The sequence below is a fragment of the Pseudoalteromonas sp. MMG033 genome, assembly GCF_057197785.1.
Genome location: NZ_JBXVAL010000002.1, coordinates 1 through 115,343 on the forward strand (window position 1 = coordinate 1; position 115,343 = coordinate 115,343).

100 protein-coding genes (1 of these 100 running past the window's edge) are annotated in these 115,343 nt (G+C 41.7%); 46 read left to right on the plus strand and 54 right to left on the minus strand.

What is annotated here, in order from left to right; genetic code table 11:
• Nucleotides 1–61 precede the first annotated feature (61 nt).
• The 4 genes from AC2CZC_RS21525 to AC2CZC_RS21540 all read left to right on the plus strand — a co-directional run bounded on the left by AC2CZC_RS21525 (nt 62) and on the right by AC2CZC_RS21540 (nt 11,892).
• Nucleotides 62–973, plus strand: coding sequence for a hypothetical protein (locus AC2CZC_RS21525; RefSeq protein ID WP_484585348.1), 912 nt, complete (start codon nt 62–64; stop codon nt 971–973).
• A 210-nt stretch (nt 974–1,183) separates the two neighbouring features.
• Nucleotides 1,184–2,095, plus strand: coding sequence for a hypothetical protein (locus AC2CZC_RS21530; RefSeq protein WP_484585349.1), 912 nt, complete (start codon nt 1,184–1,186; stop codon nt 2,093–2,095).
• A 209-nt stretch (nt 2,096–2,304) separates the two neighbouring features.
• A complete protein-coding gene (locus AC2CZC_RS21535) occupies nt 2,305–3,216 on the plus strand; it encodes a hypothetical protein (RefSeq protein ID WP_484585350.1) in 912 nt (303 codons plus the stop codon).
• A 642-nt stretch (nt 3,217–3,858) separates the two neighbouring features.
• Nucleotides 3,859–11,892: an ExeM/NucH family extracellular endonuclease gene (locus AC2CZC_RS21540; protein ID WP_484585351.1), complete on the plus strand. Its 8,034-nt coding sequence runs from the start codon at nt 3,859–3,861 to the stop codon at nt 11,890–11,892.
• Nucleotides 11,893–12,022: 130 nt separating this feature from the next.
• On the opposite strand, the gene AC2CZC_RS21545 is transcribed toward AC2CZC_RS21540, so the two are convergent.
• The 3 genes from AC2CZC_RS21545 to AC2CZC_RS21555 are packed head-to-tail and all read right to left on the minus strand — an operon-like array spanning nt 12,023 to nt 13,807.
• Nucleotides 12,023–12,322: an AzlD domain-containing protein gene (locus AC2CZC_RS21545; protein ID WP_484585352.1), complete on the minus strand. Its 300-nt coding sequence runs from the start codon at nt 12,320–12,322 to the stop codon at nt 12,023–12,025.
• Nucleotides 12,319–13,002, minus strand: a complete 684-nt coding sequence (locus AC2CZC_RS21550; RefSeq protein ID WP_484585353.1) for an AzlC family ABC transporter permease — start codon at nt 13,000–13,002, stop codon at nt 12,319–12,321. Before AC2CZC_RS21550 ends, AC2CZC_RS21545 begins: the two co-directional genes overlap by 4 nt.
• Before the next feature lie 4 nt (nt 13,003–13,006).
• Nucleotides 13,007–13,807, minus strand: a complete 801-nt coding sequence (locus tag AC2CZC_RS21555) for a helix-turn-helix domain-containing protein (protein ID WP_484585354.1) — start codon at nt 13,805–13,807, stop codon at nt 13,007–13,009.
• Between the two features lie 333 nt (nt 13,808–14,140).
• On the opposite strand from AC2CZC_RS21555, the gene AC2CZC_RS21560 reads away from it, so the two are divergent.
• The 5 genes from AC2CZC_RS21560 to AC2CZC_RS21580 all read left to right on the plus strand — a co-directional run bounded on the left by AC2CZC_RS21560 (nt 14,141) and on the right by AC2CZC_RS21580 (nt 18,336).
• Nucleotides 14,141–14,902 (plus strand): hypothetical protein, encoded by a 762-nt coding sequence (locus tag AC2CZC_RS21560; RefSeq protein ID WP_484585355.1) that lies wholly within the window; start codon nt 14,141–14,143, stop codon nt 14,900–14,902.
• 208 nt (nt 14,903–15,110) lie between these two features.
• Nucleotides 15,111–16,124 carry a sensor histidine kinase gene (locus AC2CZC_RS21565; RefSeq protein ID WP_484585356.1) on the plus strand — a complete coding sequence of 338 codons (1,014 nt, stop codon included), beginning with the start codon at nt 15,111–15,113 and terminating at the stop codon, nt 16,122–16,124.
• A complete protein-coding gene (locus AC2CZC_RS21570; RefSeq protein WP_484585357.1) occupies nt 16,125–16,829 on the plus strand; it encodes a LytR/AlgR family response regulator transcription factor in 705 nt (234 codons plus the stop codon).
• 21 nt (nt 16,830–16,850) lie between these two features.
• Nucleotides 16,851–17,696 (plus strand): acyl-CoA thioester hydrolase/BAAT C-terminal domain-containing protein, encoded by an 846-nt coding sequence (locus tag AC2CZC_RS21575; protein WP_484585358.1) that lies wholly within the window; start codon nt 16,851–16,853, stop codon nt 17,694–17,696.
• Between the two features lie 202 nt (nt 17,697–17,898).
• Nucleotides 17,899–18,336, plus strand: a complete 438-nt coding sequence (locus AC2CZC_RS21580) for a nuclear transport factor 2 family protein (RefSeq protein WP_484585359.1) — start codon at nt 17,899–17,901, stop codon at nt 18,334–18,336.
• 56 nt (nt 18,337–18,392) lie between these two features.
• On the opposite strand, the gene AC2CZC_RS21585 is transcribed toward AC2CZC_RS21580, so the two are convergent.
• The 5 genes from AC2CZC_RS21585 to AC2CZC_RS21605 form a co-directional block, all read right to left on the minus strand.
• Entirely contained in the window at nt 18,393–18,956 is a 564-nt protein-coding gene (locus AC2CZC_RS21585) for a DM9 repeat-containing protein (RefSeq protein WP_484585360.1), read from the minus strand.
• 243 nt (nt 18,957–19,199) lie between these two features.
• A complete protein-coding gene (locus AC2CZC_RS21590) occupies nt 19,200–19,385 on the minus strand; it encodes a hypothetical protein (protein WP_484585361.1) in 186 nt (61 codons plus the stop codon).
• Nucleotides 19,386–19,427: 42 nt separating this feature from the next.
• Nucleotides 19,428–20,321, minus strand: coding sequence for an ISAs1 family transposase (locus tag AC2CZC_RS21595; RefSeq protein WP_484585362.1), 894 nt, complete (start codon nt 20,319–20,321; stop codon nt 19,428–19,430).
• 404 nt (nt 20,322–20,725) lie between these two features.
• The gene (locus AC2CZC_RS21600; protein ID WP_484585363.1) at nt 20,726–20,995 is read right to left on the minus strand and encodes a hypothetical protein; all 270 of its coding nucleotides are present in this window, start codon (nt 20,993–20,995) and stop codon (nt 20,726–20,728) included.
• A gap of 75 nt (nt 20,996–21,070) precedes the next feature.
• Nucleotides 21,071–21,304: a hypothetical protein gene (locus AC2CZC_RS21605; RefSeq protein WP_484585364.1), complete on the minus strand. Its 234-nt coding sequence runs from the start codon at nt 21,302–21,304 to the stop codon at nt 21,071–21,073.
• A gap of 566 nt (nt 21,305–21,870) precedes the next feature.
• On the opposite strand from AC2CZC_RS21605, the gene AC2CZC_RS21610 reads away from it, so the two are divergent.
• Entirely contained in the window at nt 21,871–23,604 is a 1,734-nt protein-coding gene (locus AC2CZC_RS21610; protein ID WP_484585365.1) for a hypothetical protein, read from the plus strand.
• 72 nt (nt 23,605–23,676) lie between these two features.
• Here AC2CZC_RS21610 and AC2CZC_RS21615 read toward each other — a convergent pair whose 3' ends face one another.
• Nucleotides 23,677–24,516 carry an SPFH domain-containing protein gene (locus tag AC2CZC_RS21615; protein ID WP_484585366.1) on the minus strand — a complete coding sequence of 280 codons (840 nt, stop codon included), beginning with the start codon at nt 24,514–24,516 and terminating at the stop codon, nt 23,677–23,679.
• A gap of 192 nt (nt 24,517–24,708) precedes the next feature.
• Between AC2CZC_RS21615 and AC2CZC_RS21620 the strand changes: the two genes are divergently transcribed.
• The 5 genes from AC2CZC_RS21620 to AC2CZC_RS21640 all read left to right on the plus strand — a co-directional run bounded on the left by AC2CZC_RS21620 (nt 24,709) and on the right by AC2CZC_RS21640 (nt 28,090).
• Entirely contained in the window at nt 24,709–25,185 is a 477-nt protein-coding gene (locus tag AC2CZC_RS21620) for a GNAT family N-acetyltransferase (RefSeq protein WP_484585367.1), read from the plus strand.
• 323 nt (nt 25,186–25,508) lie between these two features.
• The gene (gene bufA2 / locus AC2CZC_RS21625) at nt 25,509–25,973 is read left to right on the plus strand and encodes a BufA2 family periplasmic bufferin-type metallophore (protein WP_063363872.1); all 465 of its coding nucleotides are present in this window, start codon (nt 25,509–25,511) and stop codon (nt 25,971–25,973) included.
• 59 nt (nt 25,974–26,032) lie between these two features.
• Nucleotides 26,033–26,878: an MNIO family bufferin maturase gene (bufB, locus tag AC2CZC_RS21630; protein WP_484585368.1), complete on the plus strand. Its 846-nt coding sequence runs from the start codon at nt 26,033–26,035 to the stop codon at nt 26,876–26,878.
• Entirely contained in the window at nt 26,865–27,653 is a 789-nt protein-coding gene (locus AC2CZC_RS21635) for an HvfC/BufC family peptide modification chaperone (protein ID WP_484585369.1), read from the plus strand. The genes bufB and AC2CZC_RS21635 overlap by 14 nt, the downstream gene beginning before the upstream one ends.
• A gap of 11 nt (nt 27,654–27,664) precedes the next feature.
• On the plus strand, nt 27,665–28,090 hold the full coding sequence (locus tag AC2CZC_RS21640) for a hypothetical protein (protein WP_484585370.1): 426 nt from the start codon (nt 27,665–27,667) through the stop codon (nt 28,088–28,090).
• A gap of 53 nt (nt 28,091–28,143) precedes the next feature.
• On the opposite strand, the gene AC2CZC_RS21645 is transcribed toward AC2CZC_RS21640, so the two are convergent.
• Entirely contained in the window at nt 28,144–28,515 is a 372-nt protein-coding gene (locus AC2CZC_RS21645; RefSeq protein WP_484585371.1) for a hypothetical protein, read from the minus strand.
• Complete coding sequence (locus tag AC2CZC_RS21650; RefSeq protein WP_484585372.1) at nt 28,512–31,067, minus strand: reprolysin-like metallopeptidase; 2,556 nt, start codon at nt 31,065–31,067, stop codon at nt 28,512–28,514. Before AC2CZC_RS21650 ends, AC2CZC_RS21645 begins: the two co-directional genes overlap by 4 nt.
• A gap of 271 nt (nt 31,068–31,338) precedes the next feature.
• Here AC2CZC_RS21650 and AC2CZC_RS21655 point away from each other — a divergent pair, with 271 nt between their 5' ends.
• Nucleotides 31,339–31,530 (plus strand): hypothetical protein, encoded by a 192-nt coding sequence (locus AC2CZC_RS21655; protein WP_484585373.1) that lies wholly within the window; start codon nt 31,339–31,341, stop codon nt 31,528–31,530.
• Nucleotides 31,531–31,559: 29 nt separating this feature from the next.
• On the opposite strand, the gene AC2CZC_RS21660 is transcribed toward AC2CZC_RS21655, so the two are convergent.
• The 8 genes from AC2CZC_RS21660 to AC2CZC_RS21695 all read right to left on the minus strand — a co-directional run bounded on the left by AC2CZC_RS21660 (nt 31,560) and on the right by AC2CZC_RS21695 (nt 39,297).
• Complete coding sequence (locus AC2CZC_RS21660) at nt 31,560–32,297, minus strand: substrate-binding periplasmic protein (protein ID WP_484585374.1); 738 nt, start codon at nt 32,295–32,297, stop codon at nt 31,560–31,562.
• Between the two features lie 176 nt (nt 32,298–32,473).
• Complete coding sequence (locus AC2CZC_RS21665) at nt 32,474–32,929, minus strand: nuclear transport factor 2 family protein (protein WP_484585375.1); 456 nt, start codon at nt 32,927–32,929, stop codon at nt 32,474–32,476.
• Between the two features lie 71 nt (nt 32,930–33,000).
• Nucleotides 33,001–33,741: a ferredoxin--NADP reductase gene (locus tag AC2CZC_RS21670; RefSeq protein ID WP_484585376.1), complete on the minus strand. Its 741-nt coding sequence runs from the start codon at nt 33,739–33,741 to the stop codon at nt 33,001–33,003.
• Between the two features lie 54 nt (nt 33,742–33,795).
• Nucleotides 33,796–34,815, minus strand: a complete 1,020-nt coding sequence (locus AC2CZC_RS21675) for a hypothetical protein (RefSeq protein WP_484585377.1) — start codon at nt 34,813–34,815, stop codon at nt 33,796–33,798.
• 95 nt (nt 34,816–34,910) lie between these two features.
• Nucleotides 34,911–35,930 carry a hypothetical protein gene (locus AC2CZC_RS21680; RefSeq protein WP_484585378.1) on the minus strand — a complete coding sequence of 340 codons (1,020 nt, stop codon included), beginning with the start codon at nt 35,928–35,930 and terminating at the stop codon, nt 34,911–34,913.
• Between the two features lie 93 nt (nt 35,931–36,023).
• Nucleotides 36,024–37,046, minus strand: coding sequence for a hypothetical protein (locus AC2CZC_RS21685; RefSeq protein WP_484585379.1), 1,023 nt, complete (start codon nt 37,044–37,046; stop codon nt 36,024–36,026).
• Between the two features lie 317 nt (nt 37,047–37,363).
• A complete protein-coding gene (gene deoD / locus AC2CZC_RS21690) occupies nt 37,364–38,065 on the minus strand; it encodes a purine-nucleoside phosphorylase (RefSeq protein ID WP_039610704.1) in 702 nt (233 codons plus the stop codon).
• A 17-nt stretch (nt 38,066–38,082) separates the two neighbouring features.
• Nucleotides 38,083–39,297, minus strand: a complete 1,215-nt coding sequence (locus AC2CZC_RS21695) for a phosphopentomutase (protein WP_237136214.1) — start codon at nt 39,295–39,297, stop codon at nt 38,083–38,085.
• A gap of 310 nt (nt 39,298–39,607) precedes the next feature.
• On the opposite strand from AC2CZC_RS21695, the gene udk reads away from it, so the two are divergent.
• The 3 genes from udk (at nt 39,608) to AC2CZC_RS21710 (ending at nt 44,870) form a co-directional block, all read left to right on the plus strand.
• Nucleotides 39,608–40,237 carry a uridine kinase gene (gene udk / locus AC2CZC_RS21700; RefSeq protein WP_039610702.1) on the plus strand — a complete coding sequence of 210 codons (630 nt, stop codon included), beginning with the start codon at nt 39,608–39,610 and terminating at the stop codon, nt 40,235–40,237.
• 17 nt (nt 40,238–40,254) lie between these two features.
• Complete coding sequence (locus AC2CZC_RS21705) at nt 40,255–41,478, plus strand: NupC/NupG family nucleoside CNT transporter (protein ID WP_046354077.1); 1,224 nt, start codon at nt 40,255–40,257, stop codon at nt 41,476–41,478.
• 383 nt (nt 41,479–41,861) lie between these two features.
• Nucleotides 41,862–44,870, plus strand: a complete 3,009-nt coding sequence (locus AC2CZC_RS21710) for a TonB-dependent receptor domain-containing protein (protein WP_484585380.1) — start codon at nt 41,862–41,864, stop codon at nt 44,868–44,870.
• A gap of 55 nt (nt 44,871–44,925) precedes the next feature.
• Here AC2CZC_RS21710 and AC2CZC_RS21715 read toward each other — a convergent pair whose 3' ends face one another.
• Nucleotides 44,926–45,177 (minus strand): DUF2999 family protein, encoded by a 252-nt coding sequence (locus AC2CZC_RS21715; RefSeq protein ID WP_063364275.1) that lies wholly within the window; start codon nt 45,175–45,177, stop codon nt 44,926–44,928.
• Nucleotides 45,178–45,283: 106 nt separating this feature from the next.
• Nucleotides 45,284–46,510, minus strand: a complete 1,227-nt coding sequence (locus tag AC2CZC_RS21720) for an RsmB/NOP family class I SAM-dependent RNA methyltransferase (protein WP_484585381.1) — start codon at nt 46,508–46,510, stop codon at nt 45,284–45,286.
• Between the two features lie 288 nt (nt 46,511–46,798).
• Here AC2CZC_RS21720 and AC2CZC_RS21725 point away from each other — a divergent pair, with 288 nt between their 5' ends.
• Nucleotides 46,799–48,184 carry an FG-GAP repeat domain-containing protein gene (locus tag AC2CZC_RS21725; RefSeq protein ID WP_484585382.1) on the plus strand — a complete coding sequence of 462 codons (1,386 nt, stop codon included), beginning with the start codon at nt 46,799–46,801 and terminating at the stop codon, nt 48,182–48,184.
• A gap of 499 nt (nt 48,185–48,683) precedes the next feature.
• Nucleotides 48,684–50,045: a hypothetical protein gene (locus AC2CZC_RS21730; RefSeq protein WP_484585383.1), complete on the plus strand. Its 1,362-nt coding sequence runs from the start codon at nt 48,684–48,686 to the stop codon at nt 50,043–50,045.
• Nucleotides 50,046–50,079: 34 nt separating this feature from the next.
• Here AC2CZC_RS21730 and AC2CZC_RS21735 read toward each other — a convergent pair whose 3' ends face one another.
• Entirely contained in the window at nt 50,080–51,549 is a 1,470-nt protein-coding gene (locus AC2CZC_RS21735) for a chitinase (protein ID WP_484585384.1), read from the minus strand.
• A gap of 249 nt (nt 51,550–51,798) precedes the next feature.
• Here AC2CZC_RS21735 and AC2CZC_RS21740 point away from each other — a divergent pair, with 249 nt between their 5' ends.
• The 3 genes from AC2CZC_RS21740 to AC2CZC_RS21750 all read left to right on the plus strand — a co-directional run bounded on the left by AC2CZC_RS21740 (nt 51,799) and on the right by AC2CZC_RS21750 (nt 54,228).
• The gene (locus AC2CZC_RS21740) at nt 51,799–52,356 is read left to right on the plus strand and encodes a GNAT family N-acetyltransferase (protein ID WP_484585781.1); all 558 of its coding nucleotides are present in this window, start codon (nt 51,799–51,801) and stop codon (nt 52,354–52,356) included.
• Complete coding sequence (locus AC2CZC_RS21745; protein WP_484585385.1) at nt 52,356–53,693, plus strand: NAD(P)/FAD-dependent oxidoreductase; 1,338 nt, start codon at nt 52,356–52,358, stop codon at nt 53,691–53,693. Before AC2CZC_RS21740 ends, AC2CZC_RS21745 begins: the two co-directional genes overlap by 1 nt.
• 130 nt (nt 53,694–53,823) lie before the next feature.
• Entirely contained in the window at nt 53,824–54,228 is a 405-nt protein-coding gene (locus AC2CZC_RS21750) for a hypothetical protein (protein WP_081216640.1), read from the plus strand.
• Between the two features lie 108 nt (nt 54,229–54,336).
• Here AC2CZC_RS21750 and AC2CZC_RS21755 read toward each other — a convergent pair whose 3' ends face one another.
• From AC2CZC_RS21755 to AC2CZC_RS21765, 3 genes are all read right to left on the minus strand, one after another.
• Nucleotides 54,337–54,588, minus strand: a complete 252-nt coding sequence (locus tag AC2CZC_RS21755; RefSeq protein ID WP_211036658.1) for an HP1242/YdcH family protein — start codon at nt 54,586–54,588, stop codon at nt 54,337–54,339.
• Nucleotides 54,589–54,735: 147 nt separating this feature from the next.
• A complete protein-coding gene (locus tag AC2CZC_RS21760) occupies nt 54,736–55,434 on the minus strand; it encodes an SDR family oxidoreductase (protein WP_484585386.1) in 699 nt (232 codons plus the stop codon).
• Nucleotides 55,435–55,520: 86 nt separating this feature from the next.
• A complete protein-coding gene (locus AC2CZC_RS21765; RefSeq protein WP_484585387.1) occupies nt 55,521–55,901 on the minus strand; it encodes a SpoIIAA family protein in 381 nt (126 codons plus the stop codon).
• 162 nt (nt 55,902–56,063) lie between these two features.
• On the opposite strand from AC2CZC_RS21765, the gene AC2CZC_RS21770 reads away from it, so the two are divergent.
• Nucleotides 56,064–56,837, plus strand: a complete 774-nt coding sequence (locus AC2CZC_RS21770; protein WP_484585388.1) for a putative porin — start codon at nt 56,064–56,066, stop codon at nt 56,835–56,837.
• Between the two features lie 3 nt (nt 56,838–56,840).
• Here AC2CZC_RS21770 and AC2CZC_RS21775 read toward each other — a convergent pair whose 3' ends face one another.
• From AC2CZC_RS21775 to AC2CZC_RS21815, 9 genes are all read right to left on the minus strand, one after another.
• Nucleotides 56,841–58,139 carry an SAM-dependent methyltransferase gene (locus AC2CZC_RS21775; protein WP_484585389.1) on the minus strand — a complete coding sequence of 433 codons (1,299 nt, stop codon included), beginning with the start codon at nt 58,137–58,139 and terminating at the stop codon, nt 56,841–56,843.
• A 22-nt stretch (nt 58,140–58,161) separates the two neighbouring features.
• Nucleotides 58,162–58,767, minus strand: a complete 606-nt coding sequence (locus AC2CZC_RS21780; RefSeq protein WP_484585390.1) for a LysE family translocator — start codon at nt 58,765–58,767, stop codon at nt 58,162–58,164.
• A gap of 106 nt (nt 58,768–58,873) precedes the next feature.
• Complete coding sequence (gene prpF / locus AC2CZC_RS21785) at nt 58,874–60,049, minus strand: 2-methylaconitate cis-trans isomerase PrpF (protein WP_484585391.1); 1,176 nt, start codon at nt 60,047–60,049, stop codon at nt 58,874–58,876.
• Between the two features lie 55 nt (nt 60,050–60,104).
• Entirely contained in the window at nt 60,105–62,693 is a 2,589-nt protein-coding gene (gene acnD, locus AC2CZC_RS21790; protein WP_484585392.1) for a Fe/S-dependent 2-methylisocitrate dehydratase AcnD, read from the minus strand.
• 102 nt (nt 62,694–62,795) lie between these two features.
• Nucleotides 62,796–63,917, minus strand: coding sequence for a bifunctional 2-methylcitrate synthase/citrate synthase (gene prpC, locus AC2CZC_RS21795; protein ID WP_484585393.1), 1,122 nt, complete (start codon nt 63,915–63,917; stop codon nt 62,796–62,798).
• A gap of 85 nt (nt 63,918–64,002) precedes the next feature.
• The gene (prpB, locus tag AC2CZC_RS21800) at nt 64,003–64,881 is read right to left on the minus strand and encodes a methylisocitrate lyase (protein WP_063369732.1); all 879 of its coding nucleotides are present in this window, start codon (nt 64,879–64,881) and stop codon (nt 64,003–64,005) included.
• A 23-nt stretch (nt 64,882–64,904) separates the two neighbouring features.
• Entirely contained in the window at nt 64,905–65,570 is a 666-nt protein-coding gene (locus AC2CZC_RS21805) for a GntR family transcriptional regulator (RefSeq protein WP_063364288.1), read from the minus strand.
• Between the two features lie 330 nt (nt 65,571–65,900).
• On the minus strand, nt 65,901–66,110 hold the full coding sequence (locus AC2CZC_RS21810) for a cold-shock protein (protein ID WP_023398377.1): 210 nt from the start codon (nt 66,108–66,110) through the stop codon (nt 65,901–65,903).
• A gap of 665 nt (nt 66,111–66,775) precedes the next feature.
• Nucleotides 66,776–69,055 carry an EAL domain-containing protein gene (locus AC2CZC_RS21815; RefSeq protein ID WP_484585394.1) on the minus strand — a complete coding sequence of 760 codons (2,280 nt, stop codon included), beginning with the start codon at nt 69,053–69,055 and terminating at the stop codon, nt 66,776–66,778.
• A gap of 171 nt (nt 69,056–69,226) precedes the next feature.
• Between AC2CZC_RS21815 and AC2CZC_RS21820 the strand changes: the two genes are divergently transcribed.
• Complete coding sequence (locus AC2CZC_RS21820; protein WP_063364290.1) at nt 69,227–69,844, plus strand: hypothetical protein; 618 nt, start codon at nt 69,227–69,229, stop codon at nt 69,842–69,844.
• The gene (locus AC2CZC_RS21825; RefSeq protein WP_484585395.1) at nt 69,841–70,575 is read left to right on the plus strand and encodes an oxygen-binding di-iron domain-containing protein; all 735 of its coding nucleotides are present in this window, start codon (nt 69,841–69,843) and stop codon (nt 70,573–70,575) included. The genes AC2CZC_RS21820 and AC2CZC_RS21825 overlap by 4 nt, the downstream gene beginning before the upstream one ends.
• A gap of 72 nt (nt 70,576–70,647) precedes the next feature.
• On the opposite strand, the gene AC2CZC_RS21830 is transcribed toward AC2CZC_RS21825, so the two are convergent.
• Entirely contained in the window at nt 70,648–72,000 is a 1,353-nt protein-coding gene (locus AC2CZC_RS21830; protein WP_484585396.1) for a serine hydroxymethyltransferase, read from the minus strand.
• A 71-nt stretch (nt 72,001–72,071) separates the two neighbouring features.
• A complete protein-coding gene (locus AC2CZC_RS21835; protein WP_484585397.1) occupies nt 72,072–72,677 on the minus strand; it encodes a LysE family translocator in 606 nt (201 codons plus the stop codon).
• A 28-nt stretch (nt 72,678–72,705) separates the two neighbouring features.
• On the opposite strand from AC2CZC_RS21835, the gene AC2CZC_RS21840 reads away from it, so the two are divergent.
• From AC2CZC_RS21840 to AC2CZC_RS21850, 3 genes are all read left to right on the plus strand, one after another.
• Nucleotides 72,706–73,749, plus strand: a complete 1,044-nt coding sequence (locus AC2CZC_RS21840; protein ID WP_484585398.1) for a GlxA family transcriptional regulator — start codon at nt 72,706–72,708, stop codon at nt 73,747–73,749.
• Nucleotides 73,750–74,254: 505 nt separating this feature from the next.
• The gene (locus tag AC2CZC_RS21845) at nt 74,255–76,513 is read left to right on the plus strand and encodes a calcium-binding protein (RefSeq protein ID WP_484585399.1); all 2,259 of its coding nucleotides are present in this window, start codon (nt 74,255–74,257) and stop codon (nt 76,511–76,513) included.
• Nucleotides 76,514–76,806: 293 nt separating this feature from the next.
• Entirely contained in the window at nt 76,807–78,918 is a 2,112-nt protein-coding gene (locus tag AC2CZC_RS21850; protein WP_484585400.1) for a hypothetical protein, read from the plus strand.
• Between the two features lie 61 nt (nt 78,919–78,979).
• On the opposite strand, the gene AC2CZC_RS21855 is transcribed toward AC2CZC_RS21850, so the two are convergent.
• From AC2CZC_RS21855 to AC2CZC_RS21875, 5 genes are all read right to left on the minus strand, one after another.
• Nucleotides 78,980–81,811, minus strand: a complete 2,832-nt coding sequence (locus tag AC2CZC_RS21855) for a TonB-dependent receptor (protein WP_484585401.1) — start codon at nt 81,809–81,811, stop codon at nt 78,980–78,982.
• Nucleotides 81,812–81,823: 12 nt separating this feature from the next.
• Complete coding sequence (locus AC2CZC_RS21860) at nt 81,824–82,882, minus strand: FecR family protein (RefSeq protein WP_484585402.1); 1,059 nt, start codon at nt 82,880–82,882, stop codon at nt 81,824–81,826.
• Complete coding sequence (locus tag AC2CZC_RS21865; protein ID WP_196760570.1) at nt 82,875–83,435, minus strand: RNA polymerase sigma factor; 561 nt, start codon at nt 83,433–83,435, stop codon at nt 82,875–82,877. Before AC2CZC_RS21865 ends, AC2CZC_RS21860 begins: the two co-directional genes overlap by 8 nt.
• Nucleotides 83,436–83,570: 135 nt before the next feature.
• Complete coding sequence (locus AC2CZC_RS21870; protein ID WP_484585403.1) at nt 83,571–84,290, minus strand: winged helix-turn-helix domain-containing protein; 720 nt, start codon at nt 84,288–84,290, stop codon at nt 83,571–83,573.
• A gap of 105 nt (nt 84,291–84,395) precedes the next feature.
• Complete coding sequence (locus AC2CZC_RS21875; protein ID WP_484585404.1) at nt 84,396–86,015, minus strand: methyl-accepting chemotaxis protein; 1,620 nt, start codon at nt 86,013–86,015, stop codon at nt 84,396–84,398.
• Between the two features lie 258 nt (nt 86,016–86,273).
• Here AC2CZC_RS21875 and AC2CZC_RS21880 point away from each other — a divergent pair, with 258 nt between their 5' ends.
• Entirely contained in the window at nt 86,274–87,473 is a 1,200-nt protein-coding gene (locus AC2CZC_RS21880) for a hypothetical protein (RefSeq protein ID WP_484585405.1), read from the plus strand.
• Nucleotides 87,474–87,485: 12 nt separating this feature from the next.
• The gene (locus AC2CZC_RS21885) at nt 87,486–87,890 is read left to right on the plus strand and encodes a type 2 periplasmic-binding domain-containing protein (RefSeq protein WP_484585406.1); all 405 of its coding nucleotides are present in this window, start codon (nt 87,486–87,488) and stop codon (nt 87,888–87,890) included.
• Here AC2CZC_RS21885 and AC2CZC_RS21890 read toward each other — a convergent pair.
• On the minus strand, nt 87,887–88,678 hold the full coding sequence (locus AC2CZC_RS21890; protein WP_484585407.1) for a substrate-binding periplasmic protein: 792 nt from the start codon (nt 88,676–88,678) through the stop codon (nt 87,887–87,889). The two genes, AC2CZC_RS21885 and AC2CZC_RS21890, sit on opposite strands and share 4 nt — an antisense overlap.
• Nucleotides 88,679–88,893: 215 nt before the next feature.
• On the opposite strand from AC2CZC_RS21890, the gene AC2CZC_RS21895 reads away from it, so the two are divergent.
• The 4 genes from AC2CZC_RS21895 (at nt 88,894) to AC2CZC_RS21910 (ending at nt 92,847) form a co-directional block, all read left to right on the plus strand.
• Nucleotides 88,894–90,663 carry a glycoside hydrolase family 3 protein gene (locus AC2CZC_RS21895; protein WP_484585408.1) on the plus strand — a complete coding sequence of 590 codons (1,770 nt, stop codon included), beginning with the start codon at nt 88,894–88,896 and terminating at the stop codon, nt 90,661–90,663.
• Nucleotides 90,664–90,742: 79 nt separating this feature from the next.
• Entirely contained in the window at nt 90,743–91,540 is a 798-nt protein-coding gene (locus tag AC2CZC_RS21900) for a D-glutamate cyclase family protein (RefSeq protein ID WP_237136181.1), read from the plus strand.
• Nucleotides 91,541–91,557: 17 nt separating this feature from the next.
• Nucleotides 91,558–92,292 carry a 5-oxoprolinase subunit PxpA gene (locus AC2CZC_RS21905; protein WP_484585409.1) on the plus strand — a complete coding sequence of 245 codons (735 nt, stop codon included), beginning with the start codon at nt 91,558–91,560 and terminating at the stop codon, nt 92,290–92,292.
• Nucleotides 92,293–92,316: 24 nt separating this feature from the next.
• Complete coding sequence (locus AC2CZC_RS21910; protein WP_484585410.1) at nt 92,317–92,847, plus strand: GNAT family N-acetyltransferase; 531 nt, start codon at nt 92,317–92,319, stop codon at nt 92,845–92,847.
• A gap of 80 nt (nt 92,848–92,927) precedes the next feature.
• On the opposite strand, the gene AC2CZC_RS21915 is transcribed toward AC2CZC_RS21910, so the two are convergent.
• A complete protein-coding gene (locus AC2CZC_RS21915) occupies nt 92,928–95,072 on the minus strand; it encodes a beta-propeller domain-containing protein (RefSeq protein ID WP_484585411.1) in 2,145 nt (714 codons plus the stop codon).
• A 155-nt stretch (nt 95,073–95,227) separates the two neighbouring features.
• Between AC2CZC_RS21915 and AC2CZC_RS21920 the strand changes: the two genes are divergently transcribed.
• Genes AC2CZC_RS21920 through AC2CZC_RS21935 form a run of 4 tightly spaced genes read left to right on the plus strand, consistent with a single transcriptional unit; the run spans nt 95,228 to nt 98,563 of the window.
• Nucleotides 95,228–96,223, plus strand: a complete 996-nt coding sequence (locus AC2CZC_RS21920; RefSeq protein WP_484585412.1) for a MipA/OmpV family protein — start codon at nt 95,228–95,230, stop codon at nt 96,221–96,223.
• The gene (locus AC2CZC_RS21925) at nt 96,213–96,614 is read left to right on the plus strand and encodes a DUF3019 domain-containing protein (RefSeq protein ID WP_484585413.1); all 402 of its coding nucleotides are present in this window, start codon (nt 96,213–96,215) and stop codon (nt 96,612–96,614) included. Before AC2CZC_RS21920 ends, AC2CZC_RS21925 begins: the two co-directional genes overlap by 11 nt.
• Complete coding sequence (locus tag AC2CZC_RS21930) at nt 96,614–97,306, plus strand: response regulator (protein ID WP_484585414.1); 693 nt, start codon at nt 96,614–96,616, stop codon at nt 97,304–97,306. The genes AC2CZC_RS21925 and AC2CZC_RS21930 overlap by 1 nt, the downstream gene beginning before the upstream one ends.
• Nucleotides 97,307–97,312: 6 nt before the next feature.
• Nucleotides 97,313–98,563, plus strand: coding sequence for an ATP-binding protein (locus AC2CZC_RS21935; RefSeq protein WP_484585415.1), 1,251 nt, complete (start codon nt 97,313–97,315; stop codon nt 98,561–98,563).
• Here the strand turns inward: AC2CZC_RS21935 and arfB are convergent.
• The 6 genes from arfB to AC2CZC_RS21965 all read right to left on the minus strand — a co-directional run bounded on the left by arfB (nt 98,553) and on the right by AC2CZC_RS21965 (nt 104,368).
• Nucleotides 98,553–98,966, minus strand: coding sequence for an alternative ribosome rescue aminoacyl-tRNA hydrolase ArfB (gene arfB / locus AC2CZC_RS21940; RefSeq protein WP_484585782.1), 414 nt, complete (start codon nt 98,964–98,966; stop codon nt 98,553–98,555). The two genes, AC2CZC_RS21935 and arfB, sit on opposite strands and share 11 nt — an antisense overlap.
• Before the next feature lie 215 nt (nt 98,967–99,181).
• Entirely contained in the window at nt 99,182–100,387 is a 1,206-nt protein-coding gene (locus tag AC2CZC_RS21945; RefSeq protein ID WP_484585416.1) for an ABC transporter permease, read from the minus strand.
• Nucleotides 100,388–100,400: 13 nt separating this feature from the next.
• A complete protein-coding gene (locus tag AC2CZC_RS21950; protein ID WP_484585417.1) occupies nt 100,401–101,729 on the minus strand; it encodes an ABC transporter permease in 1,329 nt (442 codons plus the stop codon).
• Nucleotides 101,730–101,740: 11 nt separating this feature from the next.
• Nucleotides 101,741–102,430, minus strand: coding sequence for an ABC transporter ATP-binding protein (locus tag AC2CZC_RS21955; RefSeq protein WP_484585418.1), 690 nt, complete (start codon nt 102,428–102,430; stop codon nt 101,741–101,743).
• A gap of 8 nt (nt 102,431–102,438) precedes the next feature.
• Nucleotides 102,439–103,707 carry an efflux RND transporter periplasmic adaptor subunit gene (locus AC2CZC_RS21960; protein WP_484585419.1) on the minus strand — a complete coding sequence of 423 codons (1,269 nt, stop codon included), beginning with the start codon at nt 103,705–103,707 and terminating at the stop codon, nt 102,439–102,441.
• A 367-nt stretch (nt 103,708–104,074) separates the two neighbouring features.
• On the minus strand, nt 104,075–104,368 hold the full coding sequence (locus AC2CZC_RS21965) for a hypothetical protein (RefSeq protein ID WP_484585420.1): 294 nt from the start codon (nt 104,366–104,368) through the stop codon (nt 104,075–104,077).
• A gap of 143 nt (nt 104,369–104,511) precedes the next feature.
• Between AC2CZC_RS21965 and nhaR the strand changes: the two genes are divergently transcribed.
• Both nhaR and AC2CZC_RS21975 read left to right on the plus strand, forming a co-directional pair.
• Nucleotides 104,512–105,405, plus strand: coding sequence for a transcriptional activator NhaR (nhaR, locus tag AC2CZC_RS21970; protein WP_237136301.1), 894 nt, complete (start codon nt 104,512–104,514; stop codon nt 105,403–105,405).
• Nucleotides 105,406–105,455: 50 nt separating this feature from the next.
• Nucleotides 105,456–105,740, plus strand: a complete 285-nt coding sequence (locus tag AC2CZC_RS21975; protein WP_484585421.1) for an Rdx family protein — start codon at nt 105,456–105,458, stop codon at nt 105,738–105,740.
• A 413-nt stretch (nt 105,741–106,153) separates the two neighbouring features.
• On the opposite strand, the gene AC2CZC_RS21980 is transcribed toward AC2CZC_RS21975, so the two are convergent.
• The 3 genes from AC2CZC_RS21980 to AC2CZC_RS21990 all read right to left on the minus strand — a co-directional run bounded on the left by AC2CZC_RS21980 (nt 106,154) and on the right by AC2CZC_RS21990 (nt 108,653).
• Nucleotides 106,154–106,408 (minus strand): hypothetical protein, encoded by a 255-nt coding sequence (locus tag AC2CZC_RS21980; RefSeq protein ID WP_484585422.1) that lies wholly within the window; start codon nt 106,406–106,408, stop codon nt 106,154–106,156.
• A 94-nt stretch (nt 106,409–106,502) separates the two neighbouring features.
• Nucleotides 106,503–107,429 carry a hypothetical protein gene (locus AC2CZC_RS21985; protein WP_484585423.1) on the minus strand — a complete coding sequence of 309 codons (927 nt, stop codon included), beginning with the start codon at nt 107,427–107,429 and terminating at the stop codon, nt 106,503–106,505.
• 318 nt (nt 107,430–107,747) lie between these two features.
• The gene (locus AC2CZC_RS21990) at nt 107,748–108,653 is read right to left on the minus strand and encodes a LysR substrate-binding domain-containing protein (RefSeq protein ID WP_484585424.1); all 906 of its coding nucleotides are present in this window, start codon (nt 108,651–108,653) and stop codon (nt 107,748–107,750) included.
• Nucleotides 108,654–108,787: 134 nt separating this feature from the next.
• On the opposite strand from AC2CZC_RS21990, the gene AC2CZC_RS21995 reads away from it, so the two are divergent.
• The gene (locus AC2CZC_RS21995) at nt 108,788–109,246 is read left to right on the plus strand and encodes an OsmC family protein (protein WP_484585425.1); all 459 of its coding nucleotides are present in this window, start codon (nt 108,788–108,790) and stop codon (nt 109,244–109,246) included.
• A 62-nt stretch (nt 109,247–109,308) separates the two neighbouring features.
• On the opposite strand, the gene AC2CZC_RS22000 is transcribed toward AC2CZC_RS21995, so the two are convergent.
• The gene (locus tag AC2CZC_RS22000) at nt 109,309–110,490 is read right to left on the minus strand and encodes a sensor histidine kinase (RefSeq protein ID WP_484585426.1); all 1,182 of its coding nucleotides are present in this window, start codon (nt 110,488–110,490) and stop codon (nt 109,309–109,311) included.
• Nucleotides 110,480–111,163: a response regulator transcription factor gene (locus tag AC2CZC_RS22005; protein WP_484585427.1), complete on the minus strand. Its 684-nt coding sequence runs from the start codon at nt 111,161–111,163 to the stop codon at nt 110,480–110,482. The genes AC2CZC_RS22000 and AC2CZC_RS22005 overlap by 11 nt, the downstream gene beginning before the upstream one ends.
• Before the next feature lie 71 nt (nt 111,164–111,234).
• Between AC2CZC_RS22005 and AC2CZC_RS22010 the strand changes: the two genes are divergently transcribed.
• From AC2CZC_RS22010 to AC2CZC_RS22020, 3 genes are all read left to right on the plus strand, one after another.
• On the plus strand, nt 111,235–112,974 hold the full coding sequence (locus tag AC2CZC_RS22010) for an amidohydrolase (RefSeq protein WP_484585428.1): 1,740 nt from the start codon (nt 111,235–111,237) through the stop codon (nt 112,972–112,974).
• A 281-nt stretch (nt 112,975–113,255) separates the two neighbouring features.
• Nucleotides 113,256–115,268, plus strand: coding sequence for a HAMP domain-containing methyl-accepting chemotaxis protein (locus AC2CZC_RS22015; RefSeq protein WP_484585429.1), 2,013 nt, complete (start codon nt 113,256–113,258; stop codon nt 115,266–115,268).
• Nucleotides 115,269–115,276: 8 nt separating this feature from the next.
• Nucleotides 115,277–115,343: the start of an extracellular solute-binding protein gene (locus AC2CZC_RS22020; RefSeq protein ID WP_484585430.1), read on the plus strand. Its footprint extends 1,172 nt past the window's final position; only the first 67 of its 1,239 coding nucleotides appear in the window; it begins with the start codon at nt 115,277–115,279; the stop codon falls past the right edge of the window.

Sequence of the window (115,343 nt, forward strand, 5' to 3'; positions counted from 1 at the left end):
TGTAATGGACATCTTAAACACTTAAAAAATCTAACGAAAATAAAAAGTAAAAGGTAGGACAATGAATACACACGGATTGTTAATGGTACTTTTTGAGGCTTTGGCGTTAAAGCAAGAGCGCTATTACTATCAAAATACCCTCTTTACCGGTATGGCAATTAGCCATACCGACGGGGTTGTAACCAGCCGGCATGTGTATAAAAATGGGGCTAAGGTGTGTGATTACGAACCGCCTTATTTAAATAAAACAACACATGCCATACTAGATGACTTGGTTGATTGCACCACAGATGAACCCATGTATTTAAATGGCGAGAGGTATACTGGGACCATATACGGCATTTATCCAAAAGGTAGAATAACAAGCGAAGATGTTTTTATACGTGGTATGAACCGTGAGAACACTCATTTTCACTACAATTCAACTGCGATACATGAACTACAAATAGAAACAATGGTGAATGAGCAGCTTTGCTTAGATGAAATGCACGAATGGGACTTAAGTGGCCAACTGCGAGATTGGAATGCAGGAATTGAAAACACCAAAGGGAAAATGAAAGGCCGTATTTCATTTCTATTGAATGCAGACTTTAGCATCAGTTATTTTACAATTTCCGGTGACTTCAACAAAGTACTAGAAAACAGTGAGCATTTGGCATGTCCCTATTTCCCAGCATTCGAGCAAGTTCGTCAACTGAATTCTGGCCCTATTGATACATTCAATATAAATTTCTGTAAACAACTGTGGGCTCATGAACCTATAATCAAACAATTGATAGAGGAGCTTCAACCCGAAGAACTCGCAATAAGTGACTTTTCAAGTGAGTACCTAAGCCTGATCCAATATGCCTCCAAACATAATGTGAACAGGCTCAAGGTGTATAGTTCTCTAGAGGCGCAGGACAGAGAAAGTTTAACATCATTTATTACCCAGCAATGTCCACATATTGAGCTAATTATTTATAGCTCTTAATTTCAGAGGCACCCAGACAACCATAATAAGTTTGAATACAGCCCAGCGGAGCAACAACAAGTGGTCGCGTGCATTCAAATGATAACTTGCTCAAATAATTATATAGTCTACAAGTTCGCTCTGGATATTACTTTTACAGCTTCTCAAAGAAGTAATGGACATCTTAAACACTTAAAAATCTAATGAAAATAAAAAATAAAAGGTAGGAAAATGAATACACACGGATTGTTAATGGTACTTTTTGAGGCTTTGGCGTTAAAGCAAGAGCGCTATTACTATCAAAATACCCTCTTTACCGGTATGGCAATTAGTCATACCAACGGGGTTATAAGCAACCGGCATATGTATAAAGAGGGGGTTAAAGAATGTGATTACGAGCCGCCTTATTTCAATAAAACAACTCATGCAATACTAGATGACTTGGTCGATTGCACCACAGATGAGCCCTTGTATTTAAATGGCGAGAGGTATACTGGCACTATATATAGCATTTATCCAAAAGGTAGAGTATCAAGCGAAGATGTTTTTATAAGTGGTATGAATCGTGAGAACACTCATTTTCACTACAATTCAACTGCGATACATGAGCTACAAATAGAAACAATGGTAGATGAGCAGTTCTGCACAGATGAAATGCACGAATGGGATTCAAATGGTCAACTAGAGTATTGGAATACAGGAATTGAAAACACCAAAGGGGAAATGAAAGGCCGTATTTCATTTTTATTGAATGCAGACTTTAGCATCAGTTATTTTACAATTTCCGGTGACTTCAACAAAGTACTAGAAAACAGTGAGCATTTGGCATGTCCTTACTTCCCAGCATTCGAGCAAGTTCGTCAACTGAATTCTGGCCCTATTGATACATTCAATATAAATTTCTGTAAAAAACTGTGGACTCATGAGCCTGTAATCAAACAATTGATAGAGGAACTTCAACCCGAAGAACTCGCAATAAGTGACTTTTCAAGTGAGTGCCTAAGCCTGATCCAATATGCTTCCGAACATAATATGAACAGGCTCGAGGTGTTTGGTTCTCTAGAGGCGCAGGACAGAGAAAGTTTAACATCATTTATTACCCAGCAATGCCCACATATTGAGCTAATTATTTATAGCTCTTAATTTCAGGGCACCCAGACAACCATAATAAGTTTGAATACAGCCCAGCGGAGCAACAACAAGTGGTCACGTGCATTCAAATGATAACTTGCTCAAATAATTATATAGTCTGCAAGTTCGCTCTGGATATTGCTTTTACAGCTTCTCAAAGTTGTAATGGACATCTTAAACACTTAAAAATCTAATGAAAATAAAAAATAAAAGGTAGGACAATGAATACACACGGATTGTTAATGGTACTTTTTGAGGCTTTGGCGTTAAAGCAAGAGCGCTATTACTATCAAAATATCCTCTTTACGGGTATGGCAATTAGCCATACCGACGGGGTTGTAACCAGCCGGCATGTGTATAAAAATGGGGTTAAGGTGTGTGATTACAAGCCGCCTTATTTAAATAAAACAACACATGCCATACTCGATGACTTGGTTGATTGCACCACAGATGAACCCATGTATTTAAATGGAGCGAGGTATACTGGGACCATATACGGCATTTATCCAAAAGATAGAGTATCAAGCGAAGATGTTTTTATACGTGGTATGAACCGTGAGAACACCCATTTTCACTACAATTCAACTGCGATACATGAGCTACAAATAGAAACAATGGTAAATGAGCAGTTCTGCACAGATGAAATGCACGAATGGGATTCAAATGGCCAACTAGAATATTGGAATACAGGAATTAAAAGCATCAAAGGCAAAATGAAAGGCCGTATTTCATTTCTAGTGAATGCAGACTTTAGCATCCGTGTTTTTGCAATTTCCGGTGATTTCAACAAAGTACTGGAAAACAGTGAGCATTTGGCATGTCCCTATTTCCCAGCATTCGAGCAGGTTCGTCAACTGAATTCAGGTTCTATTGATAAATTCAAGATAAACTTCTGTAAACAGCTGTGGGCTCATGAACCTATAATCAAAAAATTGATAGAGGAGCTTCAGCCCAAAACACTAACCGTAAATCACTTTTCAAGTGAGTACCTAAGCCTGATCCAATATGCCTCCAAACATAATGTGAACAGGCTCATGGTGTTTGGTTCTCTAGAGGCGCAGGACAGAGAAAGTTTAACATCATTTATTACTCAGCAATGCCCACATATTGAGCTAATTATTTATAGCTCTTAATTTCAGAGACATTCAGGCTAAGCAATATCAGGGCAGCCAAAAAGGCGTTTAACCTCACCTTTTTTTGTCTGCCCGCTTAGAGTGTAATCACATCTAGCTGATAAGCAGTCAGCGACCGCAGGACATTAAAATAACTGATGCCCCAGGGGTTATGTGGACACCGATCCCATTATTGCAATTATTGGTTTTTTAACCACTTCCCCTTCAAAAACCCCATGTAAACTGTTTAAAAAGAACCCAAAGCGTAAACAATTGTAAAAATTAGAACGTTCTTTATTGTATACAAAAAGCATTAAATAATTAAAAAATGTTAACAAGATGATTTTTATAGAAAGTGAAATACCCCCGCAGATACACGCCACCCGAAAGTAACAAAAAATCCACACATGAGAGAAACCTCTATAAATCATGGCATTATACAAGGACAAATGTCCCTATTAAAATACTTAAGCTGTAGAGCGTGTTAATAACTAGAGATGGGGAATTGTTGCAATTAGATGTCCTATTTTTAAAGCATTTTTAATAAAAAGTTCATAATAGAGTATTATATTCGCCTCCCATTTTTTAATGGGAATATTTGCACCCTTAAAAATAATCTAACTCGCAAATGATAAAACAGAGTGATAAACACACGGGAAAAATATGAACTCTAACAATAAGCATCGTGGAAAACTGCGATACTTGGGCCGCTGCATCGCGATGGGGCTATGTTCAAGTGTCGTCATGGGACACGCAAATGCAAACGTTATCTTCACAGAGTATGTGGAAGGTAGCAGTAATAACAAAGCGCTTGAAATTACTAATTTTGGCAACAATAGCATCGACCTTAGCACCGTCAGTATTGCATTAACTGCAAATGGTAAAAAGCTGGATGAAGTCACGCCGCTTACCCTATCTGGCACGCTTGCTGCGGGCAGCAGTTATGTCCTGTACAACAGCGGCGCAAGTGACGAACTAAAAGCACTTGGTAATATCGCCAGTACAGCTACTTATTTTAATGGTGACGATGCACTCACTCTGATGGTCAATGGCGTCATCGTAGACAGTATTGGTCAAGTTGGTACTGATCCAGGCAGTAATTGGGGCGCAGGTGACACCAGTACAAAAGATAAAACGCTACGTCGTAAAATAGGCATCGAAAACGGCGATATCACCATAGATGATGCGTTTGACCCAGCAAACGAATGGATTGGCTTTGCAAAAAATACCTTTGATGGCCTTGGTTGCTCAGGCGTTGCTGCCTGTGGCGGCAGTGGTAATATCCCGTCAGAAATAAGTGGGGCGCCACAAGGCATCGTGAATGCGACTGATACCTATGTATTCACTCCAACTGCCACCAACCTTGATGATGATACACTGGTTTTTGCTATCGAAAATAAGCCGAGTTGGGCAAGCTTTGATACAACAACAGGCGCGCTATCAGGCACACCGACAGCAGCTGATATCGGAACCTATGACAACATTGTTATCACCGTCAATGATGGCACCGAGACCAATGCACTTAACAGCTTTTCAATCTTAGTTAGAGCTGCAGGCACCAATGAAGCACCTGTTATTTCTGGTACGCCAAACACATCAGTGCAAGCAACTCGGCAGTATGCCTTCACACCTTTCGTCATCGACCTCGAAAATGATGATTTGGTGTTCTCAATCACCAACAAGCCAAGTTGGGCAGCATTTGATACCGTTTCGGGTCAACTTAGTGGTACTCCAATGGGATCTGATGTCGGTGAGCATGACAACATCATTATCTCAGTGTCAGATGGTGTGAATGCCCCCACGAGTTTGCCAGCATTTTCAATTACGGTTACTGACAAACCGGGCAGTAACTATGATTACAACAGCTATTATGCTTCGGCAATTGGCAAAGTTGGGGCGGAGTTAGAAAGTGCGCTTGCTTTAATTGCAAGGCAAGGTCAGCAGAGATTAACTTACTCGCAAGTATGGGATGCCTTAAAGTACACCGACGAAGACCCTAATAATCCAAACAATGTACTATTGTTCTACACAGGAAAAAGCCAGTCTAAAGATACCAATGGTGGCGGCACTACGGATTGGAACAGAGAGCACAGCTGGCCAAAATCTCATGGTTTTCCAAGTGAAAGCCAGTATGGTTACACCGATATTCACCATTTAAGACCGACCAATGTACAGGTGAACTCAACGCGCAGCAGCAAAGATTATGATGATGGCGGTAATCCAGTGGGTAACGCACCGGGTAATTTTACTGATAGTGATTCATTTGAACCAAGAGACGCGGTAAAAGGCGATGCCGCTCGTATGATGTTCTACATGGCGGTACGCTATGATGGCACTGACGGCAATATGCCAGATCTTGAGCTTGTGAATAATATCAGTGCAAGTAGCTCACCAACTTTAGGCGTGCTGTGTAACCTCATGGATTGGCACCGTGAAGATACGGTAGATCAGTTAGAATTAGATAGACACCAACGCATTGTAGAGCAACAGGGTAACCGAAATCCATTTATCGATAACCCTGAGTTTGCAGAAATCCTCTTTGCTGATACCTGTCCTAAATTAGGTGATGTAGCACCCGTCATTAGCGGTCAACCTGAGCTTATCGTTGGCACAGGCCGTGAGTATAGCTTTACGCCAACGGCATCAGATCAAAACAACGATGACCTAGCCTTTTCCATCGTAAATAAGCCATCATGGGCGACATTCGATACGCAAACAGGCCGTTTATCTGGCACACCAACAGTGGCAGACATTGCAGTTTATGAGCAAATTCAAATCTCAGTGACTGACGGCACATCAACGGTGTCTTTGCCAAGTTTCAGCATTGACGTGGTTGATTCAAGTTCGATTAAAACCCCACCGACCATCACAGGCACACCGAGTACAAGTGCTGTCGTAGGTATTGCGTATAGCTTCAAACCAGCAGCAAACGATGAAGACAATGACACGCTGACTTTCTCAATCACCAACAAACCGTCTTGGGCCACATTCAACACGCAAAATGGTGAACTGACTGGTACGCCGTCATCTCAAGATGTTGGTGTAGCAAGCAATATCATCATCGGTGTCACTGATGGCAATACAGATGTTGTGACCTTGCCTGCGTTTTCGATTCAGGTCAGTGAACAGGTCGAAGCCAGCAAAGTGATCTTCACCGAGTACATTGAAGGTAGCAGCAGCAACAAAGCCGTTGAAATTACCAACTTTACCGGTGCAACTTTAGATCTTAGTCGCGTTACAATTACCTTAGCAGATAACGGAAAGCCGCTTACGACAGAGGGGTTAAGAACACAAACCTTATCTGGCGAATTAAAACATGGCGAAACTCACGTTATTGCTAACAGCAGTGCAAATGACGAGATTAAAAGTCGTCAAGACAGCACCAGTACCATCACTTACTTTAACGGAGACGATGCACTTGTACTGACAGTTGATGGCCAAATTGCCGATGTATTTGGTCAAGTTGGTACTGATCCTGGTAGTGCATGGGGCAGCGGTAATACCTCAACCAAAGATAAAACCCTACGTCGTAAAGAAGGGATCACATCAGGTGATACAAGCTTAGATGATGCCTTTGACCCAAGCATTGAATGGGAAGGTTTCGAGAAAAATACCGCAGATGGTCTTGGCTGTAGTGGCGTTGCGGCCTGTGGCTCTGATGGTGGAACAACCCCGCCGCAACTTGAGCTTGGCGCATGTAATGACCCCGCAACACTCATTAGTGCGGTTCAGGGCAATCAGGCTACAAGCCCACTGGTGGATCAATCTGTTGTGATTGAAGGTGTGGTTGTGGCCACATTCCAAGACAGCGGTCAACATGGCGGATTCTTCATTCAAGAAGAAGACCAACATGCAGACACTGACAGCACCACCTCAGAAGGCATTTTTGTCGCGGATGCAAATACCAAGGTTACCGTTGGTGAACAAGTCCGTGTGCTGGGCACCGTGGTTGAAAAGTATGACTTAACACAAATTAATACGGTAACAGAGACCCTTTCTTGTGCCACAGATGTGTTGTCACAGGTCACACCAACAGAGGTAAATTTACCGTTTGCACAAGACTTTGATCAAGAGTCACTTGAAGGTATGTGGGTATCAATACCACAAACGCTACATGTCACCCTGAGCCATAATTTTACTAAATATGGTGAGATTTACTTGTCTCAAGGCATACGAATGCAGCCGACCAACAAGTACCCTAAAGACGACCCGCGTCGCCTAGAGCTTGCTGAACTGAACACAAGAAACGTGTTACTTGTCGATGACAACTCAACGCAAAGTAACCCAGAGACAATCAGTTATTACCCAAGTTTCAGTGCTGATATGCCACTTCGCTCCGGCGACCAAGTGTCGAACACGTCTGGGGTGATTCACTACACCTATGGTAATTACAAGCTTATTCCAACTAGCTTACCAAGCTTCGAGCCGTCTAACCCTCGTCGTACTAAACCAGCAGAACGTCAATTAGAGCAACATATTCGTGTTGCGAGCTTTAACGTACTAAACTACTTCGTCAACTTTGACAGTCGCGGCGCGAACAATGAACAAGAGTTCAATCGCCAACGCAGCAAAGTGATCCGTGCAATATTGGCGTCAGATGCTGATGTTGTAGGCCTAATGGAAATCGAAAACAATGGCTACGGTGACAACAGTGCTATCAAAAACCTCATTGATGGATTAAATGAGCGAGATGGCACTAATAATTGGGCATACATCAACCCTCAGCTAGAGCAAGTTGGTACAGATGCGGTGACTGTCGGCATTATTTACCGTGATAACCGTGTGACACCTCAAGGCAGTGCGCAAGTGATCACAGATGCGCCATTCGATGAAGCAACACGTGCACACAGACCCCCCATGTTGCAGTCATTCAAACCAATTAACGGTGGCAAAGAAATCCGTGTCGTTGTGAATCACTTCCGCTCTAAAGGCGGATCATGTGGTGAAGATATGGATGATGCAGTCGAGGGCGCGTGTAATGGCCAGCGCTTATTAGCAGCTCAGACAGTCATTGCAGCACTTGCTCAAACTGACAGTGAAATAAACTCAAATTCAGGAGTTTTTAGCACTAATGAGCCTATTTACGCTATTTTAGGTGACTTTAATGCCTATGCGTATGAAACGCCTATGCAAGCATTTTACGATGCGGGTTTTGCCAATATCAGCCTTGAAAAAGACACCGGCGATAATTATTCATACTACTATAGCGGTGTAGCAGGCAGCCTAGATCATATGTTAACTGCCAATGCTTCGATGGAACGTGTTGTGCAAACCATGCACTGGCATATTAATGCCGATGAAGCCGCAGGCCTAGACTACAACACCGAAGGTAAATCAGAAGGTCAGCTAACAAGATGGTTCTCAGACTCGCCATACCGTTCATCGGATCATGACCCTGTAATCACCGATTTCGATTTGGAAGTCGTTGCCATACCAGATAACCAAGCGCCGATTGCAAATAACGATGTCGCAGACGCAGTGCAAGGCGAAACCGTTACTATCGATGTGCTAGAAAATGACACTGATGCAGACTCCGATCCACTTACCATAAGCGCCGCTACAATCGTTTCAGGTGAAGGTAAGCTTAGCTATTCTGATGCTCAGATTAGTTTTACACCAAGTGAAAACTTTGTTGGTGAGGCAACCATTAGTTATACCATCACCGATGGTAATGGTGGCACTGCAACGGCTACACTCTACGTCAATGTCACTGCCAAAAACCAAGCACCAGTCGCGACTGATGACACCGCCAATACACTTGAAGATCAAAGTGTGACAATGTCGGTATTAAATAACGATATCGACGAGAACATGGCAAGCGTACAAATCACACATGCGGCGCTTAGTTCAGGCTTAGGTCAGGTGAGCTATTCAGACTCTGCCATTACCTATTCACCTGCTGAAAACTATCATGGTACAGCACAAATCACCTATGAAATCAGTGATGAAGCTGGACTTAGCGCAAGTGCCCACGTTGCAATCACGATTGCTCCGCAAAACGATGCACCATCAGCGCTCAACGACTCAGCTGTGGTTTCTGCAAAAGTATTAGCTAACATCAACGTGCTTACGAATGACACTGATGTCGATGGCGACACACTTCACATCACTGCGGCAACAACCAATACAGGTCGCGTCGAAGTAAGCGGCAATGTGCTTCAATACCAAGCACCGGCATTAAATACAGGCCATGCAACTATCAGCTACACAATCAGTGATGGTACCGAGACTGCACAGGCAACTGTCAACGTGCAAATTAGTACGAATAACCTATCACCAGTTGCACAAGATGACTTTGTACAACTTGCCGAAGGTCAATCATCTATAGCGATAGCTGTATTAGACAATGACAGCGATCCTGATGGTGACACCTTATCGCTGGTGGCTGTTAATTCAGATACAGGTCTTGCTGTAATTGAAGACAACCAGATTGTGTTTAGCACGAATGATACATTTAATGGTATCGCTCAGGTGCGTTATGCTATTTCAGATGGATTTGGCGGCCGCGCAGAAGCTGTGTTAGAGCTTCGCCAAAATCAGCCATCTGCACCTGTGATCACCGCACCTGCTGATCTGACTGTAAATGCAACAGGCCAGCTTACTAAGGTAGACTTAGGCATAGCCACCGCAGTAGATAGTAGCGGCGAACCAATTGCTGTTGAGCTCATTGGCAGTAACTTCTTGGCATCTGGTGCCAATAAAGTTTACTGGCAAGCATGTAATTCAGCCGATGTCTGTGCAAGTGCAGCACAGATAGTAAATGTACGTCCTATGATAAGTATGCCTTCTCCAAGCCAGCTTGTTGTTGAGGGCCAAACGGCAACGATACCTGTGATGTTAAGTGGTGAGCATTTCGCGTACCCAGTAATTATTGATTTTGCAATTTCTGCTACTGCTGGTGAAGAAGACTACACAATGGCATCAGGCCAAGTCACTATCGAGTCAGGTACGCACGGTCTCATTTCTATCGAAACCGTTCGTGATGACGTAAGCGATGCAAATGAAACCATCGTGATCACATTAAATACCGATGATTTGAATGCAGTTACTGAGCAACAACACGAAATTACCATCGTAGAGTCAAACGTTGCACCAACGCTTACTTTAAATGCCATGCAACAAAATGAAGCGCGTTCAATCATGGTTGCAGAGCATGGCCTGATCACGCTGACTGCAGATGTACAGGATCAAAATAGCACAGATACACACATCATTGAGTGGCAGGCACAAGCTGATTTGAATAATGAAAGTACGGCTCCAACTCAATTTAGTATTGATGCTTCTACACTTTCTGTCGGTGTCTACCAAGTCAGTGCAACTGCTACAGATAATGCTGGACTATCTGATACTCAAACTGTGATATTTAAAGTGGTTTCAGAGCAACCGGTACTGGACAATAATACAGACACAGATGGCGACCTTATGAGTGATGCGCAAGAAGGTTTTGGTGACGAAGATGCTGATGGTATTCCTAACTACTTAGACCCTATTGATGCGCAATGTAATGTTCTGCCTTCTTCAGGTAATAACTGGGAGTCTAGTCTGATTGAAGTAGAAGCAGGTGTGTGTATGTATCTTGGTAGTGTAAGTCTGGGTAGCAACAAAAATGCAGCCTCGCTCAATGCCGATGAAGCAGTGCAAACAGGCTTAATCTCAGCGGACGAAGGCATGGAAAATCGCGGGGGTATTTTTGACTTTGTCGTTGATATGCCCAGTGGTGTAGAGAGTGTCAAAATCGTATTGCCTCAGCAAGCCGCGGTCCCAGCAAATGCCCAATATCGTAAGTACCTGCCAAATCAAGGCTGGATCACATTCTCAACGCAAAATGGTAACGTTATCCACTCAGCCATGGGCCAGCAAGGTTACTGCCCAAGCATGAATGATAGCAGCTGGCAGGAAGGCCTAATCGAAGGTGCATGGTGTGTCAGGCTAACACTGGTAGATGGTGGCGAGTACGATGCGGATGGCATTAAAAACGGTAAAATTGTCGACCCAGGTGGTGTAAGTATTGTTGTAACAGACAACAACGCACCTACTGCTGTAGACGATAGCCAAGAAATAACGAGCAACCAATCAGTCGCACTAAATGTACTTGAAAACGATACTGATGCTGATAACGACACCCTGTATGTGATCAATACTTCTGCTGTACATGGCACAGTGCAAATCAATAGCGATTCGAGTTTACAGTATCAAAGTGCACTTGATTTCATTGGTGTTGATACAATTGAGTATACAATCAGTGATGGTCAAGGCGGGACAAGTTCTGCAACGATGCGAGTCAATGTGATTGCACAAGTTCAGCAGCAGAACCAACCACCTGTTACCATAAATGATGTGGCTGAAGTACTTAACAATGACACCCTCACAGTCGATGTCATCGCCAATGACTTAGACCCAGAAGGTGGAAAGTTGACACTTATAAGCGCAACAGTAGACTCAGGTGAAGTGACCTTTACGGATAGCACCATTACATTTAAGCCTGAAGCGAACAGCGAAGGTCAAGTGACTGTCAATTATGTTGTGGCCGATGAGCAAGGTGCAAACGCATCTGGCACGCTCGTAATAACAGTAAAAGCCCCCACAGTAAATGTGATTGAACGCGAAGAAACCAGAACAATTCGTTCCTCTAGCGGTTCAATGCCAGCTCTTCTATTACTGTTTGTTTTCCCTGCGCTACTTCGCCGCAGACGATAACATAAAGCGATAACGATAAGCCCCTGTCGCCTTTGGCTTCAGGGGCTTTTTTATGGCGACCTTCAATTAATCCCATCCCCCTGAAAAAATAACCCCGTCACCCTGAACTCGTTTGAGGGCCCAAAGTGGTTCAAAAAAACAAATAAAATACAAGCAAGCTGCCAAAGGTAGTGAGATATAGATTTTTAAATTTAAACGCCAAAAAAATGGCTGCTAAAGCACCCAGTAAATAGGGGTTATTCAACTCGGTAATCAGTTCCCCATTTGGCATAAAAACAATCGGCACCCAAATCGCAGTCAGCACACATGGTGCGCTAAAGCTCAGCAAACGCTGAAATCTCGGACCAATGGTAAACGGTAAGTTTTTTGCTAAAAATAGATATCGAGTGGCAAAGGTGACACATGCAAGCGCAACAATGGTAACTATCATGATTTGTCCTCTTTTGCCTGCAAAACATAACCTGTGCTCATACCAAGCAATGCAGAAGCCACCAAACCAAATTCAAATTGTATGGTTTTGAAATACAGTATGCTGATCCCTGATACTAAACAGGCACACAATACAGGAAGGTTTGACACCCCAGGTACCACCAGCGCAATAAAAATGGCTGCGATGGCAAAGTCCAAACCTAGATTAGTCAGATCAGGTAAAAACTGCCCTGCCACAATGCCAAAAAATGTCCACATATTCCAAGCGAGATAGAAACTACCGCCTGCAACCAATGCATACACAAGACGCAATTTACCTTGATATGCTCGGTGATGGTGAGAAAAAGCGAACAGTTCATCAGTGAGGAAAAATGCGATTGGCCCGCGCCAACGAAGCGGTTTGTCGACCATTTTATTACGTATGGCTAAACCGTATAGTAAATGGCGTGCACTGATGATGAATGTCGTCACCAGTAAGGTTAGCTGTGAGGCTTCTTTGGCCATTAGCTCTACCGCCACCAATTGCGCAGAACCCGCAAATACCAGCACTGACATAAGCTGTGCCTCCAATGCTGTAAAGCCATTTTGAATCGCTAAAGAGCCACATAACAAACCCCAAGGCAACACCGCCAAGTTGAGTGGTAGCATATCAAGCAAGCCTTTTTTTATTGCAACTTTCATGGAATTAACACGCCTGCCTATACTGATTTGGGGTTACCCCCATGTTTTTCTTAAAGTGACGACTAAAGTGGCTATGATCATAAAACCCAACATGACTCGCCACATCAGAGATACTCTGACCATGGCGAAGCAACGCCTTGGCGTGATTCAATCTATGTTGAATTTGGAAGGCATGAGGTGTCAGCCCTGTCTGCGCTTTGAAAGAGCGGACAAAATGAAAGTGGCTCATATGAATAAGCTGTGCTAACTCAGCCAATGACACGTCATCAAACACATGATCGAGCAGATAAGATTTTGCTAACTCTATTCTGCATTTCAGCGACTTTTGCTCATCAGCTAACGTGACTCTGCCTGTTGACTGACACAAATTATCCAAAAAATGCACCAGCTGAGTTTGCTTTTCCAGCAAGCCCGCTGCTGAGTCCAATGTGGTAAACAAGTCATTTAGCTGCAGGGCAAGCACTGGGTTATGCATCACCGCCTCACTGAAATAAGGCGCACGATTTTGGTTGCAATCCATTAAGCTGTTAAACAACTCCGGCGTTGGATACATAGAACGATAAGATGAGATCCCCTCACACGCCTTTTTACAATCATGTACTTGTTCAGCATTAATCAAAATTAGGCTATGTTTACCAGCAAGGTGCTGCGCACCTGAACGAAAAAAACGCTGTGCGCCGCAATCGACCAAAGCCACTGTGTATCCACTGTGATTGTGCCGTCCAAAATCAGTTTTTTTATCTATATTATGAAGCACTTCCAAACCACCTAGTTCGTGATGAAAGCTAAATTTTGATTGCTGCATAGACTTCCCCCTTACTCAAACTCAGCTTAACGTAAGTGACCTTAAAGTGCTTGTACAAAATTGCGCAGTTTGCAATCCAAAGCCTCTAGTTTGATTAGCCTTAACGAGCCAAAAAACGCAGACTATCCTTTATATAGCTCATTAACCAAAGGCTTATGCTGCCTCTAATAATCAATATAGCGCCAACAACTCATTCAATTCACCAAGACATGGCATACGAATTGCTTACTAAAAACATCTTACTTACTAATACCTAAACACTAGAAAGTGAGATTATTGCCACGAATGGCATTATTTAAAACACCAAAATAACTCTTTAAGGAAAAAAGAAATATGAAAAAATTCATCTGTGCAACCTCTTTGTTTTTCGCTGCAGTATCAAGTTCTGCAAGCTTTGCGAATACAGACCTTGTCGATGTAGATCAGATGCTAGCGCAAACATTTGAATTGATCGCAAACAATGAAAACCGCGCAGCATTAGATAACCTAAACTGGTTAGCTAAGCATGGCGTATCCCACGACCCTAGATTTCACGATGCCTTGATTAATACAATGCAAGACCTTTGGTTTAACTTCGCACACAGCTACTCGCCCGCTTGGAAGTCGTATCACGCCGTATACAATACAGCCCAGCAATCACTGGCTTTAGCGCCGCACAATTGTGCCGCATTTGACATCGCACTGAGTTATAGTCAACAGCCTCATCATGCGACAAACCATATCACTTATTTAGAACAAACCGAGCAACAATTTCCAGCCACATGGCAGCGCTGCTGGACCTTACCAGCGTCCTTCAAGGCCATTGAATTCATCTCAGAACCGCTTATTACACAGTATGTTGGAGACTTATCTGATCACTTCAAATTGCATATTGTCGATGACCTAAACGCCACTTATCGCGACTGTGACAATTTACCTGACGAGAGTTTAGCGCTTGAGTGTAAAGACGAGCATAAGCAAAAGCTCCTTGATGCCTCAGTAATGTATCGAGATGCAGCAATGGCAATACATGATGACATCTCAGAAGCAGGCAACATTGGCGGCCACACAATTGGCCTGTTTTTAGAATGGCAAGCCTACGACAACCGTAACTAGTCAAGATTTTTAGGCCTCAGTATCCACACTGTGATCAATAAATAGCGGTAATACCTTGCCGCTTTTTTAACTTCCAACTCAAAAAATTGCACAAAGAACCTCAAACTGACCATTCACAGTCAAAAAACGACTATTGAGCCTAGTTTTTACTGCACTCCCTTTATTTATCAGTAATATAGCTTTGCACTATCTACTTTTTAATCTTGTTATGACTGAAATACACTTAAACAATACAGAAAAACTGCTTGCGCTGGCCATCATGGCACTGGTGAGTTTAGCTATCAGCTTTACTGATTGGATTCAGCGAAGTATGGCCTACTCAAGCTTGATTTTATATTCGTCGCTGCTGTGCGTGCTGTTTATGTATTGGCTACCTATGATTATTAGCTACTTGGGGATCAACATACTAAAAATAAAACATTGGCTAGCACAAATAAGTGTATTTTACTTAACTATTGTACTGGGTAGTTACACATGGGGGAGCTTAAGATCGATATTACTTAATATTCCAGCACTCACAATCACTGATACCATATTCGTCGCACTCCCTTGGAGCGTAGGCATTTTTGTACTCTGTAAGTTTTATTTAAATCAGAAACACCTTAAAGACGAGCAACTTCTACGTAAGCAAGCCGAAATAAAAGTATTGCATGGCCAGCTCAACCCGCATTTTCTTTTTAACAGCCTAAATACCATTTCAGCGCTCACTGTAGCAAAACCAAAAACGGCGCAGCGACTGGTGCATAGCTTATCTACGGTTTTGCGATACTCCATCAATAATGCCAGCAATAACAATGCGCAAAATAAAACTGTCTCATTGGCGGATGAGCTAGTTGCTATCAACCAATGGTGTGAAATAGAGAGAGCGCGTTTCGGTAAGGATGTGACATTCTTATTTGATATTCAGGAAAGCTTACTCAATGCACAGCTCCCTGCCATGATCTTACAACCCCTGCTGGAAAATGCGCTCAAGCACAGTGTATTAAAGCCACTCATCGTCAAAGTAAGTGCTATCAATCATGGCCATAACTTCACCATATCAATAGAAGATAACGGCCAAGGGTTTGCAGAACATATTTTGTCTGACGAGCTAGAAACTGGACTTGGTTTAGCCATTACGCAATCAAGATTACGACTTGAAATGGGCACACAGCTTGAGCTCAGTAATATGCCAGGCGGTGGTGCAAAAGCATGCTTTACAGTATCAAAAGGAGCGGTATAAATGCTTAAAGTTGCCATAATTGAAGACGAGCAACCAGCGCTAGATAAGCTGACCTCTCAGTTAGAAGAACTAAAGTCATGCACGCTCGTTTATACCAATTCAAGACCTGTAGCCAGTTTAACAGAACTGCAAGATCTTGAACTTGATGTGGTGTTTGTTGATATCAATTTACCTCAAATAAATGGCGTCGCTTTTGCCAAACACCTTATCCAAAATGGGTATTCTGGGCAGCTGATTTTTACCACTGCATATAGTGAATTTGCTGTCGATGCTTTTGATATGGGCGCAACAGACTATTTACTAAAGCCCTATGATAACGAAAGGCTGGCATTGGCACTCAATCGAGTTAGCCATAAGGTAGTTGGCCAACAAAAAACAACACAGACTTTAACCAGCAAGTTTGCAGGCAAAGTCAGTATGATTGAAGTTAATCACATCGAAGCCATCAAGCTTGAGCATGGTCAAGCCATCGCATATACACCTTCTCAGTCATACCCCCTTGATTTTGCTTTAGATGATTTAATGCACATATTACCAAATCAATTTGTAAGAGTGCATCGCGATAGCATTGTGAACACACACCGAATTGACACTCTTGAGCGTTGGGTAACAGGTGGTTATCTCATCACATTGCAAAATTCACGTATACAAGTCATCAGCAGTAGAAACGGGGCGAAACTCCTCAAAAAAATACTCAATCTATAACCATAAAAACAGGAAAAAATTATGAAATCAATGATGCCATTCTGCTTGGTAGGGCTCCTTGCGGCTTGCAGTTCTAGCTCTGAACCAGACGTAAAAAAACACTTTATTAAGGATGGAAAAAAGCACCCGTTAGTCGTTGTATTTGGCGGCAGTGAGGGAGGTAATACTTTAGCTAAGCCTCTTTGGCAACCCTTTCTAAATAGCTTTCATGATATGGGACTTTCTGTGGCGGCGGTGGGCTACTACGGAACAGAATCAACGCCATCACAACAAGTAGAATTATCACTTGAGGATATCGCAACGCGGATCAATACCTTGGCAAAAGACCCGCACATTAATGAAAACTGCATCGCCGTATATGGCTTTTCCAAGGGGGCAGAGCTGGCCCTGTTACTAGGGAGTCATTTCGACAATATCAACCACATTGTGGCCGTGATGCCGACTCATGTGAGTTGGAATGCAGTCAAAACGCCGTCGTCTCGTTCCGGGTGGACGTTAAAAGAACAGCCTCTCAACTATGTAGATGCGCCTTTGCTGTCTTGGAAAATGCAAAAAGGTAACTTTACCGGTGAGTTTACGCCAGCTTTTGAGCAAGCTTTATCCAGTGCACACAAGGACATTATTAGCGCTGCCAGAATTCCTATTGAACAAAATAAAGGACCGATACTGCTGGTCTCGGCAAAACAAGATGAAGTGTGGCCATCATACATGATGTCTAATCAAATTATTAAACAGTTAGACAAAGTCAATTACCCGCATGCCTATCAACATATTGCACTTGAAGGCGGGCATTACACTTTTAATCATGACACGCAAACTCAAGTTGGACAGTTTTTAAAAGAAACACTCATATCAAATTGCCCGTAAGTTAAACAAGTAGCAAGAAAACAACATCTTGCTACTTATCATTACCTTACATATTAATTCCACCTTTATCTTTTAAGTTAAAATTTAAAAAATAAAGACCAAGTTTTAAAAAACTATCTAAATAACAATTAATATAGTAATTTAAAAAGACAAAATTTTGATAACTAACAATACAAAGTCAATTAAATGCAATGAGGGAATAATGACTAGATTACTTTTTATTTTTATCAGCTCAATTTTTACATTCACTACCTTTACCGCAAGCGCTAAAGAATTTAATACACCACAAGAAGCCGTGGGCACCTATATTACAGGCGTCACTCTAGGCATCGGTAAAAATATTGAAATGGCTTTTCAAAAAACAGCGACCATTCAGTACTTTGACGAACGCGGTCAGTATCAAATCTTCGGCCGTGACCAATTTATGCAACGGATCGATACAGGTAATAAGTGGGCTGCGAAGGTCGAAATCACTAACCTATTGATCACTGAAAATGTAGCCAATGCCACAGTTGAGTTTACCTGGGGAAAAGAAAAACAGCATGGTTACGTGGATTACATCAATCTCATTTTTGATGGTGAGCAGTGGCAAATTACAAGTAAGGTTGCACAATATATTTCAAGACAGCCCAACCAATAAAAAATCAAAAATCCGAAAGATATAGGCGCATTTTGCGCCCATTAGAACAGCTTGTGTTATCTTGGATGATACTGAAGCTTATCGGTCAAAACAGAAAAGTTATCATCACTCACTTTTAGTAAGAACTCTCTGCCACCCTGACCATAATAACAGCCATGACCTCGCACAAACTTCCCCACAACGGTGTGATGGCCGTGCTTCCCTTTACAAACAAACACATCGAATCCTTCATTTCCGCCAATCACTGCATTGCTTCTTATGTCATTTGGTTTAGCCCCTGGTACATATGGACCGTGGAGTCGACTATCCCACTGAAGGTCGCCGAACTTGGTCAACAGTACCTTATAATAATGAGCACCTATTTCGCGACCTCGATAGCTGACATAACACATATCATTCACCTCTTTACCGGGTAAATTTGAATGCCTACATACATTAACAGCGGAACTTGAATCATGCTGCCCCGCATATACGCGTCTACCGTCATTTGATGTCGCAGCATGGTCGTATTTCCAACCTGTATCATATATCCATTTACTCGGGTCTGAATATGCCATTGCACCAGTGCTTATTAGTGATGCAGCCAATATACTTAATTTGGAAAGAGTACTTTTTTTCATTTTTATTCTCGATAGTAATTGTTACGAATTTCAAATCATCGCTGTCAGGGTAAAAACAAAAATTTTCTCTGAGCAGCAATGGCATCATGAAAAACACCATCGATCTCTACAAGAAAAACAAAATAAATATAAAGTAAACACGCGTTAAAATTAGTAAAAGAAAAACAAAAGTAAAAAATAACTATACAAAGCAAAGGTTTAAAATTAAACCTCGGCATCACCACAGGGCAAGAGCATGAAAAATCACTTGCTATTCAATACCTTTTCTAAATAGTTCTCGTTCCTAGCTGCTTTTAGTTGGTTAGCGCGTACACCTTTGTTAAAGGATGTTTCTTTCTTTAATAAATTCAATGCAATGTATCTTACACCAGCAAACACGTCTGCTGCGCCGTCGCGGCGTATACGGCAGTAATCTTCATTCATTGCCACATCCAAACACCAATGAAGGCTGTTCTCAATATGCCAATGCGCTCATGTGGCTTCAGCTAGCCTTTGCGCACTCAAGTTCGCTGAACTTGTGTAATATCGATATGTTAGCTCACCTTGCTTTTGGTTATCCGATTTACGGTAAGACACTATCATGCCTACACTTTGTAAATTGGGCCAGCTAGCACTTGCTGGAATTAGAGCCATGTCATTGCAGACAACAGCTGCCCTGAACTCTTCTCGAACTCGTTGATAATCAGCCTCACTTAGTAGGCTGTCACTCGCTATTTGGCGTATAATTTCTGGCTGTAAACGTTGTTTTACTTGCTCAAATAAGCTGCCCTGATTGGCTTTGAGTGCCAGCAAATAGTCCGCTTCTTTTTCTATAATTTGTTTTGCAATCTCCTTTTGACAGCCCATTACATCAATGGTCACTATACAACCTTTTAGCTCTAGCAGCTGAAGCAACTTTGGGATAGCTGTGATTTCATTGGGCTTCGAGTCAGTCTTACATTGGCCTAACGTCACACCATTTTCAAAGGCAAACGCACTGATAATGTGGATAGTATCTTTTCTATCTGACTGTTTAAATGAACCTTTTAGCCTTTTTCCATCAGTGGCAACCACACTGCCGTCGGTGAGCTCGCTACAGCTTTGCATCCATTGAGAGAAACAGGCTTGAAATTGAGTCATATCGATGCGGCTTATAACTCTTGCAATCATGTCGTGTCGCGGCACGCCGTTAGCTAACGTTATAAATTTACATAACCAAGGTAGTTTGTCATGGGCAAAATCTTCGATTTCTTCCCAACCTTGGCAACCTGCGATTACTGCACTGATAGTTAGAAACAGAATATCGGATAATGAATGTTGCACTTTGCTTTGCTGGCGTGGGTCATCAATGGAAGAAAAATGTTCAAATAACGAGCTGGCTGACATAATTGGGCTGCCGAATCTGAAAAGTAGTATAAAATCATAAATTTATGTCAAGGTAACGTTCATGATCTTGCCCTGAATAACCCCCTATTTCGCGAAAAATGATAACTGGCATAACACATGTCATTCACCTAATTAGTGGGTAAATTTGAATGTCTACATATATTTACTCAGACCTGAAAATAAGATTATAAAAGTACTCAAAAACAAAACCCCAACATATTTAATTCACCCCTTTAAATTATCAAAGTTAAATTCTAATAAGCAATTATAACAAGAAAAATATAAACAGCCTCAGCTCTGCTGACAAATCCATGATAAACAGCATGCACTAAAAAAGAAAAACCACCTGAAATTGAACATATCAAACAAAAACCAAAAAAACAGTTGAAAAATCAAATTAAAAATCACACCAAGTAATAAACAACGTTTAAAATCAAAAAAAACACAGATATAAAAAGATATCCAACTCCTTTAACTCCTGGGATAAGCCTATCAATTTCCTGTACATTTTTAGATAACAAAACCCTTGGATTTTTAGATAAAAACAGAAAAAACCAACCACCAGAAAATAGAAAAACAGACAAGAAAAAATCAGAGCTAATAAAATTAAGACTTATGGAAAAATTTAAAAAAGACACAATATTTAATAACCAAAAAATACTTTTTTCACTCATCTTAAACACTTCCAATTAAAATCTGGATTATATAAAACAATCCAGATAGACTTCATTTTATGTTAAAATCAAATCTTATCTTGTTGCAAACTGATAAAGCACAGTTCCAACACCATAACCAAAGCCAAAAGAGAAGCCAAGCGCTCCTCCAATAACACCACCTCTTGTTGCTCCGACTGATGAACCAGTCCAAACAGCTCCGCCAACAGTACCTACAGCAGCTCCCCAATTAAAACCCCTCAAAGCATCACCACCACTTACTTGTTGAATCTCTCTTACATTTAATTCACGCATAATGCTATACTCCATTAAACCGACCTAACTTTTCATGAGTTGTCGGAGGATTATGTGCTCACTCTCAAAGTGAAAGTAAGCACTTAAACAGGCTGACTTTAGCGCCCCGTCTAAAGTTGACTGAAGTCAGCCGCCCTTATTTTTAACAAAGAATTCCAATAAAACTCCATTAAAAAATCTTGGTTTTACTTTTATAAAAAAACCCAATTGGATTTAAAAAAACAAATTCAAATAAATTATAAACCAACCTATAAAAACAAAAAGAGCTTTAAGTAAAAAACCACAAAAAAAAGAAAAAACAACTACAACCCTTTGATTTAACAATGTATAAATAAAGAAACACCAAACAAAAACCCTTTAAAAATTAAAAAAATAATAAAACCCACCTTATTTAAAGTAATTAAAACCTCAAAGCGAGAAATTAACTACCCTAAAATTAAGTTGCATCTATATAAAAACGCTTTATTAATACAATTACATGTTTCAAGCAATACAAAGCAAATAACAAAAACCGTTTGTTCAATTGTACTGGCTTGATATCATGACGTTGAATTGGAAGACCCCACACACATGGAGTAATAATGAAAAAATACCTTATCGCACTGGTTACAGGTACTGCTATTGCATCAGGCGGCTACTACATTGCGCAAACAACTAGCAATTCCGCCCCCCTACCTCAATTAGACTATGTACCTGCGGATACGCTATTTTTATGGTCCCAATTAAATAGCTTTCCTTATCTGCAATATTTTGATCTATTGCCACAAAGCTATAAAAATGTGCATCAAATTGAAGACGTGATTGCAACAATGAAAAGTGATGATATGAGTGTAAATCAACGTTTTATACTCAACCTCCTTGAGCAATATTCTAAAAGTGCAGCGTCATCTGAACACATTCAACGTACTTGGGGTATTAACAATGACCTAAAAGCCCTCGCCTATACTGTAGGCCTATTGCCTGTGTTACGCGCAAAACTGGGTGAGCCTGAGGTATTTAGTACCACCATTAAACAGGCAGCAGAGGACGCAAATCTCAGGTATGAAGACACGCAGATAGATGGCGCCCCAGTAACTAGATACTTTTTTGAAGAAGGTGATCAGCGTATATTTGACTTATTAGTTGCCATTAACGAAAGCTGGGTAACGGTCACCATTGACACCCCATTTAATGATTCTGATGATTTAAAGACAGCTTTAGGCCTCACTAAACCTGTACATACGTTAAGCAGCAGCGGAAAAGTTGAGAAATACATCCAAGACCACCAACTGGATGGAAATAACCTCGCCTTTTTAGATACAGGCTTATTCGTTGACATGCTTACTGCCAAAAATCCAGACAGCCCTGCAACCCAGATGCTGGACAAGCTTATTGGCTTATCCAATAGTGATGGCGCACTTGAGAGTATCAGAACACCAGAGTGTCAGCAGGACTTTTCTGACATTACTCAAAAATGGCCAGCTATTATTTCAGGTACGCAAAAAATGGACATAACCAGTCAGTTTGCCGACCTTAAAGTGTCTACGGTTATCGCGTCCTCGGATACAAAAATACTTAATGCCTTGCAAAATATGCGTGGCTTTTTACCTCAGCATACGCAAAGCAGTAACGATGCTTTAATCACTTTGGGGTTAGGGCTCAATGCTGATCAGCTCTCTTCTTCAGTCAATACGCTATGGGCTGCATTTGCCAGTGCCCAATTTGATTGTGCACCGCTTAACGCTTTGCAAGCTCAAACAAAAGGCGTTAATCCTGCGCCACTTGCTATGGCTACGGGCATGCTAGGTTCGTTTAAAGGCGTAAGCGCAACAATCTTTGATATAGATGTCACCACTCTTTACCAACCTGATGAATTTGATACAACCACTTTAGATGCCTTAATTACAGTCTCTGCAGATGATGTACAAGCGCTGTTTAATATGGCAAAAAGCTTGGTGCCCGAACTTACATCGTTAACCTTACCAAGCGATGGCAGCGCCATCGAAATAAATGATTACCTGCCACCGGGTGTTTCAATATCAGCCCCGGTTTATTTAGCATTCAAAGGGCAACATCTGGCTTTATATAAAGGCGATATGGCAGAAAAGGCGGCAAAGGATTTGAACAGCCAAGCAGTGACAATCAATGGATTAGCTAACTTTGGATTGAACAGTGCTAAGATATTTCCAAAGGTATTTGAAGCAGCAAAGCAGTCTGGTGAGCCAATCCCAGATGAATTAAAAGAGTTGTTTAATCAAACCGGTAAAATGCATGTTCAATACGATATTAACAATAAAGGCATTGTCTTTGATGTCGATATCAAGATAACAAAGTAATCGCAAAACGGGCTAATACTGGTCAGTATTAGCCCGCGTTTCTATTCATGCCTTTTGTGTGCGGTACACTTTTTACTTTAGACCTTTCACTAGCGGCATACCATTGGTGCCAACAGGTATATATACCGTTGTATGGTTTGGTGATTCAGCCATTTTAAGCTGTGCATTAATCGCTTCGTGCTGCAGATAATTTTCTGTAAGCGTTGAGTTGATGATCTTTTGTGCCTCAGCAATCCCTTTCGCTTCCTCAATGCGAATTTCTGCATCTTTTTTAGCTATTTGCTTCTGCGTTTCTTTTTCAGAAAGCAACTGCTGAGCTGCAAGTTTTTTCTCAACTGCTTTAGCAACGATGTCTGGGTAATTTATATTACCGACAACTATATTTTTAACCTCAAAAGGGGTTGTATTTAAATACGTTTGTAGCTTGGTGGTCACTTCATTTGCAATATCATCTCGACGTGCCTTCAACTCACCACTATCAAACTTTTGCACTGCGTTCCGTACATATGTTCTGAATGTTTCTCTAACAAATCGCTCATACCATTTTTCACCACCATAATTCTCTACTACGGCTTTAACAGTACCAGCTCTGATAGAAACGACAGCATGAAAATCAAAAACAATATTTAAGTCATCATTAGCTAGAATTCTAAACTTTTCAGTGTACGTATTCGGGCGCATATCTATGTTGATCACTTCATTGCGCAATACAGACATACCATAGTTACTGGGCCCTTGGAGGGTTCCTTGGTAACCACCTGAGCCAAACATTCTAGGCTTTTCATAAACGTACCCTTCATGTCCAGCCGGCGTACTTGGGTTACTACAAGCGCCTAATCCGAATAAGAAAAATGCGATAACGGCGACAATACTAAAAATGGTACCAATCGGAGCTGACTTTTTTTCAAACATAATGTGCTTTATTCAAATATAAAGCCATATAATACTTTGAATACTAAAAAAGGCAAAATCAATTAATAAAATCATATCTCCTCTAATATAAAGAACGTATATACCCCAAAATTTATTTTTGTAGAAATAATAATCTTTATACTATATGTTTGTTCGGATTCTATACTTAACAGTAAGCAGTTAGGAACTTTCATGACAACTGAACAACATCATATTCACTTAAGAGCAGCCACCTTAGAAGACAAAGCCGCATTATTAAACCTTGAACAAGCCGTTGTCGACGCGGAGCGGCCATATAATAGTCAAATTAAAGCCGATGCACACTATTATGATTTAGATAACCTGCTTCAAAGTAAACAAGCAAGCGTACAAGTGGCAGAATACAATAATCAAATCATCGCCACAGGCTATGTACAAATCAGGCAATCAAAGCAATCTCTCGAGCACGAACAACACGGCTACTTAGGGTTTATGTTTGTCAGCCCTGAGTTTCGAGGCCAAGGGTTAAACCAAAAAATCACCCAACGTTTAATTGATTGGGCAGAATCTAAAGGCATTTATGACTTTTATCTCGATGTTTACAACGACAATCAAGCTGCTATTAATGCATATCAAAAGCTTGGCTTTAAGCCGTCGCTATTAGAGATGAAAGTCAACACGAAGAAATAACTTCCACTCTCGGTGTTCCTCTGTTAGTGGCGCACCGAGCTTACATCAGTATGTCCTTCATCTATTTTTATTTCACTGAGTAATTCTTATTACATGTTTCCTCGCAAAATAATTTTTTCGTCTACACTGAAATTATTCTGCAGCTCACAAGGTCTTTTCTAGCAAGTCGTCCGGAGCGCATAAAGTTTGCTTTTTTTGTATCGCGCGAATTTGCAAAAAAAGTCAATAAATCGAGCACTGGAGTGGTGCTTTTCCTATACAAAATACAGCCCACTCTGGTTTGCTCTATAAATTTGGCAATACCAAAACACGAGGAAACGACAATGAAAGCATTAACAGGCGCCGCAATGGCAATGATGGTAGCGGGTCTTGTAGGCTGTAACGCAACTGATTCGAGCCAATCAAGCAATGCCAGCACAGCTGCAAGCTCTAAAGGTGCAACCACAGATTTAGTGCATTGCTATGACGTGAATATTTGCGGTGGTCACAACGATTGTAAAACGGCAAATAATGCGTGTGCAGGCCATGCATCTTGTAAAGGGAGTGGGTTTGTCGGTATGCCAGCAAAAGCATGTGCCGATGTAGGCGGTAAGCAAAAAGACAGCTGGGTAGGCAGTATCGCAAAAGCAGATTTAGTACACTGCCACGATGTCAATATTTGCGGTGGTCATAATGACTGTAAAACAGCTAACAACGCCTGTGCAGCGCAAGCATCGTGCAAAGGCACTGGCTTTGTGAATATGCCAGCAAAAGCATGTAAAGATATTGGCGGTAAAGTCGGTAGTTAATAACTCTATTTGGAGCCTGCTCCAAGCAGGCTCTGAACAATCAATCTTGTGAGAACAGCTTGAATAGCACATCCCCCCCTTATGTTGGTTTCGGACTTGGCTTACGCACTTGTTATTTTGAAGAAATAATAGCGACTAACCCAAAAGTAGACTGGTTTGAAATCATCTCCGAGAATTACTTTGTTGCAGGTGGTAAACCTTGGCACTATTTATCGCAAATAAAGGAGCGATACCCCATTGTGATGCACGGTGTATCCATGTCTATTGGCAGTACATCTGATGTCAACTTTGACTATTTAGATAAGCTTAAGCAGACGATTGATCGTGTTCAGCCGCTTTGGATATCCGACCATTTATGTTTTTCTTCTCTAGGCGACTTTAATAGTCATGACTTGCTTCCTATGCCCTATACAGAAGAATCTCTGACGCATTTGAGTCAACGCTTATCCATTGTACAAGACTATTTAGAGCGTCCACTTATTTTAGAAAATGTATCCAGTTACCTCACCTATCAAGCATCAGAAATGAACGAATGGACATTTTTAGCTGAACTGCACAACAGAACAGGTTGCCAATTCTTATTGGACATCAATAATATTTATGTCAGTGCACGCAATCACCAATTTAACCCCAATGAATTTTTAGACGCTATTCCCGCATCAGCTATTGCGCAAATACATTTAGCTGGGCACAGCGATTTTGGCAGCCACATCATTGATACACACGATCAACCTGTGTGTGATGCCGTATGGGAGTTATTCTTGAAGTTTGCAAACAGCCATGCGCCAGTCAATACCATGATAGAAAGAGATGACAATTTCCCTGATTTCAAAGAAATCATGGCTGAGCTAACGCATGCAAGATCTTTGGCCCCAAGCAACTGGAAAAATTATGAGTACGCTTGAACAATTACAAAGTGACTTTATAGCGATGCTGCAGGGTCACAATACAAGCTTTACAGATCATATCGCACAACAAACAGGCTTATCGCCCGAGCAACGCAGTGAAATCTATCAAAATGCATATCAAATTAGGCTTAAAAAAGTGCTTGAGCAAGACCATGAAATGCTTGGTTTGTATTTAGGTGATGAATTATTCGATCAAATGGCTGAGTCGTATTTAGCGCTATTTCCTTCTCAATCATCATCCCTAAGAGAGTATGGTGAACGGCTTCCAGATTTTCTCAGCGCCCATACACCTTTTAAAGAACATAGTATTTTATCCGAAATGGCCCTATTTGAACGATTGCTACTAAGAGCCTTCGATGCCGCTGATGGCAAATTATTAGAGCTCGCCCACCTACAATCCATAGAGCAAACAGCTTGGCCTAATATCGTTTTGCAATTACACCATAGTGTGCACATATTTACTTGCAAATACTCGGCTGTTGAGAGTTGGCAAGCACTGAAAAATAACACTTCCCCTCCATCGCCAGAATTAAATAACACTCAGTACTGGATCATCGCCAGAGCTCGAGACAAACGAACTGGCTTTTACCCTTTGTCTGAATGCCACTTTCAATGTTTGATGAGTATTAAGCAAGGTTTACCGTTTGGCTTTATTTGTGAAGCAGCGGCCAATGTCACTGGCGATCAACAACAAGGTACACTCGAAGTCATGCAGTTACTGCAGCAAGGAATAGAGCTTGGTTGGTTTTTACAGACCTCAGCAACGCAATAATAGGCACGGATATGAAAATGAGACAAAGGCTTCAACTCTATCAAATCAGTGTCATCTTTAGCATGCTATTTGCTTTAATCGGTTTCAGTTATAACACTTGGCGGTTAGAAGTCTCTGAGCATAATAGTAATGTTCGCCTTGCTTGTTTTGAGATACTTAAAGAACTTGCTGCATTAGAACAACTCATTTATATCGCACATTATGATAAAGATATGAATACGGCGAGCCCGCGAAAAGGCTGGATAAGAGTTGGCCTTATCACAGACTTTAGTTATTTAGCTAACCAAGACGTCCAGTCAAGTTCTAAGGCCCTACACCAAACTTGGTCTGAGCACTGGGAATCCGTGCCTAACAATAACCAGTCCGTTTTACTTATAGTTGACGATATTGACCAAGTGAGAGTCAGCATCAAAAAACTGTTAACCTCACTCAATTAAAGACAGACTAAATAAATAGCTCGTGTTTAGTCTGTCTATTCTTATTCCACTCGCTAGGCTTTAGCGTTTTCTTTACACCTAGCATATATTTTTAAATTGTAGCTCTTAGCAAATTCATACTGCTTTAGACGTTGCTGTTTATCCTGCTCAGACTTAATTACATCACCAGAACTGGGTAAATACTTAAGGCCACACGATACTTTAAGCTCTTCAAAGTCAAACTGCTCAAGCCCCGGGAAAACAGGACGTCGCCCCGTTGTTGCATAAAGCCTAAAGTCTTGATTTTCAACTGCGCGAGCAATGGCATCAGACACATCTTTTTGTAATGTCATGTCTGTGGTTGACTCATTATGATGCTCACCGTACCCATCTGCACATCCAGCCAATAACCAAGCCGATAACATCAAACCAATGTACGTTTTCAAATTGCTCTCCTTTGCCTAGCTCTAGTAAGTGTTAATAGCAACATCAGCCAACTGAGGTAGTACATCTGCCCTGAAGATCCACCGCCATCGTTACTTGGGGCCGCTGCCACAGATATCGTCACCTGTGCCGTAGCCTCAACACCTGCTGCGTCTCTAACAACATACGACAACTGTTCAGAACCCAGAAAATCTGTGGCAGGTGTATAGGAAAGTTGGTTGTTGGATACAATAACGCTACCTGTACCTTGATAATTTACAGTGCCAATCACTAAATTATCGCCATCGACATCTATATCATTAGCCAGCACATTCAAAAGGTTATTTTGTGTGTTAACAGTCACTGAAAATGAGTCATCTTGGCCAGAGGGTGCATCATTGACAGCCGTCACACTAATACTTGCATTAAAAGTATCGCTTGTAAGCTCTCCACGTACTGACGTAATGGGCACGTTGAGCGTACCATTGAAATTAGCCGTGGGTGTAACTGTTAAACCACTCACAGTATAGTTATCGCCATTTCCAACGGTGATGGACTCTGCATTAAATCCGCCCTCATATTTAAAGTTACTGATCTCCAAGGTAATACTGGTATCTTCCGCAACAGTTAAACTTTCCTGCTCAGTAATATTCGGCGCTATCGGTTCAGAGCTGCCCTGTATTTGCAAATTGCCATTGTTCACTGCAAAAAATATATTATCGGTACATTTAATTTTTAACTTGCCATCAACTGAGCTAACGAGACCAGCTAAAGTGACTTCATGCTCCCCATCATTAGTAACATTATCACCAATCACTGTTGGGAAGGTTTCACCGCCATCTAGTGATAATAAAATATCAACAGTTCCACACGATATCGGCGCATTTTCAGTACCAGCAGTTTCCCAACGCACTGTTTGTGTACCAAGCATCCAAAGTGTACCACTGGTTGGATCTTGCACAGCAAAGCCTTGCTGATTGCCAACAACTGTTACTGTCATTGCATCGTCGGCAATATTGCCTGAACCATCCCGCACCAATAATTTAAAGTTTAAACTGCGACTAGTCGTAGGCAACACTTCCCCATAACTAACTTGCCCAGATAATACATCTGCCATTTTAGGAAATGTTCTTTCCCCCTCTGAGACTGGGTTAAACACCCTAAATAGCGGTCCAGAGCCCATATCAGTTGCATCCTCTTGAGGACTATTGGTTGCGCCTCCTAAATCGCTTTGCTGCCAACTATACATTAATGCATCACCATCCGCGTCCGTTGCACTGCCGCTTAAGGTGAAAGGCGTTCTTGCGGGAATCGTGAAATTATCACCAGCCTCAACCAACGGTGCTTGATTAGTTTTAGCTGTTCTTATTCCACATGAGCTGCCATCTGCTTGTCGAGTATATGCAGCCATCTGTTCTAATGAATACACATGAAAGTATGGATCTGAGTTAGCTTGTAGGTTTTGTGTATCGCAAATACCTGTATACCCCATGATGGTTGAACCACTACCCGGCTCGAATGCAGCATCATCAACACGGTTGCCATCACATGCACCAACTAGGCCGTTAAAAGTATGATCTGCTCCTAATTGATGACCAAGCTCATGAGCCACATAGTCTATAGCAAACGCATCATTGATTGGTTGTGGATTACCTGTGACCCCTTCGGCTTTTGCGCTTGTGCATGCAACACCAAACCCAGCAAGCCCACCTGCCCCAGTTCCAACCAAGTGCCCTATGTCGTAGCTGTCAATGCTGGTTACGCTGGCAATTGAATCTGCAATTTTATCAATGTCAGTATCATCATTTGCAAAAGGATCTGTTGCTGGGTCTAAAAAGATCAAATCGTCATTATTAGCTACAAGCTCAAAAGAGGTTGATAAATCTCGCATGTAAACCTGATTTACCCGATTAACTAAAGTCACCAACGCAGCCATAACACCTGATTTTGTGCCACCATGAAATTGCGCATATTCCCCAGTAGTAACAACCGCCAATCGGTATTTCACGTCTTGAGTTATACCAAACCTGAGTTGACGAGTATCGTTTAATCGCGACTGTGTGTGTGCCCCTGCTTTGCGCTTAATTGGCTCATGTAGTAGATAATCTGATTTTGTACTTTGACTATCTAGTGCGTATTTATTATACACTCTATACAAAGCTTGTTTTTGCTGACCTTGCCCGTTAATAGGCTCAATAAATACGCGTTTTCCAGACAATTCATATACGCCAAAAAAGCCACTCGGTGAAAAATCAAAAGTCCCTTTCACAGCAGGGTTACCAACTTGGACTCCCGTATACGTTTTGATTTCAGGGTACCTACTTGCTAACTCTTTTGACATAACAAAGTAAGGTGTGAGATGAAATTCATTAAACTGGCCGTCAGGCGTGGGAAGCTGTATTCTCACATCACCGCCTGAAGCGAAGCGCTGCATTAATTGGGGTGTGTCTAGATAAACTTTTTTTAATCCACTTACGCTTTGCCTGTTTTCAAGCTCAATCCATAGTTCTGTTTGACTTTTTGCATTTAAAGTAACCAGTAATGCAGCAAAAGTAATAACTAAATATTTCACCATAAGTCTTTCCAACTTTATGAGACCTATATTACAGCATAGTAAGAGATAGACTGATTGCTGCTCTTTTTTGATTCAAACTTAAATTAAACAGATTTTCTTTTGTGAGAGATCGCCGATCAACGCTGTAGGCTATGCGTGTTAATACATGTAATTACGCAAAAAACCTCATCAGACCACTTGAAACTACTGAACAATAACTCTAAATTTAAGTCATGGAACTTGCAAAGGGAAAGGCATGATTTTTTTAATTCGCTTTATAGCGTGTATAGCAATGACAACGCTATCATTTATCTATCTTATTGAAATGGAATTTGTCAAAACGAGTTTACTTGCGATCTTGGCAATTGTTGTAAATCCAAGTACCAAACATACTTCACTTGAATATGATAATGGTAAACGGCTATTCGATAAATATCTTGTAGATAAACCTAAAAGAACTCGCAATACCTTAAAGCCTTGGTAAAGAATGTTCTAAAGCATTTACCTCTAATATTAAGGGCCAAGATAGCGGCTATTATGTTCAGCTAATGCCCTTCTTACTTTATCAATTAACTGCTTATTTGTATTTAGATTAAACGCCATACATGCGCGTCTATCAGAGTTATTCCGTACCTCTATCACAGGCACAACAACATCATAGTTAACACCAATAGATTTCAATGTTGCATGCATGGTGTACTCTGTTGTCAGCAAAAAATCTATTCTCCCTGCTAATAACTTCCTCTGAGATGCACTTGGATCTGCAGTGATATCGAGATTTGTGCCGGCTTCAAACCCTTGTTTAGTTAAAAATTCATGTACAACGCTGCCACGAACAATCGAAATGACATATTTTTTCGCATCTTCTAGGGAAGCCACTTGAATGTCAGTTCTACTCTTTAATCTGAACAAGTACTGTCTTACAGGCCGCATTAAAGGGCATGCCCATTCAAACAAGTTTTCTCGGTCACTGCTTCTATAAATAGAGTAAATCATTGTGTTGGGTTGTGTCTTTGTCAGCTTCATGGAGCGAGCCCAGGGGTAAAGCTTGATATCATACTCAATACCGGCAAGGTCTAGCACTTCACGCACTTTTTTTGTCGCGCGCCCTACAATTTCCCCCTGTTGGTTTGCATAATTGTATGGCACCCACTCTTCAGTAACTACATGAAGCTTAGGTATGTCAGCAAAAGCATTGTTTTGGATACAAAAAAACAAAAGCACCGGTAACAGTGCTAACCTGTCAATCACGACTCCTCCAAATAATTACCGATGAAACAATGACAATTGTTGCGCAATCTCTTTGTTACGCTTTACTAAAAGGATAGTCGTTATGATGTGATGAGAAAAATAAAATCAAGAAATACATGCAAAGCAACAATAATTTGTCGCTTTGCGATGCAAAAATAACACTGTCACAGAGGTGATTACCTAAAGAATACCACCTTCTGAATTTTGCCATCTTCTATCTGATAACTTGTCACAAACTCAGAGCGTTTATCAATCACACCGTCCGCTTTTGTGCAGATTTCAGATGTTTCATGATCTATAACGATGTTCCCGTTCGTGATCCGCTTGATAGACGTTGATTTCATACAATGCATCTTCTCAAACATTAACCCGTAGCGTTTAATAAGTGGCTTCTTGCCTTTGAACATCAAGGTTTGCGGGTACATGTAAAACTCAACATCCTCTGCATACAAAGCCAAAAACTGACGAATATTCTGATTGTTATAAGCTCGGATCAGCTTATCAATGACAGCCTCTGCAGCTTTTTCCTGTTCAGTTTTTTGTAGGTTATATTCGCTCGCTTTATCCTCAAATGCTGGGTTCGCAAAAGCAACTGAACATATACACAAAGCAAATAGAAAAAAATACCTCATACTTCCCCCTTTTTGGTACGGGCGAGTAGAGTATAACAATTTTATAATATGTAATACAGCCTAGGTTAAGTTTACCAGTATTGCTCAACTGTTATATGCCCTGGTTCTATTCTGCGATGCTTTTTAAAACCAAGCTGTTGTAATAGCAACGTCGTATCTTTCACCATGTCGGGGTTGCCACATAACATAAAATGGCTATCTTTGGGTATTGCTGGCAGCTTACAAAAGCTCAAAAGTTGTCCATTTTTAATAATATCAGTCACCCTGCCACTTAATCCTATGTCTGGCTTTTCGCGACTTACCAAAGGAACATAAGTAAATTGTTTAAACAACTTTTCAGTCGCGCGAATTTGATCTTGATAACAGAGATCTGTGTTTAAACGTACGCCATGAACAAGTACAACTCGCTTAAACTGCTTCCAGAGCTTTCCATCGCTAACAATAGACAAAAATGGACCAATTGCAGTGCCTGTAGACAACATCCATAACGTATCTGCTTGGGGCACTTCATCCGTTGTAAAGTATCCAGAGGGCTTATTATAAACCCAAACGTCATCCCCCTCATTCAGTTGAGCCAACCTAGCAGACAACGCACCATCCTCAACCTCTATTAGATAAAACTCAAGCAAGGGATCAGAAGGCGAATTCACAAATGAATAAGCGCGTGCCACTCGCTTATCACCAATATCTAGTGCTAATTTCGTGAATTGACCTGCTGTAAAGTCTTGAATATCGGCCGCAACTTTTAGACTAAATAAGCTCGGTGTCCACCAATTAACTTCTACAACTTTTCCTATTACCCAATTTGTCATACCTGCACCACTATAAATGCATATACTAAAACAATGGCATAGATTAAAAGCTTGTCAAAGTTCCTGACACCAAGGTTTAGCTAAATCAGCACGCAACGACGTCAAAATTAAGTGCTGTCGCGACTGCTCAGGCATCAAAAACTCTGCATTTAACGACTTGAGTAGCTTGTGTACAGGGCCCTCATAGCCTTCTTTTATTAACCGAGAAAGGTGTTTTTTTGTATACCGCAGAGTGTGATCAGCTATTCGATTTGAATTCACACTTTCATGCATAAGATCTAGCCACTTTAGATATAATTGATCGCTCTGTGGTAAGTATGCCTCAAAAGTCGGTGTTAGTTTTTTTCGATACTTTTCATAAAGTTCTGAACGTCTTGCGATTAAAGCGGCGCCTAATAAATTAACCGTTACTCTCGAGGCATTGCGCTGATGCTTGTCTTTTAAATAATGTTGCCTCGCTGCAATGAAATAACTAATAGCTGCTTTTGGTTTATCTAAAACGACTGCGGTATTACCCTTAACGACTAGCAACCCCCCTTTTCGTCGACCACTGAGAATGGCTTCATCAATACTTTGAAGAATTTGAAAACTGATCGCAGGCTGATTGTCCATCCGATATGCAATGGAAAGGTTCACCTTCGCGGTCATCTTCTCCATGCTATTGTGCGCATGTTTGAGTGCGCATTTATACGTTGTAATTGCGTCATCAAACTGGCGATTCAATCGATATGCAACACCTATGACATTAATGATAGTAAATTGATAACCGGAACTATGTGGACTCAGCCTTTCGTCAGACAGCAGTGAAACAAGCTCTTCGACTAACTTAATATTGCCCGTATTACTGGCAGCAGCCAACACGCTACTATAGATGGAGACCGTCTGAGCAGAGCTTTGTACAAGCAATTTTTGAGCATTTTGTTCATAATAACTCACGGCCTCTGCTGGGTAGTTGAGCGCAAGATATTTGACCCGTTCAGACTCAGTTGCAAAGTCTAGATCCTGTTTTTCACTGGCAGAAACACTGCTTTGACAAGACAAGAACAGCAAAAGCAGGGAAATAAAATACTTCATTTAGGTTGTCAAATCGATTTGTTGAGTTAACCATAGTACATCAATGTATTTCTAGAAACAGTATCAACAAGGCAAAAAGTTGTTATGACCGTCGATTACGGTACACCGCACCAATGCTCTATTAACCTTGAACGTAGTCTGTTTTTTTTACTTTCAGTTTGCACTTCCAATGAAACAAGATGCATTGCCCCAAGGGGTTCCAAAATCATTTTTACTGGTGCTAGATAACCACCGGCTAACAATTTAGGTGCCAAATTTAATGTGGCACTCTGTGCCTCTGATGATATTTTTTTATTTTTCAAACTTCCATATAATTTATCTAACCATAGTAAATAGGCGGACTCATTATCAGTCAAATGACTTTGGAGTGTTAAATTCAATGTTTTTCGAACCTTATCAAATAATGTCCATTGTCCATCTGCCAAAGCAGCCCCTAGCAAGTTTACAGTCACCCTGGCAGCATTTCGATGATGCTTTGCCTTGATATAGTACTGTCTAGCCATCGTGTAATGATCAATGGCAGCACCCACTTCACGCAACACCATCGCTGTATTTCCCTTAACAACCAATACGCCTGCAATTCTTCGACCACTCAAGATTGATTCATCAATACTCTGCAATATTTGATAGCTTAGCGCAGGTTGTTCTGCCATACGATACGCTATCGCCAAATTTACTTTAGCTATCGTCTTTTCAAGTTTATTGTCTGTTAGCGTCAAAGCACATTTATATGCAGCAATCGCCTCAACATATTGTAAATTTGTGCCGTAAGATACACCGAGCACATTAATGATTGCAAAAAGGTAAGGCTCCCGAAATGGATCAAGTCTACGATGAGCAAGCAAACCGACGAGTTCCTCAATTAAAACGGTGTCATGCACGCTGCTGGCGGCAACCAGTACATCATTATAAAAAGACACAGTCTTTTCGCTGTGTGTTGTCAATAGTTTGGCTGAATTGCGTTTGTAAAGCTCAATGGCCTTATCAGGATAATTTAATGAAAGATACTCAATACTCTCAGACTCTGTCGCAAAAGCGCTGATATGCTCTTCTATCGCAGAGGTACTACCATAGCTCAGTAGCAGTAGGCCAAATAGATATATAAAATACTTCATCAATACCATCCACTCACTTTTCCTCGTCGATATTGGTAAATCAATGCTTTTTTAAAAACAGACCATAACAATTACGCATTTTGTCAACATTAGTTACGCCCCATCACACCAGCCATGTGCAAGCTTGTCATCTATTTTGGTTACTATATTTGTTGTAGACGGGTCATGCGAGACAATATGCTGCGCTTTAAATTTTTTTAGCAAGCTTTCAACTGGCGCTTGAAACCCTGCTTCAATAAACACAGCAAAATTATTTGACGTATAAGTAGCTGCTAATTCAGATATTTGATTGTCTTGGATACTCTGATAAATCAGATCTAACCATTTTAAGTAGGTAAGTTCATTTTCTGTTAAATAGGTACTAGACTGTGGATCAAGTTTTTTTCGGCTTACATCGAATAATTTGTACCGTTCATCTAAAAGTGCAGCCCCCAATAGATGCACAACAACTCTCATTGCATTCCTATGATGGCCTCCGTTTAAGTACTGTACCCGAGCAGCTTTGTATGCTCGAACTGCCGAATCAAACTCGCCTAACACCATAGCGGTGTTCCCTTTCTCAACAAGCACGCCCGCAGCTCTCCTGCCGTTAAGGATCGCCTCATCTATGGTTTGTAAGATTTGGTAGCTTAGTGCTGGTTGGTTATGCATACGGTAAGTAATCGCAAGATTTACTTTGGATATCATTTTTTCCAAGTGGCTATTAGTATGATTTAGTGCACATTTATGAGTTTTTATCGCGTGTGTATACTGCATGTTCATAGCGTAAGAAACACCAATCACATTAATAATAGTAAAAAGATAGGGCTTTCTAAAAGAGTCAAGCCTATCATCAGCTATCAAGCCTATAACCTCTTCCATTAGATCAATATTATGACTATTACTAGCTGCAATGAGCACACTCGCATAGACCGACATTGTTTCTTCATTACTATGCAGTAGATGCTTAGACGCATTCTGCTTATAAAACTCAATTGCCTTTTCTGGGTAATTTAAGGAGAGGTATTTAATTTTCTCAGAGTCAGACTCCTGTTCAATATTTACAGAGTCAATTGCCACGACTTTATGTATTGCCAAATACAAAATAAAAGCGACTAATACGCCAATATATTTCATTTAAATTTATCAGTGTTATGCTGCTAAATAAAATATAGTACATCACTCGCGTTTAAGCATGAATTAGGTTGATCATCGGTGTTTGTCGAAGCGTATATAAGCCGTTGAGCCATCGCTCATCCCTTTTATAAAACTCGTTATCGGGAACGAAGTTTGCAAAGTATCAACACTATTTACGACTAGTCACAAATAAAAAAAAGCCGCACTAGGTGCGGCTTTTTGGGTGTGATTCGCTTTGTTTTAGGCGTGTCTCCAAAACTCTGCGATTACGTTACCAAGGAACTGTTCAAGCAGCGCAAAGCGTGCGCTACTTTAAATTAAATTGACTCTAGAGCAATCTTAACCATTTCGTTGAACGTGCTTTGACGCTCTTCTGGTGGCGTTGCTTCGCCGGTAATGACGTGGTCACTTACAGTGAATAAAGCCATTGCTTTTGCACCGTATTCAGCCGCAACACCGTAAAGGCCAGCTGTTTCCATATCAACAGCCAAAACGCCTAATTTGTCTAGCTCAGGGTAAAAGCTGCTGTCAGCCTGATAAAAAGTATCTGTGGTATAAACGTTACCTACTTTCGCTTCAATACCTAGGCGACGCGCTGCATTAACACCATTTTCAAGAAGACCAAAATCGGCGATAGCAGCAAAATCAAAGCCACGTACGCGAGCGCGGTTCACATTAGAGTCTGTGCTTGCACCCTGTGCAAAGATCACATCACGGATTTTTGTATCCTGATTAATACCGCCACAAGTACCGATACGGATTAAGTTTTTAACACCAAAGCTTACAATAAGCTCACGTGCGTATATTGACATCGATGGAATGCCCATACCAGAACCCATGATGCTCACTGGCTTACCATTATATGTGCCAGTAAATCCAAACATGTTGCGAACGTCTGTCACTTGGCGAGCATCTTCTAAGAAATTCTCAGCAATATACTTAGCACGAAGTGGATCACCTGGCATTAATACCGTTTCAGCAAAATCACCTGGGTTTGCATTAATATGCGGAGTACTCATAACATGTTTCCTTTAACTTAAGCTGTAACCAACTTGTCGGCAAAGCCGTCACCATATTCTAATTCTTCTAGGTTAAACCACTGGGCAAGTGTTTGACCTATATCTGCGAAGCTGTTTCTTTCACCTAATGGAGTATTATTCATTCCATTTCGGTATGCCAATACTGGCACGTATTCTCTTGTGTGATCGGTACCCGGTGCTGTAGGGTCGCAACCGTGATCCGCCGTAATAAATAGCACATCGTCATCTTTTAGCTTACCTAAAATTGTCGGTAAGTAGGCGTCAAACTCAGCCAACGCTTCGGCATACCCTACAGCGTTGCGACGATGACCAAACTTTTCATCAAAATCTACTAAATTTGTGAAAATCAGGCTGTTATCAGGCGCTGAGTCAATCACTTCACTGGTTTTGTTCAATAAATTCATCAAACCAGGTGCTTTATGTTTTTGTGTGATCCCTTGGTGTGCATAAATGTCTGCAATTTTACCAATACTGATCACTTCCCCCCCGCTATTAGCCAACTTGTCCAAAACAGTTGGTGCCGGTGGTAAAACAGAATAATCTCTACGATTACCTGTACGAATAAAGTCGGCACTCGAAGTGCCTATAAACGGCCGCGCAATCACTCGTCCTATGTTCATTTCATCAAGCAGTGCCCGTGCGATTTCACATACTTGATAAAGCTTTTCAAGGCCAAATGACTGCTCATGAGCGGCTATTTGAAATACGCTATCAACTGAGGTGTAACAAATTGGCATGCCAGTTTTGACGTGCTCTTCACCCAGTTGCTCTAGAATCACTGTGCCCGAACCATAACAATTCCCTAAAATGCCTGGGAGATCCGCTCTTTTACACAGCTCATCAATAAACTCTTGCGGGAAACAAGGTTGTGTATTTGGAAAGTAGCCCCAGTCAAATAAAACTGGTACACCTGCCATTTCCCAGTGACCAGACGGCGTGTCTTTACCACTAGAAAGCTCTTTGGCATAACCCCAGGCTGCTACCGGCTCAATACGCTCAGCAACTTCACATGTTTTTCCACCTGCGGCTTCACATGCATCTACTAAGCCTAATTTTGTTAAATTAGGGATAGATAGTGCAGAGCCTTTTTCCTCTTTATATGCTTGCAAAAGATGAGCGAGCGTGTTGGCACCTACATCACCAAATTTTTCAGCATCTGGTGCTGCACCAACGCCAAGGCTATCTGCCATTAAAATAATTGCTCTTGCCATATATCACCTCTCATCTTTTGTCTGGGTCGTATTTTGTTTTTATAAAGCATCTTTGCTCCCAGAGGTCGTTACTTTATTGATAGCTAAATATATCGTACAGGACATTAGTCCGCTGTCACAAAACCATAATATATCTTCTTAGTCCCCATTTTAAATAAATAAAAAATCTGGTTATACCAGCGGACATAAGTCCTGTTTTGAATGGGGCAAAACATTTAAATTTGCTCATTAAGCGAGGCAAAAGAGATTAATCGTGTCTTTTTTGCTATTGTGATCTTCCAACGTCAACAATAGCTGGGTGTGAACTTTAGTGACACGAACAATTATAGCCATAGCTGGCGCTTCTGCGTCTGGTAAGTCTCTTTTTAGTCAAACAATATATAACGAATTAGTAAATGAACTTGAATCAGGCGCTATCGCCGTTATAGAAGAAGACGCTTACTATAAAGATCAATCGCATTTGCCATTTGAGCATAGAACTCAAACAAATTATGACCATCCGGATGCGTTTGAACATGCGTTGATGAAAGAGCATCTTGAACAATTACGTCAAGGTAAATCAGTACAAGTACCTACTTATGATTATGCTCAACACACGCGCAGTAGTGAGACACGCACAGTAAATCCGGCAAAAATATTAATTGTCGAAGGGATTTTACTGTTAAGCGACCCAGCATTAATAGAAGAATTTGATATCAAGGTATTTATTGATACCCCGCTTGATATTTGCTTATTACGCCGTATGCAGCGTGATATCGAGCACAGAGGCAGAAGTATTTCTTCTGTTGTTGAGCAGTATCAAGCAACGGTTAGACCGATGTTTTATCAGTTTATCGAACCATCGAAGCACAATGCCGACTTGGTCGTGACCCGTGGCGGTATGAATCGCGTTGCGATTGATATTATTAAAAGTAAAATAAAATATTTGCTGCAAGAATAAAACGGGAACATTTTGGCATGACAACAATAATGAGCCTAGTAGGCATGATGATGCTACTAGGTATTGCTTTCGCGGCTTCAACGAACCGCAGCGCAATAAATAAACGAACTGTAGGTATCGCATTTTTAATGCAAGTCGTCATTGGCGGCTTTGTACTCTTTATAGAAGCTGGTAAAAACGCGTTGGCCGCTATGTCATCAGCAGTTTCTTCAGTAATTGGCTATGCCAATGATGGAATTAGCTTCTTATTTGGTCCTTTGGCTGCGCAAGAATCAATTGGATTTGTATTTGCAATTCAGGTTTTGCCTGTCATTGTATTTTTCTCGGCGTTGGTCGGTGTTTTATACCACCTCGGGATTATGGAATGGATAATTAAAATTTTAGGTGGCGGATTACAAAAGCTGCTTAAAACATCACGACCTGAGTCGCTTTCTGCTACCGCGAATATTTTCGTTGGACAAACAGAAGCACCTCTTATTGTGAAGCCATTCATTCCTAAAATGACGCAATCAGAGTTATTTGCCGTTATGGTTGGTGGCCTTGCAACTGTTGCGGGCTCAGTCATGGCGGGTTATGTTGCCATTGGTGTCGATTTAAAATATTTAATCGCAGCAAGCTTTATGGCAGCACCAGGTGGTTTCTTAATGGCCAAAATGATTGTGCCAGAGACAGAAAAAACCAAAGAAAACTTAGCTGAAGTAGACAGTGGTGAAGAAAAGCCAGTTAATGTCATCGATGCAGCGGCTGCAGGCGCTTCAAGCGGCATGCACTTAGCACTTAACGTAGGTGCTATGCTACTGGCCTTCGTCGCATTAATCGCGCTGATGAACGGTTTACTTGGCGGAATTGGCAGCTGGTTTAATCACCCAGAGCTGACATTACAAGAAATTTTAGGCTATGTCTTTGCACCAGTAGCTTGGATGATTGGTGTACCTTGGGCAGAAGCTGTAACGGCAGGTAGCTTTATCGGCCAAAAATTAGTAGTTAACGAATTCGTTGCCTACTTGGACTTTATGAATTATCGCGATGGGTTATCTGAACACACCCAAGCAATTGTCACATTTGCGTTATGTGGATTTGCTAACCTATCGTCGATTGCAATTTTACTAGGCGGACTAGGTGGTATGGCTCCTAGTCGTAGAAAGGATATCGCACGCTTAGGGCTCAGGGCGGTTTTAGCAGGGTCAATGGCTAACCTAATGAGTGCAGCAATAGCAGGTTTTTTCCTCTCGCTAGCTTAGAAACTTAACGAGATATGCCGCTTTTGCAAAACAATTGGTTGGTTGCCTTAAGGGGTTAGGGTAACCATACTAACTTGAACGATACTTCCAAAGGGCCTTTATGGCCCTTTTATCGTTTCTAATACATCATAAATAAAGTCAACTCGACTCTCATCACTTTCCAACAGCCTTATTAATACAATTCACAAACAACTTTTATGTAATCAATTTTCTCATCCAAAGCCACTTTTATTTCACAATTAATATACATATAATTATAAATTAATAAACAATAACCATACTGCGAACTGCTCTTGAGAACGTGAAAGAAACTCTTCACAGAAGAGAAGCTTCTTATTACGTGCGTTTTTTTACTGCCTAATTAGTGTGTTTAAGGAAGTTTAGTGTCATCGAGTAAAAAAATTAATAACGCTTTTTCTATATTTGTACTTGTTACCCTCTGTATTTTTAATGCGCGTAAAGGGGACGCAGCGCCCATCGCTAAACAACGAAATAAGCAAGAGGTTCAAAATATTGAGCGCATCACAGTAACGGGGTCGCACATAGCACAAGGAAATAGTACGCATTTACTCACTCGTGTTTCCAACGACATCATCGATCAGTCTGCATATGCCTCTTTATCGGATATTCTCATTGATGAAGTTGTTCAAATTAATGAGGGTATAAGTCATTTAAATTCTCAAAATAGTACACATAACTCAGGCCTTTCAACTGTCGATTTACGAGGTTTAGGACTTAACAGAACATTGACTTTAATTGATGGCAGGCGAGTCGTTTCAAATAGTTACTCTGGTGAGTTGGTCAGCCTTTCTTCCATACCAAAGGGTATGATAAAAAACATCGAAATAATTACAGGTGGCGCGTCAGCAGCATACGGCTCTGGCGCTATCTCAGGTGTCGTCAATATTATCACTAAGCAAAGCAAAGATGACACAACAATGAATTTAACTGTAGGCGAGAGCGTGGCGGGCGGTGCACGTGAAATCGCCTTTAATGCAGATACGGGGCTTCAGTATAACAACCAACAAGGGCAACTACTGCTGAGCGCCACTTACATCGAGCATTTTGGCTTGGATTACTGGGACAGAAGCCGTGCTCAACAGCAGGATGACTGGAGATATGACCCCAAAAGAATGTGTAACACTATGCTCACGGCACTGTATGACCCTGAGCAACAGAGTGCATACCGCTGTATGCGTGATATTAATCAAAGCGATTGGACTTCGTTAAGCGATGCATTACCTGGAGGGGTTTTTAATGAATCGAGTAGCTTTAAACCTAACTCAGGCTTTTGGTTTGATGAGCAAACATTACGAAATGACTGGCAAGAAGAAGTGCATGGTTTGCACTTTAATCAATACAACTTACTTCAATTACCCAGTCAGCAACTCAACTTGGCAATCAAAAATGAATTTGATTTTAAATCAGGTGAGCTGGCCTATTTTCAATTGCATTACAGCAAAAATGATAGTCAAAATAGAAAGTCCCCAGAAAACGAAGATGAGTGTGATCTGGTCATCACCTATAACGCACACACACAGCAATTTGGTTCAGATTGTATTGGCGCAATCCCCTACACTAACCCTTATATCCCGCCAAAAATCAGAGAAAGTGCAAATAGCCAAGATATAAAATGGGATCGTCTGTTTCAAGAAGTCGGTGCCGTTACCAATGATAACTCGCGCACCACACTGCGCACGTGGGCTGGTCTCAATGGGATCATGTGGGATAACTGGCAATGGGATACCTCACTTGGCTTTGGTCAGTTTACTCAACAACAAATCCGTTATAACGAATTAAAAGTGGCTCATGTCAGAAACGCACTTAACGCCCACATGCTACCTGATGGTTCCATAGCGTGCATAGATGAAGACGCCAGAAAAGCTGGCTGCACCCCAATCAACTTATTTGGAGAAAACGCGATTAGCCCAGCGGCCGCAAGTTATATACGAGCGACCCCTAAACTGACCACTCGCCTTTCACAAATAACCTTGTCCGCCGCACTCAGTGGTGAACTTATCAAATTGCCATCAGGCCCTCTATTAAGTGCTTTTGGTATAGATTTCAGAAGGGACAGTCAAAACGTCTCCACCAATGTGCCTCAAGGGGGAGTGACTTTTAACTATATTCCTAATTTTAATGGAGATGTCACCAGCTATGAAATTTTTATGGAAGCGTCTGTGCCTTTACTCAAAGATAGACGATTTGCACACCAATTAAGCCTTTCTTTGGCTGCACGTGCAGCGGATTATAGCTGGTCAAATATGGGACTTATTCAGAGCTATAATCTTGGGTTTAATTACACCCCTACGACACATTACGCTGTGAAGTTTAATTGGGCAAAGGCGATGCGAGCCCCAACAATCACTGAGCTCATGTCTCCCATAAGAGGCGACTACAATGCCTTTCAAGACTTATGTGATGGCGTAACCGCAACCTCAACGCTGATGGGCCATGACAACTGCAGAAAGGAAGAGAGTATCAATGCTGTAATAAAAAAAGAGGGGATTTTTCACGATCGCAATAACAGCTACTCGCCAAATTTGGGAAATCCAGAGCTCACCGAAGAAACTGCCGACAGTTTCGCAGTTGAGCTACAAGTTGAGCCTGAATCAATCGCTAACATGACCATTAATGCAAGCTATTATCGTATTAGCATAAGAGACGTCATCACATCACTTTCACATCAAAATATTATGAATAGGTGTTATCAAACAGACACACCTTTTGATCCTAATAGCCCATTTTGTCAGGCGATAAAAAGAGACAATGAAGGACAAGTTATTGAATTACAACAGCGATTAGTCAATGCAAACCAGCTCTTTACGCAAGGCTATGATGCGGCGATTCACTATACATACACTTTAAACCGTTTTGGCCAGCTCAGATTTAAATTGAATTGGAATCACGTCATTGATCATGCATTGATATCTGATCACGTCAATGAACGAGTAACTGAAATACACGAAGGATATTTAAATCACCATATTTTTGCAGATACAGGCAAAGCCTCTCTCTCTTGGCAACACGATAAATGGCAAATGTCATGGCATACACAATTTAAAAGCGGTATAACACGCAATAAGCAAGTATATGAGAATTGGCTTGGTTTTATGCAAGATAATCGAGAACAATGTGCACAGCTGTCAGGCACCTGTATCGACAACCCTGAACCTCTTTGGGGTAATGACCTTCCATCATACACCACTCACTCGCTTCAATTGTCTTATCGTCAAAAATTACAAGGGGCGACATTAAGACTCTCTTGCAATGTAAAAAACCTGTTTAATAACAATGGGCCCTTTATCATTGGGGGGAATGGCAACTTTCACAGTGCTTATGGTGGCGGACGAGGTCGCTTTATTTCGCTCGGTGCACAAATCACGTTTTAACAAATACAAAAAAGGCTTCCTGTTGAAGCCTTTTTTAAACGGATTTTATCGTCAGTTACTTATTTAGCTGTGCCTTCGCAGCTTCTACTTTCGAATAATCTAATCCAAGTTCCGCAACGGCCTCTTTAATTAAGGCTGGGTTTTGCATTACTAGCCCCATTAGTTGCTGTAATTTTTCAGGTGGAATTGGCAATTGTTGTACAGTCGCCATTGCCATTAAAGGGTTTTCAGTTAATGCCTGAAATACCGCTTTAATTTGTTCATCAGAAATATTGTGCTCTTTAAGTAGTGCGATGATCGGATTCATTGTCAAACCTTAAACGATTAATGTGTTCGCTAGATGCAGTCAAATATGCGCCTAGTAATATATTCTTTTTTGTTGGGTCAAAAGCGTGTAACTTCAACCCCATAAATCATGAAATATCATTTTTTACTAATACTGCGCCGTAAAAACCATCATATTCACTATTTACACCGGGCACTAAGCTTAATTCTTCCTCTAAAGTCCAATGTGGATTATTGGCTAAAAATGCTTGAACCTGTTGTCCATTTTCAGAGGGTAAAATAGAGCAAGTCGCATAAACAAGCTTTCCACCCACTCGACACATCTGACTGTATCTTTGCAAAATATCCTTTTGTAATACAATTAAGTCATTAATATTTTGCTCATTCAAATGCCATTTTGCATCCGGATTGCGTCGCAATATACCAGTACCTGAGCAAGGCACATCTAACAGCACACGATCAAACTTTTCTTTTTGCCTTTTGATCGTTTTACTATTTTGGATCAGGCGCGTTTCTATAACATGAGAGCCTGCACGCTTGGCACGCTTTTTTAACGTATCCAGCTTATATTGATGGATATCTAGCGATAATAAACGCCCTTTGTTCTCAAGCAAAGCCGCAATATGGAGGCTTTTACCTCCTGCACCAGCGCACGCGTCCACAACTTTCATGCCTGGCTTTATATCCAATAAACTGGCTATTTGCTGAGAGCCGGCGTCTTGCATCTCGAAGTGACCCTTTTGAAATGCATCTGTTCTAAACAAATACCCCATTTGCTCAACCTTAAGCGTATTTGGTAAACCATCAACAGGCACAGTGATTATCTGCTCTTTCGCCAAACTCCCTTGAACACTTACAGCGTCACTTTTGAGTGAATTCACTCGAATGAAGTGTTCAGCTGGTTTATTGAGCGCTCTGGCAATTGGCTCCCATACTGCGCCCAACTCCTTTCGCGCTCGCTCATCCAGCCAAGTGGGCATGCTCAGCAGCACATCTTCAGGCGCACTGGCGAGTTCTTTTTCGATATCAGCTATATTCAGTGCTGATATTTCAGGGATCTCTGGAAGTGTTTGCCCGCTCAGTAAAGTGTACGCGCCCCACATATGCCACGCATCATCCGAGTTTAATCCAGTGGCCGAGTCAACTAAATCTCGACGGCCTAGTCCCCAACAAAGCTTTCGACTATAGCGGATCAAATCGTAGAGAGTTGTAACAAAATATGCGCGCTGTTCGACAGTCCAAGCAGGGTTTGCTTGTAAGTGCTGTTGCACTACTTTGTCAGCATATTGTTCCAATGTTGATGCCTGTAATAAGGCACTATTTAGGCTCTCTAGCAGTTGGCGGGGTGCAGTCACGGTGGTTTCTCATTTGTATCATACAAGGCGCGAATTGTAGCGCTTTTGTGCTTCTTAAACCACTTAATAAACCACTCCTTTTCATACAGGTCGTCACAAATAATTACAACCTCTGCATTGCACACTAAGAACTGCTCACATAGCATCTAAATTGAACCATTTATGGCCAAATACAACTAATACCGAGTTAACAAAACTAACTCAGCTATTTTAGTTGGTAATAAAAAGAGAAAAATAACCCAATAGAATCTTTTACTCGTAAAGGGTAAATTTGTGTTTTGGAGAAACATGATGAACTTTAAAGCTATTTTGACAACTGGGATGATCATATCAAGCCATGCTTATAGTGCTCAGATGCCACTAAAAATAGATACCGATAGCCCATTAGTCCTAACAAACTCTCCGATCGTTTTCGCCGTTAATAAAGAAGAAAAAGCGTTAGAACGTATCAACTTGAGCCAAAATACCTCTCAGAAACTGCCAATCAGTGCGACATCCAAAGGATTTCATTATGGACACATCGCAAATTCTAAAGAAGTGCAAGCATTCGTATTAGATAATGGTGGCGTTTATTTGGTCACTCCGAACAAAACGACACAACTTGTTGAATCAAAAAGTTTGCTCACTCGTTTGCAGGTAGACGATTTTGAGAAGGTCGAATTTATTTTAGATGCCAATAGTGATGGTTTAAGCGATATTTATTTACCTGGATTTACTCGCAATGAGCTTTTTGTTCAACAGCCAAACGGACAATTTATAAAGCATGACTTTGAATACAACTTGCCCCTAAGGAGCAACTCCTATAGGGAATCGCTCGAAATCAGCACAAACTTTACCTCACTACCCATTGTTCATGACTTTAATGCTGATGGCTTTACCGATTTAGTGTTTCGCACGCGCCAAGAAGTCGCTGTGCTGTATGGTAATAAAACAGGTTACGCACCAAATGTGGAATATATTCACCTACCTACCTCATTTGGAAAAATCACAGGTAACCGCATTCGTACTACACAAGATCTTTTAGATATTAACCAAGATGGGCATTTAGATTTAGTCACCAGGATAAGACCTGTCACCGAAGGCATATCAGGCCTTGAGGCCAAAGTAGAATATGATTTATATCTTGGTCAAGCTAAAGGCTTTAACTCCGGCGCTATAAACTTGCCCCACACCATTGGTGCTGGGGGAATGCGTATCGAATATGATTTTGACGGTGACGGATTGCTTGATCTGCAAACCCTCAATGTCGACATCGGCTTAACGACCATTGCGGCAATGGCGCTAGGTGGTGGAAAGGCTGATATTGACGTTGACATGCACTTTTTTAAACAGCATCCACATACCTTATTTAAAACGACACCAAATACAGAAAAGGAAATTGAATTAGAAGTTGATATGAAACGCTCCATGCAAGGTATGCCCTATTATACTGGCGACCTAAATGGTGATAATAAGCATGATTTAGTTTTTAAATCTTCAGATAATACGTTAAGTATTTTTTATGGTGAAAGTAATAATCTATTAAGAAAAAAACAAAAGAAGATAAACCATACTCTACCTAATAATCCTAACGACATTGTACTTGTTGATATTGATGAAAATGGCACAGAAGACTTTGTATTCAAGTACGCAGATAAACAAGGGAAAGTTGAGATTAAAACACTGCTAAACTAATCACACAAACAATGTATTATTTACAAAATAATACATTGTTTCACCCTAAAGAATCTCCAGCACATTGTTAAACATGCTTTAACATTACTATTTTTAGTAATAAAACAATAGCAAGCACTATAACTCAAATACAAGGGAGGTTTTATCGAGGTTGCCTCAGCAATGCTTCGACAAGGTGTTGAGGTAGCCTTCATACGAATACCACCACAACGACTAACTCAGGGTAAAGTAAGCCTTATCTCCGACGCAGTTGAATGCGCCGTACTTGCAAATCAATGCAACTATTCAGTATGGACTGTGGGCATCATGTTCCGTATGAAAAATGGTTATAACCTTTAAAATTGAAATAAATATTTTAATGCGTTAACTTTACAAAAGTTTACTTAAAAAAGGATAAAATATTTATTAATTTATAAACGTCATTTATTTATTTTATATCTTGAACCACTAATATATGATCACTTTTTAATCATCAAATAGTTTAAAAAGGACACAAAAAATGAATCTTAAAAAAAATGGACTTTTAATTGCCATACTAGGTGCAATACAACTCACTGGGTGTGGAGGAAGTGATAATAATACTTCGGCAAACCAACCAGTCGCGGAAAGACCAAGCACAGAAAATCCACCAAGTACTGTGGAACCAAATTTTTCATTAACTACATTTAAAAGCAATGCATGTGGTAGTAAAGCAGTTGTCGCCGATATTGTTTATCACAGCGCAGATGGAAGCTTTATCTCTTCAGAGAAAACATCTACATCTGGTGAAGTAGCATCAACGCTTCCTGAGAATACACAACATGTCTCTCTCGTTTACAATGCCACAACTGAAAATGGTGAGAAGCACCTGCAGATCCAAACCTTATTAAATGTCGCTGAAGGTTTCAAAATCGATTCCCTCAGTTTTAATGATAAAGAACCTTGTGGATGCAGTGCAATCACATATGATTTAAAAACACTTAAAGCCGAATCACCTGATTCAACAGTGTTTAATGTCGGCGCAACACCTATTTTATTATCAGAAGCACAAGAACAGTTTAATACTTGCGCTACTGACGCCCAAACACTTGTCTTTACTCAGTCGGAAGCTGGTCACAAAGGTGGATTGTTTGATACATCGAAAGCCGCAACTATCACATTATCAGATCAGCAAATCACGGCATCTGGCACTCTGGTCGATTTAAGTACGATGCAGTTTGATGACCAAGAGACAATTAACTTCTCGTCCTATTCGGGCAATAACGAAGTCCACTCAGTGGTAGTTAATCAAGCCGCATACACCCACCCATCTTACAAAAACAAGAACCAACTGGTGATTTTCAATGACTTAGAAACGGTCAATTATTTATCTTTAAATCGACCACGTCATATGCAGCTCACAGATGTTCTGTCATTTACTTCATATTTCACTGCGATGAATCGTGTCAGCGATGAAGGAAAAATATCAGATCTTACCCACATCCAATTAGATGATGTGCTCACTTCAGCCTACGAGTCATTTGTTAATTCAATCAAAGATGAGTCCCAAATGGCTGAGTTAGATTTTAGTGCGGTAGACAGGAGAGTAAATCTCGTCACTGTTAACTACGCATGGGAGAATGACATACAAGGCAAAACTCACTGGGAGATTATCACTGATGGAGAAGAAACGATTCCACAGCTAAAATTTGATGACGTTGTGCAGGCAGTTGAGCCTGATAATTTATCAGTCACATTAACCCTAAGCGCGCTCAATACAGAGCACACATTTAATGACTTAAGGGCCGCCTATTTAAACAGTATGATAAGCTTCGAAAAACGCGTAGAGTCCAAGCTGTTTGATAAAATGGCCAGCTATAGCCTTACCCACCAACCAAAGTAGTTTTTTGGGGAAACGCGCAGTTTCCCCAACGTATTTATTTTATTAACTTCCATGGCCCACTTGTATTTGTGGGGCTTGGAGTATCCCCTCTGGTCCACCACTTCGCTTCATAGACCTTATCTTGGTAGCTAGCTTTATCACCTTTAAGGTACACTTTATTGCTATCCCAAGCTTTTGCTCCACCTACAGGCGGCTTAACATCAATTGGCGGTAATGTATCAACCACAGTTACACTTGGCCAACCTGTGTGTGATTGATAGAAGTTCGTTACACACTTTTCATAGTCACCTGGGACAAGCGCTGAATAAGCAGTTTGATACCCAACTAGTTTACACTCAAAAGAGTGGCCGCCAGGTCTGTCTGAGTAATGTGCCCAATTCGCTTCCCAATTAGTGTACAGCACACCACTTGCACCATCGAGATTCAAGCTGCCAAACGGGGTTTGCTGCCAGCACGTATTCTCTTCATCAGCCTCGATTGGAATGTTGTAGTAATGAGATAGCCCTTCCCAATAGCGGATACGATTTACAGGCTGGCCTTTATAACGATTGTGTTCTCCACACTCAATACCACCATTTATGACATTGATAGTTGTACCAAAGCCATATCCAATGCCCGCATTTAACTCAACCTGTGAAGGCACCCAAGTTCTATCAATCACATGTAACATAGCAGGCTTTGGCGCTTGAGGCGTGAGGAAAAACCAAATAGCAGACGCTAAATTAAGCCATGAATCAGCGACGCGACCTGGGTCATTCAACAGCACCGTAGCATCGCCATCAAACATGACTTCAGAAAACATGCCGTAGTTAAAGTGATAAGAGAGTTGTTTTGCACCACGGCCAAAATAGCCTTGCCCTTCACCACAAGGCCAACGGCGATTTTGCCAATCATTTTGACCACATCCAGTGCGATAACCGCCCTGCCCTTCAGACCAGCCCATTTCGCGGACATGTACAAGAGCCTGCTGCCACTCTTCTAGCCCATTTGGATTGTCAGACGTATTATCTTTAGAAATATGACCGCCGGTCTCTTGAGCAAAGTGAGCAAATGCAGTCACGATAGACTCTTTACAAATTGCGTCAGCATCTCGGCCATCGGTATACTCACCACAAAAAGCAGGGAACTTACCAATCGCACGCAAAAAACGCGTATATGTATATTCAGGCGCAGCCATTTGCGTTAAAAAATCCCACTCGGCTTGACCAAAAACTCGCTCAACACGTTTAACGTTGCTTGGGTTGTTCGCTGCTCCCGGTAAAATGGCCTCAACAATTGTATTGCTGCGAGTTTCAAGTGCCTTAGACCAAATTGCATACATAGGATCTGAAGTTAATGCTTGCTCCGCTGTATTCAAATCTGCACGGGAGACTACATATCCACCAGGGTTGTTTGGATCTGGCTGCACATTCATCCCGTGGGTAATTGCACTTGCGCACAATATTGGCATACACAAAGCCGCGAGTTTGGTAAGTTTACTTACCCCTTTTTTGCCATTATTCATAATTTACCTTTACATGTTGTTGAATTAAATGAATTTAGAATTCAATTTTTCTTTGTTTGTTGTATCTAAAAAGCAGTAACCAGCTGCTTTTGACTTGATGAATATCAATATTCATCAAATTAACAAATATTACACATTGACATCGCTGTCAATGTGAATTACCCATTTTTTGAACAATTGTACACTTGATTATCACTCAGTCTTCGGCAAAATAGGGAAATATTATTAGAAAAAAGAATAAGTAAGATGATTAAATTAACTCAGCTAAGCCATGATTATTTTTCTCAAGTAATTTCTCTTGGTAATTTGGTACATGGAGAACACTATCTCGATGAAGAAAAGCTTGAGAAAATTTATCAAAAGGGCCTAAAAAACGGATTAAGTTCCTCGTTTATTGCTGTTGATGACAAAGATCATGTCGTTGGTGTGAGGCTGACTTTCTGCCCAAACCAATGGGAAATAGATAAATGGTGTACCCCCTCACAATGGCCCGTTGCCGTTGACGCAATGGCCTACTTTAAATGCATTGCCATTCATCCAGAAGCACAAGGACAAGGCATTGGCCCCAAATTATTAGCAGCGTCAATCGACGTATTAAAACAGCAAGGTGCAAAAGCAGGCGTTGCTCATCTTTGGCGTCAAAGCCCGGGGAATGGCGCGGTCAAATATTTCACCAAGTCTGGAGGAAAGCTGGTAAAACTGCACGATGACCGATGGCTTGAAAACTGTATAAATGATGGCTATGAATGCCCTATATGTGGTAACGAGTGCCATTGTCAAGCTGCTGAAATGGTCATCGAATTTTAATGAGCACCTACGACCCTCTTTATCAGGCTAATTGCAAAGATCAGCCGCTACCTTCTAGTTACTGGGCAAATCAATTCCCCCTAAATGCAGACATTAGGCAGCCCACAAAGGCTGATATGTATGATGTCATCATTATTGGGAGCGGCTTTACCGGGTTACTAACCGCCTTCTACCTTGCCACCATGCATAATCAAAAGGTCTGTGTACTTGAAGCAAACCAAGTGGGGTTTGGTGCAAGCGCGAGAAATGCTGGGTTTGCATTGCCAACTACAGGCAGATTAACTCCATTAAGTATGGTAAAAAAATGGGGCCAAGATATTGCTTTACAGGTATATCAAGAATACCAAAATGGTGTCTCTCGTTTAGAAGGGTTAATTCAAGAGCACAATATCGACTGCGACAAACAATCACATGGATATTTGAAAATTGCCCACTCTAAACCTGCAATGGAAGCCTTATATCAAGGTTATGAGTTTGCAAAAAAGGCCTTTTGTGATGAGAATCTATCGGTTATCACGCCCAATGAGCTAAAAGCGCACTACCTGAATATGCCTAACACCCACGGGGCAGTGAGAAATCAGCATGGATTTGGACTAAACCCTTTAAAGCTCCTTAGTGCATACAAAGCTTTGGTATTAAAGGCCGGTGTGGATGTCTTCGAGCACAGCCTTGCAGAACATATGCCTAAAATTGGCAATACTCACGTAGTAAAAGTAAATGATGTCTTACTACAAGCCAACAAGCTTCTTATTACTGCAAATGCTTATGGCAGCAAACGTTTTCACCCTGCTATTAATCATAAATATATCCCGATATTGAGTAGTATTTTGGTTACCCGCCCACTGACATGTAACGAGTTGACCGAGACGGGCCTCAAAACACATCAAGTTATGATGGATACCCGAACGCTTAAATATTACTACCGACTATTACCAGACAACCGACTGCTATTTGGCGGCAGAGGGGCTGTATATGGGAAAGATCAAAACAGGCAAATCTATCAAACCCACCTTAAAGACGCCATGCAAAATGGCTTTCCAGCCCTTAATTCAATTGAGACAGATTATTACTGGCATGGTTATATTGCAGCGACTTTGGATGACCATCCTCATATTTATTTCCAAGATGACGTTGGCTATGCCATTGGCTACTGTGGCGCAGGCGTCGCCTTCAGCACCCAAGCCGCTTATCGTTTATCACAAATGACTATGTCATTAGATACGCCATCGCTGCCAATCTATCAATCCGCCGCGCCTAAAGTGCCCTTTGCGCGACTTAGTCGTTTAGGCCAACTGGGCTTTTATCACTATGCGCAACTTAAGGATCGCCTGTTTTAGTCGCAAGCTATCATAGAGCCTACTGTGATAGACACATAAAAAGATCAAAAATTAAACAAAAAGCACATCTTATTTCAATATTTGAACCGTTTAATGAGACAGGCAATTAAACTCAAATAAGGAAAATAAAATGAAAAAGTTAGTAATCGCAGCTTTATTTACAAGCCTGTCTGGTGTTGCAGCGGCCAATGCAATTGAACTAGAAACAATGGAAAATAGTAATGTTGCGTTTGAAAAAGCAGAAGTCACTATCGCAGCCAATCAAGGTGTATTTGCTTCAAGCGTCGTAACTTATTACAGCCCTCGTGTTTGGGTAAATGGTCGTCTTCAGCCGTTTTTTGTAGGTTCAACAAATGGTAACCAGTTTTGTGAAGAGCGTGGTCACAACCAAGAAGTTAGTGGCAGCACAATCACATGTGGTGAAGATGAGTCTTCATATGCAAATTACGACTGGTATGGAAAGTCTTGGGTGTACAAGAGTACAGGCAGTAAAAACCAGTGTTATCAGCTTTATGCAACTATAAAATGCCAATAATCAGGTTTGGCATCATAAGCTAAATAGCGTTGCATATAGTTGCAAAATAACATGTATAAATAGGAGGTCAGTGACCTCCTATTTTAAATTAGGTCAAAAGCACACAAGTTAAATTGTCGCTTCTGTCTTTTTTATCAAACCAAATAATTCATCTTTAAGCTGAACTCGCTCCATTTTTTTCGTGTCCAAGTAATCGTCAGTGGTATTTTCAACACCCTCTTCGATTCGACGCACTTCTTTGTCTAGCTCATTGTACTTATTGAACAATTTTGCAAAGTGATTGTCGTTCATTTTTAAATGGCGGATAGTGTGATGATGATCTGGGAATTCGTGCAGTAAGTCGTGTTTTTCTATGCTCATAAATGGATCCTTCTGAGATATTTATTGGCTTAACTTCATTGTTACTGATACACATAAAAGGTTATTGATCTGTATCAGCAATACATTGGTTATCCGCCTTATCAAATCACTTCAAAAGCATAGATGATACGCCTTAAAGATGTTAAATCACCAAGGTATAACGCTACCATCAAAGCTCAAGAAGCTGCCACTTTGCTGCTCTTGTAAGTTATCTAACACACGTTTTAGCCCCAATGCCGACTCTTGAGGCGTGATCAAAGCATTCGGGCCACCCATCTGTGTTTTGACCCAGCCAGGGTGCAATGCAACGGTTTTTATCCCTTGTGGTAATAAGTCATTAGACAAACTTTTTACTACGGAATTAAGCGCAGCTTTAGAGCTTCGGTAAATATACCCACCACCTTTAGTATTTTCTGTATGGCTACCTACACGTGAAGATAAGGCTGCAAAGATCTTACCTTGCCCTCGTAACAGGTGTGGATAAAATGCCTCAGCCAACTTGGCAGGCGCTATCGCATTCACTTCCATAACCCTACGCCAAGCCTCTACATCACACTGCCCAAAACCATATCCTTTCGGTCCATATAATCCAGCATTATTGATCACAACATCAATCGCCTGAGCACTAAGTTGCTTGGCTAGGTCGTCAAGCTGAATATAATTAGTGACATCTAATGGGTATATATCAAGCACACCTGATACGCTCCCCCCGGCCAAATCACCTAAGACCTCGCTTGAATTTATGTCTCTAACGGTTGCCAGAACATGCCAGCCAGAATCTAGATATAATTTAACAAGAGCAAGCCCAATGCCTCTGTTTGCCCCAGTGATCAATACGCACGCCATATGTATTCCAAACTTGAACCGTAAATAAAGGAGTTTTAACGAATAAAAGAATGCAAATCAAGTGGTAACAACATTGCTTTAGGTCATCACATATGATTTAGCCAATGCTGCGCAGAGTGGAGTTCAGAAAAATAACGTGTTTGCCCGCCTAATACCCAACCACCAATAATGGACATAATTCGCTGCCACCGATTACAGCCAATTACGGCAGTACGTGCAAATTGATCACTGTATTTGCAAGCAAGTCGAATATCAGTCCATGCTTCACTTACTTCCCACCCTTGTAACTCAGTTAGATCAATTAACACACAAATATCTTCATTCATATTGTGCATGACCACTTGATCAACAATGGGTAAGACAACCACATAGTCTTTGTGAGTGAGCCTGCCAACGGCTTTAAAACTCAGTAATAAACCGAAGTCCCGACGCTCTGTACCAACTGAAATACCATGGAATTCACTCATTACAAATGCCGCTATTAGAAAGTAAAAAATAAGTAAACAATACCCTTTTTTACAATAGTTCAATTTAAGCTATCGCGCACATTTTAATAAATATACTATCCTTAAAAAAACGCGCTCATTAAAACCTTTGCTCCGAGTAAGCCTAAAAAAATGGAAAAGCCATTGAAAATAACAATCTTTTTTTTAGTGAGTTTCATCACTACGTGCAGCTATGCACAAACAGAAAAGACTTGGTTCAACCAAGCCGCTTATACCAAACTAGAAGATGCGGACACGCATACCTTGCAGCTGAGTAGCCACTATTACTTTGCACCTCAAGCCAATTTTTGGGTGTGGGATGACTTCGGTTATCTAGATACAGATACCAATCTGCTGGCAACGTATACTAATGATGAACAATCTGCATTTACAGGTTTGGAAGGTGAACTGTTTATTTCAAATTGGTTTGCAACGGCAAGCATTGTTGACTTAGGAGAGACCGACGACAACTACACTATCGGATTTGGCTATTTATTTTTTGATAGTTTAAAAGTGAGCGCCAAACATCAGCAACAGACGAGCGCAGACGATATTATTTGGCTGCAAGGTCAGCTCAACATAGATATCAATGAAAATGCTTATGTGGGTACCACTATTGTCAGTGATGACGAATTGGACAACTGGCAGGTGGAAGTACGCTACTTTCGACGCCTTGGTGAGCAACAGTACTTCACGCTTGATTTAACGCACGAAAATTCGAGCAGTAAAAACCACAATAACTTTATTGCGAATTATTATTTTAACCAACACTTTGCCCTTGGACTAGGCAGCAACGAGTCACATCTACTTGTCGAGGGCAAGTATTTCGTTAACCATAGCTTTTTTGTCAAAGCACGATATCAAGAGCAAAGTGATGATGAGCAGTCTTTAGAGATGTCTATGCAAGCTCAGTTTTAGTCCTCAACTATGTAACCGTCGACGAAAAGCGTCATTGATAGCTGCTACTTTGATGTGTGACATATCGACCGTATTCTCTTCAATCCATAATTCAAAGTCGGCGAAGGCCTCTAACGCAAACATGTTTGCAGTGACCTCAGCACAGCTTAGCCCTAGCATGTCATAAATAACTAACTCAGCATGCCACTCTGGATCAGGTACCTCAAAACGTTCCCCTCGCTTTATCATAAACGACCTTTGAAAACTGCGCTTCAACTGCACTAAGCCAAGCCTTCCAACATCATCACTTGTCGGTAATACATAATGACTGCATTGCCACTTTGCTTTTGGAAAGACAATGGAAAAGTCTGGGCTAGTTGGTGCGACATAATCAAACTGAATAGTCTCATTTGCTGCCAATACAACATCATAAGGGCTAAAATGAAATGCAATATTTAAGCTGCAATCCCCTTCGGTCAACCTCAAATCACCATACACTTGAATATCCGTGGTGAGCTTAACTGTATAACCTGACCAATCTTTATCCGGAATAGTGAGACAAGATGAGAAACAGCTTAAATCTTGCTGGCTTAAAGCCAAAGATGTTGATTTATCTAAACAGAAAAACTCGCCAAGTAACTCAACTCGCTCGCCCTCATTCTCACCTTGAGTCAACCACGCTTTTAGGCTCACCTGCTGCGGAATAAGTACGCCTTCAGGCGCTAAAAACTGAACCAAATGTTTGAAAATATATACTTGTGGCTCGCGTTTTAGCAAAGCCGTCATGGTTTCTGAAATAATGATATCAAAGCGTTCTTGAGACGACTGTGGTTGCCATAACGTCGCGTCTGCATGATGCGTACGAATGTGGTAATGACCAAGATTAAAGTGGTTAATTAACTTATGCACCGCATCAATATTCTCTTGATGAATATCAATTAAGGTAACCTCAACAGGTAAGTTATCACTCACTGCTAATAAAGGTATAAGCAAAGTAGCATAAGGCCCAGTCCCTGCATAGAGTACTCTAACGGGTGCTTCATTTTCTCTAATGCAGTCATTTATCGCTTGTGCGACGCCTTGAGCAAATAATTGTGTTCTCACAGTTTCTTCAAAACACTTTGCCGCTTGCACGGGAGAAATCGCAACACCTGATGCGGTTTCTGTTTTATCAGACTGATTCATATCTGTGCTGGTAAATATCCCGGTAACAGTACCTAAATAGTCCACCATGGCTTTGATATCAACTTTATCGATAGCCCCTTTTGGCGCACTCAGTAAAACCTGCGCAACATCGACAAACTGTGATTTAGATAACCCCATAACTTCCCTATTTTTTATAAACTTAGACTAGGTTTGAGGATAGAGTGACATACCCCAAAAGTAAAACTAAAAGGCTTGCAAAAAATAGTCTTAAATATCTGAGCTGTTGCGAAGTTTTTACAACCCGGTGTAAAACCCCACCAAAATATAGCCATAGCGCATCTGCCACTACAGCAACCGCAAACAATATACTGGCCGCAACCACACTGGCCTGCAATTGAGACTCAAACGGCAAGGCGACATTAGCAAATATAGCGATACAAGCAGCATACGCTTTGGGATTAAACAAATTTAAAATGAACCCATCCATAAAACCAACGGACTTATCTCCTGTTGAAGATAAAGCACTTTTGTTGGTAGCAATTTTATATGCAACGTAAAGTAAGTAGAGTAAAGCCGCGACTTGGAATACGTGCGTTAATTGCGGGAAGCTTAACAGTAATGCACCTAACCCTGTTGCCGACGCGACAATAGCGACCAGCAAGCCACTCAAAATACCCAGTAAGAATGGCACTCCTTCTCTAACCCCAGAGCTTGCACCAACAGCAGCGAGCGCCAATGGGGCAGGGCCAGGTGAGCCAAGTAACAAAAATGTTGTAAATGCGAGCGAAATAATAGCTTCTAGCATGGTTTTCCAAACTTTCCTTTTGCTTTATGTGATGTTTTTTCTTGTGTTGAGTTCGCCGATAAAATGACGAGGAATGGCTGAGGTGAACACCTCAACCTATTGCGTTTTATTCGGGTGAGGGTATGCGAACAACGCCTTCCATCAATACACGTGCACTTCTGCTCATGATGGCTTTTTTCGCTAACCACCTCTGTCCATTTTGCTCTGCTTCAGCGCCAACTTTTAAGGTGCCAGACGGGTGCCCAAACGTAACTTGATTTCGTGGTCCACCGCCAGCGGCTTCATTGACCAAAGTACCCGGAATTGCCGCAGCTGTCGCTATGGCCACCGCGGCAGTACCCATCATCGCATGGTGTAGCTTACCCATAGACAGCGCTCGTACATTTAGGTCGATGTCTTGCTCACTGATGGCTTTACCACTGGATGCTGAGTAGGCACAAGGGCCACTAACAAAAGCTATTTTGGGCGTATGCTGACGAACCTTAGCATCTTCCAAATCGTTGATCAGACCCATTTTCAACGCTCCATATGCGCGGATTTTCTCTAGCCTTTGCAACGTATTTGCATCGCCGTTAATTGCCTCTTGCAATTCAGTGCCGTTAAAGCCCAAATCATCAGCTCTAAAGAATAGAGTCGGGATCCCAGCATTTATCATGGTCACATCAAAAGCGCCTTCATCAGGCACTTCAAGTACATCCACTAAATTGCCGCTCGGGAACATATCTGCATCAGCATCGGCTGGATCTAAGAACTCAACAACCACCTCAGCTGCCGGGAACGTCACGCCATCTAACTCAAAGTCGCCAGTTTCTTGCACTTCACCATTGGTGATTGGAATATGCGCAACGATGGTTTTACCGATATTTGCTTGCCAAATACGGACAACTGCAATCCCATTTTCAGGTATGCGAGTACTGTCAACCAAACCATTGCTGATAGCAAAAGCACCAACCGCCGCGGTTAAGTTACCGCAATTTCCACTCCAATCGATAAATGGCTTATCGATAGCCACTTGTCCAAACAAGTAGTCAACATCATGGTCGGCTTGCGTGCTCTTTGACAAAATAACCGTTTTACTGGTGCTGGAAGTCGCCCCACCCATGCCATCCGTTTGCTTAGCATACGGATCTGGGCTGCCGATCACGCGAAGTAAAATATCATCTCGCAATTTACCGGCAACTTGTGCGCCTTTAGGTAAGTCTTCTAGATTGAAAAATACACCTTTTGAAGTCCCACCACGCATATATGTGGCGGGAATTTTAATTTGTGGTTTAAAACTCATGATCCTTCCTAACAATAAACCCAAGCATTGCTTGGGTTTATTTTGATAATGTTGATTAAGCGTTGGCTTCTAAAAAGTCTTTAGCAAAACGTTGCAATACGCCACCCGCTTCATAAATAGACACCTCTTCTGCGGTATCCAATCGGCACGTGACATCCACTTCGATACACTCACCATTTCGACGATTAATCACCAGCGTCAACGTTGTACCCGGTGTGCGCTCGCCCACAACGTCATAGGTCTCTGTGCCATCTAACTCAAGTGTCAGTCTTGTCGTGCCTGGTTTAAACTCCAGCGGTAATACACCCATACCAATCAAGTTGGTTCTGTGAATACGTTCGAACCCTTCAGCAACAATCACTTCAACACCCGCAAGACGCACCCCTTTTGCCGCCCAATCTCGCGAGGAGCCCTGACCATAGTCCGCACCTGCCACAATAATTAGCGGCTGCTTTCTATCCATATAAGTTTCGATTGCTTCCCACATACGGGTTACCTGACCTTCAGGCTCAACACGCGCAAGTGAACCTTGCTTCACTTCACCATTTTCCTTCACCATTTCATTAAGTAGCTTCGGATTCGCAAACGTTGCACGCTGCGCGGTTAAGTGATCTCCTCGGTGTGTGGCATAAGAGTTAAAGTCCTCTTCAGGTAGGCCCATTTTGGCCAGGTATTCACCTGCTGCACTGCTTGCCATAATTGCGTTAGAAGGTGACAGGTGATCGGTAGTAATATTGTCACCTAAAATAGCCAGCGGCCTCATGCCTTTCATCGTACGCTCGCCTGCAAGCGCACCTTCCCAATATGGTGGACGACGGATATAGGTGCTCATTTCGCGCCATTCATACAATGGGTCGTTATCTTCACCATAATCAACCGTGAGGTTGAACATCGGGTCGTATACTTCTCTAAATTGCTGTGGTTTCACACTGTTTGCTATAACCGCATCAATCTCTTCATCACTTGGCCAAATGTCTTTCAGTGTTACCGGATTACCCGCTTGATCATGACCAAGGACATCTTGTTCAATGTCAAAGCGCACACTACCTGCAATAGCATAAGCCACCACCAATGGCGGTGACGCTAAGAATGCTTGCTTTGCATAAGGGTGAATACGACCATCAAAGTTTCGGTTACCCGACAATACAGCCGTTGCATATAAGTCTCTGTCGATGACTTCTTGTTGAATTTTAGGGTCTAGTGCCCCACTCATTCCGTTACACGTAGTACATGCAAAGGCCACAATGCCAAAGCCAAGCGCTTCAAGCTCTGGTAGTAAGTCTGCTTCAGTCATATAAGAGCGCACCGCTTTGGAGCCCGGTGCAAATGATGTTTTGACCCAAGGTTTGCGCTTCAGGCCAAGTTTATTGGCGTTTCTTGCCAGCAACCCAGCTGCAACGACATTTCGTGGGTTACTGGTATTGGTACAACTGGTGATAGCAGCAATGATCACCGCGCCATCAGGCATTTGATCTTCTGTTTTTTCGTAATCAGCCACGATACCTTGTTTGGCCAAATCTTGCGTTGCCACACGGCGATGCGGATTAGATGGACCGGCTAAGTTACGCCCTACACTGGATAAATCGAACTTTAATACGCGCTCATACTTGGCTTCAGTCATGGCATCTGCCCACAAGCCAGTCAGCTTGGCATATTTCTCCACTAACTCGACTTGCTCATCATCACGGCCCGTGAGCTTTAAATAATCAATGGTTTTCTGATCTATGTAGAACATAGCAGCCGTTGCGCCATATTCTGGTGTCATATTTGAAATCGTCGCACGGTCACCAAGGGTTAAGTCATTTGCACCTTCACCGAAAAACTCTAAGTAGGTTGAGACCACTTTTTCATTACGTAAAAACTCAGTAATGGCTAAAACAATATCCGTTGCAGTGATACCCGGCTGGCGTTTACCCACCAGCTCAACACCCACAATATCTGGTAGTCGCATGTAGGATGCACGGCCAAGCATAACACTCTCAGCTTCTAAGCCACCGACACCAATGGCAATTACACCCAATGCATCAACATGTGGTGTATGACTGTCAGTGCCGACTAGCGTATCAGGAAATGCAACACCATCTCGCGCCTGAACCACTGGCGACATTTTTTCTAGATTGATCTGGTGAAGAATACCGTTACCCGGTGGGATCACATCAACATTTTTAAACGCTGTTTTTGTCCAGTTTATAAAGTGGAAACGGTCATCATTGCGGCGATCTTCTATCGCACGATTTTTTTCAAACGCATTTTCTTCATAACCGGCGTGCTCTACTGCCAAACTGTGATCAACAATTAACTGGGTTGGTACAACTGGATTAACTTTGGCAGGATCGCCTCCTTTTTCTGCGATGGCATCACGAAGACCAGCCAAATCAACCAGTGCTGTTTGACCAAGAATATCGTGACACACTACACGCGCTGGAAACCATGGGAAGTCCAGGTCTCTTCGTCTTTCGATTATTTGCGTCAAGAAGTCATCAAGCTTTTCAGGCTCTGCTCTTCGCACTAGGTTTTCTGCGAGGACTTTTGAGGTATAAGGTAATCCATCATATGCGCCGGGCTTTATCGCCTCGATGGCCTCGCGCGTATCATAGTAACATAGAGTAGAATCAGGTAATCGTTTACGGTATTGGGTGTTCATAACTGCTTTTTCCAACTGAAGATGTGACGGTGTGCTTAGCATGCAGTGCTATTAAGCACTGCATGCTCACGACTTACGGTCTATATAAGTCGTCGGCTATAACTAGCGTGCTGCAATCGCAGGCACTGGGCGAAGATCTTCACCTGTATATTCAGCAGAAGGGCGAATAATACGGTTATCCGCACGCTGCTCCATCACGTGTGCAGCCCAGCCCGTTAGGCGAGACATCACAAAAATTGGGGTAAATAGTTTCGTTGGGATCCCCATGAAGTTATAAGCAGATGCATGGAAAAAATCCGCGTTACAGAATAACTTCTTCTCACGCCACATCACTTCTTCACAGCGAACAGAAACAGGGTAAAGCACTGTATCGCCAACATCTGCTGCCAGTTTTTCAGACCATGTTTTAATAATTTCATTACGTGGATCTGACTCAGAATAAATCGCATGACCAAAGCCCATGATTTTCTCTTTGCGCTCTAACATGCCCATCATTTCTTGTTCAGCATGATCAGCAGATTCAAAGCGCTCAATCATTTCCATCGCGGCTTCATTAGCACCACCGTGAAGTGGACCACGCAGTGAACCAATTGCGCCTGTCACACAAGAATGCATGTCTGATAGTGTTGACGCACATACACGCGCAGTGAAAGTAGATGCATTGAATTCATGCTCAGCATAAAGGATAAGTGATACATGCATAACGCGCTCGTGAAGCTCTGATGGCTTTTCACCACGCAGTAAGTGTAAGAAATGCGCGCCAATTGAATCATCATCTGTTTCAACATCAACGCGAACACCATCATGGCTAAAGCGATACCAATAGCAAATGATGCTTGGGAAACACGCCAGCATACGGTCTGTCACTTTACCTTGCTCATCAAAGCTAGCTTCGCCTTCCAAGTTACCCAACATAGAGCAACCTGTACGCAGCACATCCATTGGGTGTGCATCTGCTGGAATACGTTCTAACACGTCTTTAAGTGCCACAGGTAAACCACGCATTGACTTCAATAGGGCTTTATATTCGTCAAGCTCGCTTTGATTTGGCAGTTTGCCTTTAAGAATAAGGTATGCAACTTCTTCAAACTGACAGTTCTCAGCCAAACCTTTAACATCATAACCGCGATAAGTTAGCCCTGAACCTGATTTTCCTACTGTTGATAATGCAGTTTTCCCTGCTACTTGACCACGTAGACCTGCACCACTTAGTACTTTAGCCATCACTTTCTCCTGAAAAATTTTTTACCTGCTGAATTTTAGAATCTTTTTTCTGAGCGTGCTAAAACACGCTCTGTTATATTATTTGTTACTTGTTTTTACCTTGAGCAAACAATGCATCAAGCTTTTGCTCGTAATCGTGATAACCAAGGTAATCATATAAATCCATACGTGTTTGCATGGTATCTACAACTGCTTTTTGGTCACCGTCATTCAATAAAGTGCGATATACCAACTCGGCTGCTTTATTCATCGCACGGAATGCGCTTAGAGGATACAGCACCATGCCTACGCCCCACTCACCAAGCTGTTGCTTGCTCCAAAGCTCAGTCTTACCAAACTCTGTCATGTTCGCTAAAATTGGCACGTCTAACGCTTCTGAAAATGCTCTGTAGTGTTCTTCAGTTTGAATCGCTTCTGCAAAAATGCCATCAGCGCCCGCTTCTACATAGGCTTTTGCACGTGCAATCGCAGCGTCTAAGCCTTCTTGAGCAAAGGCATCAGTACGCGCCATTATGAAAAAGTCTTTATCAGTACGCGCATCCACCGCCGCTTTAATTCGGTCGACCATTTCTTCTGTTGATACAATTTCTTTGTTTGGTCTATGACCACAGCGTTTTTGTGCCACTTGGTCTTCAATATGTACCGCCGCAGCACCAGCTTTTTCCATATCGCGGATCGTTTTAGCAATGTTAAATGCACCGCCCCATCCTGTATCAATGTCCACCATCAGGGGTAAATCACAAGCAGATGTAATGCGCTGAACATCTGCAATGACATCATTTAAAGAGGTCATGCCTAAATCAGGTAAGCCATATGATGCATTTGCGACACCACCACCAGATAAATAAATTGCTTGGTGACCTATTTGCTTTGCCATAATCGCGCTATAAGCGTTAATCGTGCCTACAATCTGTAATGGTTGATTTGCATTTAATGCGTCACGAAATTTTTTTCCTGCACTCATGGTGGTGTACTCTCCTGTGATGTTTACTTCATGTTTGATAGCTTGACGGCGATATTATTTTTTGAGTATTGAATATGGCGTCGCATTAAAATCTCTGCCAATTCGCCATCACGATTTGCGATGGCTCTTACGATATGTATGTGCTCGTCATAAGCTGTTGTCACTCTTGGTCCAGTCATACCTAACTGAACTCGATACATTCTTGCTAAGTGGTAAATCCCATTGCTCAGCATAGTGATCAATTGTTGATTTTGGCTGCCAACGATAATGCGGTAATGAAAGTCCAAATCTCCCGCCTCTTGATAGTAGACGTTGCGCTGCTTTACCTCATCTTGCTGGCCTTTTAACAAACTGCTCAATTGATTTATCTCAGCATCAGGCATATTTTGTGCAGCAAGCCTTGCCGCCATGCCTTCCAATGCTTCTCGGATCTGATACAGCTCAAGTAAGCCTTCGGATGTTAAAGTCACAACGCGCGCACCGACATTGGCTTTACGCTCAACAATGTTGCACGCTTCTAAGCGGTTGATGGCTTCACGAACGACTGCACGGCTAACCTCATACTTTGTCGACAATTCAACTTCACTCAGCTTTGAGCCCGCTGATATATGGCCTTCAACGATCTCTTCCCTCAATTGAAAAAACGTTTTATCTGAAGAGGTTACAGCTTTTTCTTGAAAGAAGTTCATCAAATGATCACGCAATAGTTTTTATCAATTGCCAACAATATAGATACACTTTACGTTAACGTCAACCTACAAACAAATAAATTGTCGACAATCTTATTATTCACACTATTCACCTTATTTATTATGGCTAAGCAAGCGTCTGCCAATCTAATAGTACTGATAAAGTAATAAACTAACGTGACATGCTTTTAATAAATAAGATTAGGAGTAGGGCAAACATGGCTAAGGCAGTGAGCAGGATAGGAAGGGGTAAGTATAAGAACAGCGAGAGATAGGCAACAAAAAAGGCAAGCTAAGCTTGCCTTTTAAAATTCGTATCAACTGTGACAGTTACAGCTTAACGATTTCCTCAGCTTGAGGACCTTTTTGGCCTGTAGTAAGTTTAAATTCTACACGCTCGCCTTCAGCTAGAGTACGGAAACCGTCGCCTTTGATTGCACTGAAGTGTGCAAAAACGTCTGGGCCATTTTCCTGAGCGATAAAACCAAAGCCTTTTGACTCGTTAAACCACTTTACTGTACCTGTTAAAGTATTAGACATAATAATAAATCCTGATAAAAAATATAAATGCCAATCCTTAAAAGCAAATTCTAAACTGCTTAAAGAGAATCCATCTTTATAAACTGGCAAACCTATGCCCTTGTGGGCGCATAGACCTAAATTTTGCCGGTGATAAAACTTCAGGACGGTACTACTACAAGCTAACACTTATACAACAACGTAATGGAGATTTATAAACACTGACCGAAATTCTGTCTATGTTCATCTTATAGGGATGCCCCTCTAAGTCAACTAATTTTTAAACATATTTATGAATGCTTAATGACATAATCACATAAGCATTGTGAACAATTAGAGACACCGCCGCAGCCCCAGTAAAAATAAGGCTTTTGGACATATCAATAGCAATCGATTTTTATTGATTTTTCTGCATAAAAATAGCGTTTCAAGTATGTACATTTACGCTCAAATTTGTTTTCGTAATACTTTAAATATTGGCCAATATGGCGCGAAGTTGCGGCAGGTATAATTAACCGACTAAAAAATAAGAGTTGCAATAATTACAATAAAAGCAACTTAACTAAAAAGCTCAACTCTGCCGATAATGTAAATTAGCACCATCAATGTCTAGAGAAAATGAATATTAACGATACTATGTATTTTGAATGCATCGAGTTCGAAGACTAAATAATGCTGTAACTCGCCTATTTAATCGCAAAGGATTTACCTAGCAACTCCCCCACTTGTTCACTGGGTACTGGCACAGAAAATAAATGCCCCTGTAGTTGATCGCAACCATGGGAAGCAAGTGTCGTTGCCTGTACGTCACATTCCACGCCTTCTGCAATACAGTTAACACCAAGACTTTTAGCAATATTAATCATCACTAAAGCCAGATCATCTTGATGCTCGGCACCACCGATTTCATTAATAAAGCTAGGATCTATTTTTATCGAATCAAAATGCAATTCTTTGAGCAAAGAAGGATTGGTGTGGCCAAGACCAAAATCGTCGATAGCCAAACTAAAGCCCAAGCTGCTTAACGCATTGAGCGTTGACTTAAGTTCATCCGCGCGCTCTAGTAATGGACGTTCTGCGATTTCTAATTCAAACTGCTTTGGACTTAACTGATATGTGTCCAACAGTGCCATTAGCTGCTCAGTAAACATGCCATTTAACAAATGCTTTATCGATAGGTTTAAACACAATTGCAAATGAGGATAGCCTTTTAACCACTCTACAAAATGTGGCATAGCCAGCTCAAAGACATACATACTTAAATGACCATTTATTCCCGCACTCTCGGCTACATCAACAAATTGTTCAGCCGCGATAAGTTCATCTTGATGTTGCCAGCGTGCGAGCACTTCTATCTTTTCAATAACCAACGTCTGCGCATTCAAAATGGGCTGAAAATAGGGTAAGAACGCTTTTTCTCTAAGCGCCTTTATCATGGCAGTTTCTTTCTCAAGATAGAGCTCAGCTTCTTTATCGAGCTCAGCACAATAGAATTGGTAATTAGAATGCCCCACTTTTTTAGCTCTATACATCGCTGTATCTGCACTTTTCATTAATATGTCGGCGTTTTCACCATCTTCAGGATATAACGCAACGCCCGCGCTAAATGACACATTCACTTGTGTTGCTCTTAGATCATAATCCCCACTTGAAGCGTGAAATATTTTTTCCACCACATGCCGAACATGCTTTCTGTCGTCCATGCTGTCAATCAATAGTACAAACTCATCGCCACCAATACGTGAAACCGTATCACATGCTCTGATACTCGCGGTTAGACGCTTGGCAACCTGCTTCAGTAACTCATCGCCACTGTCATGGCCAAGGGAGTCATTAATTGCTTTGAATTTGTTTAAATCTAAAAATATCAGCGCAAACTGATGCTTGTGACGCTTAGCTCTTTTACATGACTGAACCAACCTGTCTTGCAAAAGTAATCTATTTGGCAAACCAGTTAATGCATCATGATGGGCCAAGTGATTCATCCTTTTTCGCATCAGGCGTGACTCCGTGACATCCTGAAACACCAACACAGCGCCAGCAATTTTATCGCCGCGAATGAAAATAGGTGAGCAACAAACCTCTATTGCAAAGTCGAGGCTAAGATGATTTCTAAAGCAAATCAGTTCACTCAAGCAAACAGTTTGAAGCTCTTGCATAGATTGCTGCATTGGGTCATTAATGGGCTCTTTACTGTCTTCATGAAATAGTGGCATGACTTCTTGAAATGCTTTCCCTTTGACTTCATCGCTCAACAGGGCCAAAACAGCTTCAGCAACAGGGTTCATGAAGGTAATCTTGTTATCTACATCTGTGCAAATAACCCCATCGCCGACAGAACTTAACGTGATCGCCAGTAACTCATGCTGTTTTTGTAACTCACTTTGCTTAGCGACATCAACCAACTGGCCAAGAAACACCCCCTGTAAATGGGTATGATTGATTGAAACGATGAATTCATCTTGACCCCGTGTTGCATTTAGAGGTCTAAAGGTCAATTGAGCAAAGTCATCCCCCTCTTTTTGCCAACGTGTAAATTGCTCAAAGCTAGGCTCATCAATCAGTCCTTTTAACCCTAACTCAACCAATGTGTCTTCCGAAGTACGAAGCTGTTTACACAGCCCTTGGCTAACAGCATACAAAGTGCCATTTTCACAAACCAAAAACTGTGCAGTCAGGCACTCTCTAAACACCTCATAATACAGCTCGCCATGTTCCCCAAATCCAATTTCTTGCTGCTTTTTTCGCGCGAAATAAATCACGCCCCCACCTAAAACAATGGCCATCACAAAGCCAATGATACCAAGAGAAAAGTAGTTAAAAAGTTCAATTAGGGATTCGTTACCATACTGACCTACTTCGGTAAAAATCCAATTTTCTATAAACTGACTTATCTGAACACCGAATGAGAGGCCAACGAGCAGGAAAAATATACTGAGTAACAGTTTTTGTGTGAGTCGATTCATATGCATTCGCGCAAAATCAAAGAAGTTATAAAAATATCCTTAGTATTGATTAAGCGTAGACTCTGATGGTCAACTTTAACAGTCACTGCAATTAATTGATTATTTATATTTCTGGAATTTAACCCACTTTTGTCCTAAATCTATTAAGGGCAAGGTTATTGAGATCAAGCAATGATAAGCATAAGCGACGATGTAAAAGTGGTTGAAAACTTTGTGCGAGTAGCGCAAATAATCGCGAACTTGGAGTCCATTTTAACCCAAGCGAAAAACCTTTCTCTCACCGCTAAAAATGCACGAGTCGTAGCACTAAGAGCAGGGGATGCAGCGCTTGGTTTTAAACCCATTACCAATTTTATCGATGAGTTCTCTGAACAGACCATTGCTTCTACGACTAAAATTGCGGACTTATCTAATCAGCTGTTTAAAGTCGCACATAAATTAGTACGCTGTAGTCAATATTTTCATCAAATGACACTACTCAAAACACATTTAAACTCAAAGCAAGCAGATGCCATGTATCAAGAAGCGCTTAAATCACAGCGACGCGCGGCGTCACAACTATCTCTGGCTTTGAGCGAACTTGAAAATCACTTTGAAGACATTCAAAAACAAATGCAAAGCGCCGAATATATTGCCGTAACCAGTAGAGTTGAAGCCACCAATGCAGGGGACTTTAGTGACAGTTTGCAATCTGTATCTGACTTTATTGCAAGTGCAGCTAAAACGATCAAAACCGCTGTTGTATACAACTTAAGTGAAATCCATACTCTAAGGGGAGTGTTAAAGTGAAGCTAGCGGAATTATACAAAGGAAAAACACACAGTTGGATGATGCTTGAATGCAGTGGATCAAAAAACGATACACACAGCGCGGTTAACCAATACTTCATTCACAGTGACTATGAATCGCTGTTAATGGACCCTGGAGGGGTTGAGCTATTCTCTCCAATGTTAGCGGCAGTCTTACAGCATACTGAACTCGATAAATTGACTACCTTGTTTGCATCCCATCAAGATCCTGACATTATCGCAACCTTGAGTTTATGGGATAAAGCCATCGCAAACGCCACGTTATACGCGCCCTCTTTATGGGATCGTTTTATCGGCCACTTTGATTTAGACAATCTTCATTTTGAAGGCGTCAGTGATGAAGGTGGGGAAATTCAATTGGGCGGTGTACGCTTACGCATACTTCCCGCACACTACTTGCACGCTGCTGGCAATTTTCACCTATATGATCCCACAGCTAAAGTTTTAATGAGTGCTAATGTTGGCTCAGCAATCAAAGCTCCGAGTGATACTAAATTCGTGGAAGATTTTTCACTTCATGTGAAACATATTGAACAATTTCACAAACGCTGGATGCCGTCCAACCAAGCTAAAGCAAACTGGATTGCCAGAGTTAAAGAGCTTGATATTAATATACTTGCACCCAATCATGGCAAGCTATACAAAGGCGAGCAAGTACAAGAGTTTTTAGAGTGGTTTGATAAATTAGATGTAGGTAGCGCTGCCAAATGAACACTAAATTGGTCCGTCAGTAAGAATTTATAAAGCGCTCAGTCATATCAGAGCGCTTGGTCTTTTATGTAGCTACTGGGTATAACTTAAAATAGGGTAGTCACGACACACACTTTGTACTTCATTGATAAACCCATCTCTGAGTTCTGGATTCAAACGGTACTCCTTCTCGCTGAGAATTTGCACGACATCTAAAATACGGCACACCAACTCGACCACCTTTTTACAGCCAATTTCATCCATATGTCGCTGCGCAAGTGCACCGGTGCCAATTCTCAGTCCACTGGTAACAAATGAAGAACGGGTTTCACCTGGGATCCTGTTTTTATTCACCGTGATCCCACACTCTTCCAACGCCTCTTCAGCGATTGTACCTGTGAGCTCTCCTCTGAGCTTGATTAGCACTGTATGATTATTCGTTTGACCGCCAATCACTTCATACCCATGAGCATTAAACGCATCAGCAATAGTATCAGCAGCATGACGGATCCGAGTAATATATTGTCTAAATTCAGGCTTTTGTGCGTAGCCAAATGCAGCAGCTTTTGCAGCAATAATATTCACAGCAGGGGCGCCTTGCATCATAGGAAACACAGCGCGATCTAGAATACGAGAAAAAGGCAAGTTGAAGCCTGGTACGGTGTCATTTGCATCTCGACCAGACAATATTAGCCCACCTCTAGGGCCTGCTAACTGTTTGTGCGTACAAGTTGTCGTTACATGGGCATGATCAACAGGGCTTGGATGTAACCCAGTAGCTACTAAACCCGCAATATGAGAAATATCCGCCATTAAAATGGCACCAACCTCATCCGCTATCTCTCTGAAACGAGCGAAATCAACCACTCTTGAATAGGCTGTTGCGCCACACACAATCAGTTTTGGGTGATGCTCATGTGCAAGTCGGCGAGCTTCCTCGTAATCTATCAAACCCTCATCTGTCGTCCCATAGCCAATTGCTTTATAAAAAGTGCCAGAGACAGTTACTGGGCTGCCATGCGTTAAATGTCCACCATGATCTAGAGACATCCCTAAAAAAGTATCACCGGGCTTAAGCAATGCTGAAAACACTTGGTAATTTGCATTTGATGCTGAGTGTGATTGAACATTCGCATATTGCGCTCCAAACAGTGACTTTGCACGTTCAATGGCCAACGACTCAACTTTATCAACATTTAAACATCCAGCATGATAACGTTTACCCGGTCCGCCTTCAGCTGTCACATTCACCAAAGCGGATGCTGATGCGGCCAGCGTTCTAGGGTCTACAGTGCAGCAAGATGCCACCAAAGATAATGTATTGTGCTGCCTGACAACCTCATCATCAAGTAACCTTGCAAGTTCAGCGTCTTGCCGACTTAATTCGAGTATGCCCTTTTCTAATAAACCTTGTTGTCCTGAGATAAGTTGTCTATCAAAGTTCATAAAAGCTCCTTCTATGCCTCTTTATCATTAATTATTAATATATTTATATAAATGGTTATGTAAAACATCTGCTACTGGCTGGCAGATAAAATTAAAACCGCAAACCCAGCTAAAATAATGGCACTTAACCTCTCAATACGGGTGACATGCTTTTGCAGTATTTTTTGTGCCTTCGCCCCAAGTAGAACCAGCCCACCCTCAGCAAAGACTTCAATCACTAAAAAAGTCAGTAGTAAAATTAAAACAAACGAAAAATCTATCGAGCTGACATCAACAATCGTTGGAATAAACGCAATCCAGAACAAAATTATTTTGGGGTTAGATAACGCCAACAAAAAACCTTTGAAAAAATAGCCTGAGTGCACTTCACTGCTAGCTTCAACCAAACCTTTCGAGCTATTTATCCAAGTACTCGTTGCTAAATACAACAAATAGCCGCTACCTATGACCTTAAACCAGTCTATTAATTGCTCGGATGCCACAACCATAGAGTTCAGTCCAAACAATGCACATAAAATCAATACAGCGAAGCCAAGCGCACCGCCTAAAACTAATTGCAGCCCCTTACTGTGCCCTGACTTTATTGAGGTAGTCAGGGCTAACATGGCATTTGGACCTGGGCTAAAAGACATAGCACTGCATGCTAATACCAAAATAAACCAATCACTTAGAACCATAAAAACCTCCCTAATCGAGGGACATTTTATGGAGAAGGAAGGAAAAAAGTGCTATGTTATCTGGACTTTTTTTAATGATTTCTGGTCATATCGTGTGAAAAAAAGACCTCATTTTTCATTATTACTCCTACCGGAGTTTTCTTTGCTGCCTTATGCTAGCTTTTTAGATAAGTTGCGTTTTTCCTCTGATGAAGCCGATTTTAGCTCTCAAAGATATTGCAGTTGGACATCCTACGCTTTAGATAAAGAGCTCGTTGCCTCCAGCTGTGGCAGCATGCATAAAGTCACAAGCTTATCTAGCGAAGATAATTTAACCCCCTTCTATCAATCGGATTTCGTTGTTGTTTTTGGTGGGAGAAATATTTCATCAGCAATTGAAAAAGCACAAACACTAAAACCGTTAATAAAAAAAGCATATGCTTTAGGCGCGCACTTGGTATCAATTGACAACGCGGTGTTTTCATTCGCACAGTCAGGAATGTTAAGCAATCAGAAAGTGACGGTACATTGGCGACATCACCAGCAGTTTTTAGCCATGTTTCCTCGTCTCCATCTCGCCAAAGATCTACTGTTCGAAACGCAAAATAGGATCACAACCTGTGTTGGGGGCACTGCAACCGTTGAGCTCGCGATAGAGCTGATCTCTACGTACCTTGGCAAACCACAGGCCAACAAAGGGCTTGCTGACATGATCATTGAGCAACCCAGACTCAATCAGTTAGAGCCAAATTTTGCTGATACCCCCAATGTCAACGACCCTTTACTAAACAAAGCTCTAACCTATATCTTTGAGTCTATTGCGCACAAACAAACCATCGAAGACATTGCCAATCGCACAGGGATAAGCCGCCGACAGCTTGATAGAAAAATGGAGAAGCAATTTCAATGCTCTGCCTCGCAGTATTTACATCAGTTAAAAATGAAACAAGCGCGGTGGCTGCTTCTCAATACGCCACAAAGCGTCTCGCAAATAGCTGAGTCAGTTGGTTTTGATAATCTAGAGTACTTTAGGCAGGCGTTTAAGCGCTTTTTTAATAAGACTCCCAGTAAAGTGCGAGATGAAGCCTCGTAGTAAAGTATTCGTTAAGTTCAAAAGGCTTGGACGATTACATTGACTTGCACGTCACAGTATAAATAAATGATAAGAATGGAACTTATTATGTTTTTGACATGCAGTTATGTCACACACTTCAGTACTTTCATCTGCCTGTTTATACCGTGCTTTGCGCAATCTCCTACGCATGCATATCAATCAATGGGGAAATACACTCAGTTCCAACACTACCCGCTGGGTTCAGATCGTGCTGTAGGTGCCATAATCCCCTATCGTTCCCATCCCTCTAAGCAACCACAATCAACAAACACGGCTAAATTCGAGAAAAAGCCTCTAATGAACCATGTCATAAACTTGAGTGAAAGCTTTATAAATGAGTCCTATAAATTAAGAGAAAACGATTAAGTTCATACTCATAATGAGTTTGAACATCAATTTGCTATCTGAGTAAGCAAAAAACTTGGACGAACGAAGAGACTTAGCCGTCTTATGGGTAAATTCTTCATTCACACAGGAAAAAATTATGAAGTTAAGCAAAATCCGTTTAGCATTGCTATTGAGCTTATCAACTCAACAAAGTTTGGCAAATACACATATTTATGACACCGCTGAGCTTGATACACTCAGTGAAGTAGAGCAACAATTTCAGCACTTTTATGACATTGAGCTCCCAAAACAATTGCACTTATTACCAGTTTCCCAGTCTATGCAAACTGAAAACATCAGCGATGACAATTCTTATATTTTCTCAGGCACTATGTATGCTCTCACAACAATGCAAGGATATATGGGTACATTCTTCCCAGCGCTTAAAGGCAGTTTTATTGTATCCACGCCAGGCACTTATCTGACATATTATGCATTAGACTACGCCGGTCGTGTGATCGGTGGCGTCCTGCGAGTCGCAGGCCAAGACAATGCAGCTGCTTATTTTCCAAATAAGCAATTTGCAACCCAAGCACCGAGTAAAGCATTTTTTGGTCAAGATGTAGATATGGGTAAGTATGAATGGGTAGACGAGTTAATTGATGTGCCCAATCAAGCTATTTTGGGGACTGCTTACTCATTTTCAGAGTTAAGTTATAAGCTCACAAATGATCCTATTGATTTCGCAAAGGAATATATTGATATGCATGAAGATGTAGGAGTTGGCCTAACATGCAACTATACGGGTTACTGTAATAATTCTTCAAGCTCACAACCTCAACAAACCAAAAAACAAAAACGGCCAGAGTATTACCAACAGTATGGCGATACAGCGCAGTTACAACAGCATACATATGACTCATCTAAAGACCATATGCACCATTATGATAGTCCAAACAAGTATTATCACCTTGTGTATATTGCGGGCTCTAAGCACAGTATTAATATGCCGACTGACTCTTCAGACGCGTATATCAAGTTTCGTAATGTAAGAAGTGGTGGTGGTGATGACTTTTTGTATATGGCATCCAATGCGAAAGGCAATACCTTTGCAGGAAATGGTGATGACCTTATCACTAACTTCAACAGTGGTGGTATGTATGGAGAAAAGGGCGATGACATCATTATCGGTAAATCAATTTATGGGGAAATCTCAGGGTTTGGTGGTGAAGGAGGCGATTTTATAAGCCGTGTGAACAAAGCTTATGGTGGCAGTGGCAAGGATAAACTCATTTGGGTCAAAAACGGATTTGGTGGCACTGAGGACGACCTTTTAGTTGGTACCAATAAAAATGATGTATTAGAGGGGGGGTTTGGTAACGACTTGATTGAAGCAGGTAACGGTCTAGATACCTTAGACGGTGGTGATGGAAACGATATTCTGCGACTCGACGCCACACGAGGTGACAAAATTGAAATCGTCAATGGCGGCCTCGGTGAAGATGCCCTTGAGATAAAAATTAGTCAATTAATGCGTTCAACTCAAGCTAACCAACTACAAAATGGCCAGATAAAAGTCAAATCTGATGCGCTACAAGTGATGGAAATAAGTAATATTGAGAGCCTGCATTGGCGACAAGTTTTACCAACATTAAATCATGATCAAACTATTGAAACTAAAGACATAAACTTAATACCCGCACACTTTACCATTGATGCAAGTAATATTACTATAAATCAAGTATTTACTGGACAAGGTGGGCTCGTTACCTTCTTATCCGGCTCAGGAGATGATGTCCTTATTGGGGGAGCACTTAATAATACCCTCAAAGGCGGTAAAGGCGACGATGTGATCCGTGGTGGGCAAAGTGATGACAATTTATATGGTGGTATGGGGAATGACCTATTTATCGCCAGTTTAGGAAATGACTTTTATTATGGAAGTACAGGCGTAGATACATTAACCCTGGAGTCTTTAGCTGCCGGACAGACAGTCAAACTATCACAAATTTCTGACCGAGTAGAGAACCTAATGGGGACTCCATATGTGGATGAACTTCATGGCAACCACTTCGAAAACTTCATCGCCGGCGGCCAAGGCTCAGACAAGCTATTCGGCCATGATGGTCAAGACATATTAGTAGGTGACAAAGGCGCTGATACACTCAATGGTGGCGCAAACAATGATATTCTCATTGGTGGCTCTGGCCGCGATATATTCGTGATGAGTCTGGGCAATGATGTCATAGAAGACTTTGGTAAGCATGATCGTATTGATTTGTCTGAACTCGGTTTGTTGCAGTCGGATATCATCATTGAAAGGGGAGAGAAAAGCACCTTTATCTACTCAGAAGACATATCAATGATGCTGCAAAACTATCTTGGAGAAATTAGTTTTATCGAGTCCAAAGATTAGTACGAGTTAAAAAATCACTATTTAGCCCTGCTCATGCGGGGCTTTTTTATTTCTATACTCAGCCAAACGCACATCTGTTCTTCCAAACATAACCAAATAACCTCATATAAAATCACTAAAAAACCTGCACAATGTGCAGAAATCTGCGTCAATTATGCAGATTGTATGCAACATCACTGCGAGCCATTTTTTCCCTCTGACTCGTCAGTATACTCCGGCTGTCATCGCCTGTTTTACACGCATCAAAACAGGTATCCAAGCAATGAGTTTTAATTATAAAGAGGGAATGTCTGATGTTTAGAACAGAGTTTAAGTCATCCTTATTAGTCACTGCACTTTTCACCTCACTGGCCTGCCACGCAACGACAAACGACGCTACTGGTACGGTGAGTAGTGCGATGGTTTCACTGCCAGATAATATGTTCAACGCCAAAGAGCGACCTGCCGTTGCCCACTATATTGGCCGAACCGCGCAGGAGATAAAACAGCAGCAAGTACAAATCCCCCACCGCAACTATATCGCCAGCTGCAATACTCATACAGATTCGCCCAGTATGTTTGTATCTACAACCGTTCAATCAATCAGCGGTGATACACAATCACCCAGATTTGGCGCGGTCTACGAGCTCAAATTCAACCCACAAAGCGGCATCTTTGAAAACACAGAAAACCAACGTGTACTCAATGAGTGCATTGCAAGCCATGGCATTAGCGTGAGTAAGGACTGCAAGCGCATTGCCGTGGTGTGTGAAAAGCCGCATGGTGCATCTGAGCGGGATGAGCATGTGATTGATTTACCAGCTCAAACAAAAGGAAATTTTGTCAATAAACACGCCGATAATCACGCCACCATTGACAGAGCAATGCATGATTTAAGTATTCGAAAATCACGAAAATCCCCCATGACACTTCCCTCTCTGATTGCCAGCAACCGCTATTATGTCTCTCAGTGTTTGGACAATAACCCACATAATACCCTGTCTGTTACACCGTATATCGACACCTTGGTTAACCAATTTGGGGCAAACCGAAAAAAGCTCAAATCATTCTCTACTGTCGTACAAGGCAATGCGTTTAAACAACAAGATAGATGGCAGTACTTACTAAGCGCTTTGCCAAATAATGAGCAAAAAGCGCAATTTCTCACGTGTGTCGAAGCAATGGCAAAAAATGAAAACACCGAAGCCTGGCTACTTGAATGGCACAACGAGCCACTCAGCCACGAGTACGACGCCTATGTAGCGACGAAAATGAAGTCTCAACACCTAGGAAACGTCTCTTTAAACTATTCAGAAAAGGACCAAAGCTATGCCATCGCCAATGTGGCGGCGGTGTACAATCATATTAACGGCACCAAACATAAGTCAGCGCAGCTTATCGTGTTACAACGCGAAGGAACGACTCTCAAGATCGACTATAATGAACGTGGCTGGGAGTGGAACTGCGGCAAAGGACATGTACTACATATTCGTGGCTATTATGACCCCAACAACGACCAGTTTGGTGCGGTGTGTACGACAGATATGACCGATAAAGAGTTCTCAAAAGCTGTCAAACCCCATAAAAAATCCCCAAAACGCGCCCATGGGTTACTTGCGATTAAGTCAGAGGCTAACTCCAATAAAGGCCCTGGCACCTACCTGTTCACCGTACCGGCCAATAATGCCGCGTTTACCCGAGGTGGCATTCATAATTTTGTGCCTGTACGCGACAATTACGGACTGTCTGTTGCTGTAGCCCCAAAAAAAGTGGCTGAATCAGACCTGAAAAACTTCATCTCTCATTTAAATATTACTCCACAACCAGATGTTTACAGCACCAACTGTTTAAGCAAAGGCATATTCTCAAACTGCGAGCTAGATTACTTATCAGCCCTGCGCCATAAAGAAATAAACATCCAGCACTATCCTCTAGTATCAACACAAAATTTGGCTGGCGAAAAACACATGGACAGCACCAGCGCCACAAGAATTGGCTTATTTGGCATTCCAATTGGTGGCAGCAGGAATACACCTAGAGAAGATCAAACCAGTTCCACACGTTGGCTAGTGGGCGATGATAATTGCCAATACTCAGATCCGCAATTGGTCAACCTGCATAATGGTCGATTTTTACTGGGCTATGCCAAGTTCCAATGTGTTGATGACAACCAAAGTTTACAGCCGCTTGGCTCCGACCGCGCGCTCATACCAAAAACATATCACTTAGTTGAAATTAATGAGCAAGGTGACAAACTCACTGAGACATTGTCATTTACAGATTATGGTTGGGGTGGCCTAGATGACCTGATCTACATTGGTGATGGCAAAGTGGCTTGGACTTACATCAACCACCCTACACTCAGTAATCATATAGGTGCACAGCATCAGCAATGGGAAGTCATGGTGTATCAATCACCACATTAAATTATTAACTTAGAAATTAAAAAAGCCCGAACTATCGGGCTTTGATAACTCATAAGCTCTATTACCCTCGGTAAGAGAACCCAAACCAAACAGAGCGGCCAAATTCAATTTCACTGGCCAACATTTGCTGATGTTCACCTGTCATACTGCGACGCTTTTCGTTGGTGAGATTACGTACTTTGGCTTTCATCACCCATTTTTTGTTGACGTCATAGCGCAGCTGCATGTCCCATTGTGAAAAGGCTTGCCACACCTCTCGGGTTTGAGCAGTAAGCGGTAATGGCTGGTAAGGTGAGTACTCACCTGCGTAGTGATAGCCCAAACGGATCTCTGTTTTGCTGCCACCAAATCGATAATGTGCAATCACGTTCGCCGTTTTATCAGCTTGGCCAAATTGATAGTCTAAACAAGACACAGCTTGATTAGGTATTTCGTAGCACACCTCATGAGACAAAATCGTCGCATTTGCCACCAGCCCGAACCCTTTGAGGTGCTTTGACCACGCAGACCAATCTTGCAGTGTTAAACTCAATTCAACGCCATTGACTTCAGATTGACCATAGTTAGACTTTTGCTCAAGTATCACTCGGTTATCTTGCTCACCCAGTACTGTGCGCGTATCCACTGCGGTGTCATCAATATACTTTTTAAATAGCGCCATTGAGGCCAGATTACCATCTCGCCAATAGTACTCAGTTGATACATCCCAACTCTCTGCAAGACTGGTTTTTAAGTTTGGATCGCTTCGTTTGATAACCGTATAGTCGCGCCTTTCATTCACAGAATTTAGGTTATTACTAGCAAAATAATCTGGTCTCGCAACGCTTTGCCCAACACTGGCAAATATGCGCCAATTGTCAGTTATATCATAACGACCGCGCAAGACTCCCAACCACTGTGAGTCCTTCAACGTAAGACCATTTGGCGTGACGCTGCGAGTGTTCATATTAATATCTTGCCCTTGCGTTTCTTGCTGCCATGATTCGTAACGAGTACCGATAGACCAGCGCCACCTATCAGATTGGTTAATTAACTCAAGGTGTGCAGCACTGACTTTATCGACACTATTAAAGTCATGCCTCAAGCTTGCAAACTCACTGGCGTTATTGTTTAACTCAAAATCACTGGTATTTTTATAAAAGTAATTACTTACATATTCATTAGACAACCAAGGTAAATTAAGCCCAAAAGCATCTACCGAATACCTGCTGTCACCAACAAGCTTGCCGATTGAGATATCTTTTTTAACATCGTATCGGTTTACATCTCTATTAGATCGCACCTTGCTGTGTGTATAGCGCAGTCCAGACTTAACACTCCAACCCAACCTGCTACCGTCGGCATGCCAGTTATACAATACTCGAGAGTCTAATATGGTGTTGTTATTTTCTCTGCGTTGTAATTCAAATTCGTCAAGCTTTATGGCACGCGGGCTCTGTGCAAAACGAGGATCGTTTACTGACCAGCTCCTATCACTGTCGAACCCCGTATGTTGATACCCCAACAAGTGATATTCTTTTAGACTGGTTGCGCTTTGCCACACGCTTTCTTCATCTTGCCTATCCGAACTCGCCTCACTGTAAGCAATATCAAAGCTGAGGTTTTGACGTGAGCTAAGCTCATTTTTAAAATGTATATGACTGCCAAGCTGTCTACGTTCAGTGTCCCTGTAGATGGTATCCATAACTAAATCAGCCTGTTCAATCTCAGCCTGATCTTGCCTCACTTTTACTGGCGTTCTGGGCACTTGCTCAAAGGCAAAGCTATTACGCGGCTCATTTTCTGTTTGCTGGTAATAATAGCTATGCCAAAACCCATAGCTTTGCTCTGTTGGCACAGCTTCAAGCTTAATTGAACCGCCCTGACGTACCCACACGTTTGAATATGCCGATTGGCGGGAGCGACTAATAAACGCTTGCCCCTCTTTATTGACATGATATTGATTACTGAGGTTGCTTTGGTCTCGTGATTTTTCTGAATACATACAAAATGCAACCAAACCGAACTGTGAATCTTGCCCAAAAACACGGCTGTATTGGCTACGTATATTTAAACCCAACTTGTCGTCGTCATCGGGCACATCTTGATAACTATACTGAGATAATTCAGCATCAAACCTGAAGTGTGGAGAACGTTTATCAAACGCACTGTAGCTCTTAAGGTCCATCACCGCCCCAACAGAGTTGCCATTAAAGCTCACATCTGGCGTTTTATACAACCACAGCTGGCCCACAGAAGAGGCCGGAATAGTTTCCAAATTGACGCCCCGAGTGTGCTGCCGGTCACTAGCAAGCGCCATCCCATCTAACGTGACGGAATTCATGCCTGATTGCACACCACGAACAGTCACTAACTGCCCCTCATCTGAATCATTGATGGTGTGCACACCCACGATCCGGCGATATGAATCTGCGACATTAATGTCCGGCAGCTCGCCAATATCATCCGCAGCAATTAAATCAACAAGACCCACTTGATAATTGTGCTTCAGCCACACCGCCTCAGTAGTTGCCCCCTTTTGACCTAATACGCTTATTCTTTCGATCTCACTATTATTTTTAGACCCAGATTTACGCTTTTTCCTTTTGGCATCATTAGCCTTATTTGGCCGATAAACAATGTAGCCAGAACTTGCTTGCTTAACTTTAAGGCCAGTATCTTTGAGCAATATTTGGAGTAGTTCATCAAGTGTAAATTGGCCTTTGACTTGTGCCGTTTGGAACCCTTTAAGTAAAGCGGGCTGAGTAAAAATAGATTGCTCACTTTGCTTAGCCACATGAAATAACGCTTGGACTAGGGGCTGAGGCTCAATATCAACACGAATACTTTGCTCACTTGCAGTTGCTAATGTGCTTAACTGCAGACCACTCAACAATAAAAATAGATTTCGCATTACACTCTTACATTAATTCGTTTTAACCATGGCAGGCTTAGTAAGCAGCCATGTGTCACCTGACTGCGTGTATTCTAATGACAACATCGCAGCAAGATCTTGTATCACAGACGGAATATCTTGGGTTGAAAATGAAGCTGTGACTCTCAGCTGTTCAACATTGTCACCAACCACAATGATCTGGCCAGCGTAATACCGGTTTAGCTGAGCGACAATATGACCCAGAGGCGCATCTTGATAAATCAACTGGCCTTGCTGCCAATCATCAATCAACGTCGGGTCAATAGGCGTTACTTGACTCAGCCCTCTGCTGTTATCTGCAAAAATAACCTCTCCTGCTTGAAGTTTGGCATGCTTGCCTTGCAGCTCCACTTCAACTTGCCCCTCAGCAACCGCCACCTGAATCGAGCTCGGGTTGAAACGCACATTGAACTCAGTGCCTATTACGGTAATAGCCACTTGACCGGAAGAGACAATAAAGGGTCGAGCTTTATCGCCAACAACATCAAAATACCCTTCACCGGAAAGTAGCTTCAATGACCGAACTTGATTTGAGATAGACACCAGCAACTTGCTATCAGGGCCAAGCGTCACCACACTGCCATCGACTAACTGGTATGTTTCAACTTGCGCTGTTTCAGTTTGATATATCTGCTGTGCTATTACAGGGCTCGCCCCTTGCAGCTCTTGCCCAAACCACCCCAACATAGCTATTAACATGACACTCGCCGCAACAGCAAACCAGCGATATATGTGATTATTCGCTGCTGACTCATCAGTACTCATTGTGACTTTTGACGAACTTTTTAATTGCTCAACCAGCATTTCAGGATCTGAGCTTTGTGCCACCGGTACTTGCTCTACCAATGAAAGCGCGTCCTCTAGGCGTCTATAAATACGCTCATGTTCAGGGTCTATGATCTGCCACTGTTCAAATTGCACTTTTTGCTCAAGATCCAGTTCATCTTGAATGAGTAACCAATGGGTAGCCTGTTGTTCGATAAGTTGCTTCGAAGATGTTGTATTTAAATCGGTGTCAATGCGACTGAAAACATCATTGGATTTAGTCATTAGCACTTACCTTTGTCTGGTGATTTAACGCATTACTGCAAATAAGCACTGCTTTAGCGACCTGGCGCTTTACTTCTGTTTGCGACATCTCGCACCGTCTGGCAATTTCGGCATAAGACATTTGATGAACCCTGTTGAGCAGGAATAATTGTCGCTGCTGCGCTGGAAGCTGCATTAAAGCTCTATCTATCAATGCTAATTTCTGCTTATTATTTAAAACGAGTGAAGGCTCTCTGTCGTCCAAACTGACATCAGGATCAGAGATTTGTTCGTCAATATAGCGCTGTCGTGTTTTTTCTGAACGCTTAAAATCTAACACCAAGTTTTGCGCCATTTTATACAAAAATGCACGGTGATTTTCGATTTTTTCTTGATGCTCAAGCCGGGAAAAGCGCTCAAATGTTGCTTGTACTATATCTTCAGAGTCTGGTGGCTCGCCAAACTTACTTTTTAAAAAAGCACAAATTTCTTGGCTGTATTTGTGGTACAAACTAGTGAGCAAATGACTTTTTAAATGGCTGATTTTTGATGTTGTCTTTACTGTCTCAGACAAGTGTGTGCTCTCTAGCTCAAAAGTAAAACGGTGGCAATGAAATGGCCAAATGATGCGCGATTTTATCACTGCGCCCTTAAGTATGACAAGTCAGCCAAATTTACTAAAACGCAATACTGAGCGCCCAAATTAAGCTCATTTCTGATCTAAACATGGTTGATATTTGTAGCCCGCTGAATAAACACTGGTAATTAACATATGTTGGGGGGAAATAACCTTTAACTTCCGACGTAGGTTACGAATGTGGCTATTCACTGTATTTTCAGATACAACTCGATGATCTTTATAAATATGTTTGCGAATATCCTCTCTGTTAAAGACAGTATGAGGATGGCTATACAATAAGTGAAATAAATTAAACTCCACCTCTGTGAGCTGCACTTCTTTATCCGCATATTTGACTCTAAAATGGTGCTCAAGCAATTGAACACGATGGCGCATTGCGGCTAGTTTTTGTAACCGACGTAACATGGCGTTGACTCGTGCCACCATTTCTTCAGGGAGATAGGGTTTAAAAATAAAATCATCTGCCCCAGAACCTAATGCAATTAATTGATCAACTCCTTGCTGACTACAGCTTGTAACTATCAATAATGTGCTAGATGAATAGTATATTTCAGAGCAAAACTTTATGGCATTCCCAGCTAAGGAAGCTTGGTCGAGAATAACAAGATCAGGGTGGTTTAATAAAATCCAATCTACAATATGATTTTCATTTCTCAGCTGATAGCACTGATGTCCTTCGCCATTGATATATGAAGCTAATTTATCTGCCAATGCTTCATTTTGTTCAAACAATAAAATCTTCGCCATAACGATAATTAAGCGGTCATAACCGTAAATGGCTAAACCCAACTTTAACACCTCACAATTACACTCATTGCAAGTATGACGGGTAACAAATCTTAATCGTCCAAACTTTTTAAATAAATTCAAAGATGAGTTTCAATCTAAAAAAGATCACATCTTGAACTTACCTGTTGCTTCCATTAAGTGGTCTGAAGCATCGTGAAGTTGATGAGATACCTCATCTAAATCAGAAAATGAGGCATGCACTTGCTGCTGAGAAGTATTCATTCTTTCAATCGTTTCAGCAACAATGTTAGCAACTGAGCTCTGCTGCTCCGCCGCAGACGCAATTTGGTTATTCATCATGGTAATATTAGCTATCTTGCTTTGGATCTCTTCAAGGGCCTGCCCTGCGTTAAGCGATCGCGTTTCATTACTACTCGCTTGATCATTGGCTTGCGTCATCATCTTCACACTGCGATCAGCCGCATTTTGCAACGAGTCCAGCAAAGTGCGTATTTCTGTTGTTGCATCACCGGTTCTTGATGCAAGCGTTCTTACTTCATCGGCCACAACAGCAAAACCACGTCCTTGCTCACCCGCCCTAGCTGCTTCAATCGCCGCGTTTAGTGCTAACAAATTTGTTTGTTCAGCAATCGAGCTTATTACATCTAAAATCGACGAAACGCTATCAGTGCCTTTTGCCAGATCATTGACCGCGTCTGCGGCCTCTCCAATTTGTAAGTTTAAATCTTTAGAGTTTGCGATATTATCAGATACCGCCCTAAGGCCATTTTGCGCTTCAACTTCTGTTTCTTGCGCCGCAGTGTTAGCCGCAGAGGCTGCTTCACTGATGCTCGTTATTGACTGAATGAGTTCATTGATAGACTGCTGAGTTTGTGAAGCTTGTGACGCTTGTTCGTCCGTGAGGTTACGCACATTTTCCGTGCTATGTACTAGCTTTTTTGACGTATCTAACAAGGGCTGAGAAACTGCCATCACGCCTTTAATAGACTCTGTTAAGGTATCCATAAACTTATTAAAGTTAAATGCCGTGCGCCCCAACTCATCTTTGCCAATCACGGTTAGGCGTTGATTTAAATTCCCTTTCCCATCAGCAAGTTCCCTTAAAGATAAACGCAGCGCATTCGCAGTGCTACTGATATTTCTCGCCACAGACAGTGCCACGACCAATAACAGAATGCTCAACACAAGACCTGCTTGCACCGACATCCAAAGCCCATCGTTGCCACTTTGATTTGCTTTTTCAATGGTTTCCTTAAAATACTGTCCGACCACTTCCCTGTAGTTTGTTAAGTCAGCATCTGTTTGCTCAAATAAATCGGCTTTTTGCTTTGCAAGCGTTGGTAACTGACTAAAATCAATGGTGTTTGTGATCATCCCATCAGCCAGCTTTTCAGACAATTTGCGATACTGATCAATCACCACAAGTTGCTCGTTAAGCATGGCCCGATTGTTATCATCTAAATCAGCCAATTGGGCAATATTGTCTGTCAGTCCAGCTACTGTCTGCGATGCTTGGGCAAGCACATCTTTGTCTGCAAAAGACACAGATTGACTGAATAACTCATCTGCTCTTTTGATAAGCACACTATTAATCGTCGATAATTGAACCGTTTTATATATTTTTTGCTCCAACAATAACAGCTCTTGTTGCGTACTTTTAAAAGCGGCAAAGTTTATGATTAAGTTGATAATAAAGACAGAAATGGACAGAGCCACGATCAGACAAACTTTATAAAATAGCGGAAGGTTTTTGAACCACAGCATGTTCAGTATCCTGCATGAGCGTCATTAGAAAAGCAGTAGGGATAACCCGCACAGCTTCATTTGGTACATTTGTAAATATAATCTTGGACAAAATTACGTAAATTGCCAATTATTCGACAATTTTCGATAAATCTAGTTATTTCGTCTTCGTAATAGGAAATTTTTTTTACAAACTAGTAAATAAGTAATCTTGTTCTACGGTTAGAGTGGTGCATGTAGTCGGTTGCACCTAATACAACCACAGGACAGGGTGAAACTATGAAATCTAATAATGCTGTAAAGTTGTTAATTGGGGGAGCACTTGCATCATGCAGCTTCTGCAGTTACGCAGACGTCGTATTTAATGGCTTCGCATCACTGCGCGCAACCTCAGCGGACAGTGACGGCGGAACATCTGCATTTCCCACACACAAAACTGATGGAGATATCTCATTTTCAGATGAATCTCTATTTGCACTTCAAGCGAGAACCGACCTTGGCGAAGGACTTAGTGCAACTATACAAATTATGGCCGAGGGCACTGAGGATTTTGACGCAGAGGCTCGTTGGGCATATATCAGTTATGAACTATCGCCTCAGCACACCATCAGCATGGGTCGTTTTGCAAACCCAAGCTTTTACCAGTCTGAATATCAAAACGTCGGCTTTACCAATAATTTTGGCCGCCTTCCTCGCGCCGTGTACGCCGGCTTTGATTTTTCAACCATTGAAGGGATAGCCTTAGACAGTAACTTCACTTTTGGTGATTACTCGCTCGTTACTAAATTACTCTATGGTAATTGGGATGGCACCACCTTCCTTGCTGCTACACAAAATGACGAAACATTTGGCTTTAAAGACGAGATATCTGTCAGAGTCGAGTTAAGCAAAGACTGGTGGACCGTATTTGCAGGCTTCTTCATGGTGGAAATTGAAGGAGGCAGTGTCGACAGCAATGCCATTTTAGGTGCCACTAAAGGAGCCGTCGAGCTAGCCGTTAGCCAGGGCGCGACCGCGCAACAGGTTACAGAATACGAAAACGCAGTCATTTGGGGTGGTAAGGACGGCTTATACGGTTATTCAGGTTTTCATATCGACTATGAGAAATTTATTGTTGATTTCGAATTCGCTAACTATGGCGTTGAAGACTCATCAGATGGCTTCAACCGTGCTTGGTATACCGCGTTTGGCTATCGTGTAATGGATAAAACAATTGTTACCGTCCATCACGAGAAATCGATTCAAGATGAAGGGGATTTAGAGTTCCTCAAAGGCATCTCTCACCCAACCTTATTTGCTACTGCAAAGGCATTGAGAAATACACTGTCGCTCAGAGAGTTTGATGCGATTGGTGTGTCAGTTCGCTATGATTTTCACTCTAATGCCGCGTTCAAATTCCAGTATTTATCTGGTGAAGACACGCGCCCCAACGTCCAAGATTTTACTGTCTTGAGCGCTGGCGTAGACATCGTTTTTTAATGGGGTGACAACATGAAAGCTATACTACTTACTACTGTACTTATGTTATCCACCTCAGCTCTCGCTGTTGATGTGGTTGTCCACCCCTCTAATAACGCAGCGCTAGATAAAGGCAAAATTGAGCAAATCTTTTTGGGTAAATTAAAAACGTTTGATGGCTCAGCCAAGGTTATTCCCATTAGCCAAGTTGACAGTAATCCAGTAACGGAAGAGTTCAATACCAAGGTCGTTGGTCGCAGTGCTAGCCAGCTGAAAGCCTATTGGTCCAAGCTCTTATTTACAGGAAAAGGTCAACCGCCTAAAAGCATGGCGAATGATCAGGAAGTTATGAAGTTAGTTGCTGATAACCCGAATGTAATTGGATATGTCACCAGTGGCAGTGCCGACGGCAGTGTTAAAGTGCTCATGTCCTTCTAAGGTGACTCAATCAAATTATAAAACTGATCAATTGCTTTAGTATATAAGAAGCTCTGCTCTAGCAGAGCTTCCATTACACCACTGCGTTTTGCTTTTACAATTTCTTGTTCAATTGACGCTTTATGCTCTAAACAGGGGCTGAAATTAGACAAAGCCAGATACACATGATTAATTTGAATAGGCTCAGGTAACATCGCCAAAGGCACTGTTTTGCCAGATTCAAACCACGTATTAATTGTTTGCCACTGGGGCGCGATAAAATAATCGATCCTTTTTAATTTAACCAATTGAATGGCTTTAGCAATGCTATCGGTACGAAGTAATTGTAAATTGTCTATCTCAAGGTTGAGCGCTGGGTCAGGTTTGAGCGACATATCGCGCAGTATTGCACCTCTCAAACCATATAACTTATTCATGTTCATAACGCGTTTGCCTCGACGATAAAATACCGCATAAGCAGAATCTGTAATGGCAGGGTGTAGAACAGTAAACCAATCTTTGGGGTAGTTATCGCTTTGTAACCCCACAAACATATCAATATGACCATCACGTGCCCACTGCATCACACGTTGCATTGGCGCAGGTCTTGTTACCTCAACCGTGATTTCTTTGGGTATAATGGTGCGCACAAACTCAAAGCCTATTCCAACCTGCTTCTCATCATTGATGGCATAACTAATAGGCGGCATATCTGGACTGCCAGACAAACGCACTAACGTACACTGGGCGTCACTTGCGACACTTTTAAAAAGGCAAAAAAATAGATATATGCAACATTGCTTATTCATGCGGCTCTCGCGCCCACAAATTCCTACTGTTAGTTATAGACCATTTAAAATAAATAGACCTTGAACAAGCACCAACTAGGCCGTTTAAAAACTTCATTAAATTCAATTTTAAGCCTCTAAACTCAGCCATTCACATGATACAGTAAGCAAAAAATTAACTACTTGATGCCGTGCGTATTTTTAATTCTCTCAAAATTGTAGGTTTACTGAGCATTATGACAATGAGTACACTAGCCTGCGCCAACAGCGCCCAAACCGATATTCGCCAGCTGCTTGGACAAAAGCTCATGCTGGACTTTCGCTACTTTTGCCAAAACGACGTCCAATGCCGTCAGCCCATGACGTCCTTGCCCCCTGAACTGGCTTCGCTTATCAAACAATATCATATTGGTGGCGTGATTTTATTTGCTGAAAATGTGCAGCAAACAGCCCAAATCATTAAACTCACAACCGACTTGCAACAAGCCAGCGAGACGCCACTGTTTATTTCTATTGACCAAGAAGGCGGACGCGTAGCGCGGATCAACCGTGCAGAAGCAACCTCGTTCACTGGCAATATGAGCATAGGTGCAACTTATGATAAACACGGTGATAAGTATGCAACAAGCGTTGCTACAGTGATCGCCAAGGAGCTGATCAGCCTTGGGATCAACGTGAACTTTGCGCCTACTGTTGATGTAAACGCCAACCCACTGAACCCAGTTATTAATGTCCGCTCTTTTGGCGAAGACCCAAATCGAGTTGCACTTTTAGGCGCTGCACAAGTGAAAGCATTTGAGCATCACGGGGTTATTTCTGCACTCAAGCATTTTCCAGGTCACGGAGATACCCATGTAGACAGCCATACTGGACTGCCAAAGGTTGACCATACATTGGCACAAATTGAGCGCCAAGACCTTTACCCTTTTGCACAGATTATCAAGCAACAACAACCGGGTATGATCATGACTGCACATATTCAATACCCAGAATTAGACAGCAGTACAGTGACGAATAAGCAAGGTGAAAAAATGATTCGCCCTGCCACGATGTCGCGCGCCATTATGCATGACTTACTCAGAAGTAAAATGAATTACCAAGGTGTAACTATCACTGACGCGCTTGATATGGCTGGTGTCAGTGACTTCTTTACACCTGTTGATGCGGTTATTGAAACCTTTAATGCTGGGGTGGATATAGCGCTAATGCCAATACAAGTAAGAAATCCAAAAGATTTGGCAGAGTTTGTCACGTTTTTTGATGCACTCGCAAACGCAGTTGAAACGGGTAAACTCAATCAACATGACCTGATCCAGTCAAATCAACGAATTGCCAAGCTCAAATCTCGCATGCTCAGCAAAAATGGAACACCCAGTCTTGCTATCGCAAAAAGCATGCTTGGCAACCCTCAGCATAGAAAAATTGAAGCTGAATTAGCGCTTGCGGCGATAACCGAAGTGAAAAATCAAAACGTGCTGCCAATCAAAGCTGAAGAAGGTGCCCATATTCATTTAATTATGCCTGATAGACAAAAAGCAGCGGCTTTAAAGCAAGCTTTGCTCACTGAGATAAATAAAAATATTACGATCTCAGTTACTAGCCTCCAAGCTTTTAAACCAGAGCGAGCAAAACAGGGAATATTAAAAGCTGATTGGGTGATAAGTGCCTATGCATCACCCGAGCAAAGCGCAGCAGAAATTGGTGGGATGGATGATTTAGCAGAACTAGCGTCTTATGAAGTATCAAAGCAGCAACAGCCCAAAGCATTATTTGAGCTAATGCAGTTTGCACACACACATAAAAAAGAAAGTTTATTTATCAGCTTGCGTGCGCCATACGAAATTGCAAAATATGCACCGTACAATCAAGCGGTTTTAGCAAGCTATGCCTATAATGTGGATGTAGTTATTGAAAATGATGTGCGCGGGCCTGCATATACAGCATTGGCAAAGGTGATAACTGGTAACGCAAAAGCCCATGGGACATTGCCAGTCAGCATCGATTAATAAGTGACCCAAACTAGTAATACGTCACCTAAAAGCCGCCTCGCATTGATGAAATCATGTCTATTTTTGTGGGGGTAATATGGATCCAAAGGCGTCCTTAACGGCACCTAACGCGATTCGTGAAATGATCAGAGCCGGGGATTATTCAGGTCCAACCAATGGATTTGTGCCCGGCTTCACGCAATGTAATATTGTGATTTTGCCTAAGGCTTATGCTTTTGACTTTCAAAAGTATTGCCAAAATAACCATGATTGTTGTCCCTTATTAGCAACCAGTGTAAACGACGGCGAATACCACCTCAGTGCACTGGGAACTAACATCGACATACGTAGAGATGTGCCTAAATATCGAGTGCTTCGCGATGGGCAACTGGTAGATGAAGTCACTGACATTGAAAAGCTTTGGCGCGATGACTTCGTCACTTTTGCGCTTGCCAGCTATGTTGCATTTGATTATGTATTACACACTTTTGGCTTTGATAACACCACGTCCAGCCCCGCACATACCCTACCTATGTATATCAGTAACATACCCAGCGAATCGGTAGGGCCGTTTAAAGGGAATAAAGTAGTCTGTTTAAGGCCAATGGATACGCAAGAAATTATCCGTGCCATACAAGCTGGTAGTATCAGCCGCGTTCCACATGGTATTCCAGTTCATTTTGGTAACCCAGCTGACATTGGGATTAATAATTTGCAAAAGCCCAACTTTGGAGACCCGATTTTCATTCCAGACGATAAGCAACCTGTATTTTGGACAACCAGCCTAACCGCTCATCTCGCGATTACCCGTGCAGCGCCAGAATTGTGTATTATAAACAGTCCTCAACATATGTTGGTCACAGATAGGCCAGATATGGATCTGTTAATACAATAATTAAAAAGTAGGTTGGCATGCAGTTAAATTGTGATTTGGGTGAAAGCTTTGGTGCTTGGGAAATGGGGCTTGATAAAGAGGCCATGCCATTCATAGACATGGCAAACGTTGCATGTGGATTTCACGCAGGTGATCCAAGTGTTATGCAAAAAACCATAGCACTTGCTAAGCAGCATAATGTACTACTTGGTGCCCACCCAAGTTACCCTGATCTGCAAGGTTTTGGCCGCCGCTCGCTCACCATGGCTAAACAAGAGCTCATCAACTGTATTCACTATCAAATAGCAGCGCTAGAAGGGATGGCAAAAGTTGCTGGAATGACGCTCAGTTATGTTAAGCCCCATGGCGCGCTATACAATGACATGATGCGTGATGAGTCTATATTAACCACGCTCATAGAGGCTATCCATCAATACCCAAGTGATCTGAAGTTAATGATTTTAGCCACATCACGAGCAAAGCAGCACCGCGCCCTTGCCCAGCAATACAAGGTGACTTTACTCTTGGAAGCATTTGCCGATAGATTATATACCGATGAAGGGATGCTCACACCTCGCTCTGAGCCTCACGCAGTGCATAGCGAAGAGAAATTATTAGAGCAAGTAAAGCTGCTCGCTGGCAGTCAGTCCGTGATAACCGCAAGCGGACACAAACTCGTGCTGGCAGCGGACACGCTATGCGTGCACGGCGATAACCTTCACGCCATAAAACAAATAGAGAAAATAAGAACGATACTCAACGATCCACAGTAACTGTTTGCATTTTAAGTAGGGATAATGATGGAGCTGATCACACCGCGATTAAGGCTCAGGCCGCTGACTAAAAATGACTGGCAGCTGTTTAAGAAATTAAACCAAAATCCAGATGTCATGGCTTACGTCGCAGATATACAAGCACAGCAAACTTTGAAATCACTTTTTGATGAACGCTGTACTCATTGGCAAAAACAAACTGATGCGTGGCTCACGCTAGTCATAGAGCGAGTTGATACAGAAGAATGCATCGGCTTACATGGGTTTAAAAGCTTCTCGGACAAGCCAAACATTGCTGAGCTGGGGTTTATGTTATGTCCTACTCAACAAGGCTATGGCTTTGCGTTTGAAGCATCCAAAGCCGTTATTGACTATGCATTTACTCACCAAGGTTATGACACACTATTAGCTACTGTTACTGTCGGAAATAATGCATCTGAGCAGTTACTTAACAAGCTCGGATTTACTGTTTTTCAAGTCATTAAACAAAATTATCAAATAGGTGAACAGATATTTGATGATCTCCAACTTACGTTGCATAACCCACATCGATAAAACATAAAAGCGCCACCCTGCGTAAGTTAGGTGGCGCTTGGTCTTTCCAAGATTTCACTTGGAACATCAATGTGCACGATTTAGAAAGGGCCAGCGTTTACATCAGGCGACTGCCATAAACTAGACCAGACGAAATTTCCATGGACATAAAAGATCGTATCTCCATGAATGACGCCTCTATCATCTGCTGCGCGCACATAAGGAACGCTTTGCAGGGGCTCATCATAGGTTGCAACACTACTACCGATATAAGTTAAAGACCCTGAACCTGCGGTGCTAACCTCAAATGCTGCCAACTCATTTTTGTTACCCCAATTGCTGGTATTGTCATCTTGAATAGTGACTTCCCATGACTCCACAGGTAATGTCATGCGGAACGTTTGATCGCTGACTTTTAAATAACTGAAAGCGTGATGGTCAAATTCGACAGGGGTATATCCACCTGCAAAAACATGTTCTTTAATTAAACTGGGTGATGTCATATCACTTACATCAAATAGACTCACTTTGGCACCAAAATTGGGCGCTATATCAGTTGAGGAATCATCGGAGGCATTAAATGGAAAGTCATCGACATTTTGCCCGACACCAATGAGCAGCTCATCAGACACGGGGTGAAGGTATGCAGAGTAACCCGGGATTTCAAGCGCACCAGCCATGATAGGTTCATCAGCCTTAGATAAATCTAATACATACAACGGGTCTATCTGTCTAAAAGTAACCACATAAGCTCGCTCGCCCATAAAGCGAACCGCATAGATATTTTCCTCTACCATACCATTTGACTCAACCTTACCTATCGGCGTCGGATGAGCTTCATTTGGCAAACGTGCTATCTCTTCAAGATCAGTCCCTTGTTGCTGCAATACAAATAACTGATGTACCATGCCCTTCGACTCGCTAAAACGCGTAGTGACAACGCGTAATTGGCTGTTATATTCACTTAACCTGAAAGCCGCATTACTGACATTTGACACGAAAATAGGTTCAATCATACCTATCAGATTTCCGCCAAAACCGAGCGACCCTTCTACTGCCCCCGATGCACTATAGCTAACCACCCCATCATTGAGTGAAAACTTATGCAGTGCGGTTTGCGATAAGTCATCAAAGCTTGATACGTCACTGGGCCAAAAGCGCTTATGTAAATAAATACTCTCTTGAGAAGCATAAACCCCATCAGACGGCGCATTAATACAAGTAGATTCAATACTTGTAGGGTTCTGCATAGAAATTTTAGTGATGGTCGTAATTGTGTTTGCGCTGTCTAATTCAGTTGCATCTGTTGGTATGTAACAAGCACTTGCATCAAACAGTGGGGACTCTTCCCCAGAGTTTAAATCCTTAATTTTTGGAATTAGATCCGACACATTAGCTTGGTAAAGTGCCTGATAAATAGCCAGCTCATCGGTCTCATCGGTATCAAATGCAGCAAGGTACTCACTGACCACATACAGCTCATTCCCTATCACTCGGCTATCGAGGATATTACCTTCAATGCGATACTGGTTGATCACTTGTGGTTGCTCAGGTGAACTGACATCCGCAAAGCTCAACTCAAACGTGTTAGAAAACGTATTTACTGATGGTGAAGTAGAGGCAATGTCATTGGAATCAGTAGGCGCCTCTAGAGTGAGCACGGGGTATTTGAATACAGATGCAAGGCGACCCTCATGCAAATATAGATCCTGCTGACTATACAGCGAGTCAGAGGCCTCTATTTGTGTAACTTCTTCAATACCTTGGTCAGTTCGTTTCATTACACGGATATACTGCCTAAATACAGCACTTTGCGAGAGTTCTTGTTCAGAGTGGGCGGCTATATAAAGATAGTCCCCATCATATTCAATGCGATCACCTTCATCAACACCCGCTTCAATCACATTGGTAGAAGAAAACCCTGCGCTTGACTGTCCATCGGAAACAGGTGAGGCATTGACGGGCACTGAAGAATCAGTTTCGTTAACTGGTACCCGATTTAAAAAAGCACCATTTTTTAGTAGTGAACTAAACTCACTGGACGATGCTTTCTTTAATTTAGCTGATGACTCACCTAACCAATTCAATTCAGGCACACTGGTTGGTAAAGTCGACTGTCCTTGATCTCCGTTATTATCACTATTGCTATTATTATCGCTGCCACCTCCGCATGCAACCAATGCAGGTAGTACAGCCAATGCAACACCAGCTCGTACTAGCGAAAGCGTAACTTTTGAATAAAACATAGTTTTGCTCCTTGAATGAAAGTAACTTTACTTTAATACAGTCACGACATTGTTCTGTTATTTCGCTCGATCTATTTGTTATTTAATGTAACCACTTCTGGTAATTACGAAAATTACTGGTAAATTTAGCTCTAGGTTTTACAGGAGTAAATTGATTGAAACAGTTTTTCATATTGTTATCTCTGTGCTGCAGCTTATTCGCGAAGGATAGTATTGCAAACTGTAGTGAGGACAATGAGCAATGCACTGAAGTAGGCAGATGGGATTTTTCTGTTGCCGTAGGTGCAGGTGTTGCCACCAACCCTGTCAGGGGCGGGGATAACGTGCCTTTAGTAATATTGCCTTACATTAATTATTACGGCGATAAGTTCTTCTTTGACAACACAACTGCTGGCTACACTTTTGTGGAGCAAGACAAGTTCGATGTCAGCTTCATTACCCAGCTGAACACTGAGCAGGCATATTTTGAACGCTTCCACCCGAGTAATATATTAGTCAAAAATTCATTCACTGGAGAATCAAGTAACCCAGTAATCACGCCTGAACCAGATGAATCGAACCCGCCCACGAGCCAGCCAGACTCAGATGGTGTGAACTCTGATGGAGATAGTGGCGTTACAGATGGGGATAATGATTCAAGTAATGATAGAGAAGATCCGGAACCAAATGAACCTGCTGAATCAATTTCACTGGATACAATCTCTAAACGAGACTGGGCGCTAGATAGCGGCATACTTGCACATTGGTATTTTGCAAATTCTTCTAAGTTAACCTTAGTTTGGCTTCATGATGTGACAAATATTTATCAGGGATATCACGGCAGCCTCGATTACAGCTTTGTCATTCCAATACAAACCGACAGTCCATCCCGTTTAAAAGTCAAATTTGGGGCCGAATACAAAAACAAGCACTTAGTTGATTATTATTATGGGATCAGCCTCAAAGACTCACAATCACAGCACCATTTATATCAAGGTAAAGCCACTGTAAACCCATATATAGGCGTTGCTTTTAACTATAAGTTAAGTTCAAACTGGCAGTTCAAGTTTAGCGCAAGACATACTTGGCTCGGTGCCGGCATTAAAGATAGTCCACTTGTAGATCAAAGCTCTTCGTCCAATATTTTTATTGGGGGATTATATGAGTTTTAAGCAGTCCTCTATCCTTGTTTTATGTTTGTTATTGTCAAAAATGGTTAACGCACAAGCGAATACCGCACCAACAAAAAGAGCAAAACTTGAAATTAAACCTATGGTTTGCATGGTTAAATCTATGGGCCAGATTTGTGAAATGACTATTTCGGTCGACTGGTCTATCCAAACACCGCAAAATGTTTGCTTATTTAAAAATGATACCTCGTTGCAGTGTTGGCAGAACACGCAAAAAGCAAAAACCAATATCAGTATCTCTATTTCTGAAGACATGATTTTTTCACTTAAAAACGAAAAGATGCATGTATTAGCAAATCAGAAAGTAAAGATAAACGCAGCAGTAAGCCGAAAGTATAGGCGTAAACTAAAATCTGACTGGAGCTTTTTTTAATGGCTAAAGTAATCCTTGTTGAAGACGATGAAAGACTTGCAACCCTGACCGGGCAATTTCTTGAAAGTAATAACTTTGCAGTCACCATAGTGAATGATGGTGCTAAAGCGGTAAATACCATCATAGATCAACAACCTGATGTCGTTATTTTGGACATTATGTTGCCCAATTTAGATGGTTTTTCTATTTGTAGAGAAATACGACAAGCCTATTCTGGCCCAGTGTTATTTTTAACAGCCAAGGACAGTGATTTTGATCATGTAAGAGGTTTGGAAATTGGCGCAGATGATTATGTCATCAAGCCAGTTGAACCCTATGTTTTGCTCGCCCGAGTTAATGCACTGCTACGACGCGGTGGCAAGCAGCAAGAAGAAAGTGCTGAGAATATCAAGCTTGGCCAACTGGAAGTAGATAAAGCTGCCCGTAAAGCCTACCTAGCAGGTCAAGAAGTCGAACTAACCAGTTATGAATTCGACCTGCTATGGGAGCTGGCGAATCACGCGGGGCAAACCTTAAGTCGTGAACATATTTACAATCAAGTCGTTGGGCGTGAATATGATGGTTTAGATCGCAGTGTAGATGTGCGTATTTCTCGCCTACGTAAGAAGCTAGGTGATAATCCTGAGCAGCCATTTAGATTAGTGACTGTTTGGGGTAAAGGTTACTTGTGCTCTAAATCAGCTTGGGATTAATGCACCATGCTCCGACTGTTAGCGAGTTTATATTTCTTTGTTTTTTTTAGTATTATCGCTATCAATCAAAGTAGTGAATACATATGGAAACACTGGGCTAATCAAACACCCAATGAATTAAGCTATGCAAAGCAAGTTGCGGACAACTTAAGAGACATTTTAAACACTGTTGGCATTGAAAATTATCCCAAAAAGAACGACCTAGATATTATTCATATTAACGATGTCGCTTGGTTTCCAGAGCAGCGCGCTGCTTTGGATAAAGGCGATGTGGTCATTTCATTTGACAGTAGTGATAACTACCAGCTTTTCATGCGATTAGCTGATAGGGTAAGTATCGTTAAACTAGGCCCGTTCGAGCCCAAACGACCCTCTATATGGATTAAATACGGCTTTAAACTCATCTCATTCTCTATTTTAGCTTTGCTATTAATCCTGTGGCTGCGCCCTCTTTGGCGTGACTTAGAACAACTTAAACGGATTACAGAGCAACTGGCGACAGGTCAACTAGATATTGCGGCAAAACCTTCAAGGTTTTCCGCTATTTCAGCGCTTACTCAGCATATACAAAAGCTCGCCTTGCAAACTGCCAGCTTGATGCAAAACCAAAAACACTTGGTCAACGCAGTATCACATGAACTGAGAACCCCACTTGCCAGATTAAAGTTTGCGCTGGCAATGTTGGCGCCAAAAGATCCACAGCAAGTTCAAGCTATGAATCAAGATGTCACAGAAATGGAGCTTTTAATCGACGAAATGTTGAGTTATGCCCGCTTAGAGTTTTCAGAGCGTGAGATGAGCAAAACAACTGTTCTTTTTAGTGATCTAGTTAAAGCGCAGTTAGATAAGTGCTTAGCGTCATCTGCCAAGGAGATTCAGCAAAATATTGCTTCAGATATTCAGGTTGTAGGAAACGATCATTATCTCGCACGCGTGTTACAAAACTTGCTGCAAAACGCTGAAAAATACGGCGCTCAAAGAATTGAAGTAGAGCTCAAACTTCAAGGTGAACACGCAATTTTATCTGTATCTGATGATGGTCCTGGCATACCTGCAGACAAGCGTGACAGTGTATTTAGTCCATTTACACGTCTCGATAGCAGTCGCAGCAAGGAAACCGGCGGGTTTGGCCTTGGTCTTGCCATTGTGACCAAAATACTCAGCTGGCACAATGGTAAGTGCTGGGTCACAGAGTCTGAAATGCAAGGTGCGAGCTTCAACGTTTTATTGCCAGCTCATTTAAACACTAAAACTTAACAGAACGTCTGAGCACTTTTGTCTGTGCTCTCTTGTTTTTTGTATCCAAACGCTTTTTTTGCGAACTTCTCGTCGGCTTTGTTTGACGGCGTGATTTCTCAACTTTGATCGCATCAAGAATAAGCTGCTTCAACCTATTAAGCGCATCTTCTTTATTCTGCTCCTGAGTGCGATACGTCTGAGCCTTTAGTACGATGACGCCTTCTTTGCTGATCCGGTTATCCTTAAGTGCAAGTAAGCGTTCTTTGTAAAAAGCAGGTAAAGTAGATCGATTTATATCAAAACGTAAATGAATAGCTGACGATACTTTATTGACATTTTGGCCTCCGGCACCCTGTGCTCTAATTGCCGTTAATTCTATTTCCCAAGCGGACAGCTCTACATTATTTGATAAACGTAACATACTAACTAAATTGCCTTTTTGAATTGACTCACGTACTCGCATGTAAACCGAATGAAACGTCAAAACGTCTTACCATCGTAATAAGCGTGTGAGCGTATCGTTGTTTGCAATACACATTATAACAAAAAGGCAAGTAATGGGGATGTTTTAAGGTACTAAGCTCTAAATACCACTACCTAGAACTTAGTACTTTAACGCTCTCTAATTAAAAGAGACTACACTGTGCGCGTTGCTATCGCAGGCGACAGTTGGGATGCTTTTAAAGCGGGATATAATACAGCTATTTGGCCTAGCAAAATTGTGCACAACGTACCGTAAAACATGTAGTGCACAGGTACAGTACCTAAAGAAAACGCGTTACTAAAAGCATTGCTCAGGACTATCGCTGACACAATACCGATGGCAATTCCTATACTGCAAAGTACAAAGTTTTCTAGCACAAAATATCGAATTATTTGCCCTTTACTTGCCCCCATAGCACGTCGAATACCAATCAACTTAGTGCGCTTAATAATACTGTAGCGAGATTGACCAAAAATTCCCAAAGCCGTTACCATCAGTAAGCCACCAATCACACCAAATAACGTGTTGCTTGCGGCATTTTCAGCACTGTAGGCGTTAGCCTTTACTTGCTCAAACGTCTCAATTTTGTCTATCTTTCTACCGTGAAAGGACATCAAATACGCCAACGCATTCTCCATCACTGTACTCTGCTGCCCTGGCTGTGTTCTAATAATGTAATACACCATGGCATCAGCCTCTTTAACTGGCCCCAAAATCACATGTTCGACAACAACCCAGGTTGGCCATGCTGCTTGTAATTTATCAATAACACCGACAACTCGCTGTGGCTTATTATCAATATAAATGGTCTTGCCTACAACTTGCTCCCATTGCTCAGCGTACAGTGACTCAGCGAGAGGCTTGGTGATCATAATATCAATGGCCACCTTGTGCCCGTCTGTACGGGCTCTCAGTTCAGAGCTTGGACTAAACTCACTACCTGCAACAAGTTTTACACCAAATGCATTTAATAGATTTAAGTCGCCACCGTAGTAACCCGAAAAAGTGTCATATCTAGCGTCAGGCTCAGTTGCAACTTCTAAAAATCGGCCCCAGCCACTTAGCGGTACTCCGGAGGAAACTGATGCATGCTCAACGCCTGATAACGCATTGAGGTTGGCAAGGTCTTGGTCTAACATGCTCGCACGCTCAGCTTCTTCAACGGGTAAGTTAGTTGCAATATAGAATACATTTTGCTCATCAAGACCTGAAGCACGCCCTATCGATTCACGTTTATCCATCGCAAGGAATATCGCATTAACTAATATCGTAAAGGTGATCGCAACCTGTAAAATAAACAACAATGATGCGCTTAAGTTACTTTTAAGTGATTTTATAATCGGTAATAAATCCTTCATTCATCCTTCTCCATTACAAGCTTTTCAGCTGTGTTGCAGGCTGAACTCGAATTGCTTTCACTATTGGGAACAATCCAAAAACCAAGCTAGAAACGATAGACAACAAGACTGTCATAACCATTAACTGTGCGCTCATTGCCATGATATCTTTGCTCAAATGCGTATAAAGTTGGCTCGACAACAGCAAGCAAAACTGGCTCAGTAGCAACCCTAAAAGCCCGCCCAATAAGCCGATAATGCCTGTTTCAATCATGTACTGCTGGATCAAATCAACACTGCTTGCACCGACTGCACGTCGAAGCGCTACTTCACCCGCTTTACTTTGGAATTTAGTCATTATGATGCTCATCGCATTTAATAAGCACAGTGCAAAAAAACAAATAGCAAGCCAAACCGCTATTTCACTGTCTGATGAATAGGCTTCACGCTCTTTCAAATACTCGGCAGGTGATTGCAATTCATTCAGCATAGGGCGTTGAAAACGACCTAACGCTTTTTGTTGCTCTACATAAGACTCTAAAAAGTCCATATAAGCATCTTTTTCTAGTTCATTATTCAGCTCTACCCAGAAATAGACCCAAATACATTCTGATGCCCAAAACGCTTCTACAGATGCATTTTCAGCCTCTTTCCAGCACTCGAAAGCTTGCACGTTTGGCGACCATAATTCTAAATTTAACTGAGTTTGAAACGGCATGAATACATCTCGAGGAGCCTTAAATGCAAGTGTAGACTCACCGTAAAAGCGCGGTAAAATTGCCCAGTCGTCAATCACACCAACCACTGTAAGTTGGTGCTCTCCAAGTTCAACTACCTGCCCAACCGAATTTTTACCTGCAAACAGTTGGTCATTGAGTTTTTTTGAAATGACCGCAACTTGCTCACCACTCTGATCACTACTTTTGGGCCAAGCTGATCCATATAAAAAAGGCACTTCAAAAGAAGAGAAAAAATCTCGAGTGGAGCTGCGCACAAACGTCATCTTTGCATCAACAGCATCCTGCGTGGGCAATTTAAGCATATCCTTAAACCCAGCAATTGGAATTTGCGCTTGTGCTTTATCGTGGCGGATTAGATTGACAGCATCTTGCACTGCCATGTAGATAGGCGCGTGTTCTTCATCCTCGTTGCCATAAATGACGTCTGGGCTCCAGTTATTAATTCGCACTAAAAACAAAGAGTCTGACTTCGATGGTATAGGGTCTTTTGTCATCATATAGTTGATGGTATAAGTCGTCATCGTCGCTGCAATGCCCACAGCGATAATGATGATTGCCAACAAACTCATATAACGGGTTTTCCACAAGCTCAGCATCGCCAATTTGGTGTAATAAATCCCCATGAAATATCCCCTTAAGCTATTTCTTGAGCGTAGTTTTCTACATCAGTAATTACACCGTCTTTTACTTCTATGACTCGGCTGGCAAACGCAACTTGCGACAGATCATGCGTTACCATGATAATGGTAGTCCCTTTTTGGTTGATCTCTTGTAGCAAAGACATTACACCGCTGGCCATTTTTGAATCTAAATTTCCTGTCGGTTCATCTGCGAGCAAAAAAGAAGGGGAACCGGCAAGCGCTCTGGCGATCGCAACGCGCTGTTGTTGACCACCAGAAAGCTGTGAAGGATAGTGAGTTTGACGTTTAGCAAGGCCGACTTGTTCTAACGCCTGTTCAACTCGCTCTTTACGCTGTGACGCAGATAGCTTTCTGTAGCGCAGCGGCATTTCTACATTATCGTAAATATTTAATTCTGGGATCAGGTTAAAACTCTGAAACACAAAACCTATTTTCTCATTCCTAAGGCGAGATTTGGCTTTATCCCCCAATGTTGATACTTCAACACCATCAAGCCAATATTGGCCCTCACTGGCTGTTTCAAGCAAACCTGTAATGTTAAGAAAAGTTGTTTTTCCAGAGCCTGACGGCCCTACAACAGCTACAAACTCACCTTGCTTTACTTCTAAATCAAACGGACGAAGCGCGCTCGTTTTAACTTCATTTGTGCGATAAGTCTTCGCTAATTTATTCATCCTTAACATACTACCCCCTATTGTACGATTCTTACACTTCCTGCATCTTTAAATATACTCAAGTCAGAAATTACGACTTTATCGCCCATCGCTAAGCCAGAAATAACTTCCACTTGCCCTAAACTCTTTGAACCTAATTTAATCGATTTTTTAACGGCAGTGCCGTCTTCTACTACGTATACAAAACGCCCACCACCTGACTCAGTAAATTGTCCTCGTGGTAGATAATAAACATCACTTTTTTCTTCTAAGACAACCCGACTAGTCAACCTTTGATTTTGTCTTAACCCTTTAATATCTTTGTCTTTAAAGCGGATTTTTCCTTCAACTTGACCACTGACAATTTCAGGTGAGATTGCTGTCAATTCACCTTGGTATTTATTGCCATTAAGCATCAAGTCTGCCCCCATACCTAGCGCTAAATCATCCGCATAATTTTCTGGGATCTTTACTTCGACTTCATACTGCGACAAATCAACAACATTTAGTAGTGGCTGATTTTTGGTCACCGTATTTTTTTGTTCAACCGTTAAATTACCAACGATGCCCGCAACAGGCGACACAATTGAAAGAGATGAAACTTGTCTTTGTAGCTCATTAACAACTACCTGTTGTGCTTCCAGCTCAAGCGCACGCGTTTTGATTTCAAACTTTTGACTTTCCTTTAATAACGCGACTTCTTTCACTGCCAATCGATACTCTCGTTCAGCATTTTGCAGGTCATCTTTAGCCTTTTGAAAATCAATGTCACTGACAACCTGATTCTTTTGCCCTTCTTCATTTCGACGCATCTCACGTTTTGCAGCATTGAGTGCAACTTGCGCTTTACCTATATAATTTTCTTGCTCTAAATCCTGCTTTTTGACTTGTATTTTTTCACGTTCTAATTGCGTTTTTAGCCTTGTCAATTCTGACTTTTCTTGTGCTAATAAACTGGTGAGTTCCGGGCTATCAATAACAGCAAGCGCCTCACCTAACGCAACGGTATCACCAGCAGTAACCAAATATGTCACAGTACCTTGTGCAGGACTGTAAACCGTCGGCCTTTTCGCGGCTACCACACGACCCTGTACTGAAATATCACGAACGAATTGCCCTTTTTGTACCTCAGCAATACGAATTTTCTCCAAACGTACTGCACTGGTACCACTTAGCCAGATAGATACCTGTGGGACAATTAAAGTAAGAAATATAACGATACCAACAACGATTGCAATGTAGAGTTTATAGTTCCTTTTTTTTTCGATTTGCGTGTCTTGCGCACTGGTATCAGATATATATGTCATTTTACTTCCTTGAGCATTATGTTGCTGCTTATCATTGATTAAAATACACAACCACCCCCAAAATGTCACTTAAAATAAACATTTTATTAAACTAATAATAATGTGAGGTTGTTCTAAAAAGCCATTACGCCTAATACACAGTCATTTCATAGTGTTAATTTAAAAGGTGTTATAGCCGCCCCATATTAACATGAACGAAAACATAGTTTAATCAACATTAAATTTTTTATAGGTTATTTTAACAATCAATAAAGAAGGGATGGGAAGAAAATGTGCAGCATCCATGCTGCAGCAAGTGCTTGGGAATCTATTCCATTCAAGTAAAGTCAAGGGGTAAACTAAAGGTTCAGAAGCCTTACTCTAAATGTTAACAAAGCTTCTGAGTCAAAACCGTTTCGCTATTGCTCACTGCACGGCTGATTGCCTGCGCTAAACTTTTGCCTTTTGCTTTTACACGAATACTAGGCAAACCAGGTAAAAGTACTTCAATACTGCACTGAGTCAGCGTGCCATGTAGTTTTGAGGGAACATCATCAATATGAACTTTAACCTTTCGAATATTGGTAACGTATTTAATTAACTGCTCACTGACCATCTTGGCTACTTTAGCCTTTGCCGAACTGCCTATCGCTTTACCTGTCATTCTCAAGTTCAGTTTCATATCTTTGACCTCGCTCATAAATATGCGCTAATTACCCACTTTGGTAAAATAAATGATTGCGCCGTTAAGTTAAATCTACTAAGGTGGAATCAAAGATAAAAGCTGATTAAATCTTATTTAGACATCGAAATTTACGAAGTATGATGAATATTAATTACAACCACCTCTATTATTTTTGGCAAGTCAGTAAACTTGGCAGCATTGCTGCCGCTAGTAAGGTATTACATCTCACGCCGCAAACCATCAGCGCACAAATAACAAGCTTAGAACAGAGATTGGGCAAGCCGCTGTTTGTTCGTGAAGGTAGGGGGTTAAGGTTGACAGAATATGGGCAGCTTACGCAGCAATATGCCAATGATATGTTCAGTGTCGCGGAAGAGTGGCTAGAAACGACACGAGGTGACCTTGATAATATAAATCGCACATTAAAGGTCGGGATCTCTGATGCTTTACCAAAATCTCTCGTTTCAAAGTGGTTATCTCCACTGATCAAACATGAGCGTATTACAAATTTACACTGCATTGATGGACAGCAATCTGAACTATTAGCCCAAATGGCAACACACAAGATTGATTTAGTCCTCGCAGATAAGCCATTAGATAGCTCGACACCTTTTAAAGCATTTTGTCATGAAATTGGCAAAAGCCAACTTGGACTGTACGGAAATTCTGCATACTATGCAAAACTAAGTAAAAACTTCCCAAGTACCTTAAAAGATATGCCGATTATTCTGCCTGCTAAAGCGAGCCCGGTGACAAACGCAATTCAATACTGGCTGGAAGATCTCGGGATCAACATGTCTGTTGCAGGCCATGTTGACGACAGTGCATTAATGAAGTCACTCGGTCAGCAAGGGTTTGGTATATTCCCAGCCCCTTTATCAATCAGAGAAGAGATAGAACGTCACTATGACGTAACATTTATTGGCAACATTGAAAACGTCTACCAACACTATTACGCCTTCACTCCAGATCGACTAATCAAAGACACGATTTATTCTGAATTCGTACAAAATGCACAACGCGAAGGTGAGTAAAGCCCCTTCGCTTTTACACACATATACACTAAAAAGACGGTGATACTCACATGCACAAACCCAAAATTACCATACACTATTGTGTATTATGCCAATGGTTGCTCCGAAGTGGTTGGCTAGCCCAAGAGCTATTATCAACCTTTAGCGATGATCTTAAAGAAGTGTCGCTCTCACCAGCAAGTAAAGGCGTATTCAAGGTTTATTATAATGATGAACTGATTTGGTGCAGAGTAGAAGATAACGGCTTTCCAGAAGCCAAAGAACTTAAAAGGCGTGTGAGAGACAAGTTAGATCCCAGTCGCGATCTCGGCCATATCGATAAACACCAAGATTAACTTAAACAGTTACACTACCCCAAAGTTCAAGTCACAGTAACCAGCCATTGTTTATATACTTAATTCAGCAGCACTAAGTATTATCATCAAACTAGTAAATATAAACTGAGACAAGCATAGCATGATGCTAAAGCAGACAGTCACATAATACGCCTGTCTGCCCTTTATCACATGTAGAGCAAGCACCATGTAACAAGCTAATTGCAAAAACCCAATAACTAGCCAATGCCGGAACTGCCATGCAAACTCTAAAAAACGATTTTCGAATGCAACAAAGAGGGTATAAATCGGTATTAACGCACTGATCACCAATAAAACGATTAAAAACCTTTGCTGCTTTTTAATTAGACCCTGCTTGAGCAAACAAGATTTCAAGTGGTTCAACTTCACCTTCAAATTGACCATATTGCAAACTATAAAAATAGCTTAGATGCGACAAGATATAGTAAAAAAGACGCGATACCATGACATGCTAGTGGCAGCAACATAACGTAAAACTTCGCGATAAAGAAGTTTCCCTCTGCACCATTTTTAAATCCGCTTTCTTTTTTAATACCGGCCGAGAACTCTGCATCCATATCTTTGACAACACAGAGCATTTTTTTATAAAAAGGCAACAGTAAAAATAAGCCTACAATAGCGCAGGCCAACAATAAAGCATAGCTCATCTTTATTTCCTTATCATGGCTACTTCACGGCATCGAAACGTGCCATGAAGTAGATCCCCACCTTGTTCATTTTTAAACAAGTAACAACGATCAATTACCTGCCAGCATCTCTGCGTATTTGTTGTAGCAATTCATCGTCTCTGATCAATCGCTGCATGACCGCCTGAACTTCGGAGCTACTTGCGTTATCGTACATTGCTAAAATATCGTTCGCCAACTGCTGCTTAACTTCTGGATCGCTCTCACCGGCTTGATAATACTGACCCATCAGACCTTCCGCAGCCATGGTTTTCATATATTTATTGGGCTCTTTTTCAATAATATCTTGTAAAGATTTAGCAATACGACTATCCACAACAGGTGAGTGAGCAACTACTTCTAATGCTTGTACCTTAAGTTTATCATCAGCACTATTTCTACTAATTTCAAGGACGGCATCCACAGTCTCATAATCAAACATTTCGCCTTGTGTTCGATTAAGAATGTACATATTCATTTGTAATTGTCCCATCGCAGAAAGGCGCTCTTGCGGTGTTAAAGTTTGGTCAAGCACCTTACCTCTTAAATCTTGGCTCACTTGAGACGCATATTCTGGATCAGTCTTTAGTTTTAAGTCATAGTCTTTGGGCAAATCTTCGTAAAACCCATAAACTGGATTATCTTCGCTTCTTTTTTGCCTATCTTTACGTTCTTTCTCTTCAAGAACAGCAAGAATTGTTTCTTCCATCGCGTCATTCGATGCACCAGTGCCGAAAGCCTGATTTTCAATGTCTAATAGACGCTCTTCTAAATATTCGATACGTGCGATTAAAGCACTGTTATCCATATCTTCGTAGCTTTGATTGTCATTTATCTCAATATGAGCACTGTCAATCTGAGAGTGGACATGTTGCTGTTGAGATTGGGGCTGTTCAACAAGCAAAGGTTGGTTACTAGGTTCAGTTGAGAAATGAGAATACAACGCCAGCGCTAGTGCCGCTGATGCAACGCCTAATGCTATATTGTTTTTTGTTTGAGACATCTTATACCTACACCTCTAATTCAGGCCTTAAATAAATTGCGCTTCCTTGATCCAACAGTTAACGCTGTAATCTAAACTAGTTAGACATCATAAACTGTTAAAAGTTGTACACTAAATTTAGCCATACATTGAGGGCAAATTGCAATCTTTGGGCGATATAAAAGCAATAATGAATTATTTAATATTCATTTAATTAAATCTCCTGCCAGTTATAAAAAGTGCAAATCATTGATATTATTTGATATAAATAATTTACACCGCCATTATGCTAACTAAAAAAGCACACGTTCAATATTAATGTAATTTGCTCATTTTGGGTCAATTAGACTCACTTTTCATTGATGATTCAACAAATTTCAGTTTAAGCCAGTTAAGTAAACACATTAATGCCTCACTATTGCCTGTGTTTTGGTCCGTGACAAAAAAGTATGAAAATGGCATTAATATAGGTTCATAAGGTAATTTGACGAGCGCACCTTGAGCCAACATTTCACTGGCAATGTGGTGCCAACCCAGTGCGATGCCTTGGCTATATTTAGCCGCAGTTAATGTATGACCAAGGTGGCTAAATGTTCTAATGTTTTGATTCGGTATGCCGTTAACAAAATGCTGTTCAAGCCAGTCTTGCCAATTAATACAACCAGATGCATCTTCCATTCCACCTTGATAGCTTAGCAAAGGAGCACCTTCATCCAGCGCTTTTAAATAATTTGGCGCACAAACAGGATAAACCCACTCAAATGCAAGGCGTGTACAACTGAGCCCTTGATATTGCCCATGACCAAAGTGTAAATGCGCATCTACATGGTGGCGATTAAAGTCAATGAGCTGATCTTGTGCGATTAGGTTTAGCTCGATATGGGGATAGCATTGGTAGAACTCTCCCAACTTTGGGATTAACCAATGCTCAAGTAACGACGGGATCACAGCCAACACAACTCTCTCGACTTGAGTCGAACGACGAGCTGCAACGACCCCATGCTCTAACACATTAAATCCTTTACTCACATGCTCATAAAGGCGCACCGCTTCTGGCGTTAAGGTCACGCCTTTTGATTTACGATGAAACAAGCTCATACCTAACTGAGATTCTAGCAACTTCATTTGATGGCTAACTGCACTGGGAGAAATGTGTAGAATGCCAGCCGCTACCGTAAAATTAAGCTCTTTAGCAACCACTGAAAATGTATGAAGCGCGGTCAATGAGAGGTTTAAATTACTCATGATGTGAAAATACCTCAAGTCACTTTGAGTTATTATCGCTTCTATATATCAGCTGTCAATTTCATAATAATCAGCAAGTATTTTGTAATCGCACTGCACTAAGCCTGCGTGCAATTTAAACTCAGAGGATACCTATGTCTATTCACACAGCGGTTATTTCTTGGCATCGTCAACCAAATGAAGCATTTATCGACGCGAAATATAATCGAGCACATACTTGGCGTTTTGATGGTGGCATTGAAATCGCTGCATCATCTTCCCCCTCGGTTGTGCCTTTGCCATACTCAGAACCAAATAATGTTGACCCAGAAGAAGCATATGTTGCATCACTATCCAGTTGCCATATGCTATTTTTTCTTCATTTCGCAGCACAATCAGGGTTAATCGTTGAATCCTATATTGATAATGCTTCTGGGGTAATGGGTAAAAATGGACATGGCAAAACAGCAATCACAGACGTGATACTCAAGCCGCAGCTCACTTGGCATCACACAAGCCAAATTGATGAACAAATTATCTCTGAATTGCATCATCAAGCCCATGATTCGTGCTTCATTGCAAACTCAGTAAATACACGTATTAGGGTGGAATAAACAGCCAATGACAATGCATTTACCATTGATACTAGCTTACTCGTAGAGCCGAACTGAGGGTATCAACCAAGCTCGGTGTTAGTTGGCTTCCAATTAATGCTGAGCATATATTTACTATCAATGTTCACGTTTAGTTTCCACCCAAAACAATCACAGACTTGCGACATCATTTGACTACCTAGACCATGACCTGAGTGCGTCGGCTTTGCTTTAATATTATTGTCAAACACTAGCCCATCTTCATCACATCTTAATCGCAGCGCGCCATCACCATGTTGCAATGCATTTTTCGCCACTTGTATTAACAGCAGCTCAAACAGTTTAGGATCAATAGCCTGCTTTCCCACTTTGTGCTCATTCACAAGCTCTATACTCAGGCCGTGTTCACGCCATTTTGTTTTCCACCTCATTAACAAAGGCAGCAAAGCGTGGCGTCCAAGCTTTGCTTTATTAGGGTGGCTCAAGAGTAAGACTGCATCAGCAATATCAGTCAGTGCCTGTTGCCCTCTTTCAAGCTCATCAAGCACGTCTAACGCAGCCAAAGGGATTTCATCAATTTGCTGTAACCGGCTCATACTGTGATGAATGTGAGTCAATGGTGTTCTCACTTCATGGCTCAAAAATGCTGAAAACAAACGCTCTTGTTTTTGCGCATGTTGCTGTGCAAAACGTGCCATTTTTACTGTTGACTGTAGTTCGGACATTTCAATAAAACGCGCACTCAGCACTTCATCTGTCTCTAAGCTGCGCGTAACTCTATTTAAATCACGACTCATAGCTCGCCAAACTCGCCAGACTAATAACCCTAAAGGAATTAACATAAAACTACTCAAGACGATAAAGATAGGTACTAAACTTGGCGAGCCTTGATGAGAAAAAAAGTGAATAACAAATAATGAGCGGCCCTCACCATCTTCACTTTTAAGGACATACATATCACCAGTAGCGGATGACAATAAAAACGTATGTTCAAATTCAATATCGTCAATATTCAAAACAGCTTGGTATTCGAGGGGCATATCATCTAAAAAGCCGATGAACTTCTCTTGTGTCATCAAAGGCAGTGTAAGCTGTCCACTATGTGCCAATGCTAAATCTTGATAAAGATAATGCTCTGTTGTGTCATCCCAAGCAAAATGATAGACCCAGGTCGCCACTTGGATCCAAATTGCAATAAAAACCAGAAAGAATACACCTACCCTAAGGATAAAATAACGTCCAAGGCTTTGGGGCTTATTCATCATTGCACCTTAAAACCACACCTTGACTTTTAATAGTATGAATAAGCTCTAATTCAGCGGCTTTCGATATATTACGACGCAACCGAGTGAGCAATGATTTATACATATTATTGTTGACGTCTTGATCTGGCCATATATGAGCTAAGATCTGATCTTTGCTCACAGGCTTTGGACTTTGCTTAGCAAGCAAAGATACTAGTTGCCATTGCTGAGGAGAAAGCACTAAAGCTCGCTCTCCTCGCTTTGCTATTTTCAATGAAAAATCAATAAACAAACTATCTAGTTCAAATATCGAGGTTGTTTGCGTGGCCTGCTTTTGAGCCAAGATTTTAAGCCTAATTGCCAACTCTGGTAGCGCAAATGGTTTGGTAATGTAATCAAGTGCGCCAGCTGAAAAAGCAGCCAACTTTTCTTCAAGTGATGTCGCCGCAGTGCAAAACAACACAGGCACACCTTGACCAAGAATATGCTCAGACAATAAATTCAGCCCGCTCCCATCTGGCAGGTCCATATCTAATATCACCGCATCATAACGGGTATACTTTTGTGTTTGAGCCGCTATTTCTTTTGCACTTGAGATTGAAGTGGCATAATCCACTTCAATGCCTTCGCATTGCAAAAAGTCGATTAATTGTGCAGCCAAAGACCTATCATCTTCAACCAGCAAAACTAGCATAAAACCTCTACACTGTTACCTTATGGTTACCATGCCATTGATATTGTAGCGCCAACTAATAGGAGTCAACCATGAGAGTCACAAATATGTCTTTACTTCCTTTAATTGTAGCTGGCCTTTGTATGTCTGGCTGTAACTCCGATTCAACCCCTACGGCTAATAGTTCCATAAAAAGCAATACGCCAGAAACAACACCTAGTCAAACTCAACAAGATAAATCAACCATGGTGTTTGTCAATGGTGACATATATACAGTGAATGAAGACAAGCCTTGGGCCCAAGCCGTTGCGATCAAAGACAAGAAGATTATTTTCGTCGGCACCACAGAGCAAGTGCAGCAGCATATTGGTGAAAATACCCAAGTTATTGACCTCAAGGGCAAGATGATGATGCCAGGCTTTCATGATGTACACATGCATCCATTGGAGTCTGGATCTGATGCGACTCAATTTACCATTCCTGAAGCCGAGTCTACCGATACCTATATTGACCTTGTTGCAGACGCCGCATTTCAAAACCCAAACGCCCAGTGGTTGATTGGTTATGGGCACTCAATTGGCACTTTGCTCGAAATGCAAGACAGTCCTATTGACGTATTAGATGAAGCTGTGCCGGACCGTCCAGTTATCATTATGGAGCAAACGTCTCATTCAATGTGGCTCAATAGCAAGGCAATGGAATTAGCAGGGATCCACAGAAATAGCCTAGATCCGATTGGCGGTGTTATTGGCAAAGACGAGCAAGGTAATCTAGATGGGATCCTTTACGATAATGCCGGTAACCAAGTTATGGAATTGGCTATGCGTTCGCTGACTAATACGCTACAAAGCGATTACCTTGGGTTGATAGAATATACAATGCCTGCGCTAAACAAAGCAGGGATCACTTCAATCAGTGATGCGAGGACCTACTGGCAGCGTGGACACCTTGAAACTTGGCTGAAAATTGCCAACGAAGATAAGCTCACACTTAGAGCGCATTTAGGTCTATGGGCTTACCCTCAAATGAACGATGCAGCCCAGCTAAGTAAACTAAAATCTCTTTACCAAGCAGACCCAAATAGCTTATTGAAAGTAAATCAAGTCAAGTTTTATGTAGATGGCATATTAGTTAACACGACCGCTGCGATGCATGAACCGTATCACCAAAACTGGCTTGAACTCGATGGTAACAATGGCCTGAACTACTTTACTCAAGCACGTCTTGAAAAATACATAAAAGCGCTGGAACCAACAGGGTTCGATTTTAACATTCATGCCATTGGTGATAGAGGGATCCACGAAGCGCTAAATGCCATTGAAAATGCCTCGTTGGGTAAGTCTCGTCACAGATTGACGCACCTAGAGGTGGTTGATCCAGCGGACTATACGCGCTTTGCTAAACTCGGTGTGATAGCAGATGCCCAAGTCGCAGGCGACTTTACAGACCCTGGTCACTGGCCTGAAAACATCCCACTTTTGGGCGCAGAACGCAGCCAAGACTTGGTTCCAATTAAAAGCTTAGTTGAAAGCAATGCAACTTTAACACTTTCCAGTGACTGGAACGTCAGTCCATTCAACCCTTTTATCGGGATCAGTAATGCGATATCTAGAACGCAACAAGCTATTACGTTAGCACAAGCACTCGAAGCCTACACACTAAACAGTGCCTATGCGATGCGACAAGATCACTTGGTTGGTAGTATAGAAGTAGGCAAACTGGCTGATTTAGTCGTGCTAGATAACAACCTATTCGAAAGCACAGTCAAAGAAATTGCCAATACGCAGGTCACGATGACATTATTGGACGGAGAAATCGTCTACCAACGCTAAATTGAGCAAGATAGGGGCCTCTCGGCCCCACCGAGCATCACTTAATTGCAACAACTCAGGGATATCATTAGCTTTTAATGATTTTCTATTATCAGTGCATTGTTAGTAGCGTTACTTTTTTACGCATCAAATACACACTAAACACTTACTCAACATAACCAGCACGTTCCATTACATTTTTTTGTTTAAATATACTGAATAAATACTAGATTATTTTAAAAAGGACAATGCTACCATTGCGCAAATTTTAAACCTGCATAATTTAGTAAGTTACCCATACCATGTTCAAAGCATCCGTAATATCAAGAATATCAGTCGGATACACGGTAGTTCTCCTGGCAATGGTTGCCATCAGCGTTTTCTCTCTCTTTAGAATGTCTGAGATTGATAGCAACTTGAAAAAAGTGACTCAAGTCGCTCAGCCTATTGATATAAAAGTAAACTCTGTAGAAAGTAAGCTTGATCAGCTTAATTTATCTGTCTATCAACACTATTACACAGATGATATTTCTGAACAGTTGAGATTGGAAGGTTCCATCAATGCTTATCAGAAAAAGATCCAACAACAGCTCGATGCAATGGCAGAGCTGTTCACGAATTTACCTAACAACGGTGAGAAAATACAAGTTGTTGAGCAATTTGAAGCCAGTAAAGCACAGGTATTTAACGCTCAACAAAAATCAATGAACGTCGCAAGCACTGCGTTAAAAAACAAAGCCACACTCAAACAGTATCAAGCACAGATCAGTCAGCTTGATGAGCAACTTGCGAATATTACTGAACGCTACAAAAAATATAGACAAAACCAATTAGTGACCGCTTCTTTAAGTCAGCTCAGATATGGTATATCTATCGCGAAGCAATTCTTATTGATCAATAATCTACAAGAACTTCAAGCCCTATCACAAGAGTACAAGTTATGGCTATCTGATTATGTTAAAAGTGGCTATCAGCTTCAGTCTATTTCATCTAGCGCAGCACTCGAGCGAAATATTCTTACTCCCCTTGGCGCTGTAGCAACAGATCTTGCTTGGATCATTGGTAAACAAGATGGCATTAAATCTCTGCAAAGTAGTTATCTTTCTAGTAAAAATGTCCTGATCAGTAACCTTGCTCAAGTAGAGTCAGGCCTACAACAGCTGAAATCAGATATGGCTCGCATCAGCCAACTAAGCCAAGACTTTAGTGCTGCGGTAGAATCGCAAACAACCGCATCAGTTGAATCAAGCTTTACTTGGATCTCTGTAGCAACACTCGCCACATTCATTTTCGGTATTATGACAGCGCTGTATATTACACGCAGTATCAGCCGCCCACTTAAGCAAACCGTTGCAGATATTGAGAAACTCGCAACCGGTAACCTAGGTGAGCAAATCGATGTAACGGGTAAAGATGAATTTGCACAATTACGTCAATCACTGCAAAGCTTAAGAATTGCCTTTGCTAACATTATCACCGATATAAAGACACAATCAGAACAGATCAATCATTCTGTAGATACTCTATCAAGCAGTGCACAGCACACAACCACGATTGCAAATCAGCAAAAAGATCAGACCACACAAGTGGCCAGTGCAGTCCTTGAAATGACCGCCACATCGAGCGAAATTTCTGATACTGCAGTACAAGCAACACAACTTATGGCACAAGCTGATACCCTTGCCACTCAGTCGCAAGGCTTAGTGCAGCAAAACCAAACCCTAAGTGAGCAGCTACGCTGTGATATGACATCTGCTGCTGATGTAGTGGCTTCTTTGGATAAAGAGTGTCGCCAGATCGAAGAAGTGGTTAATGTTATTGATACTATTGCAGATCAAACCAACTTACTGGCACTGAATGCCGCTATCGAAGCAGCGCGCGCCGCAGAGCATGGTCGAGGCTTTGCAGTTGTTGCAGATGAAGTGCGTACGCTGGCTATGCGAACGCAAGCTTCAACAGAGCAAATTCAAACCAAAATTGATCAGTTACTTAAATCGTCAGATCTAGCCGTGCAAGCGCTTAGAAGCTCAGTGCAAAATACAGAGTCCTGTACCCAAATGGCTAAGGAGATTGACGTACAAATTAAAGAGTTTGCCCAAGGCGTGAGCGACGCCCACCAACTCAATGAAGTAATTGCGGAAGCCGCAAAACAGCAACATATCGCCGCTCAGGAAATAAGCACAAGCATTGAAAACATCGACGAGCTTTCGCTACAAACGCTCGACCAAATTCAACATAACAATGCAGCTGCGAATGAGCTTGATAAAGCATCTGATGCGTTAGTGACAATGAACGAGCAGTTTAAGGTGCAATAGAGATGAACATGACGAAACTTTTATACCTAGTAATCATACTATTGCTTTGGCCAACCATTGCCAGTGCCAAGCAAC

Bases quoted from the DNA above. Each gene is read 5' to 3' on its own strand.
- AC2CZC_RS21885 (WP_484585406.1), top strand. From the start codon at position 87,486: ATGAAAGCTATACTACTTACTACTGTACTTATGTTATCCACCTCAGCT.
- AC2CZC_RS21620 (WP_484585367.1), top strand. From the start codon at position 24,709: ATGACAACTGAACAACATCATATTCACTTAAGAGCAGCCACCTTAGAA.
- nhaR (WP_237136301.1), top strand. From the start codon at position 104,512: ATGAATATTAATTACAACCACCTCTATTATTTTTGGCAAGTCAGTAAA.
- AC2CZC_RS21765 (WP_484585387.1), bottom strand. From the start codon at position 55,901: ATGAGTGAATTCCATGGTATTTCAGTTGGTACAGAGCGTCGGGACTTC.
- AC2CZC_RS21775 (WP_484585389.1), bottom strand. From the start codon at position 58,139: ATGGGGTTATCTAAATCACAGTTTGTCGATGTTGCGCAGGTTTTACTG.
- AC2CZC_RS21910 (WP_484585410.1), top strand. From the start codon at position 92,317: ATGATGGAGCTGATCACACCGCGATTAAGGCTCAGGCCGCTGACTAAA.
- AC2CZC_RS21525 (WP_484585348.1), top strand. From the start codon at position 62: ATGAATACACACGGATTGTTAATGGTACTTTTTGAGGCTTTGGCGTTA.
- AC2CZC_RS21875 (WP_484585404.1), bottom strand. From the start codon at position 86,015: ATGCTGTGGTTCAAAAACCTTCCGCTATTTTATAAAGTTTGTCTGATC.
- AC2CZC_RS21595 (WP_484585362.1), bottom strand. From the start codon at position 20,321: ATGTCAGCCAGCTCGTTATTTGAACATTTTTCTTCCATTGATGACCCA.
- AC2CZC_RS21820 (WP_063364290.1), top strand. From the start codon at position 69,227: ATGATAAGCATAAGCGACGATGTAAAAGTGGTTGAAAACTTTGTGCGA.
- AC2CZC_RS21840 (WP_484585398.1), top strand. From the start codon at position 72,706: ATGGAGAAGGAAGGAAAAAAGTGCTATGTTATCTGGACTTTTTTTAAT.
- AC2CZC_RS21555 (WP_484585354.1), bottom strand. From the start codon at position 13,807: ATGCAGCAATCAAAATTTAGCTTTCATCACGAACTAGGTGGTTTGGAA.
- AC2CZC_RS21600 (WP_484585363.1), bottom strand. From the start codon at position 20,995: ATGAGTGAAAAAAGTATTTTTTGGTTATTAAATATTGTGTCTTTTTTA.
- AC2CZC_RS21755 (WP_211036658.1), bottom strand. From the start codon at position 54,588: ATGAGCATAGAAAAACACGACTTACTGCACGAATTCCCAGATCATCAT.
- AC2CZC_RS22015 (WP_484585429.1), top strand. From the start codon at position 113,256: ATGTTCAAAGCATCCGTAATATCAAGAATATCAGTCGGATACACGGTA.
- AC2CZC_RS21780 (WP_484585390.1), bottom strand. From the start codon at position 58,767: ATGCTAGAAGCTATTATTTCGCTCGCATTTACAACATTTTTGTTACTT.
- AC2CZC_RS21950 (WP_484585417.1), bottom strand. From the start codon at position 101,729: ATGGGGATTTATTACACCAAATTGGCGATGCTGAGCTTGTGGAAAACC.
- AC2CZC_RS21575 (WP_484585358.1), top strand. From the start codon at position 16,851: ATGAAATCAATGATGCCATTCTGCTTGGTAGGGCTCCTTGCGGCTTGC.
- AC2CZC_RS21945 (WP_484585416.1), bottom strand. From the start codon at position 100,387: ATGAAGGATTTATTACCGATTATAAAATCACTTAAAAGTAACTTAAGC.
- prpF (WP_484585391.1), bottom strand. From the start codon at position 60,049: ATGAGTTTTAAACCACAAATTAAAATTCCCGCCACATATATGCGTGGT.
- AC2CZC_RS21860 (WP_484585402.1), bottom strand. From the start codon at position 82,882: ATGACTAAATCCAATGATGTTTTCAGTCGCATTGACACCGATTTAAAT.
- AC2CZC_RS21640 (WP_484585370.1), top strand. From the start codon at position 27,665: ATGAAAATGAGACAAAGGCTTCAACTCTATCAAATCAGTGTCATCTTT.
- AC2CZC_RS21925 (WP_484585413.1), top strand. From the start codon at position 96,213: ATGAGTTTTAAGCAGTCCTCTATCCTTGTTTTATGTTTGTTATTGTCA.
- AC2CZC_RS21915 (WP_484585411.1), bottom strand. From the start codon at position 95,072: ATGTTTTATTCAAAAGTTACGCTTTCGCTAGTACGAGCTGGTGTTGCA.
- AC2CZC_RS21530 (WP_484585349.1), top strand. From the start codon at position 1,184: ATGAATACACACGGATTGTTAATGGTACTTTTTGAGGCTTTGGCGTTA.
- AC2CZC_RS21670 (WP_484585376.1), bottom strand. From the start codon at position 33,741: ATGACAAATTGGGTAATAGGAAAAGTTGTAGAAGTTAATTGGTGGACA.
- AC2CZC_RS21675 (WP_484585377.1), bottom strand. From the start codon at position 34,815: ATGAAGTATTTTATTTCCCTGCTTTTGCTGTTCTTGTCTTGTCAAAGC.
- AC2CZC_RS21760 (WP_484585386.1), bottom strand. From the start codon at position 55,434: ATGGCGTGCGTATTGATCACTGGGGCAAACAGAGGCATTGGGCTTGCT.
- AC2CZC_RS21665 (WP_484585375.1), bottom strand. From the start codon at position 32,929: ATGAGGTATTTTTTTCTATTTGCTTTGTGTATATGTTCAGTTGCTTTT.
- AC2CZC_RS21995 (WP_484585425.1), top strand. From the start codon at position 108,788: ATGTCTATTCACACAGCGGTTATTTCTTGGCATCGTCAACCAAATGAA.
- AC2CZC_RS21725 (WP_484585382.1), top strand. From the start codon at position 46,799: ATGATGAACTTTAAAGCTATTTTGACAACTGGGATGATCATATCAAGC.
- AC2CZC_RS21930 (WP_484585414.1), top strand. From the start codon at position 96,614: ATGGCTAAAGTAATCCTTGTTGAAGACGATGAAAGACTTGCAACCCTG.
- bufA2 (WP_063363872.1), top strand. From the start codon at position 25,509: ATGAAAGCATTAACAGGCGCCGCAATGGCAATGATGGTAGCGGGTCTT.
- AC2CZC_RS21550 (WP_484585353.1), bottom strand. From the start codon at position 13,002: ATGAAAGTTGCAATAAAAAAAGGCTTGCTTGATATGCTACCACTCAAC.
- AC2CZC_RS21805 (WP_063364288.1), bottom strand. From the start codon at position 65,570: ATGAACTTCTTTCAAGAAAAAGCTGTAACCTCTTCAGATAAAACGTTT.
- AC2CZC_RS21650 (WP_484585372.1), bottom strand. From the start codon at position 31,067: ATGGTGAAATATTTAGTTATTACTTTTGCTGCATTACTGGTTACTTTA.
- AC2CZC_RS22010 (WP_484585428.1), top strand. From the start codon at position 111,235: ATGAGAGTCACAAATATGTCTTTACTTCCTTTAATTGTAGCTGGCCTT.
- AC2CZC_RS22000 (WP_484585426.1), bottom strand. From the start codon at position 110,490: ATGATGAATAAGCCCCAAAGCCTTGGACGTTATTTTATCCTTAGGGTA.
- AC2CZC_RS21850 (WP_484585400.1), top strand. From the start codon at position 76,807: ATGTTTAGAACAGAGTTTAAGTCATCCTTATTAGTCACTGCACTTTTC.
- deoD (WP_039610704.1), bottom strand. From the start codon at position 38,065: ATGAGTACTCCGCATATTAATGCAAACCCAGGTGATTTTGCTGAAACG.
- AC2CZC_RS21715 (WP_063364275.1), bottom strand. From the start codon at position 45,177: ATGAATCCGATCATCGCACTACTTAAAGAGCACAATATTTCTGATGAA.
- AC2CZC_RS21985 (WP_484585423.1), bottom strand. From the start codon at position 107,429: ATGTCTCAAACAAAAAACAATATAGCATTAGGCGTTGCATCAGCGGCA.
- arfB (WP_484585782.1), bottom strand. From the start codon at position 98,966: ATGTTACGTTTATCAAATAATGTAGAGCTGTCCGCTTGGGAAATAGAA.
- AC2CZC_RS21695 (WP_237136214.1), bottom strand. From the start codon at position 39,297: ATGGCAAGAGCAATTATTTTAATGGCAGATAGCCTTGGCGTTGGTGCA.
- AC2CZC_RS21560 (WP_484585355.1), top strand. From the start codon at position 14,141: ATGAAAAAATTCATCTGTGCAACCTCTTTGTTTTTCGCTGCAGTATCA.
- AC2CZC_RS21610 (WP_484585365.1), top strand. From the start codon at position 21,871: ATGAAAAAATACCTTATCGCACTGGTTACAGGTACTGCTATTGCATCA.
- AC2CZC_RS21955 (WP_484585418.1), bottom strand. From the start codon at position 102,430: ATGTTAAGGATGAATAAATTAGCGAAGACTTATCGCACAAATGAAGTT.
- AC2CZC_RS22005 (WP_484585427.1), bottom strand. From the start codon at position 111,163: ATGCTAGTTTTGCTGGTTGAAGATGATAGGTCTTTGGCTGCACAATTA.
- AC2CZC_RS21980 (WP_484585422.1), bottom strand. From the start codon at position 106,408: ATGAGCTATGCTTTATTGTTGGCCTGCGCTATTGTAGGCTTATTTTTA.
- prpB (WP_063369732.1), bottom strand. From the start codon at position 64,881: ATGAGTGCAGGAAAAAAATTTCGTGACGCATTAAATGCAAATCAACCA.
- AC2CZC_RS21565 (WP_484585356.1), top strand. From the start codon at position 15,111: ATGACTGAAATACACTTAAACAATACAGAAAAACTGCTTGCGCTGGCC.
- AC2CZC_RS21810 (WP_023398377.1), bottom strand. From the start codon at position 66,110: ATGTCTAATACTTTAACAGGTACAGTAAAGTGGTTTAACGAGTCAAAA.
- AC2CZC_RS21680 (WP_484585378.1), bottom strand. From the start codon at position 35,930: ATGAAGTATTTTATATATCTATTTGGCCTACTGCTACTGAGCTATGGT.
- AC2CZC_RS21830 (WP_484585396.1), bottom strand. From the start codon at position 72,000: ATGAACTTTGATAGACAACTTATCTCAGGACAACAAGGTTTATTAGAA.
- AC2CZC_RS21635 (WP_484585369.1), top strand. From the start codon at position 26,865: ATGAGTACGCTTGAACAATTACAAAGTGACTTTATAGCGATGCTGCAG.
- AC2CZC_RS21815 (WP_484585394.1), bottom strand. From the start codon at position 69,055: ATGAATCGACTCACACAAAAACTGTTACTCAGTATATTTTTCCTGCTC.
- AC2CZC_RS21655 (WP_484585373.1), top strand. From the start codon at position 31,339: ATGACAACGCTATCATTTATCTATCTTATTGAAATGGAATTTGTCAAA.
- AC2CZC_RS21735 (WP_484585384.1), bottom strand. From the start codon at position 51,549: ATGAATAATGGCAAAAAAGGGGTAAGTAAACTTACCAAACTCGCGGCT.
- AC2CZC_RS21605 (WP_484585364.1), bottom strand. From the start codon at position 21,304: ATGGAGTATAGCATTATGCGTGAATTAAATGTAAGAGAGATTCAACAA.
- AC2CZC_RS21895 (WP_484585408.1), top strand. From the start codon at position 88,894: ATGACAATGAGTACACTAGCCTGCGCCAACAGCGCCCAAACCGATATT.
- AC2CZC_RS21580 (WP_484585359.1), top strand. From the start codon at position 17,899: ATGACTAGATTACTTTTTATTTTTATCAGCTCAATTTTTACATTCACT.
- AC2CZC_RS21615 (WP_484585366.1), bottom strand. From the start codon at position 24,516: ATGTTTGAAAAAAAGTCAGCTCCGATTGGTACCATTTTTAGTATTGTC.
- AC2CZC_RS21905 (WP_484585409.1), top strand. From the start codon at position 91,558: ATGCAGTTAAATTGTGATTTGGGTGAAAGCTTTGGTGCTTGGGAAATG.
- AC2CZC_RS21935 (WP_484585415.1), top strand. From the start codon at position 97,313: ATGCTCCGACTGTTAGCGAGTTTATATTTCTTTGTTTTTTTTAGTATT.
- AC2CZC_RS21535 (WP_484585350.1), top strand. From the start codon at position 2,305: ATGAATACACACGGATTGTTAATGGTACTTTTTGAGGCTTTGGCGTTA.
- AC2CZC_RS21750 (WP_081216640.1), top strand. From the start codon at position 53,824: ATGAAAAAGTTAGTAATCGCAGCTTTATTTACAAGCCTGTCTGGTGTT.
- AC2CZC_RS21900 (WP_237136181.1), top strand. From the start codon at position 90,743: ATGGATCCAAAGGCGTCCTTAACGGCACCTAACGCGATTCGTGAAATG.
- AC2CZC_RS21730 (WP_484585383.1), top strand. From the start codon at position 48,684: ATGAATCTTAAAAAAAATGGACTTTTAATTGCCATACTAGGTGCAATA.
- AC2CZC_RS21705 (WP_046354077.1), top strand. From the start codon at position 40,255: ATGACAACAATAATGAGCCTAGTAGGCATGATGATGCTACTAGGTATT.
- prpC (WP_484585393.1), bottom strand. From the start codon at position 63,917: ATGGCTAAAGTACTAAGTGGTGCAGGTCTACGTGGTCAAGTAGCAGGG.
- AC2CZC_RS21835 (WP_484585397.1), bottom strand. From the start codon at position 72,677: ATGGTTCTAAGTGATTGGTTTATTTTGGTATTAGCATGCAGTGCTATG.
- AC2CZC_RS21965 (WP_484585420.1), bottom strand. From the start codon at position 104,368: ATGAAACTGAACTTGAGAATGACAGGTAAAGCGATAGGCAGTTCGGCA.
- AC2CZC_RS21845 (WP_484585399.1), top strand. From the start codon at position 74,255: ATGAAGTTAAGCAAAATCCGTTTAGCATTGCTATTGAGCTTATCAACT.
- AC2CZC_RS21890 (WP_484585407.1), bottom strand. From the start codon at position 88,678: ATGAATAAGCAATGTTGCATATATCTATTTTTTTGCCTTTTTAAAAGT.
- AC2CZC_RS21855 (WP_484585401.1), bottom strand. From the start codon at position 81,811: ATGCGAAATCTATTTTTATTGTTGAGTGGTCTGCAGTTAAGCACATTA.
- AC2CZC_RS21540 (WP_484585351.1), top strand. From the start codon at position 3,859: ATGAACTCTAACAATAAGCATCGTGGAAAACTGCGATACTTGGGCCGC.
- AC2CZC_RS21685 (WP_484585379.1), bottom strand. From the start codon at position 37,046: ATGAAATATATTGGCGTATTAGTCGCTTTTATTTTGTATTTGGCAATA.
- AC2CZC_RS21975 (WP_484585421.1), top strand. From the start codon at position 105,456: ATGCACAAACCCAAAATTACCATACACTATTGTGTATTATGCCAATGG.
- AC2CZC_RS21880 (WP_484585405.1), top strand. From the start codon at position 86,274: ATGAAATCTAATAATGCTGTAAAGTTGTTAATTGGGGGAGCACTTGCA.
- AC2CZC_RS21545 (WP_484585352.1), bottom strand. From the start codon at position 12,322: ATGATAGTTACCATTGTTGCGCTTGCATGTGTCACCTTTGCCACTCGA.
- AC2CZC_RS21990 (WP_484585424.1), bottom strand. From the start codon at position 108,653: ATGAGTAATTTAAACCTCTCATTGACCGCGCTTCATACATTTTCAGTG.
- AC2CZC_RS21570 (WP_484585357.1), top strand. From the start codon at position 16,125: ATGCTTAAAGTTGCCATAATTGAAGACGAGCAACCAGCGCTAGATAAG.
- AC2CZC_RS21960 (WP_484585419.1), bottom strand. From the start codon at position 103,707: ATGACATATATATCTGATACCAGTGCGCAAGACACGCAAATCGAAAAA.
- AC2CZC_RS21745 (WP_484585385.1), top strand. From the start codon at position 52,356: ATGAGCACCTACGACCCTCTTTATCAGGCTAATTGCAAAGATCAGCCG.
- acnD (WP_484585392.1), bottom strand. From the start codon at position 62,693: ATGAACACCCAATACCGTAAACGATTACCTGATTCTACTCTATGTTAC.
- AC2CZC_RS21585 (WP_484585360.1), bottom strand. From the start codon at position 18,956: ATGAAAAAAAGTACTCTTTCCAAATTAAGTATATTGGCTGCATCACTA.